Here is a 113,085-nt window from a genome sequence, read left to right as displayed (position 1 = left end):
GGGGGCCATGATCTCGGCCATTGCCGATCCGCTGCTGATCGTGGTGATGGGGCTTGGGCTGAAGGGAGCTGCGATCAGCACCATCCTGTCGCGTCTGGCCGTGGCGGTGGCCGGTTTCCGCTGCGCCCGTCGGCATGGACTGCTGGCACTGCCGGTGCGCACCCATGTCATCACGGATACCAGAATGGTGGCACAGGTGGCGATGCCTGCCATCCTGACCAATCTGGCGACCCCGGTTGGCGGCGTATTCGTCACCCATGCCATGGCCAGCTTCGGTCTGGCAGCCGTGGCGGGACAGGCGACCATTGACCGGATCGTACCGGTGGCGTTCGCCTTTGTTTTTGCCCTGACGGGATCGGTTGGGCCAATCATGTCGCAGAATCTGGGGGCGGGAAAGCTGGACCGGGTGCGCGCCACCCTGGTTGCGTCCCTGTGGCTGGTGGCGTTGTGCGTGGCGATTACATGGGCAGTCCTGTTCCTGACACAGGACATGGTGGTGCGGGTGTTTTCGGCACAGGGCACGGCGGCGATGCTGATTCACCTGTTCTGTAACTGGACCATTGCCGGTTACGTTTTCATCGGCATGCTGTTCGTGGCCAATTCCGCCTTCAACAATCTGGGTTTCCCGCTTTATTCCACCCTGTTCAACTGGGGCCGGGCGACATTGGGCACCATTCCGTTCGTGTGGTTCGGCATGCAGTTCGGTCCCGCCGGCGTGCAGGTGGGGCAGGTGCTGGGGTGTGTCCTGTTCGGGTCCTGCGCGGTCATGACCGCCTTTGGCGTGGTCCGCAGGCTGCATCCGGGTGACAGGGCAACAGAACAGGCCATGCCCGTTATCCCCCCCGCCCAGACGGGGGAGGCTGGAATGATCGAACTCGACGAACTCGATCATTCCACCTGACAGGCCAACGGCCCCGGAACGGTGAAAAAAGAAGTTTTTTTCAAACAATGTTTTATAATCAGGCGTAAGCAAACCAGTCGATCACGCTGAAAAAAGGTGCGGCCGACAGGTCCTGCCGGGACAGGACAGCCTGCGTGTCCGCCACGGGCCACCCGATCCCCAGGGCTTCATCATTCCAGCGCACGGCCCGTTCATACTCTCGCTGCGGAGGGGTGGTGCAGTAGTAACGGACCGCCGTCCGGTCACCCAGCGTGCATGACCCGTGCAGGAAACCCGGCGGGATCCATAACCATCGACCATTTTCGGCACTCAGGGTCTCCGCAACCCATTGCCCGAAGGTCGGGGATCCAGTGCGCACATCCACCACCACACACCATACCACACCGTGTTCACACTGCATGAGCCTGCCCTGTGGCGCAGGTTCTATCTGACAATGCAGGCCCCTTACATGACCCTGATGATGCGACACAAGGCTGATACCATGTGTGAAATGCCCTTCCATACCGATCCGGTGCAAAAGCGCGGTATCAGGACTGGCATGGCGATCCGATAGACGCGTCAGCACATAAACCCCACTGAGCGGCAGTGCCTCCAGTTCGATGTCCTGCGCCCCATATCTGGCAGACGCGACAGGCAATACGGTATGCCTGTCCATTATCCGCCCCGTGCCCGACATACAGGCGGGTGGCCATGTCCCAATACGGGCATGGATGGGCAATCACTTAAAATCTGCATCCGGATCTGCTTTTCATTTGGTCGGGAACACGCTGAACCGATTACGCGTTTCATTCGTATGAAATGCAGTTTTAACGCAGCACGTATTACGAACCGATTAAGGCAATCCGGAAACAGATTTCATACGCTGGCCCAAAGGCTGTTTAGCACTACAGTTGCATTTTGTGTCGTGAGTGAGCGCGGATAGCACTGGCCTGATGCGTTCGTCGAAAGACGGACCATCTGAGGATGTGAGAGACGGGTAGTCTGCGTTGTGCAAGTTTTACGACGAGGCGCCTGATCTCCTGAATGGACCAGCGGACAAGGACTGTCGTGTTCTGAGTTGTGTTTTTTTCGGTTTCAGTGAGTTTGCCTGGTAACGGACACTGGCCATGACGGCATAGGCCAGCATGACCAGAGAGACATGCCGATGCCAACCATGCCAGGAGCGGGTCTCGTTATGATCAAGACCAAATTCGTTTTTGGCCGTCTCGAACCCTTCTTCGATCCTCCAGCGCGTCCCTTCAACGTTCACCAGTTCCTGCGTGGTTGTCCCTTTCGGGCTCCAGGTCGTAAAATAGGCAAGGTCCCCGTCAGCGATGTTTCGGCGGATCAACAGGCCACGTGTCCATGGTCCGGCTATAGGGCAGTCAAATTCTTCAGCATCCAGATCAGCAAGCGGAAGATACGCCCAGTCATAAAGTCGCTCACCTTTTGTGCCGTGCCCCGCTGACAGACGACGCCAGGCCTGGTCTGGCAGTCCTGCTGCAATATCTTTCGCCTCTCCGGCAATCAGCGGTTCCGTTGCCCATGATCCGAACCAGTGATTGCCCTTGACCCCAAGCACATATCCAATTCCTGCCCGGCGAAGCGTGCGTTCTACGTCGCCCACGCCATACACGCTGTCTGCTGCAACCCAGCGGAACGGCACACCGGCCTCAATACTTCGCTCAATCATCATCGAGGCTAACGCCGGTTTGGTTGCAAACACCACGTCATCGGGAACGTGGGCCCGCTTCAGACGCTCAGGCTTTGATGTCCAGTCTTTCGGGAGATACAGGGCGCGGTCAATAAAGGCATGCCCCCGTTCCGAAACATAAGCGCCAAACACACCAATCTGGCAGTTCGTGATCTTGCCGGCAGATCCCGTATACTGCCGCCCCACACCGCAGGACGCCTGACCCTTCTTCAGAAAACCGGTCTCATCAATGACCAGCACGCCCTCTTCAGTGCCCAGATGCTCAATCACATAATCCCTGACGACGTCACGAAGGGCATCGGCATCCCAGTGCCCGCGTCCCAGAAGCGCCTGCTGCCGCCATGGACCAGGATCTCCTGCGGCTTCCGCTCGCATCCATCCCGTCTTGCGTGGTTCATTGCCAATCAAAACATCAAGAAAAGCACAGGCCGAATCTACGACACGTTTTTGCGTGAACAGCGGCGCCATCCGATCCTTGGCGGACCGAAGCGAGCGCGCCCATAATTCCAGCGTCTCTTCAACAGACGTACCGCCACTCATCATATCCTGAATCATGGTTACCCATAGATTCAGAACTCAACACAAAATGCAACTGTAGTGTTAGGGGCTGTTGGGAATTGAGTTTTCTAAAGGGCCATGATGTGTTTCAAAGACCATATGGATCGCTTCATACTGACGGATGCCCAATGGGCGAAAATGGAACCGCTGTGCCTTGGCAAGAAGACGGATCAGGGACGCAGCGGGAAGGATAACCGCCTCTTCATCGAGGCGGTCCTGTGGATCGCCCGGACCGGTAGTCCGTGGCGGGACCTGCCGACGTATTTCGGACATTGGAACTCGGTTTATTCGCGCTACAGTGACTGGATGAAAGCCGGTGTTTTCAAACGGCTTTTTGACGCTGTCTCTGACGATGCCGATATGGAATACGCGATGATTGACGGTACGGTGGTCCGGGTTCACCGCCACGGCCAAGGCGCAAAAGGGGGACCCGAAGCCAGGCGATAGGGCGGAGTGTAACGGGGTGGTCAACGAAGATCATCGCCATGACCGACGCCTTGGGTAATCTGGTCCGCTTCACGCTTATCCCCGGCCAGCATTACGATACGGTCGGCGTTGCGCCTCTTCTCGAACCAGCTGATTTTAAAGGAATTCTTGCTGACAAGGCTTTCGATGTCCACTGGATCGTGGACGCCATACGCGCGCAAGGGGCCTGCGTGGCCATCCCCCAGCGCAAAAACCGCCTCGACAGACGCCCGTTCGATGGGGCCCTGTTCAAAGCACGCCATCTCATTGAGAACTTCTTCTGCAAGCTCAAGGAGTTCAAGCGCATCGCCATGCGCAGCGAAAAAACAGACAGATCATTCGAAGCCATGATCTATCTCGTTGGCGCAATCATTAATTCAAGATAATTCCCAACAGGCCCTATAAAAAATCATGAAAATTTTTGGATGCCGTCTTTTTTAGAAAGCTTTACCAAAAAACTTTTTCAGGACACTTCAGTTCGTAGACTTTTTTTACCAGTCTATCAGGTGAACTGTCAGATTTAGTATCTTAAGGGGGTACCAGATAAGGAATCTGGTGGAGCCAAGGGGAGTCGAACCCCTGACCTCCTGAATGCCATTCAGGCGCTCTCCCAACTGAGCTATGGCCCCACTGTCCTGACTGACTGGCCGTTTCATATGGCCTGCCGTGGTCCGGTTCGCGGGGTATAACCGTAAGACCCTGGCAATGCAACCCCCACAAACCAAATTATCGCAGGATGATACGCTGTGCCCGTAACGCCTGCAGGAGTGGGAGCAGAGGCAGGCCCATAATGGCGGCATGTTCCCCTGTTATATGGGAAAACAGGTGAATGCCTGCCCCTTCCAGACGGTAACACCCGACACAGGACAGAATTGCATCACCCTCCAGCGCCAGATAACGCTCCAGAAAGGAATCGCTGAAGCCGCGCATATGCAGCACGGGGCAGGCGACATGGCGCCATGTCTCGCTCCCGTCACGCAGCATCACTACTGCCGTATGCAGCACATGTGCCCTGCCACGCAGCATGCGCAACTGCTGGCGGGCGGCATCCATGCTTTCAGGCTTGTCAAACCACGCCCCATCGCATGACAGCATCTGGTCCGCTCCAATCACGACCGCACCAGTATCCACGCTTATGGCGCGCACCTTGGCACGGGCCAGTTCAAGGGCTGTCTGGCCTGTTTCCATCCCGCAGGCACGGGCCTGGTCGCGAATGGCATGTTCATCCACATCCGCTGCCCGGTAATCCGCCCTTATGCCCGCCGATTCCAGCAGACTCCGCCGCGCGGCAGAGCGGCTGGCAAGTACTATCGGCGGCGACTCCGCCTGTAATGGCGGTGGCTTTAGTACTAAATTCGAGTCGTCTGGCATCACCCTCTCCGTACTGCCGAAGTGAAACAGGAAATTCGGCATGTTCGAGTACTGGGGTACATGGGGACAGTACTCCAAACAATTCTGTGCCGTACCGAGTACCGTGGACAACGGTTACACCTCCATTCACGGTGGGTTGTACACAGGCTTATGTCGGTACATTCTGGATAACTCCCCGCAGGCACGGGAATCCTTGGAGTCGGAAACTGTACACTCTGTGGGAAAAGTGGGGTACATTTTCGGAAACGTGGGTACCCCGTCATCCACAGCACTTAAAGCACATCAAAAAATTTCTTTCTCTTTTCTTTTATTGTTTTGAAAGAGGCGCGCACGTTCCACCTGCCCGCTATCCGTCACGGCGAAAGTACGAGATAGTCCGGCCACAACGAAACAGAACGACGGATCGATGACTGAAACACGCAAACCCCTGCTCGGCACCCTGTTGGGAGAGGCAACATGGCCACCTCCGGTATGGCTGATGCGGCAGGCGGGCCGGTTCCTGCCAGAATTCCGGGCGTTGCGTGAAAAGGCGGATTTCATAACCCGCTGCATGACCCCGGACATGGCGGTGGATATCACGCTTCAGCCCATCCGGCGTTTTGGCATGGATGGCGCGATCCTGTTTTCCGACATCCTCATCCTGCCATGGGCGATGGGACAGTCACTGGAATTCGTGCCGGGTCGGGGTCCCGTCCTTGGGGCCGTGCGTTCGATAGCCGACCTTGAACGCCTGGATCCCACGCGGGTAAAACAGGCAACGCAGCCGGTGATGGAAACGCTGGGGCGGCTGCGCAGGGCCGTTGACGGACCAGAACCGATCGGACCTGCGAAACCGGGACAGGTCACGCTGATCGGCTTTGCCGGGGCGCCGTTCACGGTGGCGTGCTACATGGTTGAAGGCCATGGATCGCGTGAGTTCGAGGAAACGCGCAGGCTGGCCTATACCGATCCCGAATTCTTCGACCGCCTGATCGACCTGCTGACCACCGCCACGGCGGACATGCTGTGCGACCAGATCACGGCCGGGGCGGAAGCGGTCATGCTGTTCGACAGTTGGTCTGGACTTCTGCCGCCGTCACAGTTCCGCAGGCACGTCATTGAACCTACGCGCCGGATTACCGAAATCATCAATGCCCGCCATCCCGGCGTGCCGGTTATCGGCTTCCCGCGGCTGGGCGGGCTTATGGCGATTGAATACGGGCACAAGACGGGTGTGAACGCGATGGCGCTTGATACCGGGGCCGACATGAAGGCCGTGGCGGAAAAGGTGCCGGACACGCTGGTGCTGCAGGGTAATCTTGACCCGATCCGCGTGCTGGCGGGCGGTGAGGGCATGCGCACCGAAGCCCGCGCCATCCGTGATGCGATGAAGGGCCGCCCCCATGTATTCAACCTTGGCCATGGGGTCATTCCGACCACGCCTCCCGAACATGTGGGCGACCTGATCAAGACCATACGGGATGTATGAATGATGCTGCCTGCCGCCCTGCGTCCCGATGGCGCGCTCAAGCTGGTCATTTTTGACTGTGATGGTGTCCTGATCGACAGCGAAGGGCCGTCATGCCGCATGATTGCCCGCAACCTGCGCGAATATGGCCTTGGCATCAGCGATGAAGACGCGGTCCACCGTTTTGCGGGCCATGCCCTGACGGCGCTGAAGCATGAGATCGAGCAGGCGGAGGGCATCACCCTGCCTGATGACTGGCCCGCGCAGATGCAGCGCAACCTTGTCACCCTCATGCGCAGCGAGGCGGAAACCATAGACGGTGCCCCCGCCATGCTGCGCGGGGTGGCGGCCCTTGGACTGCCCTACCGTATCGGGTCCAATTCTTCGGTCATGGAGATGGAGGCGAAATTCGGCCGTACCGGGCTTGATGCCCTGATCGCGCCCGCACATATCCATTCCGCCCGGGACATGGGCCAGCCCAAGCCGGACCCGGCTGTCTATCTGGCGGCGGCGAAGGCGCAGGGCGTGCCACCTGAAAACTGCATCGTGCTGGAAGATACCGACACCGGCGCGCGTGCGGCGCAGGCGGCAGGCATGGGATGCGTGCTGTTAAGACCCGCGGACCTGTCCGCACCATCATGGTCGGGGCTGCTTCGGATTACGCACCTTGATGAATTCGTGCCGCTGCTGCGGCGGATACTGGACAGTCAGAAACACCAGGGTGCCGCGCATGATTGATGCACTTGCGTCCGTCATGCTGTGGCTGAAGGCGTTCCACATCATGTCATTCATCGCATGGATGGCGGGACTGTTCTATCTGCCGCGACTGTTTGTCTATCATTGTCAGGTAGCGGCGGGCACGGCTGAATCCGAACGCTTCAAGGTGATGGAATACAAGCTGCTGCGGTTCATCATGATGCCGGCCATGATCAGCACGTTCCTGTTCGGTGGCCTGCTGTCGGCCATTCCGGGTCTGGTCGACTGGCATTCCGGCTGGTGGATCACCAAGCTTGCCTGTGTGCTGGCAATGGCTGGTTTCAATGGTGCGTGCGGGCGATGGCGGCGTGATTTCGCCAATGACCGCAATATGCGGTCCGAACGGTTCTACCGCATGGCGAACGAAGTGCCGACCGTACTTATGATGATTATTGTCATCATGGTGGTTGTCCGCCCGTTCTGAGGCGGGCGGACACACATTTACCGGATCAGAGCAGGGACTTGCCCTGCTTCAGCACGGCATTACACACCTTGGTCGAAACCTTCTGCTTCAGGTTGCCGGTCAGCGACGACAGCGAGAACGTGTTGCCGTTGCCGGTATCAAGGATACCGTTCTGCCCGTTGGAATACTGGGTGCTGGAGGTATCAAGGCCCGCCTTCTGCTTCAGCGACGACAGCAGCGTGGTGGGGCTGTTGCCCTGCAGGTAGTTGTTCTGCACGCAGTAGCTCAGCAGGCCCGTGACGTTGGAAGGAGCCAGCGACGAGACGGACGGCATGTTCACGCCGCTGCCCGAAAGCAGGCCAGCCGCCTTGCCCAGTCCGCCCGAGGAAGATCCACCGGTCAGGTCACCGAACCCCTGCGCATGTGCGGGGGCACCGGACAGGGCGGCGGCAAGTGGCAGGGCCGCGGCAAGAGCCAGGAAACGGTTCATTTTTTTCATGTGATGATAAACTCCTGAAATCCGGGCCGAAGGAAAGCCAAGGCCTGTATGTCCTGTTATATCCGCCTCCGGCGCGGGGGGGATAGCCCGCAGCCACGGATTTTATGCAATCCCGACCATAAGCATACCGTAGATCTTGCCCATGACCGGCATCACCACGTACTGCAGCAGCAGCAGCAGAACGAGCGGGCTGAGGTCAATGTTGCCTATGTTGGGCAGAATGTTCCGGATGGGACGCAGGACCGGTTCGGTCATGCGGAACAGGAAGTTCGAGATGTTCCACACGATCTGGTTGCGTGGGTCCAGAATGCCGAAACCAAGGAGAAAGCTGAACAGACAGGCCAGCATCACCACATAGTAATAAAGCTGTATGAGTTCAGCCAGCAGGTTAAAGATAATGGTGATCAACGGGCCAACCTTCATGGATGATGGGAAACAGAATTTAGTGTCCGTCATGCCCGCATACAACTGCTATGAACAGGATGGTCAGGGGAGAAAAGCGATTGCAGCCTTAAAAATGGGTCTTGACTTGCGGCCTCCGCAGGGTATGTATCGCGCGAGGATTGTGGGGCTGTAGCTCAGATGGGAGAGCGCCTCGTTCGCAATGAGGAGGTCAGGGGTTCGATTCCCCTCAGCTCCACCACTTTCCTTTCCCCTGAATGACCGTATCCGACAGATTGACCATGGGGTCGGGAACTTGGGACTGTTGCAGACAGTCTGTCCATAAAGATGTTCTGAAAATCACAGAAGTTTTTGGTGAAGCTTTTTGAAAAAAGCTTTGGAAAATGCTGTCTTTCCTGAAAACAGGCAGCTTCCGGAAACCTTTATTGTCAAACAGCGTCCGGAAACGGTGCGTCATCAGTCTGTGCAGGCAGGGCCACCAGTTCGATTTCCGCCAGTTGGCCGTCCCGGTCGAACTGCTTGACCAGCCGCAGTGTCGTAGCAGGGCAGGTACGGCCGAACAGGTCATTCAGAAGGGGAAAGCAGGCGCTGAAGCCATCGGTTTCACGCAGGGTGAAGGTGATGCGGGTCACGTTTTCCGCAGTCATGCCCTGCTGTCCCAGCCGGGTCATGCCCGTGGCCAGTGCCTGCCTGATCTGGGGAAACAGCTCGGTCGGGAACTGCCCGGTCGTGGCATCGACGCCGGTCAGGCACCGGATATGTACTTCCGGCGAAGGGCGGAACGGCATGTTTTCTTCCATTGAAGCCAGAATCACAAAATGGTCATGTTTTGTCCATAAAAAATTTTCCATCCCCGAAATGATGACTTTGGGATAAGTCCCTTTTCCATGAATGATCCGGTTCAGATCCATGCGTCCTGTGCCGCGCGGGGGGAGCAGGGTATCGTGCTTTCCGGTCCGTCGGGGTCCGGCAAGTCCGATCTGCTGCTGCGCCTGATTGACGCGGGCTATGACCTGGTGGCCGATGACCGGGTCTGCCTGCATGCAGGCTGGGCCAGTGCGCCAGCAGCCCTTGCCGGACTGCTGGAAGTACGTGGTATCGGGATCGTGCGCATGCGCTATCGTGCGCGCGTGCGTGTTGTAGCTGTTGCAAGGCTGGTTTCCCCGTCCGACCATCCACCACGACTCCCTCCGCCGCCCCGGTGTGATAAGGTCGTGGGACAGCCGGTGTTCTTTCTTGATCCGGCGCAGCCTTCCGCCGTTGCCCGTATCGGGCTGGTGCTGGACTGCATCGCCGGTCACAGGCATCTGCTGGATGAAAGGCAGTTGTGATATCGTTGCCACTTTCCATTGTCGCCCATTCAGGGAACAATGGGTTCAAGAAAAGGTTTCGATCCCGCCATGATACAGCGATCTGTCACTGGGCATGTGGCTGACAGAAGTCAGGGTTTTGCGTGACTGACACCATGCATGAAGACACACCTCTTCCCCGTCGTATCCTGCTTGTCACCGGGTTGTCCGGGGCGGGCAAGTCCTCGATTCTGCGCATTCTGGAGGATCTGGGGCACGAGGTGATCGACAATCCGCCGCTGGGCATGCTGGATGAAATCGTGGCCCGTGCTGAACGTCCCGTGGCGGTTGGCGTGGATTCCCGTACGCGTGGGTTTGATGCGTCCGCCGTGCTGGCGGCGCTGGCGCGGCTGCGGATCAATCCGGGCCTGAATGCGGAACTGATATACGCAACAGCCGAGGAAAGCGTCCTGCTGCGTCGCTATACCGCTACCCGCAGGCGCCATCCGCAGGCCGTCCATGGCACCGTCAAGGAAGGGATCGAGGCCGAGATCCGCCTGACATCCCCCCTGCGCGAAGCGGCGGATGTGGTGATTGACACCTCCGACCTGCCACCGCCGGAACTGCGGCAGCTGGTCGAGGCCCGTTTCGGGGAATGGACGGCGGGGGGACTCGATGGCCTGACGGTCGCCCTCATGTCATTCGCCTTTCCGGCAGGACTCCCGCGTGAAGCGGACATGGTGTTCGATGCCCGTTTCCTGACCAATCCCTATTATGATCCGGCCCTGTCGGCCATGACCGGGCTGGATGCGGACGTAGCGGACTATGTCGCCTGTGACCCGGATTATAAGGAATTCCTTGACCGTATCGTGGGATTGCTGGAACTGGTGCTGCCACGTTTCGTGCGGGAAGGAAAAAAGTACGCCACCATCGCCATAGGCTGTTCGGGCGGTCGGCACCGTTCCGTCACACTGGTGGAGGCGCTTGCGCTCAGGCTTGCACAACGTGCGGGCAATACCCATCCACATGATGCATGGCCGGTGGTGATCATGCATCGTGAACTGGCCCGTCAGGGCCGCAGCAGCTGGCGGTGGGCCAATCGGCCACGCGGGCTGCCGGAAACAACGGAGCAGACAGACCCGAAATGATCGGTCTCGTGTTCGTGATGCATGGTGTCCTTGGCGAGACCCTGAAAGGGGAACTCGAACACGTGGTCGGCCCGCAGGCGCAGACAGCGGTATTCAACGTCACTGCCACCTCCCTGCCCGGCACATGCCGCGATGCCCTGCAGCGGGCCATCGACTCGGTCAATAGCGGACAGGGCGTCATCCTGCTGACCGACATGTTCGGCAGCACGCCATCGAATGTCGCGGTTTCCGTTCTGGAAACCGATCGGGTGGAAGTGCTGGCGGGGGTGAACATGCCCATGCTGGTCAAGCTGGCGCAGATGCGCGCCCATGCGGATATGCGCGAATGCCTCAATGGCGCGGAAGCAGCGGGCAGGCGTTACATATCCGTGGCCTCCCACCTGCCTGCGGCCTGCCTGTCGGGTGTGGGGGAATGCGTGGGTGAGGCGGACAGCGTGGCAGGCCACGGTGGCTGAAACGGCGACACAGTCCGTGCCGCACCGGATGGATGTGGGGATCGTGAACCAGCGCGGGCTGCATGCGCGGGCTGCCGCGAAATTCGTGACGGCTGCCGAAAAATTCGATGCGGGCGTTGATGTCACCCATGCGGGCATGACGGTTTCGGGCCATTCCATCATGGGCCTGATGATGCTGGGCGCGGGCAGGGGCGAGACGATCACCATCACCACCACCGGCCCCCAGGGGCCACAGGCGCTTGCGGCCCTGGCGCGGCTGGTCGGGGCCGGGTTTGATGAAGGCGACTGAACGCCGCCCGAAGCAGCGTCCCCGCGCGGGTGAAGTCCGGCTGGAAGGCCAGCCCGTCTCCCCCGGTGTCGCGATCGGTTACGCCGCTGTCGCGCATGAACCGGCCCCGCCGCCGGTAGACATGGCGCGCCGGGACTGTAATCCGGGGCATGAACGCACCCGGCTGCATGATGCCATAGGCCGTTCCGTAGCCCAGCTTGGCCGCCTGCACGACCGTCTGGCCCTGCTGCCGGAAGACGGGCAGGTGGAAATCGGTTCACTGCTGGAAGTCTATCGCCGTATGCTGGGCCCTTCGCGCCTGCGGCGCGGGATCGAGGCACGGCTGGAACATGGCATGCTGGCCGAAGCCGCTGTCATGCAGGAAACAGAGGCACTGGCCACCCATATGCTGGCTCCCCCCGGCCGTCCCGCGCCGCAGGGCGAGGACGCGGTGGCGGCCCGCAGGCGGGCGGGTGAATTCCGTGAAATCGGGCGCAGGCTGGTCCGTAACCTCAGCGGCACGCCCTACCGTTCCTTTTCCGCCCTGCCGGACGGGGCCATTCTGGTCGCCGAGCAGTTGCGTCCCGCTGATGCCGCCCTGATCGATCCCTCCCGCATTGCCGCCGTCGTGACGGAAGAAGGCGGCAGTACGGGTCATACCGCCATCCTGCTGCGTGCGCTGGGCATTCCTGCCGTGCTGGCCGCCCACGGACTGCTGGCGCAGGTGCGGCGGCGCACGCGTCTGGTGGTGGATGGGGTGACGGGACATGTCATTATCCGTCCGTCCAGCCGCACGGCGGCGGCGGCGCGGGTGGATGTTGCAGCCTATGCGCGCGAACGCCAGATGCTGGGCCGCCTGCGTCGGCTGCCCGCCCGTCTGTCCAGTGGGGAGGTGCTGACGCTTCAGGCCAATCTGGAAATCCCGGCCGAACTGCCCATGGTGGCGCAGTCGGGGGCGGCGGGCATCGGCCTGCTGCGCAGTGAATTCCTGTTCATGAATACCGATACCCTGCCTGATGAAGACCGGCAGGAAGCCATCTATCTGCCCCTGATTGAAGCCATGGCGGGTGATCCGGTTACGATCCGCGTGGTGGACTGGGGCAGTGAAAAGAACAGCGACGCCCTGTCGCGCGTGGGAATTGGCAACGGGGGCGATGTCAATCCGGCGCTGGGCGTACGCGGCATCCGGCTGCTGTTGCAGCATCGCACCCTGCTGGAAACGCAGTTCGCCGCCATCCTGCGCGCGGCTAATGCGGGGCCGGTACGGGTGTTGCTGCCCATGGTGTCCGGGGTGGGCGAAGTGCGGGCGGCGCGTGATATTTATGCCCGGATCGGGCGCAGGCTGCGGCGCAAGGGGGTGGAAATTCCCGACCCGTTACCGCCGCTTGGCATCATGATTGAAACGCCTGCCGCCGCCCTAATGGCCGATGTGCTGGCGCAGGAAGCCGAATTCCTGGCCATCGGCACCAATGACCTGACCATGTATGCCCTTGCCGCCGACCGGGCGGCAGCGGATGTGACAGCCCTGTATGATCCGCTGCACCCGGCGGTGTTGCGGCTTGTCCGCATGACGGCGGATGCGGGGTTACGTCAGCGCAGGCCGGTTTCCCTCTGTGGGGAACTGGCGTCCGACCCGCTGGCGGTGCCCCTGCTGGTGGGGTTGGGGGTGCGGTCCTTTTCCATGCATGCTTCCGCCGTGCCACGGGTCAAGCGCACGATCCGGGCAGCCGCCATGGATGACTGCCGCCGTATGGCCTGCCGTGCGCTGGAGGCGACGGATGGGGAAGAAGTCCGCGCCATGCTGACAGCCTATGCCCATGACCTGCGGCACCCCGGGGATGGATAGGGACGGCATCAGCCTGTCCCTGCCATGGCGGGATGTGGATGCCATCCTTGCAGCGTGGGGACATCTGCCGTGGCTTGCCTGTCTGGATAGCGGGGGCGAGGTCGGCGATCGGGCGCGTTGGGCGATCATCTGTCGGGACCCGCAACATGTGGTGACCCAGCATGCAGGCCAGTGCAGGCTGGATGGTGTTCCGGTGACACGCGACCTTCTGACGGTGCTGCGGGACTGTCTGCCCACGGGCGGCTGTCCCGCCGATGTGCCTTTTGCCGGGGGAGTGGTCGGGTTTGTCGGTTATGGCGCTGGGCTGCGCATGGCGGGCATCGTGACCGGGCACGGGGATGACCCGGCGCAGCCGGAGGCCGCGTTCGGCATTTATGACCATGCCTTTGTCCTTGACCGCCTGCATGGCCGGGCATGGCTGGCCGGTCATGATGCCATGGCCCTGCGCGCGGATCGTATCGCCCGTCTGGTCGCCCAGTGGGAGGCGGTTGGCCCGGCAGGGAAAATCCCTGCATTGCCCGCCCTGTCTTTTGTGCCGGATCACGATGGTGCGGCCTATCGTGCCGGTGTGGCGCAGGCGGTGGAGCGGATCGGGGCGGGCGAGGTGTTTCAGGTTAACATAACCGGCCGCATGTATGCAGCCCGACCCGTCGGGCTTGGGCCGGTGGATGTCTACCGTGCATTGCGGGCCGGATCGCCCGCACCATTCGGGGCGTTCCTGTCGTGTGATGGGACATTCGCCCTGCTCAGCGCCTCGCCCGAGCGGTTTATCGCCCTTTCTCCTGATGGCACGGTGCGCACCCGCCCCATAAAGGGCACGGCGCCCCGTGGCCGGACGATGGCCGAAGATGCGCGACTGGCCCATCACCTGCGGCGTGATGCGAAGGAGCGGGCTGAAAACCTGATGATCGTGGACCTCATGCGCAATGATATCGGGCGTGTGGCGAAGATCGGCAGCGTCAGCGTGCCCGAACTGTTCGGGGTGGAACGGTTCACTCATGTCCATCATCTGGTGTCCGAGGTTACGGGACGGCTGCGCACGGAATGTGATGCATTCGACCTGCTGGCCGCGACCCTGCCGCCGGGTTCGGTTACGGGCGCGCCCAAACACCGCGCCATGCAGATCATTGATGAACTGGAGGTCTCCGGTCGGGGAGCCTATTGCGGCACGGTTGCATGGATCGGGTGCGATGGGGCAATGGACAGTTCTGTCATCATCCGCGCGCTGTCCATGACACCGGACCGCATCATCGCGGCGGCGGGTGGGGGTATTACCTTCGATTCAGATCCGATGCGGGAATACCGTGAAATGCAGCTGAAAATCGCGGCCCTTCTGGATATTTTCCATTGATGATAAAAGTTTTTTTGGTGCTGCCTTTCTTTAAAAAGGCGGGGCATTTCCAGAAACTTTTTGAAGAAAGCTTCATCAAAAGACCGCTTTTTGATTTTAGGGTTCTGACAAGGCCGGAAGGAAATCCTGCATGACTGCGCCCGTTTCCCTGCCCATATGGCTCAATGGCCGGATACTGCCTGCAGGCGGCGCATATGTGAACACGGCGGACCGGGGGTTCCTGCTGGGGGATGGCGTGTTCGAGACCATGCGCGTGGCGGGTGGGCAGGTCTGGCATTTCGACCGTCACATGAACCGGCTGGCGCAGGGAGCGGCGGCCATCATGCTGCCTCCGCCGGACCGGATAGTCATTACGGCGGCCATTGCCGCCCTGCTGGATGCCTGCGGGCTGGAAACCGGGTCATTGCGCCTGACCTGCACCCGTGGGGTGGGACCACGCGGCCTGCTGCCACCCGGGCAGGTGACGCCGACATTGCTGCTGACGGCGGCATCCGGCCTGCCGCCCGCGACCCCGGTGCGTCTGGTCACCGCGTCCCACAGGCGTGACGCGGACAGTATCCTGTCACGGATCAAAAGCCTGAATTACCTGCCCTCCATCCTTGCGCGGATGGAGGCGGCAGCACGGGGCGCGGATGATGCCGTGCTGCTCAATCATGCTGGTTTCGTGGCCGAAACCAGCGCCAGCACGCTGGTCGCCTGTCTTGACGGGCAGCTCGTAACTCCCCCGCTCAGCGATGGCGCATTGCCCGGAACGGCGCGTGGGGTGCTGGTGGATGCAGGGATTGTGCGGGAGGGACGTATTTCGCCCGCCCTGCTGGGCACGGCGGAAGCGGCGTTCACCCTCAACAGCCTGTCCGTGCGCGAAGCCGTAGCGTGGGATGGGGTTGCCTTTCCCCGTCGTTCCGACCTGCTGGCGACCCTTCGGGCGGGCTGTCAGGGCTGATTTCCGCCCCAGACGGGGCAGTTATGGCATTTCGCTTATTGCCCCGCATCACGCGGTTGGACTAATCCACCCGGATTGGCCCATTTCCAGCTTGCGTGAAAGGTCACCTGCTGATGACCCCCCCGAAGACCGTGCCGGTTCGGCGTGCCCTGATTTCCGTTTCCGACAAGAAGGGCCTGCTTGACCTTGCCCGTGCCCTTGTCGCCCATGGCGCAGAGATCCTCTCGACGGGTGGTTCCGCCCGCACCCTGCGTGAAGCCGGCATCCCGGTGCGTGACGTGTCAGAACATACCGGTTTTCCGGAAATCCTTGATGGCCGCGTCAAGACACTGGTGCCGCAGGTGCATGGTGGCATCCTGGGTCGGCGCGACCTGCCTGCGCATGTCAGCCAGATGGAAGAACACAGGATCGCCCCGATCGACCTTGTGGCCGTCAACCTGTACCCGTTCGAGGCCACGGTGGCGTCCGGCGCGGGACCGGAGGACTGCATCGAGAATATCGACATCGGCGGCCCGGCCCTGATCCGTGCGGCGGCCAAGAACCATGCCCATGTCGCAATCGTGACCGATCCGGCGCAGTACGGCGAAATCATCACCGCGCTGGAAAATGGAGGCACCACACTGGTGCAGCGCAAGATACTGGCCGGTGCGGCCTATGCCCGCACCGCCGCCTATGACGCCGCGATTGCCGCATGGTTCGCAAAACAGGAAGGCGAGGTACTGCCGCCCCGCATGATCGTGGCGGGTGAGAAGCGCGAAAGCCTGCGCTATGGCGAAAACCCGCACCAGAAGGCGGCTTTCTATACCGACGGCTCCACCCGTCCCGGCGTGGCCACGGCAACGCAGGTGCAGGGCAAATCCCTGTCCTACAACAACATCAACGACACCGATGCGGCGTTTGAGGCTGTGGCCGAATTTGATGCCCCGGCTGTCGTGATCGTCAAGCACGCCAATCCCTGTGGCGTGGCCGTGGCGGCGACGCAGGCGGAAGCATGGGACAGGGCGCTGCGGTGCGATCCGGTTTCGGCCTTTGGCGGGATCGTGGCACTCAACCGTACGTTGGAAGCCGAGGCAGCATCGCGCATCGCCGCGATCTTTACGGAGGTGATCGTTGCCCCCGACGCGACCGCCGAAGCGCGTGAAATCCTTGCTCGCAAGAAAAACCTGCGCCTGCTGCTGACCGGTGCGCTGCCCGATCCTGCGGCTGGTGGCGTGGTGGTGCGTTCGGTAGCCGGTGGCTTCCTGGCGCAGACACGCGATAACGGCCGCATCACGCCCGACGCGCTGCAGGTGGTGACGAAACGTGCGCCGACTCCGGCGGAAATGGCGGACCTGATCTTTGCCTTCCGCGTGGCCAAGCACGTAAAGTCGAACGCCATCGTTTACGTCAAGGACCAGAGTACGGTGGGGATTGGCGCAGGACAGATGAGCCGCGTTGATTCCGCGCGCATCGCCGCAACCAAAAGCGCTGATGCCGCGAAGGAAGCGGGTCTCGACCATCCGCTGACACAGGGCAGCGTCGTGGCGTCGGACGCGTTCTTCCCCTTTGCCGATGGTCTGGAAGCCGCCATTGCCGCAGGGGCGACCGCCGTGATCCAGCCCGGTGGCTCCATCCGTGATGACGAGGTGATTGCCGCCGCCGACAGGGCAGGCATCGCGATGGTCTTCACAGGTATGCGCCATTTCCGGCACTGATCCCACAGCAAGGCCCCTTGCCTGTGCGCCGGGTATGGCATGAGATGACATGCCCGGTGGACAGCCGGGGTTTAAGACAGACGAAAGACGGGTACCCGCATGGACATTCATCGACGTTCCTCCTGCCGCCTGCTTGCGGGCGTGCTTGTGGCTGGCAGTCTGACGGCGGGCTGTGCCCATGCCGCCAGCAGGGGGGGCGCACAGCCCGTGCCAGCCGCCCCGGCTGCGGTGCAGCTGGCACCGGTGTTCGACATGGCCCCGCTGCCCGTCACGACGGGGCAGCTTGCGCAATACATCCTGACCCCGGCGGGGCAGATGTCCGGCATGCTGCTGGCTGATGGCACGCAGGTTTTCTTTTCCCATGACCTGGGAGAGGAACTGCCCGCCATCGCCCGCCCGGGTGAGCAGGTCAGCGTCAATGGTCTGAAGGGCATCAGCCAGCCGATCGTGCGTGCCTATGCCGTAAATGGCCCACGCGGGCGCCGTATTGCCGACGTGCATCCCCCCGTATCCGCCACGGCGCCTGTTGATTCCCCCAGTATCGGTCCGGACGTGCCGGTGGATGGCACCATTCTCGCCCCGCTATATGACATGCAGGGCAAGGTGCAGGGGGTCATCATGCGCGACCACAGCGTCGTGTATGTGGGGGAAAAGAACGCCGCCCGTCTTGGCGCATGGCTCAGGCCGGGGGCGACACTGCATGCGATCGGTACCGGGGTTACGGGTGATCATGGCACCGCCATCAACGCGCGTGAGATCGGGCCTGACGTCAATCAGGCCATCCATATCGAACCTACAGACGCCCCCCCGCCCGGCGCGTTTCCCGGCAGTGCCGGTTATGACGTCATTCCCGGCGGTTCATCGGGCGAATAAGGGCGTACGGGATTCCGTACGCAGAAAAAAGATGCAGGGGTGGCACGTTTGTTTGCCACCCGTTGCTTGACAGGTTATTGCAGCATCGTTAGCTAGCGCCTGCACCCTTGGGAGGTGCGAGAAGTGGATAAGGATAACGACCCGTCCGACGAGTCCTTTGACCGGCGACTGGAAGCAGCCCGCGAGCGCATGAACCCGCCCGCACCTGCTGCCCGTGACACTGGTGGGACACTGTCCGATCTGGGCCTGGTGATCAGGTCGGGAACGGAACTTGTATCGGCACTTGTGGTCGGGGTTGCGATTGGCTGGGGGCTTGACCACTGGCTGCATACGAAGCCGTGGTTCCTTATCGTCTTTTCGCTTCTGGGCGGTGTGGCAGGTGTGCTTAATGTCTGGCGTCTTGTCAGGCCCGATGCCATAAACACTGAGGCAAAGGGGCCGGATAACGGCTCTGGACGGATATAGGGAAGAACGAAGTTGGCGGCCGGATCATCCATCGACGCGCTCGGTCAGTTCGAGCTCCATCCAGTTTTGGGTGCACTTGGCGAATCCCTGCGGTTCAGCCAGTCCCCCATGATGATGATTGTTGCCGCCGTTGTGGTTCTGGCATTCCTGTACGTGGGCATGCGTCCCGCGGCGGTGGTGCCGGGCCGGCTGCAGTCCGCAGCCGAAATGTGCTACGACTTCATCCACAACATGGCGGTTGATACGATTGGCCCGGAAGGCCGGGCCTTCTTCCCGTTCGTGTTCACGCTGTTCTTCTTCATCCTGGCCGGTAACTACCTTGGCCTGCTGCCTTTTTCCTTCGCCTTCACCAGCCATATCGCCGTGACGCTGGCGCTGGCGCTGATGGTGTTCTGCCTCTCGATCATCGTGTCGCTCAAGGTGCAGGGGGCGAAGTTCTTCGCCCACTTCATGCCCGCCGGCGCCCCCAAGGCACTGGCCCCGCTGCTGATCCCGATCGAGATCCTTTCCTTTCTTTCGCGTCCCGTGAGCCTGTCGATCCGTCTGTTTGCCAACATGGTCGCCGGTCACGTGATGTTCGACATGTTTGCCGCCTTCACGATCATGCTGGCCGGTCTGGGCTTCTTCGGTGACATCATCGCCGTTGGTCCCGTGGTCATCAATATCGCGCTGATGGCACTCGAATTGCTGGTTGGCGCCTTGCAGGCCTATGTGTTTGCGATCCTGACCTGCATCTATCTGAGGGAGGCGGTGGCCCACTAACGGGCTCCAACACCCGCTTCCATCTATTTCAATCCAGAACGTCTGAAACAAGGAAAACAAGACATGGATATCGCAGCAGCCCGTGAAATTGGTGCCGGTATCGCCGTTATCGCCCTCGCTGGCGTTGGCATTGGCCTGGGTAACATTTTCTCCACGCTGGTCAGCAGCATCGCGCGCAACCCGTCCGCGCGTCCGCACGTGTTCGGTCTCGGCATGCTGGGCTTCGCCCTGACGGAAGCCGTTGCCCTGTATGCGCTTCTGATCGCGTTCCTGATCCTGTTCGTCTGATACGCTGGAGGCGAACATGGCGCGCGCCGTGATGTATGACAACATCCGAAGGGCGGGGACTTTTCTGGCCTCGTCCGCGCTGGCTCTGCCGCTGATGGCCATGGTTGCCCCTGGCGCGCGCGCCGAGGGCATGCCCCAGCTTGATTTCGGTAATCCCTACGTCATCGGACAGGTGGTGTGGGGCGCTGGCATTTTCCTGGTACTCTACCTTCTGCTGAGCCGTTCGGCCCTGCCGAAAGTGGAAAAGGTCCTGTCGCTGCGTCGTCAGACGATCGAGACGGATCTCGGGATTGCGCACAAGGCCAAGACTCGTGCTGATGAAGCAGTGGCCGACCTGCATGAAGCCCGCCGCAAGGCGCTGGCTGATGCACAGGCCAATGTGGACAAGGTTGTCGAGGAGGCGCGTCTTGCCGCCGCCCGGCAGACCGAGGAAATGAATGCACGTCTGGCGACGGAAATCCAGGATGCCGAAACCCGCATTGCCCAGGCACGCGGACAGGCGCTGGCATCCGTGCGTGAGATTTCGACAACGACGGCGGAAACGCTGATCCATCAGTTATCCGGCATTGCCGCCCCGGCCGATTTTGTGACGGCAAAGGTCGGTTCTGCTGCGGCAGCACGTGGTCTCTGACCAGTTGCCCAAGACAGACAGGTCATAATCATGTTTCATGATCCCCGTTTCTGGTCGGCTGTTGCCTTTGTCCTGTTTTTTGTCCTGTTCGGACGTTCACTGTGGAAACCCCTGGTGAGCGCGCTGGACGGACGGGCAGAGCGCATCCGTGCAGAGCTTGATGAAGCTGCGCGCCTGCGCCGTGAAGCCGAGCAGATGCTTGAGGACGCGACGCGTGACCGCGAAGCGGCACTGGCCGAAGCCAAGGAACTGGTCGAACATTCCCTGCGTGAAGCGGCCAATATCGCGCTGAAGGCTCGCAAGGACGCCGAGGACATCGCCGCACGGCGTGAACAGATGGCGAAGGACCGTATTGCTTCGGCAGAACGTTCCGCCCTGCGTGAAGTCCGTGAGACGGCTGTTGACATCGCCATTCAGGCCACGCGTGAAACGCTGGCTGCAAGCCTGCCCGCGGATGCGGACGGCAAGATTATTGACAAGTCCATCGGTGACCTGCCGACGGCCCTGTCCCAGCGCGCTGCCTGATCACCATTGGTGACAACCGGCATGTCAGGTAATGGGGTGGACGAACGCCCCGTTGTCTCCATTATCGCGGCAGTACTGAACGAGGGACCGAACATTCGTCCCCTGTGTCAGGAAATATCTGCTGTCCTTGGTCAGTTGCCCAGGGCTGAAGTCATCTTCGTTGATGATGGCAGCACGGATGATACCGTGGCGGCGCTTGAAGCCGTAAGGCGCGACGGTATCCTGCCTGGCCTGCGTATCATCAGTCATGATACGGTTTACGGAAAATCCGCTGGCCTGCGTACCGGCGTTGAAGCCGCACGGGGTGAGTGGGTGATCCTGCTGGACGGTGACGGGCAGGATAATCCCGCTGATTTCATTCCCATGCTGGAAATGGGCCGCACGGCAAAAGGGCGCGCCCCGCTGGTCGTAGGCGTGCGGACCAAGCGGCGTGATACCATGTCACGCAGGCTGGCTTCGCGTTTTGCAAATGCCCTGCGCCGTCGCCTGCTTGATGATGGCTGCCCCGATACGGGGGCGTCGCTGAAGGCGTTCCGGCGCGAGGATTTCCTTGGTCTGCCCCAGTTTGAGGGACTGCATCGCTTCCTGCCCGCCCTTATGGGCAGGCGGGGTGTGCCGCTGGCCTGTTTTTCGGTCCATCACCGCAACCGGCTGCATGGGTCTTCCAAATATACCAATCTTAACCGGGCCATTGTCGGCATTCGGGACATATTGGGTGTAATGTGGCTTAACAACCGCGCCAGGATACCGAAACGCGTTATCGAACGCTGAAGGGACCGTGCCCATGACGCGTCTGACGTTGCGTCACTATATCTTTGTGGCGCTGTCCGTATTTGTCCTGTTCCTGCCAGGACGTGCGTCGCTTCCTCCGCTGGATCGTGATGAACCGCGTTATATGGAAGCCACGGCACAGATGCTGCACAGCGGCAATTATGTCGATGTCCGGTTTCTGGATCAGCCACGTTATCTTCAGCCTGCGGGCATATACTGGCTTGAAGCTGCGGCTGTCCGCCTGACGGGCATGCAGGGCACGCACGCGGTCTGGCCCTATCGTATTCCTTCCCTTCTGGCGGTGACCGGTTCTGCCGTGCTGACGGCGTGGATTGGCGCGGCCCTGTTCGGTCCCATGTGCGGCCTGCTGGCGGCAGGGCTGCTGGCGGTATCGGTGCTGATGACGGCCGAAGGCCGGATGGCCACCATTGATACGACCCTGCTGCTGTTTGTGTTGCTGGCGCAATGTGGGCTGCTGCGTGCGTATCTGGACCGCGAACGTGATCTTGCTACCCCGCTTGCCGCCGCCCTGCTGTACTGGATCGCGCTGGGGTGCGGGCTGATGCTCAAGGGGCCGGTCATCCTGATCCCGGGGTTTGGCACACCACTTGCGCTGGCGCTGGTGGAACGGCGCGTTGACTGGTGGAAACGGTTGCGACCTGCATGGGGCTGGCTGGTTATGCTGGCCATCGTGCTGCCGTGGTGCATCGCCATCGGGGTCATAAGCCATGGTGATTTCTTTTCACGGGCGGTCGGGCGCAATTTTCTGGGTAAAGTCGCCAGCGGGCAGGAAACGCATGGCCTGCCGCCGGGCTATCATCTGGTAGTATTTGCCATTGCCTTCTGGCCGGGGTCGGTTTTTGCAGCCATGAGCCTGCCTTTCATATGGGAGCGCCGGTTCCAGCCGCATGTCCGTTACCTGCTGTGCTGGATCGTGCCGCACTGGCTGGTGTTTGAAGCCATTGCAACCAAGCTGCCGCATTACGTGCTGCCGACCTATCCAGCTATTGCCATCCTGACGGCGGCGGCGATCGTTTCCTTTCCCACAAACTGGGAATGGCCACGGGCGATATGGGCGCGCAGCCTGCTTGCGGCCTATGGGCTGGTCTGGTTCACGGTCGGGTCGGTCCTTGCGTTTGCGGGACCGGTGCTGCTGTGGCGCATGGAAGGCATGGTGTCCCCTGCTGCCATGCTGGTGCCTGCAGGTGTGCTGCCGCTTCTGGGCCTGTCGGGTTACCTGATTTTGCACCGGGACGCACTACGCGCGGCCATGGCGGCGGTGGCTGCGGCCATCATCATCCATGTCGGGCTGTTTACGACCGTCATTCCACGGTTACAGACCATCTGGCTCAGTCCCCGCCTTGCGGCACTGGTGGATGCGCACCGTCCCTGCGCGCGGACCATTGTGGCTTCGACATCAGATTCGGAACCCAGTCTCGTGTTCCTGCTGGGTCAGGATACGCGCCTGATTAACGCCACGGCTGCGGCAGATTTTCTGCAGCAGAACCCCAAATGTGGCATGGCCCTGGTGGGAACGCAGGATCTGGCGGCTTTTGGTGCCCGCATCATGGAAAACGGTCTGGATGTGCATGAACTGGGGCAGCAGACGGGGCTGAATTATTCAACGGGTAAACATCTGGAAATCGGACTGTATGCTGTCGTCCCACCGGCTGCGCCGTAAAAGAAAAAAGGAATAAAGGTTTTTTTGGTGTCATCTTTTTTCAGAAAGGCGGCGTTTTTCGAAGCTTTTTGCAAAAAGCTTCACTAGAAACGTCATTCTGGTTTATCGCATCAGTGCTGCCATGCCTGATGCCAGTCCTGTTTTTCCTGTTCCGTCAGGGGGAGGGGAAGCGCCATCTGGCGCTGGCTGGACAGGATGCAGGTTTCCATAACTGCCATCAATGCCACGGCCTGTATGGGGGGGACGGGATTATGCCCCCGGCCCATGATAGCGTCGCGCAGCATGGCATAATAGATCCGCTGGTCGCCTGGCGGGGCAGGTAGCGTGCGCGGCGTATCGGTTCCGTCAAATACCAGCATGCCATCAGGGTCATCGCCCCAGCCCGGATCACCGGGGCGCATTCCGGCACGAAGCTGGTTTTCCTGCTGGTCGGCATGATGTTTCAGGATCGTGCCGCGTGTCCCATGCACGACAAAGCGCGGACCGGCCCATGCCGCGAGCAGACTGCAATGCAGGCTGACCCGTCTTTTCCCATATATCAGCAGGACCTGTGCCCAGTCATCGCCACAGGCATTGTCACGCAGGCATGCCAGACTGGCCTGCACATGATCCGGCAGACCAAACAGTTGCAGGGCCTGATCGGCCATGTGCGGCCCAAGGTCGAACCACAGGCCACTGCCCGCTGCATCCGTTTCACGCCAGCGGTCACGTACCTGCGGACGGAATCGGTCCATGCGCGATTCCAGTTCGGTTACCCGTCCGACCTGCCCGGTCGCGATCAGGTTGCGGATACCAAGGAAATCGCTGTCCCATCGCCGGTTCTGGAAAACGGACAGGAACCGTTCCCGTGAATGGGCCATCTGTGCCACCGCGCGCGCCTGTTCCAGCGTGATGGTGAACGGCTTGTCCACCACCACATGCAACCCGGCACGTAACGCTGCAATGGCAAGATCGGCATGGGTCGTGTTCGGGGTGGCGATCACCACCATGTCCAGATCAGGCAGGGCAAACAGGGCATCGGGCGTCGCCGTGACCGCCACCTGTGGGCAGTCACGTAAAACCGCATCGCGCTGTCCTGAACAGACGGCGACAAGTTCAAGCCCCGGTGTTGCATTGATCAGGGGGGCGTGAAAGGTGCGCCCGGCAAAGCCATAGCCGACAAGGCCGACCCGTAATGGCCAGCGTGGTGGTGTGGACATATGTCTCCCTTCCCTATGGTTTCCCATGATGACGGAAACCGGCACATGGAGGGAAGCGTATCAGAAGCTGTTTCAAAACCGCCTGCCGATAAAAGTTTTTGGGTGCCGCCCTTTTTCAAAAAGACGACGTTCCCTGAAGCGTGTTGAAGACAGCTTCACCAAAACTTTCCTGGAATCAGCCAGATGTTTTTATGGGCAGTTTTGGCCCCGTGCAGCCCGCAGCATCAGAACAGAAGGATCATACCGCCTGATGCACTGTTGTCGCTTTCCTTGTACGGGCCATGGGCGGCCGAACTGGTATGGGCGTATTCAGCCACAAGGTTCAGCCAGTCCGTCATTTTATAGTAGGCCGCGCCCACTTCGGATTCATTGCGGCGGACAAGGTCGGGATTGCTCTCACCCGGTGCAAGGTAAAGGTTACTGACACCATAGCTTCCGACCAGTTTGAACTTCTTGGTGAAGTTATACATCATCTGGACATAGTAGCCTTCCGATGCACGCTTGCGTCCGTTGCTGGCCACACCGTCAAAGAACAGGCCGGTCGTGCCCAGGCCGCTGCCACGGTAGTAGTAGCCCACGAACTGCGCCGGACCATAGGTCAGCTTCGTGCCGATTTCGCCCGCTTCCGCCGTGACACCATGCTTCTGGCCCGGAATGACGGCAACATCCGCAGTACTGCTGGTGGTCATGTTATAAATGCCACCGTTTTCCTCAAGCAGTTGGGTGGAAACCGTTGTCGTCTTGCTGACGGTCAGGTTCTGCTGGTGCTGCGTCAGGAAGCTGGCCCAGATGCGGGCGCTCAGTCCACCGATCTTGAAGTCATAGGTCACCTTGCCCTGGATCATGGGCGAACTGTGCTGGGTGGAGCCTGCCGAATAGGCATTGCCGTTGGCGTCATCGCCAGAGAAATCAAACTCATCCAGCGGCTGCAGGATGCCGATCGTGCCCTGGAACCCCTTGATGGTGGGCGACTGATACGAAATCTGCGGGATCCAGTCGGCATACACGTAACCGACACCGATGCGGCCCAGCGAGGTATTGCCCGGCGCCGAGTTGCTGCCGGTGGAACCGACACTCAGCAGGGTTGCGTCATCAAGGATGGCATCCCCGCCGAAGATGCCAAGGTCACGACCGATCTTGAACGTGCCCCATTTCTTGTTGCCCGCCGTCACGTAAACCTGACGAAAATCGATGCCGGCGGTGCCCAGACCCACCGGGCTGCCGCCGGTATTGGCATTCATGGCGCCGTTCTTGGCATTGTCGATGCCGGGATACATGCCCATGACGGCGGCAAGGTCGATGCCGTTCTGCGTGGTCGAGAGTTTGAGGATCAGGCCCGCAGGCAGCAGGCCGTTACGCAGCGCCGAGGAATCGAACCCGCTTGCCCCCGTCGAGACGCCACCGGCAACCGGCATGCCACCCGCCGGGCTGTTATAGGTATAGAACCCGTTGATGAAGCCCGACAGGTTGATGTCGACTGGTCCCGCCTTGAAGGTCAGGCCCTTGCCGGGCACATATTTTTCCATGCGCACGAACGACAGTCCGCCGCCAAGACCCATGGAATGCTGGGCGGCCAGCCAGGTGGATTCTGCTGACGCCGCGCTGGCCTGGGCGCTGGCCGCTGCCTGCTGGGCCTGCGCCAGCACATAGTCGGGGTCCATGCCACCACCGCCAATGCCGATCTGGCCGGGGGGCTGGATCGGGTGGCCCATGGCGGTGCGCACCTGCTCGTGGGTGGATGTGGGAACGGCCATATGGCGCTGTGCGGGCACATACTGTGTTGCACGGCTGGAGGTGGATGCCGCTTCGCGCACATGCTGCATGTGATGGGCCAGAAGCCCCTTGTACTCGCCCTGTGTCAGGCTGCCCTTTGCCTTCAGGATGTCGAGAAGTTCACTATAATCGTCAGCCCGCGCCTCTTCGGGGCAGGCAAGGGACGCGCCCCCGCTTGCCATGACAACTACCGCGCCAATACGCGCCAATTTTCCTGCCGACATAGTATTAAACTCCCTGCCAGCATTCCTGTTGTATAAAACCCCGCGGGTCAATGGCCCCCATCAGGCGCAACGGACACCATCCAGCCACATGACGTGTATGTAATAACGCAGGGATTCTTCCCCCCGTTCTGGCTGCAGGCAGGACATGCATGTCCATATCCAGATGGATTCGTTAGCAAATCTTCCTTCTTTTTCATACAATGTTCAAAATATGGTCAGCAGGGGACACATGTGCGTTTCCCGACCGGATGCGTACGATATCGCAGCACGGCAGGAACAGCGGGACGGGGAAAGAACCGGAATCGGAACGTTCTGAAGGATGCATCAAACAATCGTGTGCGCATGTTTTTCTGTCCGATGGTCAGTAAAAAACAACACAGGTACGTTATGTGCATTCAGGAATACAGAATATATCATCACGAAGCCGTGTTTGTATTCTATTGGTTAATTAGTGACCGTGCCCCGTATGGCCTGTCCCGCATTCAGGATCGCGCGGGCCTGCCGCCATGCGGTTTCCAGCGCATCCACCATCGTGTCGTGGGGCGCGGTCCATTCCTGGGCATCCTGTCCGGGTATGCACAGGCGCGCACGCCACTGTCCCGTGCCGGTGGATGTGGGCTGCCGGTCAAGGTTGAGCGTCCAGTCCGCCGGAATGCGCGCCAGCACGCGCGCCAGCCGTTTTTCCGGTGTCAGCGGTGTTGCGTAATTATGTGACATGGAATCTCCTTACGTCTGCGCAATATCGACTCTGTCCTTGACGCGGGCGGGGATAAGCCCAAGAAACACAGGCTTTGCCCGTAGCCAAGGATATGCCTTTCGTGTCTGCCTTCCCCGGTCTTGTTCCCGATGCATCCGTTGATGGTGTCGCCCACCTGATCCAGACCGCACTGACGCCGGTTTTCATGCTGTCGGGGATCGGCACGTTGCTTAACATGTTCAATACACGACTGGCCCGTGTCAGTGACCATATCGAGACGGTACGCGACAAGCTGGAAAATGCCGATGACAAGAGCAGCGCGGATGCTGCGCTACTGTTACGCCGGCTGACGCATTTGCATTACCGCACCCTGCTGCTGGATGCGTCCATCCTGTTCGCGGGTGTGGGTGGGGCATCGGCCTGTGGTTCGGCCTTTGCGCTGTTCATGGGCAGCGTGCGCGATGCGTCCATTGCGTGGTGGCTGGTACTCATGTTCGGTAACGCACTGGTCTGCACCGTCGTCGCGCTGGCCATGTTCCTTGGTGACAGCCTTGTTGCGTGGCATGGCCTGCGGGTCACGACCTTTCTGCCGCACAAGCAGGACATGCTGAACAATATTATTGACTGAGGTACGGGTCAGGGTGTCGTCGTAACCTGACTGAACGGATCGATCGCGTACTGCCCCAGCGGGATGGCATGTGTCATCATGCCATGGGCATGCAGGAACGTGGCAAAGGCTGTATAGCGGGGCACGTTCAGCAGCGCCGGCTGCTTGCATATGCGCGGTAGGGTAGCCTGCCACGCCGCCCGGTTCAGCGGCGTATCGAATTCCGGGTGGTCATGGATTGTCTGCGCCAGCATGGCGTCAGGGTGGTTGATCAGGGTATTCGCCCCTTCCGCCAGCGCATCCATGAACTGGCGTATCCATGCATCATGCGCATGATCGCGACCGGCCAGGAAGATCAGTTCATCTGATATCGGCACGCCATGTTCCTCAGGGAAAAACGCCGAGACCTTCATACCCTTCTGCTGCAGGTCGATCAGTTCATATGTCCGCACTGCCCCGATCACGCCATCCACGGCATGACTTATGATGGCCTGTTCCAGCTGAAAATTGACATTGACCTGATGCACGTCACCCATGGCCAGCCCGGCTGAATGCAGCATGGTGTCCAGTGCCGCGTCATCCACCCCCGGCATGGATACGCCAATGGTTTTGCCCTTCAGGTCGGCGATGGAGTGAACCCCTTCCCCCGTAATCAGGACATTCAGCGGGGTATCGATCAGCGTGCCCACCCGTACCAGCGGGATATTCTGGTCCGCCAGCATGCCAAGCTGAGTCTGGTAAGATACGGCAAGGTCCGCCTGTCCCGCCGCGACCAGGCGCGCGGGCGATCCGGGATCCGCGGGGGCGATCAGCTTCACATCCAGCCCGTGGCGGATGAATGCGCCGCTGTACTGGGCGGCCAGAAGGGCGGCGTGATCGGCGTTGAGGAACCAGTCCAGCACGACCGTGACCTGCTGGCTGGCGGCATGGGCGGGCAGGGCCAGCATCGTGCAGGCCAGAAATCCTGCTGCCCCAAGGGCACGTGTGAGGGTTTGCATGGATGTGATAGGCTCCCTTTCCCTGACATCCGTAATCTACGGCAGGCAGGGAACGGGTGCATATGTCCCGGGCGGGACAGTCTCCCTTCGCTGGCATGACCCAGATCAGGTTCAACGGGTATGATCTCAGCCCACGGATCATGGGCACCCCGGTCAGGCAGGAAGAGTGTGGGTATGGCCCCGCATCCGTCAAGTCACGGATGAAGGACCATGCCCGATCACATGTCAGGCGTCGGACTGCTGCCGTTCACGCCGCGCGCAGAGCGGAAGCAGCACAAGGAAATAACCGAAATAATATAGTGCCGCGACCCGGCCCGCGATCATCCAGCCGCCTTCGGCATGGTGGCGGCCCACCAGTCCCATCAGTACGAACGATATGACCAGTCCCACCATGCCGATCCGGCAGGCCGGGCGGAAACGTGCCGAACGGATGGGCGAACGGTCCAGCCACGGCACCGCGAACAGGATCAGGATCGACCCCGCCGCCGCCAGCAGGCCGCCAAACTTGGACGGTACGGACTGCAGCAGGCCATAAAAGGGCAGGAAATACCATTCCGGCTCGATATCGGCAGGCGTGTGCATGGGATTTGCGGGACGGTAGTTTTCCGGTTCGGACAGAAGATCGGGCCACAGGAATGCAAGCGCCACGAACACCAGCGCGAACAGCACAAGACCCGTCAGGTCCTTGGTGGTATAATAGGGGTGGAAGGGCACGGTCTGGCGTTCTGGTACCGGCCTGCCATCGGGATTGTTCGGTCCGCTGACATGCAGTGCTGCCACATGGAAGGCGACGACAGCCACGATGGCGAACGCCATGAGGAAATGCAGCACGAAAAAACGGTGGATGAAAATATCCCCCAACTGGTCGCTGCCTTCCATGATGTGTTCAAGTGTTCCGCCAATGACCGGCACGGCGCCCACCGCCTTGCCCGCGACATCGGCCCCCCAGTAAGACATCTGACCCCATGGCAGCACATAACCCGCGAACGCCGTGACCATGACCATCAGCAGCAGCCCCAGCCCGGTCAGCCACAGGATTTCGCGCGGCTGCTTGTATGAACCGTAATACAGTCCCCGGAACAGGTGGATGTACAGGGCGGCCATGAACAGGCTGGCCCCGGTCATGTGCATCGCGCGCAGCATCCAGCCACCCGGTAGCTGGCGTTCGATCATCTCCACCGACATGAAGGCCCCGGCGGAGGTGGGGGTGTAGTTCATGGCCAGGAAAATGCCCGTGGCCAGCATCAGCACCAGCACCGCCGTCAGGATCGCCCCGAAATTCCACAGGGCGTTCAGGTTCCGGGGCATGCGGAAGTCGATATATTCCTGCCGGAAACCGCTTACGATCGGAAGCCTGCGGTCAATCCAGGACAGGATGCCGCCAGAGCGTCCGGAATGCGCATGTGGGGGAATGTTTTCGGGGAGACTGGGCCCGCTCATTCTTGTTTCCTGAATTCAGACGAAAGAAAAATCAGGTAACGGTGTAGCAGCCAGATGGGCGGCAGGCACCTCATCTTTTTGAATCAGGAACGATTTCATACCATGGTGTAGCGGTACGGTGGCACGTACAGCATCCGCATGCGGCAGTACACGCCTGCAGGCACAGACCAAAGGGACCGTGCCACAGCAGTAATCCTGATTTTCAAGGAAGTGGCGCACCCGAAAGGACTCGAACCTCTAACCCCCAGATTCGTAGTCTGGTGCTCTATCCAGTTGAGCTACGGGTGCGCTGTGAGGCGGCTTTTAACTGACCCAGCCGGACCCCGCAACCCCTTTTTTCAATTATCGAATATTTTTTTATCCCTTCGTGCGCGCCAGCAGCCTGCCCGTGGTCCGCCGGGTCCACAGGCGGATATGTTCCATGTAAAGATAGATGACCGGCGTGGTATAAAGCGTGAGCAACTGGCTCATCATAAGGCCACCCACCACCGTAATGCCCAGCGGGCGGCGCATTTCCACACCGTAACCGCTATTGGTGATCAGTGGCACGGCCCCAAGGGCTGCTGCCAGCGTGGTCATGAGGATGGGACGAAATCGCTGGATGCACGCATCGCGAATGGCATGGCGGGCGTCCAGCCCCCGATCGCGTTCGGCATGCAATGCGAAATCCACGATCAGGATGGCGTTTTTCTTCACGATTCCCACCAGCAGGATCATCCCGATCATGGTGATGAGCGAAAACTCCTGCCCCAGCGCCCACAGTGCCAGCACGGCCCCGACCCCGGCCGAAGGCAGGGTGGACATGATGGTCAGCGGGTGAATGTAGCTTTCATACAGGATGCCCAGCGTCACATAGATCGTGACAAGGGCTGCGATGAAGATCAGCACCTCGTTGATGATGGCGGACTGGAACTGTGCCGCCTGTCCGGTAAAGCCGCCATGGATGGACTGCGGCATATGCAGCCGCACCATGGTGTCGGCAATGGTGGCGGCGGCGTCACTCAGCGCCATGCCGGGGGCAAGGTTGAAGGAAATGGCGGCAGATACGAACCCGCCCTTATGCGACACGGTAATGGCGGTGGGATGGGGTTCAAGCCGTGCCACGTTGGAGAGGGGCAGCATGGTTTCGGTGCTGGATGACACGGCGGACCCGTTTGACGCGCCCGTCCCCCCCGCCAGCCTGTTGGCGATCTGGTTGCGGAAGGACTGCTGGCTCAGCTGCGTGCTGGTGCTGGACTGCGTGGTGGTCGCCATGCGGGCGCGGACCGTATTGGACACCGTGCCGCCGCCGGGACTGCCCCCGGCGGTGGAAATGCGGAATGACTGCAGGATGTCGGGGGACGTGCGGTACTGGTCCGCGACTTCCATCACCACATGGTAGGTCGCAAGCGATGTGGAGATGTTTGATGCGATGCGCTGGCCAAATGCATCATACAGCGTGTTGCTGACCAACTGCGGCGTAATCAGGTACCGTGCCGCAAGATCGCGGATGATGTCGGCATGGATGGCAGCCCCGTTGTTCATCACGTCCGTCGTGACATCACGCAGGGCGGGCGCCGTGCGCAGCGCCGATGTCAGCATGGGCACCCAGGTATAGAGGGCATCCGCATCATCACTGGTCAGCAGGTAGCGGTATGCCCCTTCCTTCTGCCGGCCACCGCCGCCGCTTATGTCACCTGCCGAGAACAGGGACACGTCAAGCCCCGGAATATCGGCCAGCCGCCTGTGGATGCGTTCGATCATCTCATCGGGGCCATCATTGCGCCGGGTGCGGTCGATCATCTGGGCGAAGGCCTGTCCCTCGATATTGGTATCACCGGAAAAGGCGATGACTTCCTGCGCATCCTTGTCGGCGGACAGGGCGTTGCTTATGGCGCGGATCTTTTCCGTCATGGCGGGAAACGACGTGGTCTGGTCCGCGCGGAAGAAGCTCATGACCATGGCCACGTCTTCCTTGGGCAGGATTCCCTTGGGCATGAGCACGATCACCCCGATCATGATCGCAAGGCTCAGCGGCAGGGTCACGGCAGTCAGCACATGATGGCGCAGCGCCACATCCAGCGTGCGTTCGTAAAACCGCAGCAGGCGCAGGTACCCCGCTTCCATCCAGTCGCCCGCAGCGTGCGGCCAGCGCCGCCACCACGGCGCACCGGGGGAAGGGGGGGCATTATGGCTGACGTCCAGCAGCAGGCTGCACATCATCGGCGTCAGGCTCAGGGCAAGCACCAGCGAGACGGTGACGGTAATGGCCAGCGTCATGGAAAATTCGAAAAAGACCTTCCCCGGCGTTCCCCCCAGCAGCAGCAGCGGCAGGAATACCGCCACCAGCGAGATGGTGATCGACATGACGGTGAACCCGATTTCACGCGATCCCTGTAGCGACGCCTCCATCCGCCCCATGCCCGCTTCCATATGGCGGGCGATGTTTTCCAGCACCACGATGGCGTCATCCACCACGAAGCCGGTCGCAATGGTCAGCGCCATGAGGGACAGGATATCGAGCGAGAAATGGAACAGCGACATGATCGCCAGCGTTCCCGCCAGCGAAATGGGTACCGTAATGGCCGGGATCAGCGTGGAACGCGGCGTGCGCAGGAACACCAGCACAACCCCCACCACCAGCAGTACCGATGCCAGCAGCGTCCACTGCGTATCGGCCAGTGACGCGCGGATGGTGATGGAACGGTCCATGGCGGGGGTCAGCGTCACCCCCGCAGGCAGGGCGGCGCGCAGGGCGGGGAGACGGGCCTTGATGTCATCGGTTACGCGAATGACGTTGGCGCCCGCGCGCGGCAGGATGATGGCCATGGCGGCCCTGCGCCCGTTCAGGAAGCCGACCTTGCGTTCGTTTTCCACCCCGTTATGGACATAGGCCACGTCCTGCAGCCGCACGGGCCGGCTGTCACGGTAACCGATGACAAGGTCACGGTACTGGGCTGCACTGCGTGCCTGGTCATTGGTGGCGAGGGTGTAGCGTGTGGTGTCGTTCTCGATCACGCCCTTTGGGGTATTGGCGTTGGCCGATGCCAGGGCGGATCGGATATCCTCGAACCCCAGCCCGTATTTGAACAGCGGCCACGGATTGATTTCCACCCTTACCGCCGGTGCGGAACTGCCCATGAGTTCGACCCACCCTACGCCCTGCACCTGTGACAGCAGGGGCTGCAGGCGTGTCTTGGCGATATCATACAGTTCCGACATCGGCTGCGTGTCCGATGTCAGGGCAAGGATCATGATCGGATTTTCGGAGGGGTTGGCCTTCCAGTATTCCGGCTGTGATTCCAGCGTTGCGGGCATGTCGGCACGGGCTGCGCGCAGGGCCGCCTCCACGTCATTGGCGGCGGAATCTATATTGGTCGACTCATTGAAGGTCAGCAGGATGAAGGCGCTGTCCTGACTGGAATCGGATTCAATCTCGCTTATGCCCGCAATCTGTCCCAGCCTGCGTTCCAGCGGGGTGGTGACGGAACTGGCCATCTGCTGGGGTGATGCTCCCGGCTGGCTGGCTACGACGTAAATGACGGGTACTGCGATATCCGGCAGGTCGCCCACCGGCAGGACCCGGTAGGCAAAAAGACCCGAAAGGACGATGGCTGCCGCCAGCAGGGTGGTCGCGACCGGGCGCAGGATGAAAAGACGGCACAGGTTCACTGCCTGTTTCCAGGTAATGGATACATGTTATTCCTGATTTCTACTGGCGGCGGGGCTGCCTGTTTCCAGCCCTGTTTCCGCCATGGTGCCCGCCTGTCCCGCAGGCTGGCGATAATAATAATATTCCGCGACCCGCAGCGGCAGCAGGTCCATGAACCGTGACCCCGCCACCAGCCACCGTGGGAACGAAATGCGTCGCCTGCCGGCAGCAACCCCCGACAGGATGGTGCGCACGGCATCGCCCGTCTGGGTCAGGCCGGGCATGGGAAAATTGTTCTGCGTGGTCATGGGGGTGGCGACAAAGCCGCAGCACACGCTGGACATGACAATGCCCGCACGCTTCATGTTCGCCCCTGTCGCTACCATGAAACGGTCCACCGCCGCCTTTGAAGCGCAATAAGACGGTGTGCCGGGGAAGGAGACAAGCCCCGCCACCGATGACATGGCGCAGATGCGTCCCCGGACCCCGTCATTCGCCCGGGGCTGGGCGCGCATCACACGGATGGCGGGCAGCACCGTATTCAGTACGCCATCCATGTTGGTCGCGAACATGCGGCGGACCTGAGCATCCGGCTCGGTCGGGGCTTCGTCCCCGCCCTTGGTGGATGCGGTAATCCCCGCGCAGGCAAAGACCAGGTCCAGCGGCCCCGCGGTCGTGATCCATTCTTCCATGCCCGCCTGTTCCCGTACGTCCTGCACCCGTATGCGGGCATCCGCGCCACGTGCGATGCAGGCCGTCGCCACGGCGCGCAGGTTGTCAGCATTGCGTCCACCCAGATGCAGCGTACGTCCCGGCCGGGCAAGGGCAAGGGCAAGGCCACGTCCGATCCCTGACGAGGCACCTGTAATCAATATCGAATCCTGTTTCATATTCGCAGAATACATACACCCTGTTAGAACTGCGCTACCCCGTTTACGCACCCGGCGCGCATTTATACCGCCACCGTCAAGGAGAGCTGCATGACCCAGACATCCACCCCCACCCGCACGTCCCCAGTCGCCCCGGTCCGGCGGCGTGGGGTATGTCTGGTCATTTCAGCGCCATCCGGGGCAGGTAAGTCAACCATTGCCAATGCATTGCGCGCGTCGGAACCACAGCTGCTGCATTCCGTGTCCGTCACTACCCGCCAGCCCCGTCCGGGCGAAAGTGACGGGATTCATTATCATTTCCGCAGCATGGAAGAATTTACCCGCATGGCGGAAGCGGGGGAAATGCTGGAATGGGCCACCGTGTTCGGTCGTGGGTATGGCACCCCCCGCGCGCCGGTGGAGCAGGCCCTGGCGGAAGGCCGCGACATGGTGTTCGATATCGACTGGCAGGGGCACCGCCAGATCCGCGCCGCCCTGCCGGGGGACGTCATCAGCCTGTTCGTCCTGCCGCCTTCGATCGCGGAACTGGAACGCAGGCTGCATGGCCGCGCATCCGATGAGGCGGATGAGATCGCACGCCGCATGCAGGCCGCGCGTGACGAGATCTCGCACTGGAATGAATTCGATCACGTCATCATCAATTCCGACCTTGACCTCGCGATAGCGGAAGCCCGGGCCGTGCTGGTGGCGGCACGGCTGGAACGCCACCGTCAGGTGGGGCTGGCGGACCTGGTGGCCAGCTTCGGAGTCTGATTGCAAAAACATGTACCGGATACCCTACCGGGACGCGCATGTGTTTCATGCGGCATGGTCGATGGACAAGCTGGCCGGAATTCGTGGATATGCGGGTGTCGCGGCATCCGCCGCCCTGTTCTCCTGACCGTCCGGATTCCCATGCCCACGCGTAGTGTTCCCGCCCCCGTCATGCCGTTCTGGATGATTGCCCTGCTGGGGTTGCTTACGGCCATCGGCCCGCTGGCGACCGACATGTACCTGCCTGCCTTTCCCATCATGGATGCGGAACTGGCGGGGGGGCATGCGGGGGCCAGCCAGGTCACGCTGGCGGCATGGTTTGCTGGGCTGGCGGTAGGGCAGTTCAGTCTTGGTCCCATTTCCGACCGTCTGGGCCGCAGGCTGCCCCTGCTGGGGGGGCTGGTGCTGTTTACGGCGGGATCTGCCGGATGCGCCATGGCCACGGGCTTCGACCTGTTCTGCCTGTGTCGTTTTGTCTCGGCGCTGGGCGGGGCGGCATGCGCGGTCCTGCCGCGCGCCATCGTGCGTGACATGGCGACGGGGGCTGCGGGCGCGCGCATCATGTCGCAGCTTATGCTGGTGTTCGGTGTCATGCCCATTCTTGCACCGTCACTGGGCAGTCTGGTGCTGATGATGGGGCACTGGCGGTGGATTTTCATGATCGCGGTCATCTATGGCGTGCTGGGGCTGCTGACGGTGCTGGCGACCTTGCCCGACACCATGGCGGTGGAAAAGCGCATTGCCTTTTCCCTGACCGGCACGATCGCCCGCTATGCCGGTCTGGTGCGTGAACCGGTGTTCATGTCCAGCGCGCTGATAAACAGTTTTTCCTCGTTCGTCATGTTCGCCTACATCACCTCCGCCCCCATGGTGTTTGAACACCTGCTTGGGTTCACGCCCACTCAGTTCGGGGTGTTTTTCGGCATGAATGCGGGGATCTTCATTGCCTGCGCGCAGTTGAACGGCTGCCTGGTCCACCGGATCGCGCTGTCGCGGCTGCTGGATGGCGGGATTGCGTGCAGCATAATGGCCGCGGTGGCATGTCTGGTGCTGTCGCTTGCGGGTGTTGCTGGCCCTGCGCACCCTGTTCTGGTGTGCGTGCTGATCAGCTGCATTACCGGCTGTCTGGGTTTTGTGGGTCCAAACGCCACGGTGCTGGCCTTTACCCACCATGGCCATCAGGCGGGCAGTGCATCGGCGCTGATGGGCACCATCCAGTTTTCTCTTGCGGCTGGCAGCGGCTTCATCCTTGGGCACGTGCCCTTCCATTCCCCCGTGCCGCTGGCGGTGGTGGTCATGGCGGGCGTGGGCTGCATGGTGGCGTGCAACATGTGGCGTCATGCCTGCGACCGGCGGATGGACGCGTCCCACGCGCCCTGATCGCGCAGCGGGCGGTGGGGTGAATGCGCTTTCGCTTTGACGTGGGGGACCTGCCGCGCTACGGCAGGAACATGTCTGCTGAACCTGTTGTCCGGTCTGGCGATCACCCACATGCGCGGGAGGCGTTGTGAACGGCATTCTCGATTTCATTGCCGGGCTGGGCAGGGCCGTTCTGGATATTGTCCGCATGGCGGGACGCGTGGCGCTGTTTGCGGCCGTCGCCCTGTCGCATGTGGTCCGGCCCCCCTTCTACTGGCGTACGCTGTGGGGCACGTTGGTGGAAATCGGCTATTTCTCCCTGCCGGTCGTGGCGCTGACGGCGCTGTTTTCCGGTGGCGTGATCGCGCTCCAGTCCTATACCGGTTTTGCCCAGTACCATGCCCAGAACGCCATTGCCGGAATTGTCATCCTTGCGGTCACGCGTGAACTGGGGCCGGTGCTGGCGGGACTGATGGTGGCGGGGCGGGTCGGGGCCGCCATGTCGGCCGAAATCGGGACCATGCGGGTGACCGACCAGATCGATGCGCTCAGCACCCTGTCCACCAATCCCATCAAGTACCTGGTCACGCCACGGCTGGTGGCGGGTACGCTGGCGCTGCCGTTCCTTGTGCTGGTGGCCGACATACTGGGTGTGCTGGGCGGGTTTACCGTGTGCGTGATGAAGCTGGATTTCTCGGCTTCCGCCTATATCACGGCCACGATCGCCTCGCTCAAGGTCATGGACGTGACGGTGGGGCTGGTGAAGGCGGCCATATTCGGGTTCCTGATCGCGCTTATGGGCTGCTATCATGGCTATCACAGCCGGGGCGGGGCCGAAGGCGTAGGGGCGGCGACGACGGCGGCCGTGGTTGCGGCCTCGATCCTGCTGCTGACGTTCGACTACCTCCTGACAGACGTGTTCTTTTCCCAATGACAGACACAATACCCAAGATCCGCATTCGCGGCCTGAAAAAGGCGTTTGGCCCCAAGGTGGTGCTGGACGGGGTGGATCTGGATGTCATGGGCGGTACGTCGTTCGTGGTCATCGGTGGCTCGGGCACCGGCAAGTCGGTGCTGCTGCGCTGCATTCTGGGTCTGATCACGCCCGATGCGGGATCCATCGAGATTGATGGTGTCGATGTCACGACGCTTTCGCCCCGTCAGCGTGAACCCTACATGGCCCGCATCGGCATGCTGTTTCAGAACGGCGCGCTGTTTGACAGTCTGAGCGTGTGGGAAAACGTGACATTCGGCCTGATTGCGGCAGCGCGCGCGGGACACGGGCCGCGCATTACCCGGGCGCAGGCCCGCGAACGTGCGGGGGCGCTGCTGGAACAGGTGGGCATGGACCCCGCCGTGGGCGCGCTGTCGCCATCCGAACTGTCGGGCGGCATGCAGAAACGCGTGGGACTGGCGCGCGCGATCGCGGCCCGTCCTGAAATCCTGTTCTTTGATGAACCGACAACCGGCCTTGATCCCATCATGGGTGCGGTGATTGACGGGTTGATTGTTGATTGCGTGCGCAGGCTGGGATCGACTGCCATCGCCATTACGCACGACATGGCGTCCGCCCAGCGGATCGGGGATCAGGTTGGCATGCTGTATGAAGGCAGGATGATCTGGCAGGGATCGCCCTCCACCCTGTTCGACAGTGGCAACCCGGTGGTGGATCAGTTTACCCATGGCCGCTGTGAAGGGCCGATCAAGGTAGACGTACGTAGCTAACTGATAAATAAAGATAAAAAGTTTTTGAGTGCCGCCTTTTTTCAAAAAGGCGGCGTTCTTTTGAAGCTTTTTGAAAAAGCTTCACCAAAAACTTTTTCCCGTTTGGCCAGGGGGCTTTTCATCCCCTCTGACTTTCGCGGCCGATCGTTCCATATATGATATACACGATCTGTTCTTGCCCAAGGAGCCATCATGGCGCGTCGGCCCGCTAACCGTTTTGTCTGCCAGTCCTGTGGGGCGGTCTTTTCCAAGTGGTCGGGCCGGTGCGACGCCTGTGGCGCATGGAACAGCATTGTCGAGGAAACGGTTGAACCGACCGCAACCGGCGGCACCAACGCCCGCAGGCGCGCCGGTAGCCGCATCAACCTTGTCGGCCTTGCGGGCGATACCCCGCCGCCACCGCGCATCGAAACCCGCATCGGTGAACTGGACCGCGTGCTGGGTGGCGGGCTGGTCCCGGCCTCCGTCGTGCTGGTGGGCGGTGATCCGGGTATCGGCAAATCAACCTTGCTGCTGCAGGGGGCATGCGCGCTGGCACGCGCCGGACGCAAGGTCATGTACATATCGGGCGAAGAAGCAGTGGACCAGATCCGGCTGCGCGCGCGCAGGCTGGGGCTGGAAGCGCCGACGCTGGAACTGGCCGCCGCCATCAACGTGGCCGATATCGCCGCAACGCTGGATGCGGAAAAGGATCTGGCGCTGGTCGTGATCGACTCGATCCAGACCATGTGGATGGAAACGGTGGAAAGCGCGCCCGGCACCGTAAGTCAGGTCCGCGCCTGCGCGTTTGAACTCATCCGCCTGGCCAAGCAACGTGGCTTCAGCCTGATCCTTGTGGGGCACGTAACCAAGGAAGGCGCGCTGGCAGGCCCCCGCGTGCTGGAACATATGGTCGATGCGGTCATGTATTTTGAAGGCGATCGCGGGCATCAGTTCCGTATCCTGCGCGCGGCCAAGAACCGCTTCGGCGCAACCGACGAAATCGGCGTGTTCGCCATGACCGATCAGGGGCTGGAGGAAGTGCCCAATCCCTCCGCCCTGTTCCTGGCGGAACGGCGGGGACATATTGCGGGCTCCGCCGTGTTCGCGGGCATGGAGGGCACGCGCCCCGTGCTGCTGGAGGTACAGGCCCTGCTGTCGCCCAAGGCAGGTGACGGCGGTGCGCGGCGCGCGGTCGTCGGGTGGGATACGGGGCGGCTGAACATGCTGCTGGCGGTGCTGGAGGCACGGTGCGGCATCAAGCTCAACGCCATGGATGTCCATCTAAACATCGCTGGTGGCCTGCGCGTTGGGGAACCGGCAGCCGACATGGCGGTGGCCGCAGCCCTCGTATCCGCCGCGACCGGCCAGCCCACCAGCGCTGGTTCGGTCTATTTTGGCGAAGTCGGGCTGTCGGGCGAGATCCGTCAGGTCTCGCAACCCGATACACGGCTGAAGGAAGCCCACAAGCTGGGATTCGAGCAGGCATTCCTGCCGCGCCGTATCGCACGCGGCAACCGCAAGCCCACGGCCCCCGATGGCCTGGGCATACAGGAAATCGGCCATCTAGGTGATCTGGTCAGCCTGTTTACGGGAGCCATGGAGGAGGCGGAGGCGTGAGTGCGCCCGAACGCTTCATGCTGCGCGAACCCGCGATGCTGGAGCGGGAGGTGAAGAAAAGCATTTTCCTTGCACAGGCAGCCCCCGTCTCAACCCCTGCGGACGCCATGGAATTCATTGCATCTGTCAGCGATCCCGACGCCACCCATAACTGCTGGGCCTACCTGATCGGCCAGACCTATCGCAGTGATGATGCGGGCGAACCCGGCGGCACGGCGGGCCGTCCCATCCTGCAGGTGATCGAGGGACAGGGTTTCGACCGCACCGTGGTCGTGGTCACGCGGTGGTTTGGGGGCACCAAGCTTGGCGCGGGCGGTCTGGTGCGGGCCTATGGCGGGACAGCCGCGGAATGCCTGCGTACGGCAGAACGCATACCGATCGTAGATATGGTGTCCCTGACGTTTGGCTGCGGTTTTTCCGAACATGCCCTGCTGCGCGCCCGGCTGGAAAGCATGGACTGCCAGATCGTGACAGAGGAATTCGGCGCGGACGGCGTGGGCATGCAGATCACCCTGCCCGCGATACGCGAAGCACAGGTCCGCACCCGCATTACCGACATCACCCGTGGGCAGGCGCTGATCCGTGCGGTGGAGGAAGACGCCACGCCGGGTGTTGGAGACTAGCGGTATTGCCGCTATGTCAGACAGCGTTTCACGTTCATCATACGGAAAAAAGACCAGATATGACCGATACCCCGCCGGACCGTCTGTCCGTCAATCCCGCCAGCCCCTTTTACAACGAGTCCCTGCTTGATCGCGGCATTGGCGTGCGTTTCAAGGGCATCGAGAAAACCAATGTCGAGGAATACTGCATAAGCGAAGGCTGGGTGCGTCTGGCCGTGGGCCGCGGCACCGACCGTTTCGGCAACCCGATGGCCATGAAGGTCAAGGGGCCGGTCGAGGTCTGGTTCAAGTCCTGAACCCTGTTTGATAAGGAACAGAAGCTTTTGGGTGAAGCTTTTTGAAAAAAGGCGGTGCCCGGAAAACTTTTATTATTATCTAATAACAGCCCCGATCCGGGCCAGCATTAAAAAAGGCCGCATCCTTTCGGGTGCGGCCTTTTCTGTTTCCCCGCAGGGTCATTCCTCGTCGATCGGGCGCTTGGGCAGCAGGGCCGGCACGAAGATCAGCGTCGCCACCAGCGTGCATGCCAGCGACAGCAGCAGCAGGCGCCCCATGCTGGCCGTGCCGGGATGATGGGATGCCGCCAGCGAGCCGAAGGCCGTGCCCGTCGTCAGAGCGGAAAACAGCACCGCGCGTGCCGTCGGGCTGGACAGGGGCAGCTTGATCCCCGCCCGCCAGTTCATGACGAAATAGATGTTGAACGACACGCCAACCCCCAGCAGCAGGGGAAGCGCGATGATGTTGGCGAAGTTCAGCTGTTCGGGCACCACGATAATCAGGATGACCGTCATCAGCGCCGACAGCAGCAGCGGCGCCAGCACCAGCGCCGTATCCAGCAGCTTGCGCAGGGCGACGGCGAGGATGATGGCGATCATCACGATGGCGGCGCCAGCAGCCGTGACAAAGGCATGCACCATGGTCGCCGCACTCTGCACGATGTCGATGGCGGAACCAGCCGCCATCGGGGCGACCTTCTGGATTTCACCCACATAGGTATGTAGCGCCCGGTTGCCCTTCATCTCCCTGGTCGGATGGACCTCGACCAGTGCCCGGCCGTCAGGCAGCAGGTAGTCATGCGCCAGCTGCGCGGGCACATCGGCAATCGCAACCGGCTTCACCTGCAGCATGTCGCGCAGCATGTTCAGCTGCATGGGCAGGAAGCGCACCAGTGCTTCGTTGGTGGCCAGCACGCGCTGGTCATCTGCCTGCGACAGGTGTGCCAGCGCCGACTGGATGCGGCGCAGCGGGTCATCGGCGGGCAGCCTGTCCATCACGCCGCCCAGTGCGGCCGCCGTCTTGGCCGCCGCCGTGCGCAGCGCGCCTGCATCCGGCGCCGGTTTCGGGTTGGGCACCAGCAGGGTCGGCAGCATGATGTTCGCGGCATCCTGAATCAGGGGCAGCTTGGTCTTCTGGTCCGTGGGCACGAGTGACCCAAGCCATAGCGCGTCATGCACCATCGGCAGGTCCGACAGCCTGTCGGACATGGCGGCGGCCTGATTCAGGTCGGGCATCAGCACATCCACCGTATAGGGCGAATACTGCGGTTCCGACATCAGCATGCCCAGCGTGACCATGCCTTCCGATCTGGGGTTCTTGGTATGCAGCGGGTCAGCGTCGAATGTCAGACGGGGGACAAGGGCCACGCCCACCAGCGCGATCACCACGAAGGCCCCCAGGATCGGCTTGCGATGATGGCGGATCGCAACGTCAATCGGGCGGGCGAAGACAAACCCGATCTTGCCATGGCCGGAAGTCGGGTGGAACAGCCGCAGCAGGGCCGGCAGCAGCGTCAGCGTGCAGATGAAGGCGAACAGCATGCCGAAACCGGCAATCAGCCCAAGCTGGGCCACGCCAACAAAGGCAGTGGGGGTAAAGGCAAGGAACCCGGCCGATGTCGCCATGGCGGCGACAAGGATCTGGTGCCCGGTTTCATTGCCGGTCTGCTCAAGCGCGTCCAGCAGCCCCGGTGAGGAGCCATCGGGCAGCGCCTGTGCGCGGAACCGGACCGAGAACTGGATGGCGAAATCCACCGCAATGCCTACGAACAGGATGGCGAACGCGACCGAAATCAGGTTCAGCTTGCCCACCACGATTGCCGCGAACCCGGTGGTCAGCAGCAGCCCGGACACCAGTGTTATGATGATCGGCACGATGATGCGCCACGTATGCACCGCCAGGATCAGCCACAGCGTGACCAGCACAAGCGATCCCAGCAGGCCTGCCACCATGCCTTCGGCCACGGTTGCGAATTCCTCGTCCGCGATCTGGGTGTCGCCGGTAATGTGGACATGCGCCCGGCCGCTCTGGACAAACGGCAGGCTGCTGGCAGCGGCACGGATGGCGTCCGACGCGGCGCCGCCGGGCTGGAAGGAATCATAATCCAGCTTGGGCTGGGTTACGACAAACTGGTACTTGCCGCCAAGGTCGGCCAGATCGCCCGCCAGCAGTCGTTCCCATGACAGCGGTTCCGGCGTCCCTGATACCGAACGCTGCAATGTCGTGGCGAAACCGTCCAGCGCCGCATGGAAAGGGCCGAGGTCGGCCTGCCCCTGGCTTATGCCCATTGCGATCAGGTTCAGCGCGTTGAACAGCCCGCGCCCCGACGGGTCGGCGGCCAGTTCGCTCAGGAATGGCTGTGCGGTGATGGTGGTGTTGAGCACCCGTTCCAGCGCCCTGGGGTCAAGGAACATGAGGCCGTTGCGCACCAGATAGGGATCGGTCTGCGGCGTGGTGACGTAATTGAAATGGGCATGGTCGTCGCGCAGCCTTGCCGCCAGCGCCAGCGCGGTCTGCTGTGCCTCTTCCGGCAGGGCTGCATCAATCACGGCGACAAGCTGGTCCTGTTTCTGTGGAAACAGCCGTCCCATCTCATCCGAGCGCTTTTTCCAGTCCAGCGAGGACGAGAACATTGTTCCCGTATCCGTGGTCACGCCCAGCAGCGCATAGCTGGCATAGGTCGCCCCCGCGATCAGGCAGGCGAATGCCAGTACCACCGCAATGGCACGACGGGAACAGAAAGCGACAAGGCGCCCAAGCGGTACCGATAGCATGACGAGTATTCAGCCCTTCAGAAACCTACGTCGTGCCGCATGAAGCGCGGCAGTCGGTGAAGAGGCCCGGTTTGGCCCATGATGCGGTCCCGATGCAAGGTGGTTCTTTGTCACACGATGTACCGCGCCGCACCCGGACATCATGACTGGCCGGGCTGGTGCATTTCCCGGCCAGTAGTCGGGGCGTCGCGGATCCAGCGTATTTCCATCACCTGCCATGCCACGAGCGAGGGCAGGCCCCACGCGATTTCCCGCAGACGCTTGATGAGCGACAGCGCAATGCCCACCTGCGGCGACAGCCCGAACAGGCCGCCGATGATGATATATCCCCCTTCCGACACGCCCAGCGCGCCGGGTACGGCAAAGCCCGCCGACTTCGCCGCCTGTCCTACGCTTTCGATCACAAAACTGTCAGCAAGCGAAAGCGGATGCCCCATGGCGGTCAGGACCAGGAAAACTTCGAACGTGCCAAGCGACCAGCCAAGCAGTTGCAGCCCCCCCGCGCGGAACGCGTTTTCATGCGTGCGGTACAGGGCGATGATTTCGCCGTGCAGGCCACGGATGTCATCCACCCCGTCCCATCCCAGATGGGCGGCGATGCGCACCAGCAGCTTTTCCACAAGAGAGATGGCACCCAGGTACTGGCTGCCAAAGAACACCGCCCCCAGCGCGACGGCAGCCCCCGCACTTTCCATCAGTTCGTCCGTCACATGCGAACGGTTGACCAGGCAGAACAGCACCCCAAGCCCGACCAGCGTAAAGGTGACCTGGCTGAGCAGTTCAATGGTCAGGTCACAGATCGTGGCGGCAGCGGCGCGCTTGATGCCGAGCTTTTCACGCCGGGCCATGAGGCGGGTGGTAATGACTTCTCCCCCAACCTGGGCCACTGGCAGCAGGTTGTTGATCCCTTCACGCGCGCAGCGCAGGGCGAAAAAGTCGGTAAAGGACAGGCGGGGACGTCCACACTGGGCCAGCAGGCGCCATGCCTGCGCCGAAACACAGACCTGGCTTGCATGGAAAACGATGATGGCAGGAATGCTCCACCCCCCGGCCGCGATCAGCCGGAGGATGTCATGCAGGCCAAAACGCCCCAGCATCCATATCGTCAGACCGATACCGAATGCCCCGGCAATGAAGGTAAGCTGCCGCATTCGCCATCCCTGTCCATATTCCCCGAAACAGGACCATTAAAAGGCTGTTTTCAGCCATTTAGTGGACTGTCAGCGTATCTTAGCAGCCTCTGATTTTCTGAAGCAATGCGATACTTTCGACACAGGCGGCCACGGCCTCGCGGCCCTTGTTGTGCACATCGTCACGCGAACGGACCACCGCCTGTTCGTCGGTGTAGGTGGTCAGTACGCCAAACGCGATCGGCACTTCGGTGTTTAGCGCTGCCTGCTGCAGGCCCACTGCGGTGCCCAGGCTTATGAATTCGAAATGCGCGGTATCGCCCTTGATCACGCAGCCAAGGCATACCACACCGTCGTACCGCCCGGTGCGCGCCAGCGCCTGTGCCAGCAGCGGCAGTTCATACGCACCCGGCGCATACATGACATCATCCGCGCGCATTGAGATGTCGTGTTCCCCCAGCCATGCCAGTGCGCCATCACGCAGGCCATGGGTCACGTTTTCATTGAAGCGGCTGACCACGATGGCGATGCGCGGTGCGTGGGTGAATTCAAGCTGTACTGCAGTGGAGGGGATGTTGGTGCTCATATCCAGCGTTTTCCGTTTTTAGGCGCAGAGGGGGTTTGAAAATAAAGTACTGATAAAAAACGATAAAAGTTTCCATCTGCCGCCTTTTTGAAAAAAGGCGGCAGCCTTTGAGGTTTTTTTGGGGAAAAGCTTCACCAAAAACTTTTTTCAGTGGGCGTCCGCTGTCGCGGGTTCACACAGGGCGTGCCCCATCCGGGTGCGCTTGGCTTCCAGATAGGCCCGGTTGAAGGGATTGGGTTCCACTGCAAGGGAGATGCGTTCACGCACGTCAAAGCCATGCTTTTGCAGCGCGCGCACCTTGTCGGGATTGTTGGTCAGCAGGTCGAGCCGACTGACCCCGAGCGCGCGCAGGATGTCGGATGCTGCCTGCCAGTCACGCGCATCGGTCTGGAAACCCAGCCGGTGGTTGGCGTCCACCGTATCCAGTCCATCATCCTGCAGCGCATAGGCGCGGATCTTGTTGGCCAGGCCGATGCCACGCCCTTCATGCCCGCGTACATAGACCAGTACACCGGATTCCGCGCGTCCGATCTGTTCCAGTGCGCCCTGCAACTGCGCGCCGCAATCGCACCGCAGCGATCCCAGCGCGTCGCCCGTCACGCATTCCGAATGCAGGCGCACCAGTGGCACGGCGCCAGCACGGTCTGGCTGGCCCTTGACCATGGCGACATGTTCGGTGCCATCGGGCGCGCGAAAGGCGTGGATCATCATGTCCGGCCCGCCAAAGCGGCTGGGCAGGTGGGCGCGGGCGACCTGTTCGATCGCGGGTTTGGCCTCTGCCGTGGTGTCAATCGGGTTGGCTTCCAGCCATTTCGCCAGTTCGGCGATGGACAGGATCTGCAACCCGTGGCGTTTGGCATACGGGCGCAGATCGTCCATGCGGGCCATGGTGCCGTCATCGTTCATGATTTCGCAGATCACGGCGGCCGGGATCAGCCCGGCCATGCGGGCCAGGTCGACCGAGGCCTCGGTATGGCCGGGGCGTGCGACCGTGCCGCCGGGCACAGCGCGTAGCGGGAAGATATGACCGGGGGAGACCAGGTCCTCGGGCTTCGCATCGGGTGCTGCCGCCACAAGTACGGTTTCGGCGCGGTCGGCGGCCGAAATGCCGGTGGTGACACCTTCACGCGCCTCGATGGACACAGTGAAGGCCGTTCCGCGCGGACAGGTGTTGACCTGTGTCATCATGGGCAGGTTGAGCTGCGCGATGCGGTCGGGCGACATCGGCATGCATACCAGCCCGCGCGCATGGGTGACCATGAAGTTCATGGCCTGCGGCGTGACCAGTTCGGCGGCCATCACCAGATCGCCTTCGTTCTCGCGGTCCTCGTCATCCACAAGGATGATCATCCCGCCCCGGCGGATTGTGGCAACGGCCTGTGCCAGTGCCGGGGGCATCAACGATACTGACATACGCTCTCCACATATTTTGCGATGACATCGACTTCGATATTCACGGGATCCCCGGCGTTCAGGGTGCCAAGGGTCGTATGGTCCCATGTGTGGGGAATGATCATCAGCGCGATGCGGAACTCATCCGCGCGACAGCCATCTTCTCCCGGCGCGCCGACTTCGTTCAGCGTCAGGCTGATGCCGTCTATCGTGATCGATCCCTTTTCCACCAGATAGCGGCGCAGGCGCGCAGGCATGGTGAAGGTGATGTGGCGGGCTTCCCCCGTCTGTTTCACCGCGGCAAGCCGTCCCGTCCCATCCACATGGCCCTGCACGATATGGCCCGACAGGCGGGTGGTTGGTGTGACCGCGCGTTCAAGGTTGACGGTGTGTCCCGCCGCGATCCGGCCCAGCGCCGTGCGGTCCAGCGTTTCGGAGCTGATGAAGAACGTGGCCGTTCCCGCCGCGTCAAACGACGTGACCGTCAGGCACACGCCATTAACGGCAATGCTTTCACCCAATGTCAGGTCCGCAATGCCCGTGGCCACGGTTATGTCCAGATCCCGGTCCAGCCGACACGCGGCGGTGATGCGGCCCTGATGTTCGATAATGCCGGAAAACATGCTTACTCCTTCACGGCGGCCAGTTCGGGAAACAGGCGCAGCGGTGTCACGTCGCCTTCCCGTATGCGTATGCTGTATTGGTCCGTGCCATCGGTGCAGGCGGTAATGGCCAGCCAGTCATGCCACAGGTCACGGGCCTCGATTTCCGCCAGCAGCCGGGGGCCTGCTTCCACCATCGCCCATGTCACGCCCGCCATGCCCAGCATGTCGGGCAGTGCGGCAATGTCGGTGCACACCTGCACCGCAAAACCACGTACGCGCGCGGCCTGAAGGTAAGCCTCGTCCACTTCCCCCGTCCGGGTGCAGATGGCAAGGACACGCGGTGCGCGGTCGGGGTGATCGGCCACCCGGCGTACGTTCAGGCCGGGGTTGTCGGCGCGGATGGTGCCCCCGGTGGTAATCACCGCATCCGTTGCGCGGCGCAGGCGGTGCGCAAGGTCAAGGGACGCGGCGGAAGTAAAGGTGGTGCGGCCTGCGGGTGGCAGCATGGACCCCGTGGCGTCCAGCGCCTGCTTGACCGTGATCCACGGCTGGCCCGTGCGCATGAAATGGGCGAACGGGGCCAGAAGGCTGCGACATATGGCCTGTATTTCAGCCTGTGGCCCGGTGGAGCGGAGGACATGCACCCGGCGGTCATGCTGGCGCAGGTAGTCCGCCCCACCGCCTTCAACATGGGGATTGGGGTCGCGCACACCGATCCAGACATCACGCACCGGCGTCGCCAGCAGTGCCTGTGAACACGGGCCGGTGCGACCGGTATGGTTGCATGGTTCCAGTGTCACGACCGCCGTACGGGCACGATCCAGCAGCCCGCGTTCGCGGCACAGGTTTATGGCCTGTATTTCAGCATGGGGGGTGCCGGCGCGGTGGTGGCCGCCAACGGCAAGGATCGTGCCCGCATCATCCAGCAGGGCGCAGCCCACCGGCGGGTTGGGGGCGGTTGCACCCACGTGACGCGCGGCTTCATCTACCGCTGCGCGGAAGGCATGCGCGACGGCGGCTGGCATGTCTGGGCCTGAGTGGGGTGTGAAACCCTGTGGCAACGCGTCCAAAACACAGTACTCCATCCATCCGGACGGACCCAGGGCGCGTAAAACCATCTGCCTGCCTTCACGGAAGGAAGGCAGGACCATAGTTTCCGTTCTCTCTCATCCGGACTGTAACCGTCGGTTCCGGAATTGCACCGGATCTGCTTGACCCCGTCCGCATGTCCTGCGGCCGGGCGCTCGCGGACTTATGCCCCCCGTTTAGGGAACAAACACCGCCGGTGGGGAATTTCGCCCCGCCCTGAGAACGCCTGCGAACCGGGCTGACTGCCCGATTCGTCATTCAGTGGAATGATCTTGGGAATGATTTTAACGAATTGCAAGTGCCACGTTGTATAACCACTATAATTTACCGTGATTTCAGGACTTCTCCCCGGCATGGCGCCCCGGGTGCAGCAGGGAGGGAATGCGGCCATGATGGCCGAAATTGACCAGCCGTGCCTCCTCCACCTCGATCCGGCCCAGCAGGCGGGAGCGGATCAGCCATATCGCCAGCGCAGCCCCCATGAACGGCCCCAGCGCATAGATCCAGAACGACTCCCACTGTCCGGCGACCATGGCCGGGCCAAAGCTGCGGGCCAGGTTGGAACTGTTGCCCGACAGCCATGCGGAAACCGGGTTGCAGACAAGGAAGAACAGGCCACCCGCCCATGGCGTCACCCATTTCAGGACGGGATGACCCGCAAGGTAGCACAGCATCAGCACCAGCAGCGTCGTCAGCATCACTTCGGTCACCAGCGGCCACACGATGGCGACGCCTGAAAAGGGTACGGTGGCGGCATAGGCGGAAGCCTGCACCATCTGCCCCCATATGGGCAGCATATGCCCAAGGGCGGCAAGGAGCAGGGTCGCGATCCACGCCCCCGTCATCTGGGCTGCCACATATCCGCACAGGTCCACGATCCCCAATCGTCCTGCAAGGCTGAACGCCAGGGAAACGGAGGGACTGACATGCGCCCCGCTGACCCGTCCGAACGGGGTGAACGCCGCAACCGTGCCCGACAGCCCGAAAAACAGGCCACACAGCGCCGTCTGTATGATCGGATGGGGGGCAAGCATCCGGCCAATGGCGGTATAGGGTGTGGTCAGGACCGTGACGGATACGATCCCGCAGATCATCAGCGCCACTGTCGCCACCAGTTCGCAACCGTACAGTTTCCAGTGGAAGGGATGATCGGGGTGCGGCGCCCCGGCGAGTGGCCGGTCCTCAATGGGGCGCGAACCGGGCAGCCGGGTGGCGGTCATGACCATTACTCCTTCATTCAGGCATGTAGAGGTCTTGAGTTAAAGGAAGGAATGGTGTGAAATAAACGAAATCATGCGAATATATGCCGTGCATGAGAATAGTTAATGCATAGCAGTTGAACGTTTTTTCTATATAGGGTGTCGATCCATTCTCTATTCCATCCGGCAGGCGGCGGATAAGGAAGGGATCGGTTTTTATCTGTCGTGTCCGTTTGTTACTGTATTCATCATCAGTACATGCAGCGGGTGCGTGCAGGAGTTTTTTATTAACCGCATGTTCAGGGGCAGACGCGCCAGGCTGATGGATTACTGTTGGAAAGTAGATCGTTTTTCCTGTCATCCTGACGGAATGCGGCGGCCGGGCCTGCTGCTGGGCGGGCTGGCGGTCATGCTGGGTGGCATGATCGTATCCAGCGGCGCGCATGCGGATGACATGGCGGAAATCCGTGCCCTTCATGCCGAAATGCGGCGGCTGGAAGCCAAGGTCGAACAACTGGAATCCCGTCATGGCATGACGCATGACAGCCCGCATGTCCTGGCCGGGCGCACGCTGCGTTCGGGCGGCCGTCCGTCGGGTGGAGGGACGTCCGGCAGCAGCACGATGGGGCAGATTACGGCCATGCCCGACCTGTCGCGCCTGACCATTGGTGGCCCGACCCTGTCGGATGACGCGCAGGCCGCGGCAGCGGCTGAAAACACCATGACGGAATCCATCGTCCCCACGCAGCCCAGGCTTGATCTTGATTCTTCCAGCCCGCTGGCCATTACCCAGACGGGCGTGGACAGCCTGCCGCCCATCTTCCGCATTGGCGGGGTGTCGGTGCGGCTGGGTGGTTTCATTGATTTTTCGAACATCTACCGCAGCAAGAACCTGACCAGCGGCCCGGCCACAAGCTGGGGCAGCTTTCCCTACGCCAACAGCCCCAATGCGCATACGGGGGAATACCGCCCCTCCGCGCAGCTGACACGCCTGAGCGTGCTTCTGCAGGGTTCCCCTACCAAGGACGAGACCCTGTCGGGTTATATCGAAACCGATTTCGGCGGTGCCGCCGGCACGGCCAACAGCTACCAGACCAACAGCTACACGCCACGCATCCGTCAGGCGTACATGACCTACAGCAACACGAAATGGGGTTTCCATGTGCTGGCGGGACAGGCATGGAGCCTGACGACCGGCTATACGCAGGGCCTGCTGTCACGTCATGAACAGCTGCCGCCGGTGGTCGATAACAACCAGATACCGGGTATCGTATTCACCCGTGTGCCGCAGATCCGCTTCATCAAGGATTTCGGGCGAAAATGGTGGCTGGGGCTGTCGCTGGAGGCGCCGCAGGTGGCCTATGCCGCCAATGGTGGCAGCCACGCCATGCTGACGGGGTCAAGCGATGATACGATCGCGTCATCCGGCACGACCCTGCTGTACAGCAACGCAGGCTCCGGCATGCTCAACCCCAATGCCAAATACAGTATGGATGTCGCCCCCGACATCGTTCTGAAAGGTGCGCTGGACACCAAGCCCGCCCATTACGAAATCTACGGCCTTGCGCGGTGGTTCAAGGCCATGGCGCAGGCTCCTAATGGTCCCATCCGCGAACGGGTGTCCTTTGCCGGTGGCGTTGGTGGCGATGTGACGGTGCATGTCATTCCCCGCTACCTGCAGTTTACAGGCAACGTGCTGGCGGGTGAGGGGATCGGTCGCTATGGACCCGGCATGCTGCCCGATGCCACGTTCAAGGCCAATGGCACGCCCGCGCCAATTCCTGAAATCATCGGCAGCATGGGGCTGATCGGCCATCCGACCCCCAACCTGCTGGTCTATCTGTATGGTGGTGTGGAAAGCGCCGGACGGCGCACCTATACCGCGAATGGTTACCAGTATGGCTATGGGGTAAATGACCTCGCGCTGAGCAGCTGCAATGTGGAACAGATCAGTGGCGGCAGCTGTGATGCGCAGACCCACACCCTGGCCGACCTGACGGTGGGTGGCTGGTGGCATGTGCTGCAGGGTGGCTATGGCGCGGTGATGAGTGGCGTGCAGTACACCTACCTGCGCAAGCTGGCCTACAAGGGTGGGGATGGGGCTTCGCCCACCACCGGGGGCAATACCATTTACGTCACGTTCCGCTATTTGCCCTTCCAGTAGCCGCCGTACTGGCTGATAGCGCCGCAAGGCAGTCATTGACCTGATGGGTGAGGTGAATGTCATGTTCGGCGCTGATGGCGCGCATGCTGTCATGTGCCCAGCGTGCGGGCATGCCATGGGACGTGCACAGCGCTCCTGCCCCCAGCAGTGGCCCGTTTCCGGGGTCCAGCACCGACAGGACGGCATGCGGATTACGTGGCAGCGCCTGCCGCAGGGCGGTGCGCAGCTGGCGGGCTGTCGCGTCATCCGTATGGGCGATCAGGTCGGGCACCAGTTCGATCCATCCATCCCATCCGGCCGCCACGGCCCGGCGCAGGCGGGGCCATGCCCGGTGCGTGTCCAGTGTCCTGACCGTGGCTTCCGCGCCATCTTCATGGATCTGGCGTGACAGGGTGCGCGCGTTCAGGTCCATGCCGGTCTCGGTTGCGGCGGGGCCGGACTGCGGCAGGCTGGCTGCAAGCGCTGTCAGCCCGATGGGGGGAGCAAGCAGGGCCACAAGCAGCATCAGCCGGGGAAAAGATCGTAGGCACATGGTCTTTGTTCTCCCTTCTTACTGGTGTTGCGCTATGGTCAGGGAACAGGGGAATCGTGGCGGTGACGCGGCGATGACGGGGAAAATCATGGGCATGCGGTTGCAGGGGCGAACACATGTGCCTATAGCCTGCGGCGATGCCCGCACATGTTACGGGGCAGCCGCGCGATCCTGACCGGACCTGCCACGCGCGTTGACCACCGGACCATAACCGGTCCTGATCCTATTTCTGGCGGGTCCTGCCATTTTGGAGAACATACGTTTCATGGCTGCCATGTCCTCTTCCGAAATTTCGCGTCTTCAGGTCTGCCTGCGTCGTCTGCTGGGTTCACCGGGCCTGACGGTCAATGCACCGCCGCGTGCCGGTCTGTCTGTTGAACTGGCGGTAAATGGTGAAGTGGTGGGTACGGTCCACCGTGACGAGGACGAAGGCGAGGTGTCCTATGCCGTCCACATGACCGTGCTGGAAGAAGACCTGCCCGCCCCGAAGTAATTCCCCTTGCCCCCCACATGGCGGGCGGGAACGCCCGTCATGTGGGGGGTGCGTCAGGGCTGGGTGACGGGCTGGGGTACCGGCCCGGCCGAGGCCTCGACCAGTGGCGCGTGCCGGGGTGCCGGCAGGTCTATGTGATGGATCTTCCACTGGAAGGCATGAATGCGCATCTGCAGGCGCAGTGGCGTTTCATTTTCATGACCGGGCATGAGGACGCTTGCCTCGAACACGCCCGGATGGGTGAAATGCATATGCACATGCCGCATCAGACCAAACAGCGTCTGCGGCGCATTGGGCTGTTCCTGTGGCATCAGGTGGTCCACCAGCATGCCCAGCCTGTCGGGGCGCACTTCCTCATCAATGGCGTTCGATACGGCGGAGGACGCGAAGGATGCGCCGAATTCCGGCAATTCGTCATCCGCATGCGGGGGACCAAGCAGGGAATCGACCGCCTGCGTCTTCAGCCCGGCGCGCACCGATTCCCATTTCATGCAGGTGTTCAGGCTGCCCATGTCATGCGTGCGGATGGCCGAGGTAATGGACCACAGTGTGAAAAATGGGGATGCGGCGTATAGCGAGGTCGCGGCCGCCAGCGTGCCCGCGCATACCCACCGCGCCTGCTGGCGGCGCAGGCTGGACATGCTGCCGGGAATTTCCATGCGGGAAAGATAAGACATTGATTTATACTCTCCCCAGATGGTTTCACGGCTCTTCTAGACTATACTGGAAACATATCCGGCATGCATTGGTTTCATGATTGGCTGAAGAAATTATCACGTAATCGTGATCGTGTGTCTTTCGCTTCCGGCTGCATCACGCAACAGGCGCGGTGTATCCGCCATGGATGTGTGACAGGTCGGGGCAGGAGGCAGGGATGAATTTTTCCGAGGACGAGATCCGGCGCTATGCACGCCACATCCTGCTGCCCGAAGTTGGTGGAACGGGACAGGACGCCTTGAAAAAGGCCAGCGTCCTGATCATTGGCGCGGGTGGGCTGGGCTCGCCAGTCGCCCTCTACCTTGCTGCGGCGGGGGTAGGACGGATCGGTCTGGTTGATGATGATGTGGTCGAACTGTCCAACCTGCAGCGTCAGATCGCCCATGTGACTGACCGGATCGGTCAGCCGAAAGTCGAGTCGGCTGCACGGGCCATGCATGCGATCAATCCGGGCACACGGGTCGATTGTCATAACGTCCGCCTGACCGCCGACAACGCGCATGCCCTGGTGCGTGACTATGATCTTGTATGTGATGGCTGCGACAATTTCGCCACCCGCTATCTGGTGGCCGATGCCTGTGCGCTGGAGGGACGGACCCTGATTTCCGCCGCCGTGCTGCGATTCGAGGGGCAGTTGTCCACCTTCCGCCCCGGTGGCCCGTGCTATCGCTGCCTCTATCCCGAAGCTCCGCCTGCGGGCACGGTGCCATCCTGCGCGGAAGCAGGCGTGTTCGGCGCGGTGACGGGTGTGATGGGCACCTTGCAGGCGACCGAGGCGCTGAAGGAAATCCTGTGCATAGGCGAAAGCCTTGCCGGGCGGCTGCTGGTATGGGACGCGCTGGCCATGCGCTTCCATACCATTACCCTGCCCGCTGATCCCGACTGCGCGCTATGTGGCGCGCATCCCACCATCCATGACCTGTCCGCGCACCGGGACGCGGCCCCCGTGGCCTGCGGGGTATCCGAAGGGGTCGCATCATGATGGGGGACGACGGCGCGCTGGCCATCCTGTTATATGATGGCGCGTATGCCCGTGCGCATTATGCCTTCGTGCTGGCGGCAGGCGCACTGGCCATTGGCCGTCCCGTCATCATGTTTGCGGCGGGACGTGGGGTGCATGCGCTGGCGCGTGACTGGAACGGGCTGCATGATGCGGGTGACGATGCATTGGTGCGCGCGAAAGGGGTCGCGGGCATGGATACGTTGCGCGATGCGGCGGTTGAACTGGATGCGAAACTTATGGCCTGTGAAGCGGCGCTGAAACTGTGCGATCTTCCGGTGGACCGTCTGCTGCCTGGCGTACAGGTGGCGGGTGTGCCCACTTTTCTTGAAGCCGCCCGGGGGCGGCAGATCATAACCCTGTAAGGACAGAGAACACGATGGCGCAGTGCGTGCGGCATGAATTCCTTGCGCGACCGGCCCGTGTGCCGTTCCGTGCCCCAGTGCGGTGGGGGGCTCTGGCAGCCTGTGCGGCAGTGCTGTTCATGGGTGGGGGGCATATTGATGGTGCCGCCGCACAGGCTACGGCGCATCATCACGCCCATCATGCCAAGGCGGCGGCAGGTGCGGCGGTCCAGGCCAAATCCGCCCATGCGGGCAAGGAAAAGAAAGCCCACGCGGCAGGGACGCATCATCACCACCATGCCGCAGCGGCTGCCGGTGCCGCCGTGACGACCGGGGCCGTGGGGGCTGCCGCCGTTGCCGGTAGCGCCCCGCCGCCCGCCGCGCATGCGGCCGCCCCGGTGCCGGATGCGCCTGCCGCGCTGGCCCCGGTGGACAATACGAAGGGCAGTGTGACCGGCCTGCCGCTGCCACGTTTTGCGGCCTTCCGCGCGGATGAAGTCAATCTGCGTACCGGGCCGGGGCAGCGCTATCCCATCGACTGGGTGTACCATCGCCGCGGCCTGCCGGTTAAGATCGAGCGCGAATTCGATGTCTGGCGTCTGGTAGAAGATTCGGATGGCCAGAAGGGCTGGGTCCATCAGGCAACCCTGGTGGGAACCCGCACGTTTGTCATTCCGGGACTGCCGCCACAGGGTGATGCCCAGCAGGCGGGACAGCCAACCGCAAAGGAAACTGACGTGATTGGCCGGGCGGATACCCGTATTGTCGGCCATGTGGCGGATGTGGCTGATGCAGCGGATATCAGGGGGGCTGTCATGCTGCGTTCGGACGCCAGCACGACATCACCCGTCGTGGCCGTACTGCGCCCCGGCGTGGTGGGTACGCTGCGGCAGTGCCAGGCGGGCACGTCGTGGTGCAAGGTATCGGTCAAGCAGTACAGCGGATGGCTGGAACGCAGCGCGATGTGGGGGCTGTTACCGCAGGAGGTCATATCCCCCTCCTGATGACTGACGGAAACAGGCTGGAGAAGAAAATGCCGGATACACCATACCGTGCCATGCGCCGGACCAAGATTGTCTCGACACTGGGTCCGGCTACGACAGACCACGCGACCATTCGGGCGCTGGCCGTGGCGGGGGTGGATGTGTTCCGGCTTAATTTTTCCCATGGCACCCATGCCGATCATGCCGCCCGTCATGCCGTGATCCGCAATGTGGAAGCCGAGCTGGGGCGTCCCATTGGCATACTGGCCGATGTGCAGGGGCCAAAGCTGCGCGTGGGCAATTTTGCCAATGGCAGGGTGCAGCTTAGCACCGGTGCGCGCTTCCGGCTGGATCTTGACCCCACACCGGGGAACGAAACACGGGTCAGCCTGCCGCACCCTGAAATCATTGCCGCCGCCGCCGTGGACAGCACCCTATTGCTGGATGACGGCAGGCTGGCCCTGCGGGTATGCGAACGCGGCGATGACTTCCTTGTCACCGAGGTGGTGCTTGGCGGCCCGCTATCGGATCACAAGGGGGTCAATGTGCCTGATGTAGTCCTGCCAATTCCTGCGCTGACGGACAAGGACCGGGCAGACATGGCCTTCGCGCTGGGCCTTGGCATCGAATATGTCGGGCTGTCCTTCGTGCAGCGCCCCGAGGACGTGCGCGAGGCCCGGAAACTGGCTGCCGGCCAGGCCTGGATCATGACCAAGCTGGAAAAGCCGCAGGCGATGGACAACCTGCACGAAATCGTCGCCCTGTCGGACGCGGTCATGGTAGCCCGTGGTGACCTGGGTGTGGAACTGCCGCCTGAACGCGTGCCGCTGGCGCAGAAACGCATCATCCGCATTGCCCGGCAGCTTGGCCGCCCGGTTGTGGTGGCGACCCAGATGCTGGAAAGCATGGTCCATGCCCCTACGCCGACCCGGGCCGAGGCATCGGACGTGGCGACGGCGGTGTTTGACGGGGCGGATGCCGTCATGCTGTCGGCCGAAACGGCGGTGGGGTCATACCCGCGTGAAACCGTCGCAATCATGGACCGGATCGTGCGGCGGGTGGAAGAAGACGAGGTCTGGCGCCGCCAGATGGAAACATCCAGCCCGGAACCCGAACATGACGTACCTGGCGCCATCGCCGCCGCCGCGCGCCAGATTTCAGCCACCCTTGATGCCGCAGCCGTCGTGGCCTTCACGCTGTCGGGGCGCACCGCGCTGCGTATCGCGCGCGAACGGCCCAACTGCACCATCCTTGGCCTGACCCCGACCGATGACATTGCCCGCAGGCTGGCGGTGGCATGGGGGGTACAGGCGGTATCCGTGGGGCAGGAAACGCCGGTCCATAATATCGAAAGCGTGGTGGATCAGGCGCTGACGGTTACCAGGGGGGATGGTTATGGCGCGGTGGGGGACGCTGTGGTGATCGTCGCCGGCCTGCCGTTCGGGGTGGCGGGCAGCACCAATACGCTGCGGATCGCCACGATTACCTGATCAGATATTATCGGAAGTTTTTTGGGCGCCGCCTTTTTTCAAAAAAAGCGGCGTTTCCCGAAGTTTGTATTCTTATAGGTAACATACTTAAAATAAATGATTTATTCAGGCCTGACGGTTTTCGATCAGGCTGCGTCGGATAGCGCGGCCACGCTGGATGCGGCTTACGATCACGTCCTCATTCCCTGTGCGGATGGCATCCCCCATCTCCTGCGCATCCGCGATGAAGCGGTCGAGCATATCCAGCAGCGCCTCGCGGTTGTTCAGGAAAATGTCGCGCCACATGGTCGGGTCGGACGCCGCGATACGCGTGAAGTCGCGAAAGCCGGACGCCGCGAAATCCAGCACTTCCGACCGGGTTTCATCTGCCAGGTCATCCGCCGTACCACATATGGTGAAGGCCAGCAGGTGCGGCAGGTGGCTGACAATGGCGCAGACACGGTCATGATGGTCAACGCTCATGCAGCGGACGCGGGCCCCCATCATTTTCCATAACGCCGTGATGCGGGTGATGGCCGGTTCCGGTGTGTGTTCGGGCGGGGTCAGCAGGCACCACCGGTCCTCGAACAGGGTGGCGAAACCGGCGTCCGGACCTGAAAACTCGGTGCCCGCCATGGGGTGCGCGGGCACGAAGGCAATATCGGGATACCGGGCCAGAAGCGGCTGCATGGCCTCCATGACCGTGACCTTGACCGACCCCACCTCGCTCAGGATCGCGCCCTTCTTCATGACCGGCATGACCTGGGCTGCAACCATGGCGATCGCGCCCACCGGCACGCATATGATCACGCAGTCCGCATCCCGCGCGGCCGTGGCCGGGTCGGTCTCTACAACATCGGCAATACCCAGTTCAGCCACGCGGGCACGGACTTCGGGGCTTATGTCACAGGCTACCAGCCTGCGCGCGATGCGTCGGTCATCCATCCCCCGGCGCAGGATGGATGACCCGATCAGGCCGGGGCCGATAATGACCAGCGTATCGAACAGGGGTACGGTTTGGTCGGTCATGCGGGGTCTGTCTGGCTGAAGGTTGACAGGCACGCGGGATCAATCCCGCGTGATGTCCGTGGGCGGGGCGGAATCGTGGATGGATACGGGGGCGGTCGCCGGTGCCGCGCCCCCCTGTGCGGAGCGGCGGCGCAGGGCGCGCATTTCCATCGCCTGCCACAGCAGCAGCATGGGAATGCCGATCACCAGTTCACGCCCGCGCCGTAGCAGCGACAGCCCCAGCGAGACGGAAGGGGCAATGCCAAAGGCCGAGCCGAGGGCCATGTAGGCAGCTTCCTGCACCCCAAGCCCGGCAGGCACCAGGAACGAGACGGACATGATGCCGCAGGCTACGCCCTCGATCGCGATGGCGCCGCTGAAGCCAAGATGAGCGCCAAGGAAGTAATAAGCCACCCAGATCGTGGCTGCACTGCCCAGCCAGCCCACGTAATGAAGCAGCGCGCCCTGCACGATGCGGCTGGGGTGGGACCAGATGGCGTCAAAACGTTCCTGTATGCTGTCAGCGCTGCTCAGCATTGCGTCCTGCCACTGGGCAGCCATGTTGTGGCCCAGCATCCTGCCCGCGCGCTTGAGCAGGTCACCACCCCGGCGCTGGGTATAGATGAAGCCCGCGATGCCCATGCTCAGTAGTACAAGGCCGATCATGACCGGGCGGGCGAAGGGACTGGACTGCTGGTGGGCCACCAGGCACACCACGGCAGTCAGGATGAACAGGATCTGGCCCATGACCTCGGTGGTGATGTCCACCAGATTGGCACAGGCGGCCTCGCTCCCATCCACATGGCGGCCCTTCGCCCCGGCGAACAGGTCGCTCGAACACGTGGCCCGGATACCCAGCACCATCCCGCCCAGCTGCGAAAACGGCAGGCAGGATGCGGCGGCGTCACGGATCATGCGCGAAACCAGCAGCTGCACGAACGGAATGTCCCGGCAAGCTGCGTGCCACGCAAGACCCAGTATTGCATCAACTGCAAGCTGGGCCATGACGGTCGCCATGAAGCCGATGAACCCGATGGAGACGATGGCCTTCATGACCGAACCCGCGCCAAGCCACGCGGTGCAGCCTGTAAGCAGGGCCAGGCCAAGGATGGCCAGCAGGATGGTGAGCTTTCTCAAAAAAGATCCGTCTTGGTCTGTTGGCGTGGGAACACCGGGTAAAATTCGTGCCGCACGGGCCGGTTGTGCCTGACTTACACTACAGCAGGGTCTGGCGCCACCGGGAGGTGTCGGGATAAATGGAACGCCCGCTGGTTGCGAGTCCGTAATCGCAATCGTGAATTCTGTCCCCTGACGGAGCGATCGTTCAGACCATGACTGCCCCAACCCTTGTAACCGGTGCGACCGGTTTTGTCGGCTCCGCCGTTGCCCGTAATCTGGTGGAGCGTGGCCATACACTCCGGCTCATGGTGCGCAAGGGAAGCGACCTGACCAACCTGCGTGACCTTCCCGCCGAACTGGTGGAAGGGGACCTGTCCACCCCCGACAGCTTCGACGCGGCGGTAAAGGGCTGCCGCTACGTGTTCCATGTGGCGGCGGATTACCGGCTGTGGGTTCCCGACCCGGTGCCAATGATGATCGCCAACGTGGAGGGCACGCGCGCGCTCATGCTGGCGGCGCAGAAGGCCGGGGTGGAGCGGATCGTGTACTGCTCGTCCGTCGCGGCCCTTGGCCTGATCGGGGACGGCACGATTTCCGATGAGGAAACGCCGGTTCATGAACATGGCGTGATCGGTATCTACAAGCGTTCCAAATACCGTGCCGAGCAGGAAGTCCTGCGTCTGGTGCATGAACGCGCGCTGCCTGCCGTGATCGTGAACCCGTCCACCCCCGTCGGCCCCCGTGACATCAAGCCCACGCCCACGGGGCAGATGATCCTGGACTGCGCGGCAGGCCGCATGCCGGCCTATGTCGATACCGGCGTGAACATCGTGCATGTGGATGACGTGGCCGAAGGACACGCGCTGGCGCTGGAACGTGGGCGGGTCGGGGAAAAATACATCCTTGGCGGCCAGAACTACCTGCTGCGCGACCTGTTTGCCATGACGGCGGAAATCGCGGGCGTGGCCCCGCCCCGGATAAGCCTGCCGCAGGCCGTGATCTGGCCGGTGGCCGTAGCCAGCGAATGGCTGTCGCGCGCCTTTGGCATCGCGCCACGGGTCACGACCGAGATGCTGGCCATGTCGCACAAGAAGATGTTCTTCTCTTCTGACAAGGCGATCCGCGAACTGGGCTATGCTCCCCGCCCCGCGCGTGAGGCGGTAAAGGATGCCATCGACTGGTTCCGACAGCATGGGATGCTGGATTGAGGACCCTGTCATGCTGCTGCTTCCCCTATCCATTCTGGTGTTCGTTATCTGGGTCGGGCTGATTTTCTGTCACGGCTGGTTCTGGCAGGCCGGGCCGATTCTTTCCCCCGTGCGGGGCGCGCAGCTTGAACGCGCGGACTGTCCCGAAGTCTGCATCGTGGTGCCCGCGCGGGATGAGGCCCCGTCGGTCAGGCAGTGCATAGGGTCGCTGCTGGCGCAGGATTACCCTGGCCTGCTGCATGTCATTTTAGTGGATGACAACAGCACCGATGGTACGGGCCGGCTGGCGCGATCCGTGCCGGACCCCCGGCGCCGGCTGACGGTGGTCACCGGAAAGGTCCGACCAGCAGGCTGGAGCGGCAAGCTGTGGGCTGTGGCGCAGGGGGTTGCCCGGGCACGCGAGATGGTGCCCGATTCCAGTGGTTTCGTGCTGCTGACCGATGCGGACATTACCCATGACCCGCGCCATGTCTCGACACTGGTGGCCAAGGCGCAGGCAGGGAAGCTGGATCAGGTCTCGGAAATGGTGGAACTGAACTGCGCAAGCCCCGCCGAGCGCATGCTGGTTCCCGCCTTCGTATTCTTTTTCGCGCTGCTCTATCCCTTCGCCAGCGTGAACAACCCGCGCAGCAGGGTGGCAGGTGCCGCGGGCGGCACGGTGCTGGTGCGCTGGAGTGCCCTTGCGCGCATTGGCGGGATCGAAAGCCTGCGCGGCGCGCTGATCGATGATTGCACGCTGGCCGCCCACGTCAAGCACAGTGGCGGCCGGATCTATCTGGGGCATAGCTGTCTTGCGCGTTCCATCCGGCCCTATCCCCATCCGTCGGATATCTGGCGCATGGTGGCGCGCACGGCTTATGTGCAGCTTGGGTATTCGCCGCTCATGCTGGTGGGGACCGTGATCGGCATGGTGCTGGTATGGATCGTGCCGCTGCAGCTTGCGCTGTTCAGCCATGGCCTGCCATGCCTGCTGGGGGCGGGGGCATGGGTCATGTCCATGGCGTCGTACACCCCGACCCTGAGGCGTTTCAACCTGTCACCGTCATGGGCGCTGTTGCTGCCGGTCATTGCCGGGTTCTATACGCTGGCGACGGTCGGTTCGGCGCTGGACCACCATCGGGGCCGGGGCACGGTATGGAAAAACCGCGCCTATACCGAACCCGATGGCGCGATTTCGACACATATGCGCGGTGAGGGCACCGCAGCCGTAATGAACCGCAGCATGGGGGATGATGTAGGGTGAACACTGATGAGCGGAACGTGTGGGGCAGCGAGGATGTCTCGTCGGGCAAGGACGCCGGGGACGAGAACTTTCCCGTAGGCTCCCTGCTGATCAGCCGTAGGCTGCGTCCGCATGTCCATGCGTATTATGATTTTGCCCGCGTGATCGACGACATTGTCGATACCGACCGGCTGGATGCGGATGCCAAGATCACCCGCCTCAACGCCATGGAGGACGTGGTGCTGGGCAAACGCACCGCACCGCAGCGGCCGGATGCGCAGACGGCGGTGCGCGTGGGCCGCACGCTGGCGCAGACCGGGGTGCCCACCGATACCGCCACCGACCTGATCGTGGCCTTCCGGCAGGATGCGGTGAAGAACCGTTACGACACGTGGGAGGAGCTGGAGGAATACTGCCGTTATTCCGCCAATCCCGTCGGGCGTTTCCTGCTGGAACTGCATGGGGAAAGTGCTGGCACCTTTGCCGCGTCCGATGCGCTGTGCACCGCGTTGCAGGTCATCAACCACCTGCAGGACTGTGCCGGTGACCTGCGCGACCTTGACCGCTGCTACCTGCCGCAGCCGTGGCTGGCGCGCGAAGGGGTCACGGTGGATGACCTGCGCCATGGTTATACGCTTCCTGGCATGCGCCGGGTGTTCAATGCGCTGCTGGACCGGGTGGATGAACTCAACCGGCATGCATCGCTTCTGCCCGGTCTGATCCGTGACCGGCGCATGCGTATGGAGGCGGCGGTGATCGTGAACCTGTCGAAGCGTCTGGCGCAGCGGCTGCGGACGGAAGACCCCATCGCGGGCCGGGTCAAGCTGTCGCGCATGGATGTGGCGCGCGCGGTGGCGGGGGCAGTGCGCACGCTGGTCTGAGGGCGCGGGATTTTGTCCTTGGTCGTGATTGCCGCTAAGAACAGGCGGAACTGAAATTCGTAAAGTGAACGGAACACGCGGGAATGGGTTTTTTGCGCGCGCGGCATGAAGAGGCCCCGGTACTGGGCTGCGATCCCGCCGATCTGGCCGAGGTGGAGCAGATCGTGGTGCGGTCGGGCACGTCATTTGGCAAGGGAATGCGTATCCTGCCGCCCGACCGGCGGTATGGCATGTATGCGGTCTATGCCTTCTGCCGCCTTGTCGATGACGTGGCTGATGATGAAGGCGAGCAGGACGACAAGTGCCGCAGGCTGGAAGAATGGCGCGCGCGCATTGCACGGCTGTATGCGGGCGAGGCGCGTGACGGTATCGATCGCGTGCTGCTGGCGACCATCCGCCATTTCGACCTGCGCCAGCAGGATTTCAATGATGTGATCGACGGGATGGAAATGGACGCCCGAGGTCCCATCGTGGCGCCGGATGAGGCGACATTCGACCTGTACTGCGATCGCGTGGCCTCTGCCGTGGGGCGGCTGTCGGTGCGGGTGTTCGGTGATTCTTCGGCCCATGCGGACCAGGTGGCCTATCATCTGGGGCGCGCGCTGCAGATCACCAACATCCTGCGTGACGTGGCGGAGGATGCACGGCTGGGCCGGCTGTACCTGCCGCGCGAACTGCTGGAACGCTTTGGCATCCCGCCCGAACCCGATGCCGTGGTGCGCGCCCCCCGGCTGGAACAGGTGGGGCGTATCCTCGCCGGTCGGGCGCATGACCATTTCCGGGCGGCTTCCCGCGCCATGCAGCAGTGTGATCGCACGGCCATGCGGCCCGCACGCGTCATGGGCGTGACCTATGCCGCCATTCTTGCCGCACAGGAACGGCAGGGATGGGGCACGCCGGAAAAGCGTGTCTCCCTGTCCCGCCCGCGCAAGGTGCTGGTCGCGCTGCGCGCACTGGTGGCCTGATCCATGTCGGGACATGTCCATATTGTTGGTGGCGGGCTGGCCGGGCTGTCGGCGGCGGTAGAACTGGCGGGCGGCAGCGAGCGGGTCAGCGTGTACGAGGCCGGTCCCGCCTGTGGCGGTCGGGCACGGTCTTACCTTGACCGGCATCTGGGCTGCCGGATCGATAATGGCAACCATCTGCTGCTGTCGGGTAATCCGGCGGTCTACCGCTATCTTGGCCTGATCGGCGCACAGGATACGCTGGTGGGGCCGGGGCGGCCGGTTTTCCCGTTCGTGGACCTTGCCGACCGGCTGCGCTGGACGCTGGATCTGTCACGGGGGCGGGTGCCGCTGTGGGTGCTGTCGAAGCGCAGGCGCGTGCCGGGCATGCGGCTGGCGGAACTGCGCGGCCTGCTGGCGCTGATGGAGGCGACGCCGGACATGGTGGTGTCGGACTGCCTGCAGCCCGGCAGCCTTGCACGCAGGCTGCTTGAACCCTTTGCCATATCTGTCCTCAATACCATGCCCGATACCGGCAGCGCCGCCCTGTTGGGTGCCGTGGTGAAGGAAAGCCTTGCGCGTGGGGGACGCAACTGCCTGCCCCGTTTCCCGGCAGTCGGCCTGTCTGAAAGTTTCGTGGATCCCGCACTTGACCATCTTTCGGTGCTGAAGGCTGAAGTGCGGACCGGCAGCCGTGTCAGTGCGGTTGAAATGACTGATGGGAGTGTTACGGCCCTGCGTCTGGGCGAGGAACGTATTGTCATGGGGCCGAATGACACGGTCATCATGGCGGTGCCTGCACCCGTGGCGGCCAGCCTGCTGGCGGCCGACCTGCCGGGATTCAGCGCGCCGGACGAATTCGAAGCCATCCTGAACGTGCATTTCCTGCTGTCTCAGGTCCCGGTGCTGACCGGCGGGCTGGCGCAGGCCCGCTTTATCGGGGTTGTGGGTGGTATCAGCGAATGGGTGTTTGCCAAGGACCAAATCCTGTCGGTCACGGTCAGTGCCGCCAATCGCTATGCCACGCGTGATCTTGATGAACTGGCGGCCATCATCTGGAACGAAGTCCGTGCCGCGATTGATCCGGCCGCGACGGCGCCCCTGCCGGTCGCCATGCCGCCGCTGCGTATCGTGCGTGAAAAGCGCGCGACCTTTGCCGCGACCGTGCAGCAGGACCGCCTGCGGCCCGGCACGCGGACCATGGCGCCCAACCTGCTGCTGGCTGGTGACTGGACGGCAACGGGATTGCCCGCCACAATCGAGGGCGCGATCAGGTCAGGCCATGCTGCGGCACAGGCTGTCCATGCCCGCCGGGGTACGTCCGGCCGACCGAAATGATGATGTACGGATCTGCAACAGGTCCCCGTGACCGCACGGGAAACATGGAATAATGGCAAAGAGAACCGAGACCGAGACCGTTACCCGTCCTCGCAGGACGACCACAGCCACCCGCAGGGCAGCCACGCCCAAGGTGGCGCTGGATGCTCCGCTGGACCCCGCCGAACTGGATCAGGCCGTGACCCGTGGGCATACCGCACTGGGCAGGCGGCAGGCGGATGACGGGCATTGGGTCTTTGACCTTGAGGCCGATGCCACCATTCCGGCGGAATACGTGCTGCTGGAACATTATCTGGACCGGATCGACCTGGACCTGGAACAGCGGATCGGGGTGTACCTGAGGCGTATCCAGGGCACGCATGGCGGGTGGCCGCTGTATCAGGATGGCACGTTCGACCTGTCGGCTTCGGTCAAGGCGTATTTTGCCCTCAAGGCGATTGGCGACAGCGTGCATGCGCCACACATGGTGCGCGCGCGTCAGGCCATCCTTGACCATGGCGGGGCGGAACGGACCAATGTGTTCACCCGCATCCAGCTTGCCCTGTTTGGCGACGTGCCGTGGGACGCGGCCCCCGCCATGCCGGTCGAGATCATGCTGCTGCCGCGCCGGGCGCTGTTCTCGGTGTGGAACATGTCATACTGGTCTCGTACCGTGATCGCACCACTGCTGGTGCTGGCGGCCCTGCGCCCCACCGCGATCAATCCGCGCCGGGTGCATGTGCCCGAACTGTTCGTGACATCGCCCGGAAAGGTACGCGACTGGATTCGCGGGCCATACCGCTCTGTCTGGGGGCATGTGTTCCGGTATGCGGATGCGGTGCTGCGTCCCGCTGAACGGCTGATCCCCGAAAAGACGCGTCGCAGGGCCATAAAGGCGGCGGTCGATTTCATCGAACCCCGCCTGAACGGGTTGGACGGGCTTGGGGCCATCTATCCCGCCATGGCCAACACGGTCATGATGTTCCGCGCGCTGGGCATATCCGATGAAGACCCGCGCGCGAAGACCGCGTGGGAAGCGGTCAGGCGCCTGCTGGTCAGTCAGGGCAGGGAAACCTACTGCCAGCCCTGCGTCTCCCCCATATGGGATACCGGCCTTGCCGGTCATGCCATGATCGAAGCCGCATCCGGCCCCAGCGGCATCGCACCGGAGGAGACGAAGCAGAAGCTGGCCATGGCCGCCAAATGGCTGCGTGAACGCCAGATCCTGAACGTCAGGGGCGACTGGGCCATCAACCGTCCCGATGTCCGGCCCGGCGGGTGGGCATTCCAGTATGCCAATGACTATTACCCCGATGTGGATGATACCGCCGTTGTCGGCATGCTGCTGCATCGCGATGGCGATCCCGCCAATGCGGAGGCGATTGCGCGCGCGCGGGAATGGATCATCGGCATGCAGAGCGGCAATGGCGGATGGGGGGCGTTCGATGTTGATAATAACCTCGACGTGCTCAATCATATTCCCTTTGCCGACCATGGCGCACTGCTTGATCCGCCTACGGCGGATGTGACGGCGCGCTGCATTTCCTTCCTCGCGCAGCTGCGTCAGGTCGAAGATCACGCCGCGATCGAACGCGGTATCGCCTATCTGCGCAGGGAGCAGGAAAAGGACGGGTCATGGTTCGGGCGCTGGGGCACCAACTACATCTATGGCACGTGGTCCGTGCTGTGCGCGCTCAATGCCGCCGGGATGCCGCATGATGACCCCATGATCATCCGCGCGACCGACTGGCTGCGCCGCCACCAGCGCGCCGATGGCGGCTGGGGCGAAGGCTGCGACAGTTACGAAGGCGGGATGCATGGCGACTATAAACAGAGCCTGCCGTCACAGACTGCATGGGCCGTTCTGGGCCTGCTGGCGGCGGGTCAGCGTGATGATCCGGCCGTAGCGCGCGGCATTGCCTGGCTGGGCCGCATGCAGGGCAAAAAGGGTGAATGGAAGGAAGAACCGTATAACGCCGTAGGCTTCCCCAGGGTGTTCTACCTGCGGTACCATGGTTACCGTCAGTTCTTCCCGCTTCTGGCCCTGTCGCGTTACCGCAACATGCAGATTAGCAATTCCGGCCGTGTTGGCTACGGTTTCTGATAACGGGGGAACGTCCACAATGTCCAATCGTGTATCTGCGTTCCCATTTTCCCGGCTGGGTATCGTGGTGGGGATGGAGGCGGAAGCGTCCCTGATCCGTCCCTTCCTGCCGACGGCCCGTTTCGGGTTGAGCGGGGCGACCCTGTCCGGTGCGCGGCAGGCCGTGCTTGACCTGCTGGCAGGCGGGGTGGATGCGCTGCTGTCCTTCGGGCTGGCGGCGGGGCTGGACCCGGCGCTGCAGCCCGGGGCGGTAGTCATGCCGCGTCATGTCGTGGTCAATGGGGAACGTCTGGCCGCAGCCCCCGCCCTGCTGGACTGGCTGGGTGCGGACCGGGCGGATGTCATTGATGGCGACCTGCTGCATAGCGATGTGATCGTCACCGCAGCGGCCCGCAAGATGGCGCTGTTCAGACAGACGGGCTGCGTTGCGCTGGATATGGAAAGTGGCGTGGTGGCTGAAATGGCTGCTGCCCGGCAGGTACCCTTTGCGGGCATGCGCGTCGTGTGCGATCCGGCGGACCGGACCCTGCCGCCTGCTGCGGTCGTGGCGCTGCGGCCCGATGGCAGTCTTGCGGTGGGGGCGCTTGCGCGCAGCATTGTCTGCAACCCGTTCCAGATTCCGGCGCTGATCCGGGTGGGGCGTGATGCGGGGCAGGCGCGTGCGGCGGCAAAGGCTGCGCTGGAACGACGTTTTTTCTGATGGATGTCATCGCCATGCGGCGGTGACGCCCATCAGGGTCCGGGCGTTCGACACGCGGATGTGATATGCGTTGACGTGACGAAAGGCCGTGCCAGTTTGATGCAGGGTGTGGAGTATTCATAATAACACACTGATTTAAAATAAACTTTTTTGGCAGCGCGGCGATAGGGTCCTGTCTGGCATGGACATGGCATGCAGGTCATTGCCTGTTATTGCGCGTCCTTGATGCTATCTGTGATGCAACCAATTGATTCGCATCAATGTCAGGTACGGCAGATCAGCGTGACATACTGCCGGTTGTAAAAAACAGGGGGAGACAGGCATGACACGCGCTGTGCTGGCACTGAACGCAGGATCATCCAGCCTGAAGTTCGCCCTGTTTGCCATTGAACCGGGGGAAACCGCTGCGTCCCCCAGCCATCGCATCGCATCGGGGGAGCTGGAGGGAATCGGCATCCATCCCCATTTCGTCGCCCATGATGCATCGGGGCGCGTGCTGGTTGATGAAAAATGGACCCCCGTGGCGGATGGCGCGGGTGATACGGCGCATCACGGTCCCATGGCGACCCTTATGGAATGGGTTGGCAAGCAGTTGGGCAGCGTGGATCTTATGGCGGTTGGTCACCGTGTGGTGCATGGCGGGCCGGAATTCATTGCCCCCGTGCGGGTGACGCCCGATGTGCTGGCCCGGCTCGCGGCCCTGACCCCCTTTGCCCCCCTGCACCAGCCCGGCAGCCTTGCCCCCATCCGCGCATTGCTGGCCCAGCATCCCGACCTGCCGCAGGTCGCGTGTTTCGATACCGGTTTCCACCATACCTTGCCACCGGTTGCGCAGGCGCAGGCCCTGCCACGGGAATATGCCGCCCGTGGCGTGCGCCGCTACGGGTTCCATGGGCTGTCGTATGAATACATCGCCTCCGTCCTGCATGATCGCGTGCCACATCTGGCGCAGGGGCGTACCATTGTCGCCCATATCGGCAGCGGGGGCAGCCTGTGTGCCCTGAAAGACGGACGCAGCATTGACACTACAATGGGATTTTCGGTGCTTGATGGTCTGGTGATGGGGACACGGTGCGGGCATCTGGACCCTGGCGTAATCCTGTACATGCTCAAGGAAGAAGGGCTGGGAGCGGCCGAGATCGAGAATATCCTCTATCACCGCTCCGGCCTGCTGGGGGTGTCGGGGGTTTCGGCCGACATGCGCGACCTGCATGCACGTGCGGGGATCAGCCCGGAAGTGACGCAGGCGCTTGACCTGTTCATCTATCGTCTTGCCCAGCAGGCGGGGGCCATGATGGCGGCCCTGCAGGGGCTGGACGGGCTGGTGTTTACTGCCGGTATCGGGGAACATGACGCCCTGATCCGCGCAGCCATCTGCAGGCAGCTGGAATGGGCGGGTGTCCGTCTGGATGCGCAGGCGAATGCCGCGCATCGCGAAATCATAAGCATGCCGGATAGTACCGTGGAGGTGCGTGTCATCCCCACCGATGAGGAAACGACAATCCGTCGGCATGTGCTGATGTGTCTGTCCTGAATGCAGGCCGGATAGGGATAGAATGTCTCGGAAGGAACGGAAATGAGTGAAACTGCATCCGCAACACCGCTGTCTGCAGCGGATGTCGCGCTGTTCAACAGGTGGTGGCATGCAGCAAACTATCTGTCGATTGCCCAGATCTACCTGCTGGCGAACCCGCTGCTGCGTGAACCGCTGAAGCTGGAACACACCAAGCCGCGGCTGCTGGGCCACTGGGGTACCACGCCTGGCCTGAACTTCCTGTACCTGCACCTCAACCGCATCATCCGTGAACAGGACCGCAGCATCCTGTTCGTGGCGGGGCCGGGGCATGGGGCGCCGGGGGTGGTTGCCAGTACCTATCTGGAAGGCACATACAGCGAATATTTCCCGGAAGTGTCGCAGGATGCGGACGGGCTGGCCAAACTGGTCAAGCAGTTCTCCTTTCCCGGCGGCATTCCCAGCCATGCGGCGCCGACCACGCCGGGTTCCATCAACGAAGGTGGTGAACTGGGTTATTCGCTTTCGCATTCCTATGGTGCGGTGTTCGACAACCCTGACCTGGTCGTGGCCTGCGTCGTGGGGGATGGCGAGGCCGAGACCGGTCCGCTGGCGACATCGTGGCACAGCAACAAATTCCTGGATCCGAAAACCGATGGCGCGGTCCTGCCGATCCTGCACCTGAACGGCTACAAGATCGCGAACCCGACCGTGCTTGCCCGTATTTCGCCCGAGGAACTGCTGAGCCTGTTCCGCGGCTACGGCTACGACCCGATCGTGGTGGAAGGGGACGACCCGGACACCATGCACCAGAAAATGGCCGTGGCGATGGATACGGCCTTTGCCGCGATCTCGAAAATCCAGAAGGCTGCGCGCGAGGACAATGACACCACGCGCCCCACGTGGCCGATGATCATCATGCGCACGCCCAAGGGCTGGACCTGTCCCAAGACGGTCGATGGCCTGCGCACGGAAGGCTACTGGCGCGCCCATCAGGTGCCGATTACAGACCTGACCAAGCCCGAACATCTCAAGCTGCTGGATACGTGGCTGCACAGCTACAAACCCGAGGAACTGTTTGACGAAAACGGCACCCTGATGCCGGAAATTGCGGCACTCGCGCCGAAGGGCGACCGCCGGATGAGCGCCAATCCGCACGCCAATGGTGGCCTGCTGCGCCGTGACCTGCGCCTGCCGGACGTGACGGAATATGCCGTGCCCGTCTCATCCCCGGGCCATGAACTGGGTGAAGCCACGCGCGTGCTGGGGTCGTGGCTGCGTGATGTGATGAAGGCCAACCTTGCCGCGCGCAATTTCCGTGTGCTGGCCCCGGACGAGAATAATTCCAACCGTCTGAACGCGGTGCTGGATGTGACCAACCGGGCATGGAATGCCGAGACGTTCGATTACGATGACCATCTGGCAGTCGATGGCCATGTGATGGAAATCCTGAGCGAGCACACCTGTCAGGGCTGGCTGGAAGGTTACCTGCTGACCGGTCGGCATGGCTTCATGTCGTGCTATGAAGCGTTCATCCACATTGTGGATTCGATGGTCAACCAGCATGCTAAATGGATCAAGCAGGCGGATGAGGTCTCATGGCGCGCGCCGATTGCATCGCTGAACTACCTGCTGACATCGCATGTGTGGCGTCAGGACCATAACGGGTTCAGCCATCAGGATCCCGGCTTCATTGACCATGTGCTGAACAAGAAGGCCAAGACGGTGCGGGTGTACCTGCCGGCTGATGCCAACACCCTGCTGTGCACGGCGAAGACCTGCCTTGAAAGCCGTGACCGTGTGAACGTGATCGTGGCGGGCAAGCAGCCCGAACCGCAGTGGCTGGACATGGAGTCCGCCATCGCACATTGCGCCAAGGGCATCGGCATCTGGGAATGGGCCAGCAATGACAAGGGTGGCGAGCCTGACGTGGTCATGGCCTGCGCCGGTGACGTGCCGACCATGGAAACGCTGGCGGCGGTGCAGTTGCTGAACAGACACCTGCCGGATCTGAAGATCCGCGTCATCAACGTGGTGGACCTGCTGACCCTGGAATCAAGGTCCCAGCATCCGGACGGGCTGGAGGATTATGTATTCGACAGCCTGTTCACCATCGACAAGCCGGTGATCTTCGCATTCCATGGCTATCCCGCGCTGATCCACAAGCTGGTCTACAAGCGGACCAACTGCCGCAACTTCCATGTGCATGGCTATCGGGAGGAAGGGTCCACCACCACGCCGTTCGACATGACGGTGCGCAACCATCTTGACCGCTTCCATCTGGTGCAGAACGTCATCCGTCACGTGCCGGGACTGGCGAGCAAGGCGGCCTACGCCAATCAGGCCATTGCCGACAAACTGGTCGAACATACGCATTACGTGGCCAGGTATGGCAGGGACCTGCCGGAAATCGAGAACTGGCGCTGGTCATAAGACGTCGGAACCCACGGGGGTCATGAAAGGGGGGGAGCGGTCATGCTTCCCCCTTTTCTTTATGTCGGAATGGAAGCTGGGTCGTCCGAGACGGCATATGAATGGGGTTCAGAGCGCAATATAATAAATACAAAGTATTAATTAATAAAATATTGTAGGACTGAAATTTTTCATTTGTACAAATGAAATCAGTTGGGCCAGTCGTCAGGAGCAGGAGCAGGAGCAGGAGCAGGAGCAGGAGCAGGAGCAGGAGCAGGAGCAGGAGCAGGAGCAGGAGCAGGAGCAGGAGCAGGAGCAGGAGCAGCCGGTGGTGTTGCGGCGGTGGCAATTGTGGCTGATGCGGATGGACCGGATGCCTGCGCAGGGCCAGCGGGCTGCGGAGTGGTTGCGGCAAGGAATTGCGCGAAGCTGTCCTGCATTTTCTGTGCCATCGTCGGATCGGACAGTTGGGCTCCGGGGTTGGATGAATCCACCACGATGACCCGGTCGCCTTCCAGCGGGGTGGGCATGTGGCTGGCCCCCAGCAGTGCGCGTATGGCGCGTGCCTTCTGTGGGTCATTCTGCTGGACGATCAGGTCAAGCTGCCGGTCCAGCAGGCCATGGCGGTCAATGAAACTGTTGACGCGCGCGGGAATGCGGATGCAGCCTTCGGAATCCGCCCGTCCCAGCCGGGATTCAAGAAACGTGGGATCGGTTGCGTGCATTTCCAGCCGGACCACCGCCACGGCGCCACGGCGGCGCCAGTCCTCGGTTGTCTGCCAGCCAAAATCCCATACCCGCATGCCCTTTTCACCGTTGCCACGGATGCCATGCTCGTTTTTCGTGCCCAGGGCGCGATAACCGTAAATCTGCCCGTCATTGAGGAATATACCTGCAGGCGTGCGGAAATGTTCCTTGCGTCCCGGCAGGCCCGTGCTGACAGCCACCATGCCCAGTGGCGTCAGCCGCTGTGCGGCAGGTGTGGCCAGTACGATCCACATCATCTGGACCATGGGGGCACGGTCCACGATCAGCATGACCTCCTCATCCTGTGGCCATGCGCTGGCGTGATCCAGCATGTCATGCGCCAGTGCCATGGCGCGCTGGGTCTGTTTCGGGCGGGTCAGGGCGGACTGCGCGCCCAGTTCCTGCTGCATGTCGTGCTGCAGCAGGATCGCGGCATCGGACAGGGGGGTGGCATGGGCCTGTATGGCGGCATCTGTCATGAACACGGTGACCAGGGGCAGGGCGCGTAACCAGATCAGGCGTATGGGAAGCATCATGCAGGCGGCGTACCTCTGTCGGAAAAATACAGGCGTACCCTATATACCGTATTTGGATATGCCTGCGCAGGGTAGCGGCAGTTCGCTCATGGCATATCGCCCCTGCAAATCATACCGGCAACCTGACGGGGCATTAAAGGGAGGGAACGGGCTGGGAGCGTTGGCTGGATATTAACATTTTTCCTGTCTGTTACTCTTTTTGGTGTGACGGATTATCATGCGCATTCTGGTAACCGGCGGGTGTGGATTTATCGGGTCGGCGGTCATACGTCACCTGATCGCACAGACCAGCCACGAGATCCTGAATCTTGACTGCCTGACCTATGCGGCCAGTCCTCATGCGGTGGGTGTTGCGGCAGCCAGTGACCGCTATACGTTCAGGCAGGTCAATATCTGCGAGACTGCGGCCGTGGGGGCTGAGTTGGCGGCCTTCCGTCCCGATGCGGTGATGCATCTGGCGGCCGAAAGCCATGTCGACCGTTCCATCGACCATGCCGGTGCCTTCGTGCAGGCCAACGTGACCGGCACGTTTTCCATGCTGGAGGCGGCGCGCATATACTGGCAGGCGCTGCCTGCGACCCGGCGCGCGGCCTTCCGCTTCCACCATGTCTCGACCGATGAAGTATTCGGGACACTTGGGCCGCATGATCCCCCCTTTACCGAAGCCACGCCCTACGATCCCCGCAGCCCCTATTCCGCCAGCAAGGCCGCATCCGACCATCTGGTGCGGGCATGGTGGCATACCTATGGCCTGCCAACCTTCGTTACGAATACGACCAACAATTACGGGATCTGGCATTTTCCTGAAAAGCTGGTGCCGCTCATGATCATCAATGCGATCGAGGGACGTGAGTTGCCGGTCTATGGCACGGGTGAGAATATCCGCGACTGGCTGTTTGTCAGTGACCATGCCGAAGCCCTGGTCCGTGCAGTGGAACACGGCCAGCCGGGCGAGACATACGCCATTGGCGCCCGGCAGCCGCGTACCAATCTGGAAGTGGTCCATGCCATCTGTGACGTGCTGGACCGGCTGCACCCCGATCCCGCCGGGCCACATGCGCGGTTGATCCGGCACGTGGCCGACAGGCCGGGCCATGATTTCCGTTATGAAATCGATCCCTCCCGTGCCGAACAGGCACTGGGGTGGAAAGCACGACATGATTTTGAAAGTGGCATAGACATGACCGTTCGCTGGTACCTTGAGCATGCACGGTGGTGGCAGGCCATACGGGCACGGCGCTATGCCGGACAACGGCTGGGGCAGATGGCATGACCGGCGCGTCGGGACTGAAGGGGATCGTGCTGGCGGGCGGGTCTGGCACACGGCTGTACCCCATGACACTGGCGGCCAGCAAACAGCTGTTGCCGGTCTATGACAAACCGATGATCTATTACCCGATCTCGACGCTGATGATGGCGGGTATCCGTGACATCATGATCATTGCAACGCCGCAGGACATGCCCCAGTTCCAGCGCCTGCTGGGGGACGGGTCACCGCTGGGTGTGACCTTTACCTACCGTATCCAGCCCGCCCCCGAAGGGATTGCGCAGGCGTTCCAGATCGCGGGTGACTGGCTGGCGGGTGCACCATGTGCGCTAATACTGGGTGATAACCTGATCTTTGCCGACCATCTGCCCGCCATGCTGCGTGCGGCGGCGGGGCGGCCCCATGGCGCCACGATCTTTGCCTATCAGGTACGTGACCCTGAACGTTATGGCGTGGTGACGTTCGATGCAGAGGGGAAGGCGCTGGATATTCTGGAAAAGCCTGAGCATGCGCCGTCAAACTGGGCGGTGACGGGATTGTATTTCTATGACGGGCGTGTTGGCGAACTGGCGGCCGGATTGCAACCATCCCCACGGGGTGAACTGGAGATAACCGATCTCAACCGGATATATCTTGAGGAAGGCAGTCTGAATGTCGAACGTCTTGGGCGTGGCTGCGCATGGCTGGATGCCGGCCTGCCCGACAGCCTGATGCTGGCGTCATCATTTGTGCAGACGGTGCAGTCACGACAGGGGATGCTGGTTGGTTCCCCCGAAGAAGCAGCTTTCCGCATGGGTTATATTGACGTAACCCAGCTACGTGCTCTGGCCCGACGCATGATAAAGACCGAACTGGGGCGTACCCTTATGGCCATTGCCGGGCGGGCATTAGCATAAGCCGTAAAATCATAAAGAAGTTTTTGATAAAGCTTTTTTCAAAAAGCTTCAGGGAACGTCGTCTTTTTTGAAAAAGGCGACACCCAGGAATTTTTCATGAAGACCTATTATAGATCAATGCTTTGGAAAACAGATCAAGGATAACGGCTTAGAGAATGTTATGCATATTTATGAAGTATAGTTTCGAGTGAAGGCATGAATCATGCGAAACAGACGACATGAATACTTTTTAGTATTAAGGCATGGCGCGCGTAACTCTTGACGAACCTGCGACAGCGTGTGGCCATGCGAAAGGTTGTCCGGTGTGGTGCGCCACGGACTTCCATAGTGGGTCACATAACGCAACCCATTGAACAATCCGCGCAATGCGTGATGTCGTTGTTCTGCATCCTCATGCATCAGGATCAGATACGGGACAACCAGAGATCATTCTTTATCTGATACGTCAGGGGGATACGGTTTGCGTGCAGGCGTCATCCTGCACTTCCCCCATCACGAATTCAAATATGATCGATTTACAGGCATGACAATCGATCCTGCCTTGTACCAGACGGTTACAGACAGTCATGCTGAAGCCGAACAGGCCGGAAATAGGGGAAGTCCTGTATCCAGAATACAAGACAATTCAGGATATGTGGATACTTCCCCGATAATCGTTAGATGCTTCAGAAGTTGTAATGCAGTTCACAGCCAACCCAGCGCGGCGTCTGGATGTACTGCGCACGGTTGTTGTCGCTTCCGGTAAAGGAATAGGTCGTGCCCTTGTTGTTCTGCAGGTTGTCAACATATACGGCGGCAGTCCATTTGCCTGTCTTGGGGCCAACCTCCATGCGTAACCCCAGGGAGCTGATCTTGCTGGTCTTGGCATTAGGGTCACCCAGTGCCGCCCACATATTGTCTTTCCATGTATAGCTGGCCTGCAGGGTAACGCGATAACTATCGATATCGATATTGTAGCGTGCGACGCCGCTCCACGAAAAACGGGGAGAAAAGGGCAACGGGGAATTGTGTGCCACCGCCGGGTCAAGGGAAAGCCCGTTAATATAATTGACCGGGCTTTTGACCTGCGCATCAAGATAGGCAAAGGAACCACGGATATCGAGGTTGGGCACCAGGTTATGCAGTGTGGTTGAAAGTTCACCACCACGGGTGCGTGCACGCGGGATCGTGCCAAGCGTAAGCGAGTTTTCGGTTGTCGTTATCGGTGCGAAGAACAGGGTCTGACGGTTGTGATATTCATAGTCGAACAGGGAGCCTTCTACCTCAAGCCTGTTGTGCAGAAGGGAAGACTTGATGCCGACTTCATATGCAATCAGGTTTTCCGGCTTGACGTAATCAAGCGCCCCGGCCGCCAGCACGGGTGCGGCAAAATAGGAACCGGCCTTGTAACCATTTGAAATCGTGCCGTATGCATAAGTGCCCGGCACAATCTGGTAGCGCAGGCCCACGCGCCCGGTAAAGCGATGATAGTCATGACGTTCATTAACGCCAGTCAGTGCATCACCTACCCGCGCATTATATGGTGCCAAAAGTCTTGGGCTATTGGCGCCAATTTCCGAATATCTTGATCCTCCGTCAAAACCGCGTTCGTCATAGGAGAAGCGGCCAGACGCAATGAAGTCCAGTTTCTTGGTAATGTTGGTAACCGTGTTTACATAAACGCCGGTGGACAGGTTCTGCTGGGAAAAGTGGTTGTCCAGGGCGAGCGCGCTGCTGGACTGCATGCGGTCACTGGTATAGTCGCCGTCGATCTTGTCGTATGATTCAAAAACACCAACGGTCAGATGGAAGAATTTCGTAGGATTCATGCGCAGGTGCATGTCATGCGACTGCGCTATGGCCGTATCATTCCATCGGTAGTCAGCAATATGAACGGCTGAACCGTCATAGTTGTCAGTATCGTCACGACGATAGAAATCGATGGCTGTCGTGGACGAGAAGTCACCAAAGTCAAACGCCTTGGTATAATTGACGGACAGACCCCCGCCATTCTCGTTTCGCTGGGGAACGGCGTTGCCCACGCTGACCGCATTGGCTGAAGGGTTCATGCCAGTATCACCGCTGGAAACCGGCCCGATATCCTGTGGTGAGGTGGAAGTGCCCTTGTCGCGTGTGTAATGGAGGTTCAGCAGCAACGAAGACGTATCATCAATCGTAAATTTGGTCAGGTTACGAATGGCCAGAAGGTCCTGCGAACCATAGCGTGCGCCTGTTGATATGTCTTTCTGCCAGCCATCGCCCTTGACATAATTGAAAGCCAGACGGTTGGATATCCTGCTGGTGATCGGGGTATTGATGGCAAAGCGGCCACGGTTGGTATTATAGCTGCTGTAACCCCATTCCGCATAGCCACCGAATTTGTCGGATGGTTTTACAGACTGGATATTGATGCTGCCACCAGTGGTGCTGCGGCCCATGTCAAAGCCCTGTGGGCCTTTTTCCGTGGCAACGCTTTCAATATCAAGCATCTGACCGGTGTAGAATACGGGGAAGGGGGCGAATACGCCATCCAGATAAATACCAATCCCGCCCATGTTGGTGCCGACATAGTCATCCAGACCAACACCACGGATGGAGAAAATGGGCGCCGAGCCGGATACGGCATTCGTTGCCGTCACACCTGGCGTGAACGCTGCAATATCCTTCGGGCTTTCAAGGTGAAGCGAGCGCAGTTCTTTCCCGCTGATCGTATTCACCGTACCGGGCGTGGCCAGATAACGCTGCGCATGTGACCGGGTCACTGTTATCTGTTCGGGCGATGCCTTGGGAACCGCCGCACCCTGACGGCGTGGCATGGCAGTGGAATGGTGTGCGGCGATATGTTTCGTATCAACCGATTGGGCGCTGGCAGGTGTCGTTGCGGCAACGGCCAGCGGTGATGTCGATGCCAGCAGCAGGCAGGGCAGGGCGGGCAGACGGGCATATGTCGGGACCGCAGCCAGAAGACGGAAGGAATGACGTAAAAAATATAGTTTCATGCCGATATTCCTGTTTCATTCCCGTTAAACCGATCCCTGGGGCGCAAAAAAACCCCATTTATCTTGCTTTGATTCTTACAATAAGGCGTCTCGTGTATTGGTTTATAAGAAGCCAAATCACACTTTTTATTATCTGTATGTAATGGATCGAAAGCCCAATAATGTGGCGGATGCAAGCGCGTAAAAGTCATATAACATATTGATAATTATGAAAGTTTAATTCTGAGTTATGCGCGGGATGCTGCTGTGTGAAAGGGCAGGAAACAGCTTGGTTTTTTTTTGATGTTGCCTGACTACAACATCCTGTGAAACACGAAGACACATCTGGTGTTTAGATCCAGTCATGGCCTGATCCGGTCTGCTGCTGCGATGTGGATGACGATGAGGAACGATATGGCTGTTTTCTGGGATGCAGTGGCGACAGCACGCCACTCCATTGTGCATCGCAGGTTCATGTGGCGCTGTCTTGCCCCGAGGGGAACCGCCTCAATCAGGGGGCAGATCGCCCGTGTTTCATCAGAAAGCGCCTGTTCCGCTTCTTTCTCTCTACAGGACGGATTTCAGGTCATGACAGGCCCTGCTTTGTAATATGCAAGGCATGCTCTTCAGTAGGAAATCATCTGGTCGAGGAAATCCCGCGCGCGTTGTGTCTTGGGGTTTGTAAAGAATTCGGCCGGTGGCGTGATTTCCAGAATCCGCCCCTTGTCCATGAAAATGATCCGGTCGGCGATATGGCGCGCAAACCCCATTTCATGGGTGACACACAGGGTGGTTATGCCCTGCTGCGCCAGGTCATTCATGATCGCGACCACACCCGAAATCGCTTCGGGGTCCAGGGCCGCGGTCGGTTCGTCAAACAGCATGACCTCGGGCTGCATGCACAGCGCGCGCGCAATCGCCACGCGCTGCTGCTGCCCGCCCGACAGCTGGATGGGATATTTATTGGCCTGTTCGGCAATATTGACCTGCTTCAGAAACCGCATGGCCATTTCTTCCGCACTGGCGCGCAGGGTTTTCTTGACCAGGCGCGGGGCCAGCGTGCAGTTGTCCAGCACGCTCAGATGCGGGAACAGGTTGTAGTTCTGGAACACCAGTCCGACGGTCGCGCGCAGTTGCGTAAGGTCGGTCTGCGCATTGATGATCTGGCCATCAATGCTCAGGATACCGCTGTCATGCGGTTCGATGCGGTTGAAGCAGCGGATCAGCGTTGACTTGCCTGAACCTGACGGGCCCAGCACGACAATCTTTTCCCCGCGCTGCACATCAAAGCTGATCCGGTCTAGTGCGATGAAATCCTTGTACAGCTTGCTCAGGTTGCGGACTGAAATCATGGCCGACGGGTCGGGCATGGTCTTGGGATCAGGATTCATTTGCGGTCGCCTTGTGACGGTCAGCCCATGCAAAGCGGCGTTCAACACGTTTTTGCAGGAACAGGAAAAAGAAAACCATACCCAGATAGTAAACCAGCGCCGCGGCGTAATACTCCGTGAATTCGAACGTGCGCGCCACCTGGATCTGGGTCACCGCCAGCAGCTCCTGAAGCGAGATGACCGATGCCAGCGACGTAGTCTTCAGCAGGCTTATGAATTCGTTGATGGTGGGGGGCAGTGCAATGCGCAGGGCCTGCGGGAAGATGACATGGCGGTATACCTGTCGCCGCGACATGGCCAGCGCGTCCCCTGCCAGTTCCTGTCCCTTGTCCACCGCGCCAAGGGCGGCGCGGTTGATTTCGACCTGATAGGCGGATTCATTGATCGACAGTGACAGCCACGTGGCCAGAAAGGGGGTAAACCATGCCTCGCGGAAGATCGGCAGGAACTGCGGCAGCGCATTCCATATGAACAGCAGCTGCAGCAGTGTCGGTGCGCCACGGAATACTGACACATATCCCTTCAGTACCATCTTGAGCAGCGAATCCCGCCCGTTCAGTGCCAGCGCCATCGGAATCGAGATCATGATGGCGGTAAAATGCGACAGGACGGCTACCGCCAGCGTGATGAACGCGCCGCGCATGAAAGCAGTTGATGTCAGCGCGGAGAAAAACGTGTCCCACCGGAACATGGGAGCAGGCGGCGTGCGGGTCAGCGCCTTTGCCGCATCGGGGGAGATGGCCCATTTCTTCTGGATCGCGGCCATCTGCCCGTTCTGGCCCATGGTGGCGATGGCCTGTTCCAGCAGTTCGCGGTCATGCGCGTTCTTGCGGATATACAGTGCGAAATGCCGGTATTCGGGATAGGGGGGCACAAGGATGACGTTGACCTTCCCGTGCAGCTGTTCCTGCCGGTAGTACAGTTCCACATCCTGGCTGGCGAAGGCGAAGACACGCCCGATCAGCACCTGCTGCACCACCTGGTCCTCGGTCGGGTACTGCTGGATGATGATGGGTGCGCGACCGGCCTGGACCAGTGCTTCATTTTCTTTTGCCAGCCGCGCGCTGTAGCTGGTGCCCGACTGCACGGCCACTGTCTTGCCCGACAGGTCGGCCATGCTGGACAGAGGTGGGGTCCCGGCACGCGCCACGACCACCAGCGCCGTGTCCTGATAGGAGACGGCATCGAAATTCTTCTCGCGGTCCGGCAGCTTTATGATGCCACTGGCCACCATCGAACACCGCTGCGCCGCAAGACTGGGGAACAGGCCGGTAAAGTCCATGGTCGTGACGACCATGGGCACATGCCAGTATTCCGCCAGCCGGTGGGCGATATCCATATCGATCCCGTCCACGGCGTTGACGTCGGTGCCGTTCACGAATGTCATCGGTGGTAGGGTGGGGTTGGTGCAGACTGTCAGCGTACCATCATGGATGAAGCCGGGCAGGTCGGGATCGGCGGCCTGCGCACTTCCCGCAATGGCCAGTACCCCCGCAAGGGCGGCTGCCAGTGCGCGGGGCCGGAAGCGGAAAGAACAGCGGCGCATGAACTGCGCCATGGAATGGGTCATACGGTGTGCTCCACGGGGGTATGGGGCAGGAATCGAGGGTGGAAAACCATCTGTGTGGCGCCCGCGCTAGCAGGCTTCTTCCAGAATGCGGCGGAATATATCGATCATCAGCCCGGTTTCGGGCGATGGTCGGGCAATGAAGTAGAAACCCGTAACCAGTTCCAGCCCCCCCAGCGTGATGCGGCGCAGCAGGCCGGATCGCAGCAGGGGCTGGGCAAAGGGTTCAGGCAGAAAACCGACATAACTGCCCGACAGGATCAGCAGAGCGCGCGAATCAACGTTTTCGGCAGCTGCGGCAAAGGTCAGGTGGGGACGTATCCCCTCCCACATGGGTGACGATGCGGCGCCCGATACCTCGATCATGCGATGCTGGGATAGTACTTCGGGGGTGATCTCGTCTTCGGGCATGCTGAACAGCGGATGGCGCATGCCGCAGAACAGGTGCAGCTCCTCCCGGAACAGGGGGGTCGCGTGCATGTTGGGCAGGTGGCGCGGGTTCAGCATGATCCCGGCGGAAGCCTGCCCGTTCAGTACCGCGAATTCCACCTCCCGCGAGGATGCGGAACGGATGTCGAGGAACACCCCCGGATGGCGGGTGGTGAAGATTTCGATCGCACGGACCAGCGCCGTTTCACCATGGATCTGGATATTGTCAGGCACGTACAGGCAGAACCGCCCCGACAGGGTGCCGCTGGCTTCGTTGATGCGCTGCTGGAAACGCGCGATGTCGGAAAACAGGGTGTTGGTGGCTTCCATGACCATCCGCCCTTCCGCCGTCAGCGCAAATCCGCTGCGTCCGCGCATGCACAGCCGCAGGCCAAGGCGGTTTTCCAGCGCCGAGATGTCGATGCTGATGGAAGACTTGCTTTTGCCCAGCGCCACTTCGGCGGCGGCAAACCCACCATGTTCGGCCACCGTGCGGAACACGCGCAGCAGGCGCAGGTCCACTTCGGCGATCTGGCCGTGAAAACCGGCGGCCTTGCGGTGTGGCGCCTTGCGGCGCGCGCCGTTGCCCGGACTTGATGTATGTTCTCGCGTCATGCAGGATCGATTCACCAGGTATCAGACATGGAACATGCCGTGCCGCCATGCTGGCAACCGGAATTATTCCTGTATAAGAACATAGGCAGGCGTTTGTCCCTTCTCATTGTCGGAAATGGCCAATTCGTTGTCAGCTTTATCCATAAACCGCAACGATGGACAGGTGGAATGATTATGTGTGGGTGTCAGGCGAAAAGCGTAAAATACTGATCTGGAAATAAAAAATGTCTGGCATGCGCGGCTGCCGCATCCCTGCGCGGATGATGGTAATGGTAACAGGATGTGCCGTTTGCCAAGATTAATGAAAATACAAAGTAAACTATGGACCATTGATATTTGAACGTCTGTGCCCCCCGCTATCTTTCGGGAAATACCCTAGTGTATTCAGTTATGTGACAAGGATTAAAGGCAATGGTCGCGAACCGCTGGTTTATTGACAGTGAAACCGGGGATCTGGCGGATGTGCTGCTATGTCCCCCTGATTATTATTCCTGGATTCCCAGTAATGATATCGCCATCCAGAGCATGGCCAACGGTGCGCAGATTGACCGCGCCGCGCTGAATGCGCAGTTCAGGGAACTTGTCGCCACGCTGGAAGGCGAACAGGTCAGCTGCCATTTCCTGACCCCGCACAAGGACATGCCGTACGAGGTGTACACCCGCGACAGTTCCCAGACCACGCCGTTCGGCACTGTCGTCACCAACCTCGCCCGTCCCGAGCGTACGGCGGAAATCACGCCGATCCATGAATTCTACGGCAAGGACGAAATCTGGAAGACCTGCACGAAGGGCCATATCGAAGGCGGTGACATCCACATCATCCGTCCCGGCCTGCTGGCGGTTGGCGTCAGTGGTGGCCGTACGGATGAAGCCGGCGCCGCCGAGTTCATAAGCTGGTTCGAGGAAGCCGGCTGGACCTGCCGCATGATCCGCTTCCCCGAACATTTCCTGCACCTGGACGTGATCTTCACCATGGTGGCGGAAGATCTGGCCATCGCTGCGGTGGACGTGATCGCCGACGAGGATCTGGACTGGTTCCGCGCGCAGGGCATCCGCCTGCTGCCGGTCAGTTACAAGGAAGCCATGCGGGACATGGGCTGCAATGTCCTGTCGCTGGGTCGTGAACGCGTGGTCAGCCCCCATCATTGCACGCGCATCAACCAGATGCTGCGCGCCGAAGGCCTGACGGTGCTGGACCCGGAACTCAATCAGTTCTCGCAGGGTGGTGGCAGCATCCACTGCATGACCATGCCGCTGCGCCGCAAATCCCTGAAGAAGGACTGACCCACCGTATGGGGGCAGGCATGGTCGTGCCTGCTCCTGACATGTGCGGCATGGTCCCGTCGCGCGGTCAGGCACGGCACGTCCTGCCGACCTGATGCATCCCTGGCCAATTGCGCATCGTCCGGCGTCATTCAACGGAGAGACAGACCCGTGGGTATGGAAAACAGCATCTCGATCGATGGCTCGCAGCTATGGTCCGACCTGATGGAAACGGCACGTTTTGGCGCGACCGCGCGTGGCGGGCTGCATCGTCTGGCGCTTGGGGCGGATGACCTGAAGGTACGCGAATGGTTCGCCAGCACATGCCGGGCGCTGGGGTGTGAGGTCATCCATGATTCCATGGGCAACCAGTTCGCACGCCGTCCCGGCACGCAGCCTGACCTGAAGCCGATCATGATTGGCAGCCATCTGGACACGCAGCCGACCGGCGGGCGTTTTGATGGGATTCTGGGTGTGCTGGGCGGGATTGCGGTGCTGCGCGCGCTGGAAAATGGTAAGGTCCAGACCCGCCACCCGATTGAAGTCGTCAACTGGACGAATGAGGAAGGCGCACGCTTTACGCCCCCCATGCTGGCATCCGGTGTGTTTGCCGGGGTCTTTACCGAAGACTATGCCCGCAGCCGTCCCGACCGTGACGACATCACCCTTGGTGAGGCCCTGACACAGGGCAGGCAGGCGGGCGCGCAGCCCTGTGGCCAGCATCCCGCCGCCGCGTATTTCGAACTGCATATCGAACAGGGGCCGGTGCTGGAGGCCGAAGAAAAGACGATCGGCGTGGTGCAGGGCATCCAGGGCATGCGCTGGTACGAAGTACGCGTCATGGGCCGGGATTCCCACGCGGGCACAACACCCATGACCATGCGTGCCGACGCCATGTGGGCTGCCGCCCGCATGATCGATGCAGTGCATGGTGTCGCGATGTCCCATAAGGACGGTCTGGGCACGGTCGGCATTGTCGACTGCCAGCCCGCCAGCAGCAATGTCATTCCCGGCAACGTCATGTTCACCGTTGACCTGCGCAACCCTTCCGACACTGTCCTGGAAGCGATGGAGCAGGATTTCCGTGCCCGGATCGCGGCATTGGCCGAGGATTGCGGGGTTGAGGCGATCGTGTCGCCGGTATGGAATTCAGCCGCCGTGCATTTCGACCCCACCTGCGTCGCCTGCGTGCGTGAGGCAGCGGAGGAGGAACGTTATTCCATGCGCGACATCGTATCCGGCGCCGGGCATGACGCCGCCTATATGGCGCAGGTGGTGCCAACCGCCATGGTGTTTGTCCCCTGCCTGAACGGCATCAGCCATAACGAGGCCGAAAGTGCCGAACCGGTGGATGCGACAGCAGGTGCGAATGTCCTGCTGCATGCCGTGCTGCTGGCCGATACCCGGATTGACGCGGCATAAGAACAGGTGCGGCGGGGTTATTTCTTCAGCCGCACCATGACCACTTTCGGGTGGTGACCGACCCATTCGACATCGACAATACCGGAATCGGTTATCAGATCGCTCAGGCGCGTATAGCCAAAGTTGCGGGCGTTGAAGTCCGACGCCTGCTTGGCCAGATGCGCACCGATCGATGCGAGGTTGGCCCACCCGTCTTCATTCGATGATGCATTGATGGCGTTGCGCAGCTTGTCCAGATCCTGTTCATCCAGGGTCTGCACTGGCTGTCCCGAGGACAGGCCACGGGACATTGTCCGGTCTATCCGGTGCCTGTGCGTTTCCACGTCATGCGTGGCGTGGTGGTTGAGGACATCGAAATAGACGAATTTGTCACATGCCGTAATGAAGGGACGTGGCGTCTTGCGTTCCCCAAACCCGTAGACCGTTACCCCCTGTTCACGGATGCGGGCGGCAAGGCGGGCGAAATCGCTGTCACTCGATACAATGCAGAATCCCGCAAAACGCCCGGTATACAGCAGGTCCATCGCATCAATGATCATCGCGCCATCGGTGGCGTTCTTTCCGGTTGTATAGGCAAATTGCTGCACGGGCTGGATTGCGTGTTCCAGCAGGCATCCCTTCCAGCCGTTCAGGTTGGGCTTTGTCCAGTCGCCATAGATGCGTTTGACACTGGCCACCCCATAACTGGCGATTTCTTCCAGCAGGCCAACGATGATCCTGGGGGATGCGTTATCCCCATCAATCAGTAAAGCGAGTGCCTTTTCAGAATTGTTCTGCATCATGCCCTTCGGAAAATCGTGCTCCAGCCGCTGGTCAGATACAGGCTGCCGACCTGTCGGGCAAATGACGTGATCCCGCTTTTCACCCATCATGCCTTTGGTGGCGTACATGCCTAAGTGTACTTTGGAAAATTCCTATTTACACATGTGACCACGGCGGTTGATCGTCGTTGCGTAAACATATCATTTCGCGTCTATTGAGGGGGTAGCTGCATTACATGATCCGTGCCTCGATCCCGTCCGGCTTTCCCATCTGGTCCACACTGGGGGGCACCAACTGATGCAACTGGACATATTCAAGACGCTGTGGGGCGATATGCGCCCATGGGACCAGCCTGTTACCGATATGCGGGCGGCCGGTTTTGACGGGATCGAGGCACGGATCCCGTCCACCGTGGCGCAGGCAACTGAATGCGCACGGATACTGCGGGGCGAAGGTGTACCCTATATCGGTATCGCCATGACCGGTGGCGGCGTGCTGCCGCGGCAGGCCGCCAGCGTGGATGATCATGTCACCGACCTGCGTGCCATACTGGAACGCGCAGTACCCATGTCACCGCGTTTCATAAACGTGCTGGGCGGCAATGATCGGTGGAATGCGGCCCAGCAGGTTGAATTCATTGCACGGGCACAGGAGGTGGCGCGTGACACCGGCCTGTTGTGCAGTTTTGAAACCCACCGCGCGCGCATCCTGTCCAGCCCGTGGATGACGCTGGATGTCATCCGCCAGCATCCCGATGTGCTGTTTACGACGGATATCAGCCACTGGGTCGTGACCTGTGAGCGCCTGCTGGATGACCCGCTGGATGATTTCAGCGCCTTTGTCAGCCGGGTGCACCATGTGCAGGCGCGTGTGGGGTATGACCAGGGGCCGCAGGTGCCCCATCCGGCAGCCCCCGAATACCAGCCTGCCCTGCGCTTTCACCAGCAGTTCTGGGAGAAGGTCTGGCTGTCCCAGATGGCGCGGGGCTACACCACGACGACCCTGACCCCCGAATGCGGACCGGATGGTTATCTGCACACGCTTCCCTTCACCAACGCCCCCGTGACCGATCTGTGGGGGCTGAATGTGTGGATGGGGCAGACGGAACGTCAGCATTTTCTGGATTTCATCTCGACCAAGCAGCAGGATCACGCGTCATGACATCTACCAAACAGGATACGGTAATGCCCGGTCACGTTGAGACCTTTACGTCCATTCCCGTTGTCAATATCGCGGGGTTGTACAGCCCCGATCTTGCCAGGCGTCAGGCCGTGGCGGAAGAACTCGGGGCGGCCGCGCGCAATGTGGGCTTTCTCTATATTTCCGGCCATGACGTGCCGGATGCCGCAATCGCGGGCGTGCGCAGGGCCGCGCGGGATTTCTTCGCGCTGCCTTACGAAGAAAAGATGAAATACTACATCGGTGCGTCCGCCACGCATAAGGGCTACGTGCCGGAAGGCGAAGAAGTTTACAGCAAGGGCCGCCCAGACCATAAGGAAGCCTTTGACATAGGTTTCGAGGTCCCGGCTGACAACCCGCTGGTCAAGGCTGGCACGCCACTGCTGGGGCCGAACAACTGGCCTACGGTGCCGGGTTTCCGGTCCGAGGCCGAAGCCTATTACAAATCCGTTTTCGCGCTGGGCCGCACGCTGTTCCGTGGCTTTGCCCTAGCCCTTGGGCTGCCGGAAACGTATTTCGATGACCTCGCCAATTTTCCGCCTTCCAAACTGCGGATGATCCATTACCCATATGACGCGGATGTAAAGGATGCGCCCGGTATTGGTGCGCATACCGATTATGAATGCTTCACCATCCTGCTGGCGGACCAGCCGGGGCTGGAAGTCATGAACGGCAATGGCGAGTGGATCGATGCGCCGCCGGTACCCGGTGCCTTTGTGGTCAATATCGGCGACATGCTGGAAGTCATGACGGCAGGTACGTTTGTCGCCACCGCGCATCGCGTGCGTAGTGTCCCGGCGGAACGATATTCCTTTCCCCTGTTCTATGCCTGCGACTATCATACCAAGATCCAGCCGCTGCCAGCCTTCGCCAATGGTACGCAGGATTACGAGACCATTACCATCGGGGAACACATGTGGGCGCAGGCGTTGCAGACCTACCAGTACCTTGTCCGTCGCGTGGCGGACGGGACGCTGTCGCTGCCCACGGGCGCGCGCAAGGTGGCCACGTTCGGGCATTTCAAGCGCACAAAAAATGATAAGGCCTGACCCCGTCACGGCGGTCAGACGTTTGCTACAGGATGGGATTTTCCGACATCATGTCTACTTCACCGGTTACATCATCTGCCATGACCGAGCAGGCCCTGCGTGAGGACCTGGCTGCAGCCTATCGCCTGATGGCGCATTTCGACATGACCGACCTTGTCTATACGCACCTGTCCGTGCGTCTGCCGGGGGACCGTCATGCCTATCTGGTCAATCCCTATGGTCTTCTGTTCGAGGAAATTACCGCAAGTTCCCTGGTTGTTGTGGATGCGGACGGCCTGCCCAGACAGGAAACGTCCTGGCCGATCAACCCGGCGGGTTTTGTCATCCATTCCGCCATCCATCGCAGCAGGCCGGATGCCGCCTGTGTCATGCATACCCATACCATTCCCGGCATGGTGGTGGCGGCACAGGACCGGAACATCCTGCCGCTGAACCAGATCAATATGGAATTCTACGGCAGCGTCGGCTTCCATCCCTACGAGGGGATCGCGGCGGATGATAACCTGAGCGAGCGCGAACGCCTTGTGCGTGACCTTGGTGACCGTAATGCGCTGATCCTGCAAAACCATGGACTGCTGACCGTCGGCACGACCGTCGCGCATACGTTCTACCGCATGTATTACCTGAACCAGTCATGCAAGATCCAGATCGCGGCGCAGGCGACGGGCGTGCCGTTGCACGTTCCATCCGAGACACAGATCCTGCGCGCAAAGAAGCAGTTTGATGATGATCCCGATCAGGGCCGCCTGATCTGGCAGGCCCTGCGTCGTAAGCTGGATCGTGAACAGCCGGATTACAAGAACTGATGCAGGTTTTTAGAGGATGTTGAGAAACAACTATTGAAAAACAGTTGTAAAAAAGTTTTCGGGTGCCGCCTTTTTGAAAAAAATTCCTGACCCAAAACGTCCTTATGATTTGCGGGCTGTTTCAAACAGTCTTGTGGCTGCAGGTTATTGCGGCAGATAAACAGGTCACGGTTTGACAGGCCCGCAGGTCTTTATGGCCTGCGGGCCTGTTTGCATGATGCCATGTATGGTCTGTCAGGCGGCTCAGGAAGAAATGGATAAGGCGACCAATCGCATCATTTGGCAACCCGTCCCAATAGCTAATGATTGCCGGGGAAAGAGACAGTGCACAAAGGCCAGGAAAGGCCGTTCCAGAAAGTATTTCGGAAGGTATTCATGAAATCATGAAGCAGTTTTTGGTGAATATTTTTCCCAAAAGCTTCAGGAAACGCTGCGTGTTTGGAACAAGGCAGCGCCCAAAAAATTTTAATACTTTTGTCAAACGCCAATTACGGAAGAATATTTAAACCAGTCTACGGAACAGGATTTCCAGCGCATGGTCATGATGTCCGTCGGGTCTGCGAGCTGCGGGACTCGAACCCGCACGCTCTATCAAACACCAGACAGACAACTCGTTGAAAATGAACGAAAATTTCAGCCGTTACCGTCCTTCAAAGTTGCTGATCCCGCACAACCTGCGGGCCACCCGGTGGAGCAGTCAAGTAAAAAATTGAGATAGATTGCTCTCAGTTGCCCATGATTTCAAAGTGTGTTTTTAATGGAGCTGTATTCTTATTTTTATAACGGAATGAATTATGCCTGATAAGCCTTGGATAGATGCTATCGTTCAAGTTCTGCAAGAAAGTAATCAATCATTATCTTATACAGATATAGCTGATAGGGTTGTCCAGCAAGGATTAAGAGAAAATGTAGGAGCAACTCCAGCAAATACGGTTAATTCTTATATAATAAAAAGCATAAATGAAGGATCAAAATTATTTGTTAGAACGGGGAGGGGTATTTATTGGCTGTCTGAAAAAATCAATGCAGAGGAAAATAATAATTCTCCTTTGAGTGATTTGGAAGACGCAACAAATGATGGTGAAGATGCACAAAACTCTACCGGGTTGATTAATGCGTTCGGAATGTTTTGGGAAAGAAATTGGATCACTTGGTCAACCACCCCTAAGCTGTTGGGCCAGCAGCAGATTGGAGCTTTATCTGTTGATTTCTTCAAGCAAATAGGGGTCTATTTGCTTTATGATGGATCTAAGGTTGTTTATGTTGGTAGAGTCATCGATCAGCCGTTAGGGCGAAGGCTTTTTCAGCATACTCGTGATCGTTTGCAGGGGCGCTGGAATCGATTTTCATGGTTTGGCCTTTATCCTTTAAAAGAAGATGCAGAAAATACAAATGTCGAAATAAATGATAATTACCAAGCGAACTTTGACACGTCTGTTTTAATTGAGACCTTGGAGGCCCTTCTAATTGAGGGGCTGGAACCCCCTCAAAATCGTCGCCGTGGAGATAATTTTAAGGCTACAGAGTTTCTTCAAGTTCGCGACCCGGAAATTAATCGTCTACAGGTAATGAGATATTTATCTGCAATGAGTGATATGATTCCGCAATAATAAGGTCTTTTTCAACCCAGTAGCGGAAGCATTAATTATCGATAACGTCAAAAGAATATATTTCTATGCTTTAGGGGGTCAACGGGGGAGGTTCCTCCCCCTTGCCAGATGTCGAATGGGTAGCCATTTGACACTGCTGGCTCCCTTTTAAAACGTTCCCTTTTTGAAGGCTGTTTCGGGGTAGCTTATTGCCTCTATGGTTTGCAGCAAATTGGCTGTTGAGATGCCGGTCAGATAGATCGTGGTGCCCTGACTTTTATGGGTTGCTTCATGACCGAGTAGGCGGTCAATCCATACCTCCCGAATATTGGTATTCGCGTTTCTGAGTTGTGTGGAAACGGTATGTCGGAACGAGTGGAAGGTGATTTCTGCGGGCAGGCCGATACGGGTCTTGAGCAATGAAAAAGCCCTGCCAAGGGCTGCGCCCCTGACACTCTGTTTCGAGGTTTCCAGACCCGGAATGAGATAAGGGCCGTCAGTGGTATCCTTCAGAGCCAGCGCTCCCGCTTCAATCAGCTTTGAATGGATGGGTACAGTGCGGGTGCCTGCTTCTGTCTTTGGTGACCAGCCATCGTCAGAATGTGGTCTGACCATAAAGCAGGGGACACCATCAACGGTTTGGAGGTCTTCTTTGCGCAAGGCGCAAATCTCGCCTAATCGCATTCCGCTGTAAGCTGCAACCAATGTGACCAGCCGGAAGGTCTGTTCTGGCACAGAAGTGCTATGCCATGATGCAGAGGTCAGCAAAGCCAGTTCTCTGGCTGTCCAGCTTCTGCGTATGGTCTTTTGCCCATTCTCGAAATTCCAACCCGTCCATGGGTTCCGTGTGACCAACTCCCTTTGTAACTGGTTCCACAGGGCCGAGAGACGCATCATATGGTTTTTTACGCTCTTGCCACTCAAGGTTGGCAGACTTTCCTCTCTGGCCCGCTGTGCCTCTTCTGCAAGTGTCAGACTGCTCTTACGTTTGCCCAGCGATGCGGGAAGGGAAAATAGCAGGTCACGGAAGGCTCCAGCCTTCTCGCCCCCTATGATGGACACAGGGGCATCGCCAAACGCTTGCAGGAAGAGGTCTACGGCGCGCTGGGTGGCTTTCTTGGTGTCGGCGCTGGCATGAGGATTATCCAGCACGAAGCGTTTCAGGGCATCGGAGAGCATAAGGGGAGTAGCCTTGGCGGGTTTGGTTGCTTTCTTTATCGTTCGGGGTTTTGGCATCGGTGCTGACACCGGTATGGCCCCCGTTCCCTGAGCAGATGAAGGCTGAATCACGCTCTGCAAATCCCGCAGTGAAACCCGCAGTCCTTCAAGCCTGCTTAAAGCATCTGGTTCAGCCAGCACAGAATGAGCTTGCATGAACAGTTCAGTGGTTTTGGCGTCCAGGAATGATGCTCGTTTGCGGGCTTCGTTCTGGTAGCCGGTTTTCAGGGAAACCCAGATTTCCCGCCGGTTTAAGGCTGCTCGCAGGGCAGGGGGAATAATACGGCGGAAGTGGTAGGTGGTGCCTCGGACACGGAGCATAAAATCTTCCCTCGGTGGGGAAGGATGATGGAGCAAAGACAGCCTTTGCCCCTCATTCAGCCGAAAAATCGTGCTATTTCAGGTGTCTGTGGTGCGAACTGCGGGACTCGAACCCGCACGCCCTGTTGCGGGCGCAAGATTTTAAGTCTCGTGCGTCTACCATTCCGCCAAGCTCGCATATGCGTTCATGTTTAGCATATGCGGCGCACAGGACAATCATCGGTCATGATTTTATTGAATTAAGTTATGGGAACCCTGTTCAAGAATCGCGGGATATCCCAAGCGGCGTTTCCTGCATGGACAGGGTATCCTGCCTGCTGGCCCCTCATTGCGGCGGTCAGCAGGCAGTAGCCGTATTACTGCTGGAATGCGCGGGCCAGGATATTCTGTTTTTCCAGTGATACCGGCAGGGTGGTATTGGTCAGGGCAATACCCTGCCAGCCTGCGCCGAGTGCCGTGTAAAGGTTGATTGCATCCTGCAGGCGCTCCAGCCGTGCCATGGCCTCGGCATTCTGCGCATTCAGGGTCGTGCGTTCGGTTGTCAGCACTTCCAGGAACCCGACCAGACCGGCAGCATACAGCTTGCGTGCGCGCTCACTGGCCAATGCGCTGTCTTCCGCCGCCTTGGCCAGCAGTTCGGTGTGTTCTTCATCATCATGCCATGCGGCCATCGCGTCCTCGACTTCCTTGAAGCCGTTGAGAACGGCCTGACGATAGGCAAGCCGGCTGGCTTCGGCTGCAGCCTGCGCCATGCGGATCTGGGAGGTGTATTTCCCGCCATGCATTAGCGGCAGGGACGCCATCATCAGGAACTGCCAGCTCATGCCGCCCATCTGGAACACCTGATACAGGGCAGACGCATTGGGATTGAAGTTCAGCGGAATGGTGAAATTCGGATACAACTGGGCTACGGCAACACCAATGCGCGCCGTGGCTTCGGCATAAACACGTTCGGCCTTGCGAATGTCAGGACGGTTGGCAATGACCATAGAGGGCAGGGTAGACGGGAATTCCGGCACTGGCGGCAGGGGCCTGGCCACCTTCAGTTCCAGTTCCGATGTACCAGGCATCTGCCCCATCAGTACATCAAGCGCATGCGTGATCTGGGAAATATGGGTTTTCAGCGGTTCACGTGCCGCCGTCTGTGAATCCAGTTCCGCCTTGGCCTGCGCGATCTGCATGGTGTTACCTACGCCTTCCAGGTACAGGCGGTTGGTCAGGTCATAGGCGTCCTGCGCCACATGGATGTTGTTATTGGCGATTTCCAGCCGTAGCTGCTGGTCACGCAGCATCATGTAGTCACCTGCCAGTTCGGACAGCATCATGACCATGACGGCGCGACGGTCCTCGATCGATTCCTCAACCGCGCGGTTCTGGGCTTCCACGCTGCGGCGGATGCGCCCGAATACGTCAATCTGCCAGCTGGCGCTGAAACCATAGCCCAGGTACGACGCCTGCGGGTGGTTGTCCGGATTGCCGGGTCGTAGCGGCCAGTTGTCGATATTGATCGAATACCGCACGTCACCCGCGGCTGCCTGTGTATCCACCTGTGGATACCACTGCGATGCCTGCACGTCACGGATCGCGCGCTCGGCCATGATGCGCTGGCCCGCAACCTGCAGGTTGTAGTTCCCCGCAATCGCCTTATCGACCAGCCTGTCGAGTTCAGGATCCTTGAACAGGTGCCACCACTGCTTCAGTTCCTTATTGGTTTCCTCGATTTCCTCAGGCGTTGCGGCGTGGTCATCCTCGGTAAACTTGGCCGGGGGTTTCATCCGGTCGGGCTGGTAGCGGGGGCCTACCGTACAACCGGCCAGAAAAATGGCCGATGTCAGGAACAGGCCGGTCCGGCGGGTAACTGCGTTGATGTTCATGATCGTGCCCGGCGCCTTACAGATGGTCTTGCAGCCATGTCGTCAGACGGCCGCGTTGGGTACGGGACTGGGGACCGACGCTGATCGTGGCGGTCATGCCGGCCGCCAGTGTCACGCTGTCAGGCACATGGTCCAGGTGGATACGGACCGGGATACGCTGCGCCAGCCGCACCCATGTAAAGATCGGGCTGACATCCTGCAGCCCAAGACCGTCGGGCTTGCCGTTCTGGTCATTGATACCGCGGGCGATACTGACTACATGACCGGGAAGGATGTCCTTGTAACCCATCAGCTTGACGCGTGCGTCGTCACCCACATGCACGCCCCACATCTTCGTTTCCTCGAAGTAGCCGTTGACCCAGTAGGAATCAGCGTCGATCACCGCCAGCCGCGCATGGCCCGCCGTGACATAATCACCCACCCGCAGGTTGAGGTTGGTGATGTTGCCGTTGACCGGGGAATACAGGATGGAGCGCTGCAGGTTCAGCTTGGCCAGGTCAAGGGCTGCGCGCGCCGCGTCAACCGATGCGATCTGCGTTGCCACGTTCGAGTTGAAGACTTCCTGTTCTTCCGCCGACACGATGCCACCCAGTCCCATACGGCGGCGTGCGTCATTCTGCTTGAGTTTCAGGTCTTCCAGCGCACCATCCAGGCGGGCCTGTGCCTCGCGGATGGCAAGGCGGAAACGTACGGGGTCAAGCACGAACAGGGGGTCGCCCCGGTGCACGAACTGGTTGTCGACCACGGGCAGTTGCACCACGGTGCCCGACACTTCCGGCGCTACGTCCACGACATAGACGCGAACACGCCCGTCACGTGTCCAGGGGGCAATCATGTAGGTGTCCCATAAGGTGACGCCCATGACGATGGCCATCGTCACGACCGCCAGGGTCAGGACCACACGGATCAGGGTGCGAAGGAGGGGCATGGGGATTTCTCGAACCTTCTTGGGACAGTCAGATGTACAGGATCATCAGGCAGAGGACGCAAGTGTATAGCGCAACCTCGAACAGGGCGAGATGCCAGAACCATTTCATTATGCCGCACCACCATAACAGTGATCGCAGCAGCATGGTGACAGGCAGGGCAGCCACGGCATAGACGACAATCGGTGCCATGAAGACACCGAATAGGTTGAATTCGCTCAGCATCAGGCGGTTCTCATTCCGAACGGTCCCGTTGAAGGAGAAGCAGGCACGGACAGATCATGGCGGATTGTGACCGTGCCCGCCGCTATCTGTAGCCGACCAGACGCATGGAAGAAACCGGCAATGGAGACAAACCGCACTGATGATGCATCCCGTCGTGGCATCGGGTGCCCCCATGCAGGCAGTGCCGCGGCAGGGGAACATGATGGAGCGGGCAGGAAAAAGGGGGTCATGCCTGTCCCCCGCCCGGGGTGCCGGTCCGGGCGCACAGATTGGCCTCGATCCGTTCAAATACGGAATAGCAGGCCTGCAGTTCGGGGGTGGAAATACCATGCAGCAGGCGGTTGGATACGGCTTCCACCGCATGGCGGACCTGACGTGCGGTGCGTTCGCCCTTTTCCGTCAGGCTGACCAGCTTGGATCGTTTGTCGTCACGGTCGGGGGAACGGAACACCAGGTCACGTCGTTCCAGTACATCAAGCAGGCGGGCAACGGACGGGGCTTCGATTTCAAGGGCGCGCACCAGATCGGTCTGGCGCACCGGCGGCGGCAGCAGGCCAAGGTACAGCACCGGCCGCCACGTCGCTTCCGTCAGGCCGTATTCATGCAGGTCGCGGTCAACCTGCCTGCGCCACGCGGCGCCAAGCCGGGCGAGACGGCGACCAAACGACAGTTCCTTCTCGTTGCGCTCCAGATCGGGCATTCTGTTCCGCCAGCAGGGATACACAATTATTAAGCATGCAAACCATTTGCGTGCTTAGTATATCCAGAAGCTGCACGTTTCCAGAAAACGACAAAGTGAGCCAATGCAATTTCAGCATGGATACTATCTGGCAATGACGTGGATCATTGCCAGACAGTCAGGACCGCTGGCCCGGAATGTTATTTTCCGCGGCCTGTCATGACTTTGAACAGGTTCCAGATCGCCCGCCCGGTATGACGGGTCAGCGGACCCGCGACCGTGGTGGCCACGGCGGACAGGGCAACGGTCTGACGCAGTTCGTTCAGGGCGTGTTCACGTGCGAATCGCACACGGATTTCTTCCGGCGTCATGTAGGAGCGCCGGCCCATGACCAGCCCCATGATGACCACCACAAGATCCGCACCGAATACGGCGGCAGCCGAACCAAGGGCGCTGAAGCCTAATGTCTGGTAACAGAAGGCCCACAGCAGCCCATGGCCCGAAATGACTGCAAAAAAGGCAAAGATGGCTGCCACAACCAGAAATGCGGCCTGACGACCAAGACGGATCGCCATCAGTTTGCGTAGGGTCAGTTCCCCTTCAATGATGGTTTTGCCGATTTCGCCTATTCTCATGATGCTCGCGTATCCTCTGGTTGCAGCAGGCTAGAAAGCCTTATTTCGTTGCGCGGCCAAGAAAGTAGCCGATCACCGAGAAAATGGCGATAGCAACAAGCGAACGAGCGCGTGAACCACTCTTTTTGGGTGCGTGTTCCGCCAGGTTTTCGCGTGCCTGGCCCGCCAGTTGTTCCGCCTTGCTGGCAACATCATGCAGGGCCTGCCTGCCATGCGTGTGCAGCAGATTTTCGATATGGCCCTTCAGCGCCTGCAGGTCTTCGTGGGTGACGTGCTTGATAGTTTCGGTCTTGCTCATGATCGTTTCCTTTGTGACGAATGAAGCCAACAATCCTCTGGTAAGGAGGTAACCATTGCTTATAACGCGTTATCTCCCCAGTCAGGTTTCTGTTATCGCATGTCTCCTTTCTCCATACGGCTGGTTGTCAACGCGCTCCGGGCCTTTTCCGGTGCGCCGGGCCTGTCTTTTTCTGCTGCGGCGGGCACGTGTCTGACGGTCGTCAATGACAGGACTGACTGTCTGTGCGTGCTGGCGGACATGCTGGCGGGCCATGCTCCCACCAGTGGTGGACAGATCGTGGTGGACGGGACAGAGGTAACCGGCCTGCCACCCCGCCTGCGGTCCTGTGCGCTGGTAGGCTGGCGCGACCCGCTGTTCGCCCACATGACGGTTCAGGCCAACCTTGCCTTTGCGCTGCGCGCACGCGGGGAAGAGTCGCACGCGGTGGCGGCACGGGTGCGCGCCGTGCTGGCGCTGCTGGGGCTGGATGGGCTGGAGCAGGCCCGTCCCGCCGCCCTGTCACCCGAACAGGCGCTGCGTGTGATGATTGGCCGCGCCCTGGTATTCGAACCCCCGGTTCTGGTGCTGGAGGACCCGTTCACTCCCCTGCCGCCTGCAGGCCGTATGGCCATGCGGCGTCTGGTCAGCCGGCTGGTGCGCGCGCGCGGCCTGTGCGTGGTGCTGCTGACGCGTGCGCGGGAGGATGCGCTGCTGCTGGGTGATACGATCGCCTGCATGGATGGCATGGAGATCGTACAGCTTGGCACGGCGCTGGACCTGTTTGACCGTCCCGCCTGTGACCGGGTGGCGACCGGGTTTGGCCATGCCAACAGCCTGACGGTCCGTGTGGCCAGTGTCAGCGACGATGTGGCCCTTGCGCACCTGCCTGGCGGTCTGCCGGTGGAGGCCATGGCGGCGCCGGGCGTGGAGGCGGACCAGCTGGCCACGCTGTGCATCCGGCCGGACCGGATTGCAGTCATGTTCCCCTCGCGCCCCGGCATGGCGGCGGGGGCCGACCCCGACGGGCCGCCAGTGCTGGTGGCAACCCTGACGGACCTGCGGCAGATGGGCGATCATGTGCTGCTGCGTTTCAGGCTGGCGAATGGGGAGGAACTGCTGGCGCGCCGTCCCCCCACCCCAGCCCTGCAGCGCGTGACGGCGGGGCAGGTGGCCATACTGGCGTGGCAGCCGGGGCAGGCAATTGCCTTTCCGTTCCGGGGTGAAATGGGGTAGCGTCCGGCATCCTTCGCCCCTGCCTGAAAGACTGTTTCCTGTCCGTGTTCCAGTTTGCGTCCCGTTCCCGCGCCCGTACCGGCCTGTTCTGCCTGCTGGCGGCCTTGTCCGCCCCATCCGTGTGGCCAGCCCCGGCTATGGCTGCGACCCCCGTAAGGCACAAGGCCGCCCTTGTGGTCGCGAGTACGGAGTCGCAGATGGCACAGGCACAGAATGCGGCCTTCCTCCAGCCTTTTGCGCGGGCTTCCCATCAGCCTGTGGTGCGGCAGGCATGGAACGGCACCCTGACGGAACTGGACGGGCATGGCCTGCATGCGGGGCGCACGGGTACATGGTCACTGGTTTTTGCCGAAGACAGCACCATCCGCGCCGCCTGCGTGCGTGGACTTGTCATTCACCTGGCCGGTAGTACTACCAACCCCGACGGGTGTGGCGTACCGGGCATGACGACGCAGGTGGTGGTGGCATGGGACCAGACACGGCGCAGACTGGCGCCACGCTGGGCCGATTTCTGGGACATCGTGCGCTTTCCCGGCAAGCGTGGCCTGCGGCGCGACCCGCGTACCACGCTGGAAATCGCGCTCATGGCCGATGGCGTGGCGCCGGGCGATGTCTATAGCCAGCTCGCCACCCCGCAGGGTGTCGATCGCGCCTTTCGCAAGTTGAGCCAGCTTCGCCCTTATATAACGTGGTGGTCCACCCCGGCGGATGCCACCAGCATCCTTGAACACGGGCAGGTGCTGATGAGCAGCGCACCCGGTGATGCGGTGCGCAGCATTGCCGCACGCCGCAGGGATACGATCGGCATCAATACGGACATGGCGCTGTCCTATGGCCTGTCATGGGGCGTGGTGGCTGGGCAGTCGGCTTTCCGGTTGGGGCAGGCGCGCAACCTGCTGCATTTTATTATCCAGCCTGACCAGCAGGCCGCGTTCCTTGCACGCTATCCCGCCGCAACACTGGCTACGTCCCCGCATGCGCCTGTGGCGCTGCCGATGGATGTACAGTTCTGGCAGACGCATTACCCGGATCTGTCCCAGCGTTTTGAGACATGGTTGCGGGATGCGGGCTGATGCTGCCTGATCTCGCCATCCGTCCGGCCGGGCTGCTGGGTCTGAATGGGGTCTGTATCGCGTTGGGCCTGCTGGTGGCGTGCGGGCTGGTGCTGGCGGTGCATGTGGTGCTGTACCGGGCATGGCCGGCATGGTGCGTGCTACTGCGCGGGCTGCTGCTTTGCCTTTTGCTGCCGGGGCTGGTGCTGGCGGTATGGTGGCCACACCTTGCGCATGGGGCCGGAATGGCCAGATGTATCGTGCAGGGGCTGTGTCTTGCCCCTGCCGCGATGTGGCCGCTGCTGCGGGTGCTGGACCGGATTCCGCCGGGTCTGTCGCGTACGGCCAGCGGGCTGGGTGCGGATGCGAAAATGCGTTTCCGGCTGCTCTGGCTGCCGTTGCTGGGGGCGCCGGTGATGGGAGTGATGGTGTTTTCCCTCGGCATGATCGTGCTATGCGCCATGGCGGCAGTGGCCGGGCATTGAAGATTTTATGGATTTGACACGGCAGGACTACGACCATGACAGATGACACCCCGCCATTCTGGGAAACGACGCCGCTTGAGCAGATGTCTTCCGCGCAGTGGGAATCGCTGTGCGATGGATGCGGCCGGTGCTGCCTGCACAAGCTGCGCGAGGACGAAACGGACGAAGTCCTGTTTACCGATGTCGCCTGTCGCCTGCTGGATACCACGTCATGCCTGTGTACCGATTATGAACACCGCCAACGTCGGGTGCAGGACTGTATCAGCCTGACGCCTGAAATGCTGGCGGATATCGACTGGCTGCCACCGACCTGCGGATATGTGCTGGTGCGCGACGGGGAACCGCTGCCGTGGTGGCACCCGCTGGTCTCGGGCACCCGTGATACGGTGCATGAGGCAGGCGTGTCCGTAAGTGGCCGGGTGGTAAGCGAACGCAAGGCGGGCATGCTGGAGGACCACGTGGTAGACTGGCCGGGCGAAGCCCCGCGGGACGCATTCAGCCGCACGCGACCGTCCCGGCGCTGATAAAGAATAATAAAAGTTTTTGGGTGCCGCCTTTTTTTAATGGCGGTGACTTTTCGAAGCTTTTTGAAAAAAGCTTCGCCAGAAACTTCTTCATGGATTGAGCAGGACGTTTCATGGGCGGGCTTCTGAAACAGTCTTTAATGGCAGGGATACGGTGACAATCGGGACGGAGGTTGTGCCCATTGCGTCCGGACAGGTCACGGTATGCTGGCGGACATCGCGTCAGGCGCGGCGTATTTCCATGCGGATCGATCCCCGTAGCGGACATGTCGTCATTACCCTGCCGCGCGGGGCGCGCAAGGCGGACGGGCTGGCGCTGCTGCGCGCGCATTCCGCATGGGTGGCGGCCGGACTGTCACGGCTGCCGCCGCCTGTTGATCTGCGCCATGGCGGGCATGTCGTGCTGGATGGGCAGCGTCATGAAATCCGTCACTGTCCTGATGCGCGGCGTGGCGTCTGGCTTGAAGATGGGCTGCTGCATGTCAGCGGGGCGGAGGAATTCGTCTCCCGTCGTGTTGGCGTCTATCTGCGCGAACAGGCGCAGTCCCGCCTGCCCGTCCGCCTGCGTGCGCAGGCCGAAGCCTGTGGCCTGAAACCAACGCAGGTCAGGCTGCGCGATACGAAAAGCCGGTGGGGCAGCTGTTCATCCGATGGGTCGATCATGCTGTGCTGGCGGCTGGTCATGGCCCCGCAGGAGGTGCAGCATTACATCATTGCCCATGAACTCGCGCATCTGCGGCACATGAATCACGGACCGGATTTCTGGTTGCTGGTGGACCGGCTGACCCCGCACAGGCGTCAGGCCGAAAAATGGCTGCACGACCATGGCGCCAGTCTGCACCGGATCGCTCCGGCCTGAGCATGTCTGATAAAAGAATAATAAAAGTTTTTGGGAGCCGCCTTTTGAAAAAGCTTCACCAAAAACTCTCATTACTTTCGCATAGATATCTTATGCGGTGAACTGTTCGGTTATGATCCGTTCCGACAGGCTCTGCCCCGGATCGAACAGCACGGTAGTCTGCAATTCCCGTGCTTCGCTGATTTCAACGGAAATGACATCGCGCACTTCGGTAAAATCTGCTACGGCGGCCACCGGGCGCTTGTCGGTTTCCAGGATGTCGAAACGCACCTGTGCGGTGGAGGGCAGCAGCGCACCGCGCCACCGGCGCGGGCGAAACGCACTGATGGGCGTAAGCGGCAGCAGGTTGGCCGATAGCGGCACGATCGGCCCGTGTGCGGACAGGTTATAGGCGGTCGATCCCGCTGGTGTTGAAATCAGCACTCCGTCACATATCAGTTCAGGCAGGCGCACGCGTCCATCCACCCCGATACGGATTTTCGCCGCCTGTCGGGTCTGGCGGAACAGGAATACATCATTCAGCGCAAGGGCATGGATGCATTTGCCCTCGACCGTCGTGGCCTTCATGCGCAGCGGGTGCAGGATGGCGGCCTGCGCCGTGGCAAGGCGGGCGGGCAGGTCATCGGGCACGGCGGGATTCATAAGGAATCCCACCGTCCCGCAGTTGATGCCATAGACCGGCAGGTTTCGCCCCAGCGTCGTATGCAGCATTTCCAGCATGAAGCCGTCACCGCCAAGACAGACCAGCGCGTCCGCCTCATCGGGGGCGCATTGCCCGTAATCCTGCGTCAGCCGTTCCAGCCATTGCTGCGCGCTTTCGTTAGGTGCGGCGGCAAAGCTCAGCTTGGTGGGAAGGTACCCATTGGTCCAGCCGGGGTACGACATGTCATTCATGGGGTGTGGATGGACAGGCGGTGATGCGCCATGACCGGCATGCGTTCACGGATGCTGTCGGTCACCGTGCGCTCAAGGCGCGCCGTGCTCCAGCCCGGTCCGTCCGAGACCTGGGCCACGATGGTTCCCCACGGATCGATAATCATGGAATGGCCGTATGTGCGACGCTTCTGGCCGTTTTCATCCGTATGGGTGCCAGTGGTGCCGCAGGCGACCATCCAGCACTGTGTCTCGATCGCGCGGGCACGCAGCAGCGTTTCCCAATGCGCCAGTCCCGTTTCCACCGTAAAGGCGGCAGGCACCAGCAGCACGTTTGCCCCCCGCGCCCGCAGCGCATGGAACAGCGCGGGGAAGCGGATGTCGTAGCAGATGGCCAGTCCGGCCGTGAGGTCAGCGGAAAGCGGCGCGGTCACGATGTCCGACCCGGGTTCGTACGTATCACTTTCGCGGTAGCCTTCACCACCGGGGGTTGTGACGTCAAACAGGTGGATTTTGCGATAGCGCGCGCGTTCACGTCCCTTTGCATCAAACAGCAGCGCGGTATTGAACAGTCTGTCGCCATGCCGTTCCCCGATGGACCCGCCATGGATGATCACGCCATGTTCGCGCGCAATGCCGGACAGGAACCGGTACAGCGGCCCTGCCTCCTCCGTGCCATCAGGGGGGGGCAGGGTCTCGGCTGCCGCGAATTTCATGTCCCGTGTTCCGCCAAGGCAGCTCCACATTTCAGGCAGCATGACCAGGTCAGGTTTGTCCGCGCTGATGGCGGCGGTAATCAGTGCGCGGGCATGTTCGATATTTTCAGGCGCGGATGCGCCGGGCGCCATCTGGATGACAGTGGTGCGCATCAGGATACGTACTCCGTGGGCATTGGCCCCAGACCATAGGACAGGCAGGCCCGCACCCGCAACCGGTATGGCCTGATCGTGCGCCCTGTTAAAAGCCATGGCGGCGCGATAGGATGCAGCCGTACTTCATATTGAAAAATCAATGGCGCATTCCTCATCTTCCCGAACAGTCATCTTCGCCGCCCTTGGCGGTAACCTGCTGGTGGCGGCGACCAAATTCGCAGCCGCTTTCATGACCGGCAGCGCCTCCATGCTGAGCGAGGCCATCCATTCCCTGATCGATACCGGCAACCAGGGACTGCTGCTGGTTGGCATGCGGCGCGCGACGCGGCCCGCCACGGCCATGCATCCGTTCGGTTTCGGACTGGAACTGTATTTCTGGACCTTCGTGGTGGCGCTGCTGATTTTCGGGCTGGGGGCCGGTGTGTCCCTGTATGAAGGGATCATCCACATCATCCATCCACAGCCCGTGGCGCATGTGCTGGTCAATTATGTCGTGCTGCTGGCCAGTATCGTGTTCGAAGGGTCGGTCTGGCTTATGGCGCTGCGGGCCTTCCGCAAGGAAGGCAAGGGCCGCCGTGGCTGGGTCGAGGCCGTGCAGATGAGCAAGGATCCCACCGTGTTTACCGTCCTGTTCGAGGATACGGCAGCACTCAGCGGCCTTGGCGTGGCCCTTCTGGGCAATGTTCTTGCCGAATGGCTGGACATGCCGGTACTTGACGGGGTGGCCTCCATCATCATCGCCTGCATCCTTGCGGTGACGGCGACCTTCCTTGCGCGGGAATCCCAGTCCCTGCTGACTGGCGAAGGTGTGGCGCCCGAGGTGCTGGCGGCATTACGCCGCATGGCGCTGGCGGCCAGCGGGGTGGAACGGCTGAACGAAATCCGTTCCCTGCATTTCGGTCCGCGGGACGTGCTGGTGGTCATAAGCCTCGATTTCCGCAACGACATGACGGCGGGGCAGGTGGAAATCGTGGTCAGCGCGCTGGAGCACCAGATCAAGCAGGCCTACCCTGAAGTAACCCGTGTCTTTATCGAGGCGCAGGACAGCCGCACCCAGCCCCCGGGCACGGCCGCCAGTGGGAATGTCCCTACGCCGTGACGAATTCCTCTGCCCGGTAACCCTGTGCAAACAGCAGGGTGCGCAGGGTGGTGTGATTGACCTGGCTGCTGATTTCCCGCCGCACGGCAGGCTTGGCATGAAAGGCGATGCCGGCGCCGGCCACACGCAGCATGGCAAGGTCGTTCGCCCCATCGCCTGTTGCCATGGCATCATTCATATCCAGTCCACCTGCCGCCACCAGACGGCGCAGGTGCGCAAGCTTTGCATCCGGCCCGAGGATGGGTTGCCCTACCGTGCCCGTCAGGTGGCCGTCTGCATCCAGCAGGGTATTGGCGTGGTTTTCGTCAAAGCCGCACAGGGCCGCCACCCGGCTGGTAAAGAACGTGAACCCGCCCGACACCAGTGCCGTGCGCGCGCCGTTTGCCCGCATGGTGCGCACCAGTTCCACCGCGCCGGTATTGAGCTTCACGTCCTGCCATGCCCGTTCCAGCAGGCTGACAGGCAGGCCGCGCAGCAGGGCGACGCGTTCGCGCAGCGCGGATTCGAATTCGATTTCCCCATTCATGGACCGCCTGGTGATGTCAGCGATCTTTTCCCCGATCCCGGCATGGGCCGCGATGTCATCCAGCGTTTCGCAACTGACAATGGTGCTGTCCATGTCGGCCACCAGCAGGTGCTTGCGGCGGTTGACGTGTGGCGTTACCAGCACGTCCATCGCGCGCCCGGCAAATACCTCCCGCACGGCCCCGATATCCGGCTGTTCCCATGTCGCGGGGGCGTTGCACGCGATTTCGACCGCTTCCCCTGCCGACAGGGTGACGGGAACATCGCCGCGCACCAGATCACGCGCGGTCTGGATGTCGACGGACGTGAGGGATGTGGCGCCACGGTTGGCCACCAGTACAAGGATATGGGAAAAAGAAGAGGAATCAGCCATGGGGTCCGGGTATATGACAGGTGAGAGACAATGACACGCCCCCCTGCCGGGCAGGCGCGCGTGGCGGTGATCGTGGCGGGTCCGACCTGTTCGGGCAAGTCTGCACTTGCGCTGACGCTTGCACGACAGGTGAACGGTACCATCATCAATACCGATTCTATGCAGGTATACCGTGACCTGCGTATTCTGACAGCCCGCCCTGATGCCGCCGATGAAGCCTGCGTGCCCCATGCGCTGTATGGCGTGCTGTCCGCAGCGGAAACGGGCAGTGTGGCATGGTGGCGCACGCAGGCCATCGCTGCCGCCCAGAATGCATGGGATGCGGGCCGTGTGCCGGTTTTCTGTGGCGGCACGGGTATGTATTTCCGCGCGTTGACCGATGGGCTGGCGGATATCCCCCAGCCGCCGGACGCGATCCGTAAGCAGGCACGCGACATGGTCGATCGCCTTGGGCCAGCGGCGGTGCATGACATGTTACGTCAGCGAGACCCCGAAACCGCCGCGACCCTGCGCCCGACCGATGGCCAGCGCATCGCGCGGGCATGGGAAGTGCGTGAGGCCACCGGCCATGGGCTGGCATGGTGGCAGCGTGAAGCCGTGCTGCCCCCGCTGCCCGCGCGTTTTGTCGCCATACGCCTGCACCCCCCACGCGATATGCTGCGTGCAGCCATCGCCGACAGGTTCCATGCAATGCTCGATCTAGGCGCGATGGATGAGGTCGCCCGCCTGCTGGCGCAGGACCTGCCGTCCGGCCTGCCTGCCATGCGCGCCCATGGTGTGCCGGAACTGGCCGCCGTGCTGCGGGGTGAAATGGATGTGGACACCGCCGTGCAGCAGGCCATCCGCCTGACCGGGCAATACACAAAACGACAGGCGACATGGTTTGCCCATCATGCACTGGCGGCGGAGGTGGACACATTTTTATATGAAAAACGGTTTGAAAAATGCGAAGCCGCGCAACAAATGGAAAGATGGGGCAATAAAATCATTTCTTTTGTTATTAACCGCATTGACGCGGGGCAAGGGTTTCCGTAAACCCGGCCCCGGGATTTCGCCTCCGACGGCTGGCCGGATTGTTCCGGCGGCTTTGGGCGAAGGAGCAGGAACATGAACGCAGCATCGCACCAGACAGACCGGAAGCCTCAGACCGCTGGCACGGATACGGCCGTGCTTAGCGGTGCGGAAGTACTTCTGCGCGTATTGGTCGAGCAGGGGGGCGAAGTCATTTTCGGCTATCCTGGCGGCGCGGTCCTGCCGATCTATGATGCCATTTTCCGCCAGAACGCGATTCGCCATGTGCTGGTTCGCCATGAACAGGCGGCCGTGCACGCAGCCGAGGCCTATGCCCGCTCCACCGGCAAGGTGGGTGTGGTGCTGGTCACCAGCGGTCCCGGGGCGACCAACACCGTGACCGGCCTGCTGGACGCCATGCTGGATTCGATCCCGGTGGTGTGTTTTTCCGGTCAGGTGGGCGTGCCGCTGATCGGCACCGATGCATTCCAGGAAGCGGACACCACCGGCATTACCCGTCCGGCCACCAAGTACAACTACCTTGTCCGCCGTCCCGAGGACGTGGCCCCGTGCGTGCACGAAGCCTTCCATATCGCGCGCAGCGGCCGTCCCGGTCCGGTGCTGGTTGACCTGCCCAAGAACATCATGGTCGGTCCCGCGCCCTACAGTGACGCGCCGCGTGTGCCCCATCCGTCCTATCACCCGCAGACCGAGCCGGGGCGCGACGTGATCGCGCGTGCCGTGGCCGCCATGAAGGGCGCGCGCCGCCCGCTGTTCTATACCGGTGGCGGCGTCATCAATGCCGGGCCGGAGGCCTCCACGGCGCTGCGCAGGCTGGTGGAAAAGACGGGGTTCCCCTGCACGTCCACGCTCATGGGGCTGGGGGCGATGTCTGCGGGTGACCGCCGCTTTCTTGGCATGCTGGGCATGCACGGCACGTACGAAGCCAACATGGCCACCCATGACTGTGACGTGCTGATCGCGCTCGGCTCGCGCTTTGATGACCGGGTGACCGGGCGGCTGGACGCGTTCTCCCCCGGTTCGTTCAAGATCCATGCGGATATCGACCCCAGCCAGATCAACAAGATCGTGCAGGTGGATGTCGGCATAGTGGGGGATGCGCGGCGCGTGATCGAGATGATGCTGGAGGAGTGGGACTGCACCCCCGCCAACACCCGCCAGCCGATCGATGTTGCGCAGTGGTGGCACCAGATCAATGAATGGCGCAAGATCGACAGCCTCGGTTTTTCACAGGATATGGCGCCCGGTGCGATCATCCGCCCGCAATACGCCATCCGTCGTCTGCACGAACTGGCGACCGCCACGGCGCGCGATACCTATGTCTCGACCGAGGTGGGGCAGCACCAGATGTGGGCGGCCCAGCATTTCGGTTTTGACAAACCCAACCGCTGGCTGACCTCGGGCGGGCTGGGCACCATGGGTTATGGGCTGCCGGCTGCCGTTGGCGCACAGATTGCGCATCCCGACGCGCTGGTGATCGACATTGCGGGCGAGGCGTCGACGCTCATGAACATTCAGGAACTGTCCACCATCGCGCAGTACCGCCTGCCGGTTAAGGTGTTCATCCTGAACAACCAGTACATGGGCATGGTGCGGCAGTGGCAGGAACTGCTGCATGAATCGCGCTATTCCGAAAGCTACAGCGCGGCCCTGCCGGACTTCGTGAAGCTTGCGGAAAGCTTCCACGGACGCGGCCTGCGGGCGACGTGCGTAGGTGAACTGGATGGCGTGATTGCCGAAATGCTGGCCCATCCGGGTCCGGTGGTGGCCGATATCTGTGTTGCGCAGGATGAAAACTGCTATCCCATGATCCCGTCGGGGGCTGCGCATAACCAGATGCTGCTCGGTCCTGATCAGGATGACGAGATTAGCGCCGAAGGCCGTATGCTGGTCTGATCGCCCGCCCGGCTTCCCGCCGGGCGCCCCTGTCCTTTCCTGCCGGCATGCAGCCTGCATGCCGGCGTCTTCAGCAGTCAGGAAACACCATCATGACCACGCAGCAGGAGAGCCCGGTCTCCGCGGTCATTTCCATTCAGGTCGAAAACGAAAGTGGCGCGCTGGCGCGTGTCATCGGCCTGTTTTCCGGTCGTGGATACAATATCGAAAGCCTGACCGTGGCCCCGGTTGATGAAACCGGCCGCCAGTCGCGCATCAATATCGTCACCACCGCGACCCCGCGCGTGCTGGAACAGATCCGCGCACAGGTGGACCGTCTGGTGCCGGTGTACCGGGTGTCGGTCATGACGGCGACGGACCCCCACGTCGCGCGTGAAATGGCGCTGGTCAAGGTGATTGCCAGTGGCGAACGCCGTGCTGACGCCCTGCGCATCGCGCAGGCCTTCCGCGCCCATCCTGTTGATGCCTCGGCCACCTCGTTCATCTTCGAACTGACGGGTGCGACCGACAAGCTCGATGCCTTTATCGACCTCATGCGTCCCCTTGGCCTGGCCGAGGTGTCGCGCACGGGTGTCGCCGCCATCGCCCGCGGCGCGGCAATCCTGTAAGGGTCACGTTTTTACCTGATCGATTCGTTTTGAATCCCCAAGGAGTAAGACCATGCGCGTCTATTATGATCGCGATGCCGATGTGAACCTGATCAAGAGCAAGAAGGTCGCCATCATCGGTTACGGCAGCCAGGGCCATGCCCATGCCAACAACCTCAAGGACTCTGGCGTGACCGACATCGTTGTCGGCCTGCGTCCCGAATCCACTGCCGTCGCCAAGGCCGAAGCCGCTGGCTTCAAGGTGATGACCCCCGCCGACGCCGCCAAGTGGGCCGACGTGGTGATGGTGCTGACCCCCGATGAAGGTCAGGGCGCGCTGTACAAGGAATCGCTGGAAAAGAACCTGAAGCAGGGTGCCGCCCTTGCTTTCGCCCATGGTCTGGCGATCCATTTCCGCATCATCGAAGCCCGTCCCGACCTGGACGTGTTCCTGATTGCGCCCAAGGGGCCGGGTCACACCGTGCGTTCCGAATACCAGAAGGGTGGCGGCGTGCCGTCGCTGGTGGCCGTGGCGCAGAACGCTTCGGGCAATGCGCTGGAAATCGCGCTGTCCTACGCATCCGCCAATGGCGGTGGCCGCGCGGGCATCATCGAGACGACCTTCAAGGAAGAAGTCGAAACCGATCTGTTTGGTGAGCAGGCCGTACTGTGCGGTGGTCTGGTCGAACTGATCCGTGCCGGTTTCGAGACGCTGGTCGAAGCGGGCTACGCGCCGGAAATGGCGTATTTCGAATGCCTCCACGAAATGAAGCTGATCGTGGACCTGATCTACGAAGGCGGCATTGCGAACATGAACTACTCCATCTCCAACACGGCGGAGTATGGTGAATACGTGTCCGGCCCGCGTGTGATCACGCCGGAAACCAAGGTCGAGATGAAGAAGATCCTGACCGACATTCAGGATGGCACCTTCGTGCGCAACTTCATCCTGGAAAACCAGTCCGGCAACATCGGCTTCAAGGCCACCCGTGCCCGCAACAATGAACACCAGATCGAGAAGGTGGGCGAGAAGCTGCGCGCCATGATGTCCTGGATCGGCAAGAACAAGCTGGTCGACAAGGCCCGCAACTGATTATTGCACGACCGGGATCGGGGGTGGCGTGCCACCCCTTTTTCCATGCGCCAGCCGGGACAGCCCGGCTGGCGTTTTTTTTATGTCGGCTTTCCGTCCGTTGTCCGCATTTGCCGTGACACGGACCGGGGCGTGGTGCCACCATGCGCGCCGGATATGAATAGCAGGAGCACCGTACCGTGACGGATTACGTGATTCCCCCTTACACCCTTCCCATTGTGCCAGTGGAGGGGCGTACGGGTGTCTTTCCTGTCCGGCGGATATGGTGCGTGGGGCAGAATTATGCAGCCCATGCACGCGAAATGGGTAGCAATCCCGAACGTTCCGAACCTTTCTTCTTTTCCAAGCCGGGTGATGCGGTGGTACCGGGTGGCGGCCTGCTGCCGTATCCCGTCAGCACGTCCGACCTGCATCATGAAGTGGAACTGGTGGCCGCGATCGGACGTGAGGGAGAGAACATTCCTGTGGAAAAGGCGCTGTCATATATCTACGGCTACGCCGTGGGGCTGGACATGACCCGGCGCGACCTGCAGGCAGCCGCCAAGAAGGCGGGGCGGCCATGGTCACTGGCCAAGGGGTTTGATCAGTCCTGTCCCATTTCATCCATCATTCCCGTATCGGTCTGTGGCCACCCCGAAGGGGGCGCCATTACGCTGAGCGTGAATGGCGAAGCCCGGCAGAAGGGCGATCTGGTGGAAATGATCTGGTCCGTGGCCGAAATTATCTCCAGCCTCAGCCGCTTTGTCGCCCTGGCCCCCGGCGACCTGATCATGACCGGTACGCCATCGGGCGTGGGGCCGGTCCGGCGCGGCGATGTGCTGCATGCCACCTGTGCCGGTGTGGGTGAACTGAACGTCACCTATACCGCCTGATATCTGCCCCTGTGCCGTAATCCCGTTGTTGGGAGACTGTTTGCAAATAGAGGGTTTCGAGGCGCCGCCTTTTTTCAGGAAGACGGCGTTCTCTGAAGCTTTTTGAAAAAAGCTCCACCAAAAACTTTTTACAGTTTTCACGATGTTTCACGGACAGTCTCCGGATCTCTTCACGCAGAAGGATTGAAAAGACATGCAATACCGTCAGCTTGGCCGTTCCGGCCTGCGGATTTCCGCCTTTACGCTGGGCACCATGACATTTGGCGGCAAGGGTGACTTTGCCAAGACGGGTGATACCGACCTTGCCGGTGCGCGTCGTCAGATCGACCTGTGCGTTGATGCCGGGGTCAACATGTTCGACACGGCCGACATCTATTCTACTGGCGTGTCGGAGGAAATTCTTGGCGCAGCGCTCAAGGGCCGCAGTGACGACATCATGGTGACCACAAAGGCCCGTTTTCGCATGGGTCAGGGGGCGAATGACGCAGGCCTGTCACGCTACCATCTGGTCAGCGCGTGCGAGGCCAGCCTGAAGCGGCTGGGACGTGACCATATCGATCTGTATTACCTGCATGAATGGGATGGCCAGACCCCGCTGGATGAAACGCTGGAGGCACTGGACACCCTGACCCGTGCGGGCAAGATCCGGTATGCGGGCGTTTCCAACTTCTCGGCGTGGCACATCATGAAGGCGCTGGCCACGGCGGAACGTAATCGCCTGATCGCGCCAGTGTCACAGCAGATCTATTATTCCTTGCAGGCACGGGACGCGGAATACGAACTTCTGCCCGTGGCGGTGGATCAGGGGATCGGCGTGCAGGTCTGGAGCCCCATGGCAGGCGGCCTGCTGTCGGGAAAATACCGGCGTGGCAAGCCCCAGCCACAGGGCACGCGCCAGATCGAGAACTGGGGCGAACCCCCCGTTTACGATATCGAGAAGCTGTATGATGTGGTGGAGGTGCTGGTCAGCATTGCCGAATCACGCGGCATCTCGGCGGCACAGGTGGCATTGGCATGGGTTGCGCAGCGTCCGGCAGTAACTTCCATCGTGATTGGCGCACGGACCGAGGCGCAGCTGATCGATAACCTCAAGGCCGCTGAACTGAGCCTGACGGCAGAGGAAGTCAGTCGCCTTGACGACGCCAGCGCGCCGCCGCTGCTCTATCCCTTCTGGCATCAGGCCAGCACCGCGTCAGACCGGCTTTCAGCTGCCGACCTGCTGTTGCTTGGCCCGACCGTCGCCAAAAAAGGCAAGTAAAACAGATGTCTTCTTTCCTGTTCTGACCGGGTAAGAAAACCTGTCGGTTACAGACCGCGTTGCCGCCGGGTGAATGGCCGTTACGTTGATAAGGCACGGCAATCTTGACATGGATCAAGGTTGCAGACCCGGTGGCAATGGTCAGCTATCCCCATGGAAATCCGGTCTGCCCGGTGCGCCATGACAGGAAACAGGGGAAGGAAATCCACACCCGATATCTTGTAATAACATCCAGTTGATCCCATCTGGAATCCAGCGCCTTGCCGTTGCCTGTTGAGGGACGGCGCAAAGGCACAATTTGTTATGTCGCCTGATTCAAAGGGACGAGGGAATAGATGAATATCGAGAAGTTTACAGAACGGTCGCGCGGCTTCCTGCAGGCAGCACAGACCATTGCCATGCGGGATTACAATCAGCAGTTGACGCCGGAGCACCTGCTCAAGGCCCTGCTGGATGATGATCAGGGGGCGGCGGCCGCCCTGATCCGCGCAGCCGGCGGGCAGGTTCCTGCTATTACGGCGGCGAATGAAGCGGCCCTTGCCAAGCTGCCGAAAGTACAGGGTAGCGGTGCGGGCCAGCCCAATGCGACGAGTGAACTGGTGCGCGTGCTGGATGCAGCCGAACAGGCAGCCCAGAAGGCGGGCGATGAATATGTGGCGCAGGACCGCCTGCTGGCTGCCATCGCCGCATCCGAGACACCGGCCGGTCAGGCCCTGCGTGCAGGGGGTGCCACGCCACAGGCGCTGGAAAAAGCCATTGCCACCATCCGCAAGGGACGCACCGTGGATAGCGAAAACGCAGAAGCCAACTTTGACGCGCTGAAGAAATACGCCCGCGACGTGACCGAGGTCGCACTGCAGGGGAAGCTGGACCCGGTGATCGGTCGTGATGAGGAAATCCGTCGCGCCATTCAGGTTCTTGCCCGCCGCAGCAAGAACAATCCCGTCCTGATTGGTGAGCCGGGTGTGGGCAAGACTGCCATTGTCGAAGGGCTGGCGCAGCGTATCGTCAACGGTGACGTGCCCGAGGCGCTGAAGAACAAGAAGCTGCTCTCGCTCGACATGGGTGCGCTGGTTGCTGGTGCGAAGTTCCGTGGTGAGTTCGAGGAACGCCTGAAGGCGGTCCTGAAGGAAATCGAGTCGGCTGAAGGCCAGATCATCCTGTTCATCGACGAAATGCATACCCTTGTGGGTGCCGGTCGCAGCGATGGCGCGATGGATGCCTCCAACCTCATCAAGCCCGAACTGGCCCGCGGCGTACTGCACTGCATTGGTGCGACGACGCTGGATGAATACCGCAAGTATATCGAAAAGGACGCGGCCCTCGCCCGGCGTTTCCAGCCGGTCTATGTGGGTGAGCCGACGGTGGCCGATACGATCTCCATCCTGCGCGGGATCAAGGAAAAATACGAACTCCATCACGGTATCCGTATTTCCGATGGCGCGCTGGTGGCGGCGGCGACCCTGTCCAACCGTTACATCACCGACCGCTTCCTGCCCGACAAGGCCATCGACCTTGTGGATGAGGCTGCCAGCCGCCTGCGCATGCAGATCGACAGCAAGCCAGAGGAACTTGATGAACTGGACCGCCGCCTGATCCAGCTCAAGATTGAACGCGAAGCCATCCGCAAGGAAG

Annotated in this window: 107 protein-coding genes, 4 tRNA genes and 2 riboswitches (2 of these 113 only partly in view); of the genes, 66 read left to right on the top strand and 45 right to left on the bottom strand. The window is 61.0% G+C overall.

The window, feature by feature from the left end; translation table 11 throughout:
* Positions 1-901 carry the 3' portion of an MATE family efflux transporter gene (locus ACE2AA_RS11720; protein WP_141301674.1) on the top strand. 533 nt of this gene lie to the left of the window's left edge, so only the last 901 of its 1,434 coding nucleotides appear in the window; the start codon falls outside the window, past its left edge; its stop codon occupies positions 899-901.
* A 58-nt stretch (positions 902-959) separates the two neighbouring features.
* Here the strand turns inward: ACE2AA_RS11720 and ACE2AA_RS11715 are convergent, their stop codons facing one another.
* Together ACE2AA_RS11715 and ACE2AA_RS11710 are read right to left on the bottom strand one after the other, a co-directional pair.
* Positions 960-1,556 (bottom strand): dTDP-4-dehydrorhamnose 3,5-epimerase family protein, encoded by a 597-nt coding sequence (locus ACE2AA_RS11715; protein ID WP_395369892.1) that lies wholly within the window; start codon positions 1,554-1,556, stop codon positions 960-962.
* Positions 1,557-1,898: 342 nt separating this feature from the next.
* Complete coding sequence (locus ACE2AA_RS11710) at positions 1,899-3,149, bottom strand: IS701-like element IS1452 family transposase (protein ID WP_012812328.1); 1,251 nt, start codon at positions 3,147-3,149, stop codon at positions 1,899-1,901.
* A gap of 102 nt (positions 3,150-3,251) precedes the next feature.
* Here ACE2AA_RS11710 and ACE2AA_RS11705 point away from each other — a divergent pair.
* Positions 3,252-4,003, top strand: a protein-coding gene (locus ACE2AA_RS11705; protein ID WP_395372138.1) for an IS5 family transposase whose coding sequence is annotated in 2 segments (ribosomal slippage) — positions 3,252-3,582 and positions 3,582-4,003 — 753 coding nt in all. Because the reading frame shifts where the segments join, the coding sequence is not laid out codon by codon here.
* Between the two features lie 167 nt (positions 4,004-4,170).
* On the opposite strand, the gene ACE2AA_RS11700 is transcribed toward ACE2AA_RS11705, so the two are convergent.
* Both ACE2AA_RS11700 and ACE2AA_RS11695 read right to left on the bottom strand, forming a co-directional pair.
* Positions 4,171-4,246 (bottom strand) — tRNA-Ala (locus ACE2AA_RS11700).
* A gap of 97 nt (positions 4,247-4,343) precedes the next feature.
* Entirely contained in the window at positions 4,344-4,988 is a 645-nt protein-coding gene (locus ACE2AA_RS11695) for a Maf family protein (protein ID WP_395369890.1), read from the bottom strand.
* Between the two features lie 406 nt (positions 4,989-5,394).
* Here ACE2AA_RS11695 and hemE point away from each other — a divergent pair, with 406 nt between their 5' ends.
* From hemE to hemJ, 3 genes are read left to right on the top strand one after another with little or no spacing between them, the layout of a single operon-like run.
* Complete coding sequence (gene hemE / locus ACE2AA_RS11690) at positions 5,395-6,456, top strand: uroporphyrinogen decarboxylase (protein ID WP_395369888.1); 1,062 nt, start codon at positions 5,395-5,397, stop codon at positions 6,454-6,456.
* A gap of 3 nt (positions 6,457-6,459) precedes the next feature.
* The gene (locus ACE2AA_RS11685) at positions 6,460-7,173 is read left to right on the top strand and encodes an HAD family phosphatase (protein ID WP_141261578.1); all 714 of its coding nucleotides are present in this window, start codon (positions 6,460-6,462) and stop codon (positions 7,171-7,173) included.
* The gene (gene hemJ, locus ACE2AA_RS11680; protein WP_395369886.1) at positions 7,166-7,615 is read left to right on the top strand and encodes a protoporphyrinogen oxidase HemJ; all 450 of its coding nucleotides are present in this window, start codon (positions 7,166-7,168) and stop codon (positions 7,613-7,615) included. Before ACE2AA_RS11685 ends, hemJ begins: the two co-directional genes overlap by 8 nt.
* 25 nt (positions 7,616-7,640) lie before the next feature.
* Here hemJ and ACE2AA_RS11675 read toward each other — a convergent pair whose 3' ends face one another.
* Together ACE2AA_RS11675 and ACE2AA_RS11670 are read right to left on the bottom strand one after the other, a co-directional pair.
* Positions 7,641-8,093 carry a YjjA family protein gene (locus ACE2AA_RS11675; protein WP_141261510.1) on the bottom strand — a complete coding sequence of 151 codons (453 nt, stop codon included), beginning with the start codon at positions 8,091-8,093 and terminating at the stop codon, positions 7,641-7,643.
* A gap of 102 nt (positions 8,094-8,195) precedes the next feature.
* On the bottom strand, positions 8,196-8,516 hold the full coding sequence (locus ACE2AA_RS11670) for a YggT family protein (RefSeq protein ID WP_029329345.1): 321 nt from the start codon (positions 8,514-8,516) through the stop codon (positions 8,196-8,198).
* 144 nt (positions 8,517-8,660) lie between these two features.
* Between ACE2AA_RS11670 and ACE2AA_RS11665 the strand changes: the two genes are divergently transcribed.
* Positions 8,661-8,736 (top strand) — tRNA-Ala (locus ACE2AA_RS11665).
* 187 nt (positions 8,737-8,923) lie between these two features.
* Here ACE2AA_RS11665 and ACE2AA_RS11660 read toward each other — a convergent pair.
* Positions 8,924-9,283 carry an endoribonuclease L-PSP gene (locus ACE2AA_RS11660; RefSeq protein ID WP_227001054.1) on the bottom strand — a complete coding sequence of 120 codons (360 nt, stop codon included), beginning with the start codon at positions 9,281-9,283 and terminating at the stop codon, positions 8,924-8,926.
* A 99-nt stretch (positions 9,284-9,382) separates the two neighbouring features.
* On the opposite strand from ACE2AA_RS11660, the gene ACE2AA_RS11655 reads away from it, so the two are divergent.
* The 16 genes from ACE2AA_RS11655 (at position 9,383) to ACE2AA_RS11580 (ending at position 23,485) form a co-directional block, all read left to right on the top strand.
* The gene (locus ACE2AA_RS11655) at positions 9,383-9,826 is read left to right on the top strand and encodes an HPr kinase/phosphorylase (protein ID WP_395369884.1); all 444 of its coding nucleotides are present in this window, start codon (positions 9,383-9,385) and stop codon (positions 9,824-9,826) included.
* A 134-nt stretch (positions 9,827-9,960) separates the two neighbouring features.
* The gene (rapZ, locus tag ACE2AA_RS11650) at positions 9,961-10,932 is read left to right on the top strand and encodes an RNase adapter RapZ (protein ID WP_141261577.1); all 972 of its coding nucleotides are present in this window, start codon (positions 9,961-9,963) and stop codon (positions 10,930-10,932) included.
* A complete protein-coding gene (locus ACE2AA_RS11645) occupies positions 10,929-11,387 on the top strand; it encodes a PTS sugar transporter subunit IIA (RefSeq protein ID WP_141261507.1) in 459 nt (152 codons plus the stop codon). Before rapZ ends, ACE2AA_RS11645 begins: the two co-directional genes overlap by 4 nt.
* Positions 11,388-11,415: 28 nt before the next feature.
* The gene (locus tag ACE2AA_RS11640; RefSeq protein ID WP_395372201.1) at positions 11,416-11,676 is read left to right on the top strand and encodes an HPr family phosphocarrier protein; all 261 of its coding nucleotides are present in this window, start codon (positions 11,416-11,418) and stop codon (positions 11,674-11,676) included.
* Positions 11,663-13,501: a phosphoenolpyruvate--protein phosphotransferase gene (gene ptsP, locus ACE2AA_RS11635; RefSeq protein ID WP_395369883.1), complete on the top strand. Its 1,839-nt coding sequence runs from the start codon at positions 11,663-11,665 to the stop codon at positions 13,499-13,501. The genes ACE2AA_RS11640 and ptsP overlap by 14 nt, the downstream gene beginning before the upstream one ends.
* The gene (locus ACE2AA_RS11630) at positions 13,494-14,852 is read left to right on the top strand and encodes an anthranilate synthase component I family protein (protein ID WP_395369882.1); all 1,359 of its coding nucleotides are present in this window, start codon (positions 13,494-13,496) and stop codon (positions 14,850-14,852) included. The genes ptsP and ACE2AA_RS11630 overlap by 8 nt, the downstream gene beginning before the upstream one ends.
* A 130-nt stretch (positions 14,853-14,982) precedes the next feature.
* Positions 14,983-15,795, top strand: a complete 813-nt coding sequence (locus ACE2AA_RS11625; protein ID WP_141301662.1) for an aminotransferase class IV — start codon at positions 14,983-14,985, stop codon at positions 15,793-15,795.
* 113 nt (positions 15,796-15,908) lie between these two features.
* Positions 15,909-17,489, top strand: a complete 1,581-nt coding sequence (gene purH, locus ACE2AA_RS11620) for a bifunctional phosphoribosylaminoimidazolecarboxamide formyltransferase/IMP cyclohydrolase (protein WP_395369880.1) — start codon at positions 15,909-15,911, stop codon at positions 17,487-17,489.
* 99 nt (positions 17,490-17,588) lie between these two features.
* Positions 17,589-18,362 carry a hypothetical protein gene (locus tag ACE2AA_RS11615; RefSeq protein ID WP_395369878.1) on the top strand — a complete coding sequence of 258 codons (774 nt, stop codon included), beginning with the start codon at positions 17,589-17,591 and terminating at the stop codon, positions 18,360-18,362.
* A 123-nt stretch (positions 18,363-18,485) separates the two neighbouring features.
* On the top strand, positions 18,486-18,827 hold the full coding sequence (locus tag ACE2AA_RS11610; protein WP_141261501.1) for an AtpZ/AtpI family protein: 342 nt from the start codon (positions 18,486-18,488) through the stop codon (positions 18,825-18,827).
* A 12-nt stretch (positions 18,828-18,839) separates the two neighbouring features.
* Positions 18,840-19,589 (top strand): F0F1 ATP synthase subunit A, encoded by a 750-nt coding sequence (locus tag ACE2AA_RS11605; protein ID WP_395369876.1) that lies wholly within the window; start codon positions 18,840-18,842, stop codon positions 19,587-19,589.
* 63 nt (positions 19,590-19,652) lie between these two features.
* Entirely contained in the window at positions 19,653-19,877 is a 225-nt protein-coding gene (locus ACE2AA_RS11600; RefSeq protein ID WP_003616715.1) for an ATP synthase subunit C family protein, read from the top strand.
* A 16-nt stretch (positions 19,878-19,893) separates the two neighbouring features.
* On the top strand, positions 19,894-20,508 hold the full coding sequence (locus ACE2AA_RS11595; protein WP_110556120.1) for a hypothetical protein: 615 nt from the start codon (positions 19,894-19,896) through the stop codon (positions 20,506-20,508).
* 30 nt (positions 20,509-20,538) lie between these two features.
* Positions 20,539-21,033: a F0F1 ATP synthase subunit B gene (locus ACE2AA_RS11590; RefSeq protein ID WP_141261499.1), complete on the top strand. Its 495-nt coding sequence runs from the start codon at positions 20,539-20,541 to the stop codon at positions 21,031-21,033.
* A 21-nt stretch (positions 21,034-21,054) separates the two neighbouring features.
* Positions 21,055-21,804 carry a glycosyltransferase family 2 protein gene (locus ACE2AA_RS11585; RefSeq protein WP_141301875.1) on the top strand — a complete coding sequence of 250 codons (750 nt, stop codon included), beginning with the start codon at positions 21,055-21,057 and terminating at the stop codon, positions 21,802-21,804.
* Positions 21,805-21,817: 13 nt separating this feature from the next.
* Positions 21,818-23,485 carry a glycosyltransferase family 39 protein gene (locus ACE2AA_RS11580; protein ID WP_141301655.1) on the top strand — a complete coding sequence of 556 codons (1,668 nt, stop codon included), beginning with the start codon at positions 21,818-21,820 and terminating at the stop codon, positions 23,483-23,485.
* A 110-nt stretch (positions 23,486-23,595) separates the two neighbouring features.
* Here ACE2AA_RS11580 and ACE2AA_RS11575 read toward each other — a convergent pair whose 3' ends face one another.
* The 3 genes from ACE2AA_RS11575 to ACE2AA_RS11565 all read right to left on the bottom strand — a co-directional run bounded on the left by ACE2AA_RS11575 (position 23,596) and on the right by ACE2AA_RS11565 (position 27,398).
* A complete protein-coding gene (locus tag ACE2AA_RS11575) occupies positions 23,596-24,684 on the bottom strand; it encodes an oxidoreductase (protein ID WP_395369872.1) in 1,089 nt (362 codons plus the stop codon).
* Between the two features lie 224 nt (positions 24,685-24,908).
* Positions 24,909-26,681 (bottom strand): porin, encoded by a 1,773-nt coding sequence (locus ACE2AA_RS11570; RefSeq protein WP_395369870.1) that lies wholly within the window; start codon positions 26,679-26,681, stop codon positions 24,909-24,911.
* Between the two features lie 444 nt (positions 26,682-27,125).
* Positions 27,126-27,398, bottom strand: a complete 273-nt coding sequence (locus tag ACE2AA_RS11565; protein ID WP_141261492.1) for a hypothetical protein — start codon at positions 27,396-27,398, stop codon at positions 27,126-27,128.
* Between the two features lie 92 nt (positions 27,399-27,490).
* Between ACE2AA_RS11565 and ACE2AA_RS11560 the strand changes: the two genes are divergently transcribed.
* A complete protein-coding gene (locus tag ACE2AA_RS11560) occupies positions 27,491-28,006 on the top strand; it encodes a DUF2721 domain-containing protein (protein WP_141261491.1) in 516 nt (171 codons plus the stop codon).
* An 8-nt stretch (positions 28,007-28,014) separates the two neighbouring features.
* Here ACE2AA_RS11560 and ACE2AA_RS11555 read toward each other — a convergent pair whose 3' ends face one another.
* The 5 genes from ACE2AA_RS11555 to ACE2AA_RS11535 all read right to left on the bottom strand — a co-directional run bounded on the left by ACE2AA_RS11555 (position 28,015) and on the right by ACE2AA_RS11535 (position 34,944).
* Complete coding sequence (locus ACE2AA_RS11555; RefSeq protein ID WP_395369868.1) at positions 28,015-28,983, bottom strand: ABC transporter substrate-binding protein; 969 nt, start codon at positions 28,981-28,983, stop codon at positions 28,015-28,017.
* A 65-nt stretch (positions 28,984-29,048) separates the two neighbouring features.
* Positions 29,049-29,145, bottom strand: a riboswitch (TPP riboswitch).
* 63 nt (positions 29,146-29,208) lie between these two features.
* Positions 29,209-30,423, bottom strand: a complete 1,215-nt coding sequence (locus tag ACE2AA_RS11550) for a cytochrome b N-terminal domain-containing protein (RefSeq protein ID WP_141261489.1) — start codon at positions 30,421-30,423, stop codon at positions 29,209-29,211.
* 211 nt (positions 30,424-30,634) lie between these two features.
* A tRNA-Arg gene (locus tag ACE2AA_RS11545) sits at positions 30,635-30,711 on the bottom strand.
* Positions 30,712-30,780: 69 nt separating this feature from the next.
* A complete protein-coding gene (locus ACE2AA_RS11540; RefSeq protein ID WP_141261488.1) occupies positions 30,781-34,074 on the bottom strand; it encodes an efflux RND transporter permease subunit in 3,294 nt (1,097 codons plus the stop codon).
* A gap of 27 nt (positions 34,075-34,101) precedes the next feature.
* A complete protein-coding gene (locus tag ACE2AA_RS11535; RefSeq protein WP_395369866.1) occupies positions 34,102-34,944 on the bottom strand; it encodes an SDR family NAD(P)-dependent oxidoreductase in 843 nt (280 codons plus the stop codon).
* A 90-nt stretch (positions 34,945-35,034) separates the two neighbouring features.
* Between ACE2AA_RS11535 and gmk the strand changes: the two genes are divergently transcribed.
* From gmk to ACE2AA_RS11500, 7 genes are all read left to right on the top strand, one after another.
* Entirely contained in the window at positions 35,035-35,697 is a 663-nt protein-coding gene (gene gmk / locus ACE2AA_RS11530; protein WP_141301647.1) for a guanylate kinase, read from the top strand.
* A 141-nt stretch (positions 35,698-35,838) separates the two neighbouring features.
* Positions 35,839-37,077 (top strand): multidrug effflux MFS transporter, encoded by a 1,239-nt coding sequence (locus ACE2AA_RS11525; protein ID WP_141261485.1) that lies wholly within the window; start codon positions 35,839-35,841, stop codon positions 37,075-37,077.
* A 127-nt stretch (positions 37,078-37,204) separates the two neighbouring features.
* A complete protein-coding gene (locus ACE2AA_RS11520) occupies positions 37,205-37,990 on the top strand; it encodes an ABC transporter permease (protein ID WP_141261484.1) in 786 nt (261 codons plus the stop codon).
* Positions 37,987-38,781, top strand: a complete 795-nt coding sequence (locus ACE2AA_RS11515; RefSeq protein WP_395369865.1) for an ABC transporter ATP-binding protein — start codon at positions 37,987-37,989, stop codon at positions 38,779-38,781. Before ACE2AA_RS11520 ends, ACE2AA_RS11515 begins: the two co-directional genes overlap by 4 nt.
* Before the next feature lie 192 nt (positions 38,782-38,973).
* Positions 38,974-40,380, top strand: coding sequence for a DNA repair protein RadA (radA, locus tag ACE2AA_RS11510; RefSeq protein ID WP_141261482.1), 1,407 nt, complete (start codon positions 38,974-38,976; stop codon positions 40,378-40,380).
* Positions 40,377-41,003 carry a YigZ family protein gene (locus tag ACE2AA_RS11505; RefSeq protein ID WP_141261481.1) on the top strand — a complete coding sequence of 209 codons (627 nt, stop codon included), beginning with the start codon at positions 40,377-40,379 and terminating at the stop codon, positions 41,001-41,003. Before radA ends, ACE2AA_RS11505 begins: the two co-directional genes overlap by 4 nt.
* Before the next feature lie 59 nt (positions 41,004-41,062).
* A complete protein-coding gene (locus ACE2AA_RS11500; protein WP_141261480.1) occupies positions 41,063-41,299 on the top strand; it encodes a DUF3297 family protein in 237 nt (78 codons plus the stop codon).
* 159 nt (positions 41,300-41,458) lie between these two features.
* On the opposite strand, the gene ACE2AA_RS11495 is transcribed toward ACE2AA_RS11500, so the two are convergent.
* The 8 genes from ACE2AA_RS11495 to ACE2AA_RS11460 all read right to left on the bottom strand — a co-directional run bounded on the left by ACE2AA_RS11495 (position 41,459) and on the right by ACE2AA_RS11460 (position 50,415).
* Positions 41,459-44,053: an MMPL family transporter gene (locus ACE2AA_RS11495; RefSeq protein WP_141261479.1), complete on the bottom strand. Its 2,595-nt coding sequence runs from the start codon at positions 44,051-44,053 to the stop codon at positions 41,459-41,461.
* Positions 44,054-44,193: 140 nt separating this feature from the next.
* Positions 44,194-45,204, bottom strand: a complete 1,011-nt coding sequence (locus ACE2AA_RS11490) for a lysylphosphatidylglycerol synthase domain-containing protein (protein ID WP_141261478.1) — start codon at positions 45,202-45,204, stop codon at positions 44,194-44,196.
* Between the two features lie 79 nt (positions 45,205-45,283).
* Complete coding sequence (ribH, locus tag ACE2AA_RS11485; RefSeq protein WP_141261477.1) at positions 45,284-45,769, bottom strand: 6,7-dimethyl-8-ribityllumazine synthase; 486 nt, start codon at positions 45,767-45,769, stop codon at positions 45,284-45,286.
* Positions 45,770-45,916: 147 nt separating this feature from the next.
* Complete coding sequence (gene ribB / locus ACE2AA_RS11480; protein ID WP_395372200.1) at positions 45,917-47,167, bottom strand: 3,4-dihydroxy-2-butanone-4-phosphate synthase; 1,251 nt, start codon at positions 47,165-47,167, stop codon at positions 45,917-45,919.
* Positions 47,167-47,784 carry a riboflavin synthase gene (locus ACE2AA_RS11475; protein ID WP_395369862.1) on the bottom strand — a complete coding sequence of 206 codons (618 nt, stop codon included), beginning with the start codon at positions 47,782-47,784 and terminating at the stop codon, positions 47,167-47,169. The genes ribB and ACE2AA_RS11475 overlap by 1 nt, the downstream gene beginning before the upstream one ends.
* A 2-nt stretch (positions 47,785-47,786) precedes the next feature.
* Positions 47,787-48,791 (bottom strand): bifunctional diaminohydroxyphosphoribosylaminopyrimidine deaminase/5-amino-6-(5-phosphoribosylamino)uracil reductase RibD, encoded by a 1,005-nt coding sequence (ribD, locus tag ACE2AA_RS11470; protein ID WP_395369860.1) that lies wholly within the window; start codon positions 48,789-48,791, stop codon positions 47,787-47,789.
* Positions 48,792-48,920: 129 nt separating this feature from the next.
* Positions 48,921-49,083: riboswitch (FMN riboswitch) on the bottom strand.
* A 107-nt stretch (positions 49,084-49,190) separates the two neighbouring features.
* A complete protein-coding gene (locus ACE2AA_RS11465; RefSeq protein WP_395369859.1) occupies positions 49,191-50,081 on the bottom strand; it encodes an MIP/aquaporin family protein in 891 nt (296 codons plus the stop codon).
* A 7-nt stretch (positions 50,082-50,088) separates the two neighbouring features.
* Positions 50,089-50,415 (bottom strand): hypothetical protein, encoded by a 327-nt coding sequence (locus tag ACE2AA_RS11460; protein ID WP_141261473.1) that lies wholly within the window; start codon positions 50,413-50,415, stop codon positions 50,089-50,091.
* Between the two features lie 9 nt (positions 50,416-50,424).
* Here ACE2AA_RS11460 and ACE2AA_RS11455 point away from each other — a divergent pair, with 9 nt between their 5' ends.
* On the top strand, positions 50,425-52,218 hold the full coding sequence (locus ACE2AA_RS11455; protein WP_141301634.1) for a hypothetical protein: 1,794 nt from the start codon (positions 50,425-50,427) through the stop codon (positions 52,216-52,218).
* Here ACE2AA_RS11455 and ACE2AA_RS11450 read toward each other — a convergent pair.
* The gene (locus ACE2AA_RS11450; RefSeq protein WP_141261494.1) at positions 52,190-52,723 is read right to left on the bottom strand and encodes a hypothetical protein; all 534 of its coding nucleotides are present in this window, start codon (positions 52,721-52,723) and stop codon (positions 52,190-52,192) included. The genes ACE2AA_RS11455 and ACE2AA_RS11450 overlap by 29 nt on opposite strands.
* 292 nt (positions 52,724-53,015) lie before the next feature.
* On the opposite strand from ACE2AA_RS11450, the gene ACE2AA_RS11445 reads away from it, so the two are divergent.
* Positions 53,016-53,243 carry a DUF3126 family protein gene (locus ACE2AA_RS11445; RefSeq protein WP_010513711.1) on the top strand — a complete coding sequence of 76 codons (228 nt, stop codon included), beginning with the start codon at positions 53,016-53,018 and terminating at the stop codon, positions 53,241-53,243.
* A 53-nt stretch (positions 53,244-53,296) separates the two neighbouring features.
* On the opposite strand, the gene ACE2AA_RS11440 is transcribed toward ACE2AA_RS11445, so the two are convergent.
* Positions 53,297-53,920, bottom strand: a complete 624-nt coding sequence (locus ACE2AA_RS11440; RefSeq protein ID WP_141261471.1) for a DUF2939 domain-containing protein — start codon at positions 53,918-53,920, stop codon at positions 53,297-53,299.
* A gap of 197 nt (positions 53,921-54,117) precedes the next feature.
* Between ACE2AA_RS11440 and ACE2AA_RS11435 the strand changes: the two genes are divergently transcribed.
* From ACE2AA_RS11435 to pyk, 4 genes are read left to right on the top strand one after another with little or no spacing between them, the layout of a single operon-like run.
* Positions 54,118-54,942, top strand: a complete 825-nt coding sequence (locus ACE2AA_RS11435; protein ID WP_395369857.1) for a HesA/MoeB/ThiF family protein — start codon at positions 54,118-54,120, stop codon at positions 54,940-54,942.
* Complete coding sequence (locus tag ACE2AA_RS11430) at positions 54,939-55,325, top strand: DsrE/DsrF/DrsH-like family protein (protein ID WP_141261469.1); 387 nt, start codon at positions 54,939-54,941, stop codon at positions 55,323-55,325. Before ACE2AA_RS11435 ends, ACE2AA_RS11430 begins: the two co-directional genes overlap by 4 nt.
* 14 nt (positions 55,326-55,339) lie before the next feature.
* A complete protein-coding gene (locus ACE2AA_RS11425) occupies positions 55,340-56,308 on the top strand; it encodes an SH3 domain-containing protein (protein WP_141261468.1) in 969 nt (322 codons plus the stop codon).
* Positions 56,309-56,337: 29 nt separating this feature from the next.
* A complete protein-coding gene (pyk, locus tag ACE2AA_RS11420; protein ID WP_162851946.1) occupies positions 56,338-57,777 on the top strand; it encodes a pyruvate kinase in 1,440 nt (479 codons plus the stop codon).
* Positions 57,778-57,882: 105 nt separating this feature from the next.
* Here pyk and ACE2AA_RS11415 read toward each other — a convergent pair whose 3' ends face one another.
* Together ACE2AA_RS11415 and ACE2AA_RS11410 are read right to left on the bottom strand one after the other, a co-directional pair.
* Entirely contained in the window at positions 57,883-58,785 is a 903-nt protein-coding gene (locus tag ACE2AA_RS11415) for a prephenate dehydrogenase/arogenate dehydrogenase family protein (RefSeq protein ID WP_395369855.1), read from the bottom strand.
* A 39-nt stretch (positions 58,786-58,824) separates the two neighbouring features.
* A complete protein-coding gene (locus ACE2AA_RS11410) occupies positions 58,825-59,901 on the bottom strand; it encodes a lysylphosphatidylglycerol synthase domain-containing protein (protein ID WP_141261465.1) in 1,077 nt (358 codons plus the stop codon).
* Positions 59,902-60,095: 194 nt separating this feature from the next.
* Between ACE2AA_RS11410 and hpnA the strand changes: the two genes are divergently transcribed.
* The 9 genes from hpnA (at position 60,096) to ACE2AA_RS11365 (ending at position 72,205) form a co-directional block, all read left to right on the top strand.
* Positions 60,096-61,091, top strand: coding sequence for a hopanoid-associated sugar epimerase (gene hpnA / locus ACE2AA_RS11405; RefSeq protein ID WP_395369853.1), 996 nt, complete (start codon positions 60,096-60,098; stop codon positions 61,089-61,091).
* 10 nt (positions 61,092-61,101) lie between these two features.
* On the top strand, positions 61,102-62,334 hold the full coding sequence (locus ACE2AA_RS11400) for a glycosyltransferase (RefSeq protein WP_141261464.1): 1,233 nt from the start codon (positions 61,102-61,104) through the stop codon (positions 62,332-62,334).
* Positions 62,331-63,194 (top strand): squalene synthase HpnC, encoded by an 864-nt coding sequence (gene hpnC / locus ACE2AA_RS11395; RefSeq protein ID WP_395369851.1) that lies wholly within the window; start codon positions 62,331-62,333, stop codon positions 63,192-63,194. The genes ACE2AA_RS11400 and hpnC overlap by 4 nt, the downstream gene beginning before the upstream one ends.
* 83 nt (positions 63,195-63,277) lie before the next feature.
* Positions 63,278-64,159 (top strand): presqualene diphosphate synthase HpnD, encoded by an 882-nt coding sequence (gene hpnD, locus ACE2AA_RS11390; protein WP_395369849.1) that lies wholly within the window; start codon positions 63,278-63,280, stop codon positions 64,157-64,159.
* 3 nt (positions 64,160-64,162) lie between these two features.
* On the top strand, positions 64,163-65,476 hold the full coding sequence (gene hpnE, locus ACE2AA_RS11385; RefSeq protein WP_141261461.1) for a hydroxysqualene dehydroxylase HpnE: 1,314 nt from the start codon (positions 64,163-64,165) through the stop codon (positions 65,474-65,476).
* Positions 65,477-65,528: 52 nt separating this feature from the next.
* Entirely contained in the window at positions 65,529-67,559 is a 2,031-nt protein-coding gene (gene shc, locus ACE2AA_RS11380; RefSeq protein WP_395369847.1) for a squalene--hopene cyclase, read from the top strand.
* A gap of 19 nt (positions 67,560-67,578) precedes the next feature.
* Positions 67,579-68,259 (top strand): hypothetical protein, encoded by a 681-nt coding sequence (locus tag ACE2AA_RS11375; protein ID WP_141261459.1) that lies wholly within the window; start codon positions 67,579-67,581, stop codon positions 68,257-68,259.
* Positions 68,260-68,581: 322 nt separating this feature from the next.
* Complete coding sequence (locus ACE2AA_RS11370) at positions 68,582-69,793, top strand: acetate/propionate family kinase (protein ID WP_141261458.1); 1,212 nt, start codon at positions 68,582-68,584, stop codon at positions 69,791-69,793.
* 42 nt (positions 69,794-69,835) lie between these two features.
* A complete protein-coding gene (locus ACE2AA_RS11365) occupies positions 69,836-72,205 on the top strand; it encodes a phosphoketolase (protein ID WP_141301614.1) in 2,370 nt (789 codons plus the stop codon).
* A gap of 188 nt (positions 72,206-72,393) precedes the next feature.
* Here the strand turns inward: ACE2AA_RS11365 and ACE2AA_RS11360 are convergent, their stop codons facing one another.
* Positions 72,394-73,467, bottom strand: coding sequence for a L,D-transpeptidase (locus tag ACE2AA_RS11360; RefSeq protein WP_395369844.1), 1,074 nt, complete (start codon positions 73,465-73,467; stop codon positions 72,394-72,396).
* Positions 73,468-73,684: 217 nt separating this feature from the next.
* Here ACE2AA_RS11360 and rfbB point away from each other — a divergent pair, with 217 nt between their 5' ends.
* Positions 73,685-74,740, top strand: a complete 1,056-nt coding sequence (rfbB, locus tag ACE2AA_RS11355) for a dTDP-glucose 4,6-dehydratase (RefSeq protein WP_395369842.1) — start codon at positions 73,685-73,687, stop codon at positions 74,738-74,740.
* On the top strand, positions 74,737-75,630 hold the full coding sequence (gene rfbA, locus ACE2AA_RS11350; RefSeq protein WP_141261454.1) for a glucose-1-phosphate thymidylyltransferase RfbA: 894 nt from the start codon (positions 74,737-74,739) through the stop codon (positions 75,628-75,630). The genes rfbB and rfbA overlap by 4 nt, the downstream gene beginning before the upstream one ends.
* A 665-nt stretch (positions 75,631-76,295) precedes the next feature.
* On the opposite strand, the gene ACE2AA_RS11345 is transcribed toward rfbA, so the two are convergent.
* The 4 genes from ACE2AA_RS11345 to ACE2AA_RS11330 all read right to left on the bottom strand — a co-directional run bounded on the left by ACE2AA_RS11345 (position 76,296) and on the right by ACE2AA_RS11330 (position 82,589).
* A complete protein-coding gene (locus ACE2AA_RS11345) occupies positions 76,296-78,608 on the bottom strand; it encodes a TonB-dependent receptor (RefSeq protein WP_395369840.1) in 2,313 nt (770 codons plus the stop codon).
* Positions 78,609-79,213: 605 nt separating this feature from the next.
* Positions 79,214-79,978, bottom strand: coding sequence for an amino acid ABC transporter ATP-binding protein (locus ACE2AA_RS11340; protein ID WP_395369838.1), 765 nt, complete (start codon positions 79,976-79,978; stop codon positions 79,214-79,216).
* Positions 79,968-81,548: an ABC transporter substrate-binding protein/permease gene (locus ACE2AA_RS11335; RefSeq protein WP_141261450.1), complete on the bottom strand. Its 1,581-nt coding sequence runs from the start codon at positions 81,546-81,548 to the stop codon at positions 79,968-79,970. The genes ACE2AA_RS11340 and ACE2AA_RS11335 overlap by 11 nt, the downstream gene beginning before the upstream one ends.
* A 66-nt stretch (positions 81,549-81,614) precedes the next feature.
* Positions 81,615-82,589, bottom strand: coding sequence for a LysR family transcriptional regulator (locus ACE2AA_RS11330; RefSeq protein WP_141261449.1), 975 nt, complete (start codon positions 82,587-82,589; stop codon positions 81,615-81,617).
* 411 nt (positions 82,590-83,000) lie between these two features.
* Here ACE2AA_RS11330 and ACE2AA_RS11325 point away from each other — a divergent pair, with 411 nt between their 5' ends.
* Positions 83,001-83,873 carry a dimethylarginine dimethylaminohydrolase family protein gene (locus tag ACE2AA_RS11325; protein ID WP_141261448.1) on the top strand — a complete coding sequence of 291 codons (873 nt, stop codon included), beginning with the start codon at positions 83,001-83,003 and terminating at the stop codon, positions 83,871-83,873.
* A 150-nt stretch (positions 83,874-84,023) separates the two neighbouring features.
* Positions 84,024-85,274 carry a M20 family metallo-hydrolase gene (locus ACE2AA_RS11320; protein ID WP_141261447.1) on the top strand — a complete coding sequence of 417 codons (1,251 nt, stop codon included), beginning with the start codon at positions 84,024-84,026 and terminating at the stop codon, positions 85,272-85,274.
* 17 nt (positions 85,275-85,291) lie between these two features.
* On the opposite strand, the gene ACE2AA_RS11315 is transcribed toward ACE2AA_RS11320, so the two are convergent.
* Entirely contained in the window at positions 85,292-86,164 is an 873-nt protein-coding gene (locus ACE2AA_RS11315) for an NYN domain-containing protein (protein WP_395369835.1), read from the bottom strand.
* 169 nt (positions 86,165-86,333) lie between these two features.
* Here ACE2AA_RS11315 and ACE2AA_RS11310 point away from each other — a divergent pair, with 169 nt between their 5' ends.
* The 4 genes from ACE2AA_RS11310 to ACE2AA_RS11295 all read left to right on the top strand — a co-directional run bounded on the left by ACE2AA_RS11310 (position 86,334) and on the right by ACE2AA_RS11295 (position 90,680).
* On the top strand, positions 86,334-87,197 hold the full coding sequence (locus tag ACE2AA_RS11310; protein WP_141261445.1) for a sugar phosphate isomerase/epimerase: 864 nt from the start codon (positions 86,334-86,336) through the stop codon (positions 87,195-87,197).
* Positions 87,194-88,264 carry an isopenicillin N synthase family oxygenase gene (locus tag ACE2AA_RS11305; protein WP_141261444.1) on the top strand — a complete coding sequence of 357 codons (1,071 nt, stop codon included), beginning with the start codon at positions 87,194-87,196 and terminating at the stop codon, positions 88,262-88,264. Before ACE2AA_RS11310 ends, ACE2AA_RS11305 begins: the two co-directional genes overlap by 4 nt.
* Before the next feature lie 50 nt (positions 88,265-88,314).
* On the top strand, positions 88,315-89,070 hold the full coding sequence (locus ACE2AA_RS11300) for a class II aldolase/adducin family protein (protein WP_227001049.1): 756 nt from the start codon (positions 88,315-88,317) through the stop codon (positions 89,068-89,070).
* A gap of 794 nt (positions 89,071-89,864) precedes the next feature.
* Entirely contained in the window at positions 89,865-90,680 is an 816-nt protein-coding gene (locus tag ACE2AA_RS11295) for an HTH domain-containing protein (RefSeq protein WP_395369832.1), read from the top strand.
* A 147-nt stretch (positions 90,681-90,827) separates the two neighbouring features.
* Here ACE2AA_RS11295 and ACE2AA_RS11290 read toward each other — a convergent pair whose 3' ends face one another.
* The 8 genes from ACE2AA_RS11290 to ACE2AA_RS11255 all read right to left on the bottom strand — a co-directional run bounded on the left by ACE2AA_RS11290 (position 90,828) and on the right by ACE2AA_RS11255 (position 96,835).
* Positions 90,828-92,198 (bottom strand): DUF6538 domain-containing protein, encoded by a 1,371-nt coding sequence (locus ACE2AA_RS11290; protein ID WP_395369831.1) that lies wholly within the window; start codon positions 92,196-92,198, stop codon positions 90,828-90,830.
* Between the two features lie 89 nt (positions 92,199-92,287).
* A tRNA-Leu gene (locus ACE2AA_RS11285) sits at positions 92,288-92,375 on the bottom strand.
* Positions 92,376-92,554: 179 nt separating this feature from the next.
* Positions 92,555-94,072, bottom strand: coding sequence for an efflux transporter outer membrane subunit (locus ACE2AA_RS11280; RefSeq protein ID WP_141261429.1), 1,518 nt, complete (start codon positions 94,070-94,072; stop codon positions 92,555-92,557).
* 16 nt (positions 94,073-94,088) lie between these two features.
* Positions 94,089-95,000 carry an HlyD family secretion protein gene (locus ACE2AA_RS11275; RefSeq protein ID WP_141261428.1) on the bottom strand — a complete coding sequence of 304 codons (912 nt, stop codon included), beginning with the start codon at positions 94,998-95,000 and terminating at the stop codon, positions 94,089-94,091.
* Between the two features lie 28 nt (positions 95,001-95,028).
* Entirely contained in the window at positions 95,029-95,223 is a 195-nt protein-coding gene (locus ACE2AA_RS11270; RefSeq protein WP_010510087.1) for a DUF1656 domain-containing protein, read from the bottom strand.
* A 226-nt stretch (positions 95,224-95,449) separates the two neighbouring features.
* Positions 95,450-95,923, bottom strand: a complete 474-nt coding sequence (locus tag ACE2AA_RS11265; RefSeq protein ID WP_025437126.1) for a MarR family winged helix-turn-helix transcriptional regulator — start codon at positions 95,921-95,923, stop codon at positions 95,450-95,452.
* 179 nt (positions 95,924-96,102) lie between these two features.
* On the bottom strand, positions 96,103-96,537 hold the full coding sequence (locus tag ACE2AA_RS11260; RefSeq protein ID WP_141261427.1) for a hypothetical protein: 435 nt from the start codon (positions 96,535-96,537) through the stop codon (positions 96,103-96,105).
* Positions 96,538-96,577: 40 nt separating this feature from the next.
* Entirely contained in the window at positions 96,578-96,835 is a 258-nt protein-coding gene (locus ACE2AA_RS11255) for a hypothetical protein (RefSeq protein WP_141261426.1), read from the bottom strand.
* Positions 96,836-96,934: 99 nt separating this feature from the next.
* Between ACE2AA_RS11255 and ACE2AA_RS11250 the strand changes: the two genes are divergently transcribed.
* The 4 genes from ACE2AA_RS11250 to ACE2AA_RS11235 are packed head-to-tail and all read left to right on the top strand — an operon-like array spanning position 96,935 to position 100,111.
* Entirely contained in the window at positions 96,935-98,050 is a 1,116-nt protein-coding gene (locus ACE2AA_RS11250; protein ID WP_395369826.1) for an ABC transporter ATP-binding protein, read from the top strand.
* Between the two features lie 44 nt (positions 98,051-98,094).
* Positions 98,095-99,123 carry an extracellular solute-binding protein gene (locus ACE2AA_RS11245; protein ID WP_395369824.1) on the top strand — a complete coding sequence of 343 codons (1,029 nt, stop codon included), beginning with the start codon at positions 98,095-98,097 and terminating at the stop codon, positions 99,121-99,123.
* Positions 99,123-99,587: a hypothetical protein gene (locus ACE2AA_RS11240; RefSeq protein ID WP_193557685.1), complete on the top strand. Its 465-nt coding sequence runs from the start codon at positions 99,123-99,125 to the stop codon at positions 99,585-99,587. Before ACE2AA_RS11245 ends, ACE2AA_RS11240 begins: the two co-directional genes overlap by 1 nt.
* Before the next feature lie 35 nt (positions 99,588-99,622).
* Positions 99,623-100,111, top strand: a complete 489-nt coding sequence (locus tag ACE2AA_RS11235) for a YcgN family cysteine cluster protein (RefSeq protein WP_141301537.1) — start codon at positions 99,623-99,625, stop codon at positions 100,109-100,111.
* Here the strand turns inward: ACE2AA_RS11235 and ACE2AA_RS11230 are convergent.
* Positions 100,083-100,226, bottom strand: coding sequence for a hypothetical protein (locus ACE2AA_RS11230; protein ID WP_395369823.1), 144 nt, complete (start codon positions 100,224-100,226; stop codon positions 100,083-100,085). The genes ACE2AA_RS11235 and ACE2AA_RS11230 overlap by 29 nt on opposite strands.
* A 39-nt stretch (positions 100,227-100,265) precedes the next feature.
* Between ACE2AA_RS11230 and ACE2AA_RS11225 the strand changes: the two genes are divergently transcribed.
* Positions 100,266-100,970, top strand: coding sequence for a M48 family metallopeptidase (locus ACE2AA_RS11225; protein ID WP_395369821.1), 705 nt, complete (start codon positions 100,266-100,268; stop codon positions 100,968-100,970).
* A 90-nt stretch (positions 100,971-101,060) separates the two neighbouring features.
* Here ACE2AA_RS11225 and ACE2AA_RS11220 read toward each other — a convergent pair whose 3' ends face one another.
* Together ACE2AA_RS11220 and ACE2AA_RS11215 are read right to left on the bottom strand one after the other, a co-directional pair.
* Complete coding sequence (locus ACE2AA_RS11220) at positions 101,061-101,864, bottom strand: NAD kinase (RefSeq protein WP_141261420.1); 804 nt, start codon at positions 101,862-101,864, stop codon at positions 101,061-101,063.
* Positions 101,861-102,712 (bottom strand): carbon-nitrogen hydrolase family protein, encoded by an 852-nt coding sequence (locus ACE2AA_RS11215; protein WP_395369818.1) that lies wholly within the window; start codon positions 102,710-102,712, stop codon positions 101,861-101,863. Before ACE2AA_RS11215 ends, ACE2AA_RS11220 begins: the two co-directional genes overlap by 4 nt.
* Before the next feature lie 142 nt (positions 102,713-102,854).
* Here ACE2AA_RS11215 and ACE2AA_RS11210 point away from each other — a divergent pair, with 142 nt between their 5' ends.
* Complete coding sequence (locus ACE2AA_RS11210; RefSeq protein WP_141261418.1) at positions 102,855-103,814, top strand: cation diffusion facilitator family transporter; 960 nt, start codon at positions 102,855-102,857, stop codon at positions 103,812-103,814.
* Here ACE2AA_RS11210 and serB read toward each other — a convergent pair.
* Entirely contained in the window at positions 103,804-104,712 is a 909-nt protein-coding gene (gene serB, locus ACE2AA_RS11205; protein ID WP_395369816.1) for a phosphoserine phosphatase SerB, read from the bottom strand. The genes ACE2AA_RS11210 and serB overlap by 11 nt on opposite strands.
* 30 nt (positions 104,713-104,742) lie before the next feature.
* On the opposite strand from serB, the gene miaA reads away from it, so the two are divergent.
* The 7 genes from miaA to clpB form a co-directional block, all read left to right on the top strand.
* A complete protein-coding gene (gene miaA, locus ACE2AA_RS11200) occupies positions 104,743-105,747 on the top strand; it encodes a tRNA (adenosine(37)-N6)-dimethylallyltransferase MiaA (RefSeq protein WP_395369814.1) in 1,005 nt (334 codons plus the stop codon).
* Positions 105,748-105,819: 72 nt separating this feature from the next.
* Positions 105,820-107,640, top strand: coding sequence for a biosynthetic-type acetolactate synthase large subunit (gene ilvB / locus ACE2AA_RS11195; protein ID WP_395369812.1), 1,821 nt, complete (start codon positions 105,820-105,822; stop codon positions 107,638-107,640).
* A 92-nt stretch (positions 107,641-107,732) separates the two neighbouring features.
* On the top strand, positions 107,733-108,248 hold the full coding sequence (gene ilvN, locus ACE2AA_RS11190; RefSeq protein WP_141261414.1) for an acetolactate synthase small subunit: 516 nt from the start codon (positions 107,733-107,735) through the stop codon (positions 108,246-108,248).
* A gap of 52 nt (positions 108,249-108,300) precedes the next feature.
* Positions 108,301-109,320: a ketol-acid reductoisomerase gene (gene ilvC, locus ACE2AA_RS11185; protein ID WP_141261413.1), complete on the top strand. Its 1,020-nt coding sequence runs from the start codon at positions 108,301-108,303 to the stop codon at positions 109,318-109,320.
* Positions 109,321-109,499: 179 nt separating this feature from the next.
* Positions 109,500-110,192: a fumarylacetoacetate hydrolase family protein gene (locus tag ACE2AA_RS11180; protein WP_141261412.1), complete on the top strand. Its 693-nt coding sequence runs from the start codon at positions 109,500-109,502 to the stop codon at positions 110,190-110,192.
* A 193-nt stretch (positions 110,193-110,385) separates the two neighbouring features.
* Positions 110,386-111,450 carry an aldo/keto reductase gene (locus ACE2AA_RS11175; protein ID WP_141261411.1) on the top strand — a complete coding sequence of 355 codons (1,065 nt, stop codon included), beginning with the start codon at positions 110,386-110,388 and terminating at the stop codon, positions 111,448-111,450.
* A 335-nt stretch (positions 111,451-111,785) separates the two neighbouring features.
* On the top strand, positions 111,786-113,085 hold the beginning of the coding sequence (gene clpB, locus ACE2AA_RS11170) for an ATP-dependent chaperone ClpB (RefSeq protein WP_141261410.1). 1,304 nt of this gene lie beyond the right edge of the window; 1,300 of the gene's 2,604 nt are visible here — the first part of the coding sequence; its start codon is at positions 111,786-111,788; the stop codon falls past the right edge of the window.

Source organism: Komagataeibacter diospyri, assembly GCF_043995075.1.
In the GTDB taxonomy this organism is placed as follows: Bacteria; Pseudomonadota; Alphaproteobacteria; order Acetobacterales; family Acetobacteraceae; genus Komagataeibacter; species Komagataeibacter diospyri.
The sequence above is the reverse complement of the archived record's forward strand: the minus strand, read 5'-3'. Positions and strand labels throughout refer to the sequence as shown.

Bases quoted from the DNA above. Each gene is read 5' to 3' on its own strand.
- ACE2AA_RS11715 (WP_395369892.1), bottom strand. From the start codon at position 1,556: ATGGACAGGCATACCGTATTGCCTGTCGCGTCTGCCAGATATGGGGCG.
- ACE2AA_RS11710 (WP_012812328.1), bottom strand. From the start codon at position 3,149: ATGATTCAGGATATGATGAGTGGCGGTACGTCTGTTGAAGAGACGCTG.
- ACE2AA_RS11695 (WP_395369890.1), bottom strand. From the start codon at position 4,988: ATGCCAGACGACTCGAATTTAGTACTAAAGCCACCGCCATTACAGGCG.
- hemE (WP_395369888.1), top strand. From the start codon at position 5,395: ATGACTGAAACACGCAAACCCCTGCTCGGCACCCTGTTGGGAGAGGCA.
- ACE2AA_RS11685 (WP_141261578.1), top strand. From the start codon at position 6,460: ATGCTGCCTGCCGCCCTGCGTCCCGATGGCGCGCTCAAGCTGGTCATT.
- hemJ (WP_395369886.1), top strand. From the start codon at position 7,166: ATGATTGATGCACTTGCGTCCGTCATGCTGTGGCTGAAGGCGTTCCAC.
- ACE2AA_RS11675 (WP_141261510.1), bottom strand. From the start codon at position 8,093: ATGAAAAAAATGAACCGTTTCCTGGCTCTTGCCGCGGCCCTGCCACTT.
- ACE2AA_RS11670 (WP_029329345.1), bottom strand. From the start codon at position 8,516: ATGAAGGTTGGCCCGTTGATCACCATTATCTTTAACCTGCTGGCTGAA.
- ACE2AA_RS11660 (WP_227001054.1), bottom strand. From the start codon at position 9,283: ATGCCGTTCCGCCCTTCGCCGGAAGTACATATCCGGTGCCTGACCGGC.
- ACE2AA_RS11655 (WP_395369884.1), top strand. From the start codon at position 9,383: ATGAATGATCCGGTTCAGATCCATGCGTCCTGTGCCGCGCGGGGGGAG.
- rapZ (WP_141261577.1), top strand. From the start codon at position 9,961: ATGCATGAAGACACACCTCTTCCCCGTCGTATCCTGCTTGTCACCGGG.
- ACE2AA_RS11645 (WP_141261507.1), top strand. From the start codon at position 10,929: ATGATCGGTCTCGTGTTCGTGATGCATGGTGTCCTTGGCGAGACCCTG.
- ACE2AA_RS11640 (WP_395372201.1), top strand. From the start codon at position 11,416: ATGGATGTGGGGATCGTGAACCAGCGCGGGCTGCATGCGCGGGCTGCC.
- ptsP (WP_395369883.1), top strand. From the start codon at position 11,663: ATGAAGGCGACTGAACGCCGCCCGAAGCAGCGTCCCCGCGCGGGTGAA.
- ACE2AA_RS11630 (WP_395369882.1), top strand. From the start codon at position 13,494: ATGGATAGGGACGGCATCAGCCTGTCCCTGCCATGGCGGGATGTGGAT.
- ACE2AA_RS11625 (WP_141301662.1), top strand. From the start codon at position 14,983: ATGACTGCGCCCGTTTCCCTGCCCATATGGCTCAATGGCCGGATACTG.
- purH (WP_395369880.1), top strand. From the start codon at position 15,909: ATGACCCCCCCGAAGACCGTGCCGGTTCGGCGTGCCCTGATTTCCGTT.
- ACE2AA_RS11615 (WP_395369878.1), top strand. From the start codon at position 17,589: ATGGACATTCATCGACGTTCCTCCTGCCGCCTGCTTGCGGGCGTGCTT.
- ACE2AA_RS11600 (WP_003616715.1), top strand. From the start codon at position 19,653: ATGGATATCGCAGCAGCCCGTGAAATTGGTGCCGGTATCGCCGTTATC.
- ACE2AA_RS11595 (WP_110556120.1), top strand. From the start codon at position 19,894: ATGGCGCGCGCCGTGATGTATGACAACATCCGAAGGGCGGGGACTTTT.
- ACE2AA_RS11590 (WP_141261499.1), top strand. From the start codon at position 20,539: ATGTTTCATGATCCCCGTTTCTGGTCGGCTGTTGCCTTTGTCCTGTTT.
- ACE2AA_RS11585 (WP_141301875.1), top strand. From the start codon at position 21,055: ATGTCAGGTAATGGGGTGGACGAACGCCCCGTTGTCTCCATTATCGCG.
- ACE2AA_RS11580 (WP_141301655.1), top strand. From the start codon at position 21,818: ATGACGCGTCTGACGTTGCGTCACTATATCTTTGTGGCGCTGTCCGTA.
- ACE2AA_RS11575 (WP_395369872.1), bottom strand. From the start codon at position 24,684: ATGTCCACACCACCACGCTGGCCATTACGGGTCGGCCTTGTCGGCTAT.
- ACE2AA_RS11570 (WP_395369870.1), bottom strand. From the start codon at position 26,681: ATGTCGGCAGGAAAATTGGCGCGTATTGGCGCGGTAGTTGTCATGGCA.
- ACE2AA_RS11565 (WP_141261492.1), bottom strand. From the start codon at position 27,398: ATGTCACATAATTACGCAACACCGCTGACACCGGAAAAACGGCTGGCG.
- ACE2AA_RS11560 (WP_141261491.1), top strand. From the start codon at position 27,491: ATGCCTTTCGTGTCTGCCTTCCCCGGTCTTGTTCCCGATGCATCCGTT.
- ACE2AA_RS11555 (WP_395369868.1), bottom strand. From the start codon at position 28,983: ATGCAAACCCTCACACGTGCCCTTGGGGCAGCAGGATTTCTGGCCTGC.
- ACE2AA_RS11550 (WP_141261489.1), bottom strand. From the start codon at position 30,423: ATGAGCGGGCCCAGTCTCCCCGAAAACATTCCCCCACATGCGCATTCC.
- ACE2AA_RS11535 (WP_395369866.1), bottom strand. From the start codon at position 34,944: ATGAAACAGGATTCGATATTGATTACAGGTGCCTCGTCAGGGATCGGA.
- gmk (WP_141301647.1), top strand. From the start codon at position 35,035: ATGACCCAGACATCCACCCCCACCCGCACGTCCCCAGTCGCCCCGGTC.
- ACE2AA_RS11525 (WP_141261485.1), top strand. From the start codon at position 35,839: ATGCCCACGCGTAGTGTTCCCGCCCCCGTCATGCCGTTCTGGATGATT.
- ACE2AA_RS11515 (WP_395369865.1), top strand. From the start codon at position 37,987: ATGACAGACACAATACCCAAGATCCGCATTCGCGGCCTGAAAAAGGCG.
- radA (WP_141261482.1), top strand. From the start codon at position 38,974: ATGGCGCGTCGGCCCGCTAACCGTTTTGTCTGCCAGTCCTGTGGGGCG.
- ACE2AA_RS11500 (WP_141261480.1), top strand. From the start codon at position 41,063: ATGACCGATACCCCGCCGGACCGTCTGTCCGTCAATCCCGCCAGCCCC.
- ACE2AA_RS11495 (WP_141261479.1), bottom strand. From the start codon at position 44,053: ATGCTATCGGTACCGCTTGGGCGCCTTGTCGCTTTCTGTTCCCGTCGT.
- ACE2AA_RS11490 (WP_141261478.1), bottom strand. From the start codon at position 45,204: ATGCGGCAGCTTACCTTCATTGCCGGGGCATTCGGTATCGGTCTGACG.
- ribH (WP_141261477.1), bottom strand. From the start codon at position 45,769: ATGAGCACCAACATCCCCTCCACTGCAGTACAGCTTGAATTCACCCAC.
- ribB (WP_395372200.1), bottom strand. From the start codon at position 47,167: ATGCCCCCGGCACTGGCACAGGCCGTTGCCACAATCCGCCGGGGCGGG.
- ACE2AA_RS11475 (WP_395369862.1), bottom strand. From the start codon at position 47,784: ATGTTTTCCGGCATTATCGAACATCAGGGCCGCATCACCGCCGCGTGT.
- ribD (WP_395369860.1), bottom strand. From the start codon at position 48,791: ATGCCAGCCGCCGTCGCGCATGCCTTCCGCGCAGCGGTAGATGAAGCC.
- ACE2AA_RS11465 (WP_395369859.1), bottom strand. From the start codon at position 50,081: ATGGTCATGACCGCCACCCGGCTGCCCGGTTCGCGCCCCATTGAGGAC.
- ACE2AA_RS11460 (WP_141261473.1), bottom strand. From the start codon at position 50,415: ATGACAGGAAAAACGATCTACTTTCCAACAGTAATCCATCAGCCTGGC.
- ACE2AA_RS11455 (WP_141301634.1), top strand. From the start codon at position 50,425: ATGCGGCGGCCGGGCCTGCTGCTGGGCGGGCTGGCGGTCATGCTGGGT.
- ACE2AA_RS11450 (WP_141261494.1), bottom strand. From the start codon at position 52,723: ATGCTGCTTGTGGCCCTGCTTGCTCCCCCCATCGGGCTGACAGCGCTT.
- ACE2AA_RS11445 (WP_010513711.1), top strand. From the start codon at position 53,016: ATGGCTGCCATGTCCTCTTCCGAAATTTCGCGTCTTCAGGTCTGCCTG.
- ACE2AA_RS11440 (WP_141261471.1), bottom strand. From the start codon at position 53,920: ATGTCTTATCTTTCCCGCATGGAAATTCCCGGCAGCATGTCCAGCCTG.
- ACE2AA_RS11435 (WP_395369857.1), top strand. From the start codon at position 54,118: ATGAATTTTTCCGAGGACGAGATCCGGCGCTATGCACGCCACATCCTG.
- ACE2AA_RS11430 (WP_141261469.1), top strand. From the start codon at position 54,939: ATGATGGGGGACGACGGCGCGCTGGCCATCCTGTTATATGATGGCGCG.
- ACE2AA_RS11425 (WP_141261468.1), top strand. From the start codon at position 55,340: ATGGCGCAGTGCGTGCGGCATGAATTCCTTGCGCGACCGGCCCGTGTG.
- pyk (WP_162851946.1), top strand. From the start codon at position 56,338: ATGCCGGATACACCATACCGTGCCATGCGCCGGACCAAGATTGTCTCG.
- ACE2AA_RS11415 (WP_395369855.1), bottom strand. From the start codon at position 58,785: ATGACCGACCAAACCGTACCCCTGTTCGATACGCTGGTCATTATCGGC.
- hpnA (WP_395369853.1), top strand. From the start codon at position 60,096: ATGACTGCCCCAACCCTTGTAACCGGTGCGACCGGTTTTGTCGGCTCC.
- ACE2AA_RS11400 (WP_141261464.1), top strand. From the start codon at position 61,102: ATGCTGCTGCTTCCCCTATCCATTCTGGTGTTCGTTATCTGGGTCGGG.
- hpnD (WP_395369849.1), top strand. From the start codon at position 63,278: ATGGGTTTTTTGCGCGCGCGGCATGAAGAGGCCCCGGTACTGGGCTGC.
- hpnE (WP_141261461.1), top strand. From the start codon at position 64,163: ATGTCGGGACATGTCCATATTGTTGGTGGCGGGCTGGCCGGGCTGTCG.
- shc (WP_395369847.1), top strand. From the start codon at position 65,529: ATGGCAAAGAGAACCGAGACCGAGACCGTTACCCGTCCTCGCAGGACG.
- ACE2AA_RS11375 (WP_141261459.1), top strand. From the start codon at position 67,579: ATGTCCAATCGTGTATCTGCGTTCCCATTTTCCCGGCTGGGTATCGTG.
- ACE2AA_RS11370 (WP_141261458.1), top strand. From the start codon at position 68,582: ATGACACGCGCTGTGCTGGCACTGAACGCAGGATCATCCAGCCTGAAG.
- ACE2AA_RS11365 (WP_141301614.1), top strand. From the start codon at position 69,836: ATGAGTGAAACTGCATCCGCAACACCGCTGTCTGCAGCGGATGTCGCG.
- ACE2AA_RS11360 (WP_395369844.1), bottom strand. From the start codon at position 73,467: ATGATGCTTCCCATACGCCTGATCTGGTTACGCGCCCTGCCCCTGGTC.
- rfbB (WP_395369842.1), top strand. From the start codon at position 73,685: ATGCGCATTCTGGTAACCGGCGGGTGTGGATTTATCGGGTCGGCGGTC.
- rfbA (WP_141261454.1), top strand. From the start codon at position 74,737: ATGACCGGCGCGTCGGGACTGAAGGGGATCGTGCTGGCGGGCGGGTCT.
- ACE2AA_RS11345 (WP_395369840.1), bottom strand. From the start codon at position 78,608: ATGAAACTATATTTTTTACGTCATTCCTTCCGTCTTCTGGCTGCGGTC.
- ACE2AA_RS11340 (WP_395369838.1), bottom strand. From the start codon at position 79,978: ATGAATCCTGATCCCAAGACCATGCCCGACCCGTCGGCCATGATTTCA.
- ACE2AA_RS11335 (WP_141261450.1), bottom strand. From the start codon at position 81,548: ATGACCCATTCCATGGCGCAGTTCATGCGCCGCTGTTCTTTCCGCTTC.
- ACE2AA_RS11330 (WP_141261449.1), bottom strand. From the start codon at position 82,589: ATGACGCGAGAACATACATCAAGTCCGGGCAACGGCGCGCGCCGCAAG.
- ACE2AA_RS11325 (WP_141261448.1), top strand. From the start codon at position 83,001: ATGGTCGCGAACCGCTGGTTTATTGACAGTGAAACCGGGGATCTGGCG.
- ACE2AA_RS11315 (WP_395369835.1), bottom strand. From the start codon at position 86,164: ATGTACGCCACCAAAGGCATGATGGGTGAAAAGCGGGATCACGTCATT.
- ACE2AA_RS11310 (WP_141261445.1), top strand. From the start codon at position 86,334: ATGCAACTGGACATATTCAAGACGCTGTGGGGCGATATGCGCCCATGG.
- ACE2AA_RS11305 (WP_141261444.1), top strand. From the start codon at position 87,194: ATGACATCTACCAAACAGGATACGGTAATGCCCGGTCACGTTGAGACC.
- ACE2AA_RS11300 (WP_227001049.1), top strand. From the start codon at position 88,315: ATGTCTACTTCACCGGTTACATCATCTGCCATGACCGAGCAGGCCCTG.
- ACE2AA_RS11295 (WP_395369832.1), top strand. From the start codon at position 89,865: ATGCCTGATAAGCCTTGGATAGATGCTATCGTTCAAGTTCTGCAAGAA.
- ACE2AA_RS11290 (WP_395369831.1), bottom strand. From the start codon at position 92,198: ATGCTCCGTGTCCGAGGCACCACCTACCACTTCCGCCGTATTATTCCC.
- ACE2AA_RS11280 (WP_141261429.1), bottom strand. From the start codon at position 94,072: ATGAACATCAACGCAGTTACCCGCCGGACCGGCCTGTTCCTGACATCG.
- ACE2AA_RS11275 (WP_141261428.1), bottom strand. From the start codon at position 95,000: ATGCCCCTCCTTCGCACCCTGATCCGTGTGGTCCTGACCCTGGCGGTC.
- ACE2AA_RS11270 (WP_010510087.1), bottom strand. From the start codon at position 95,223: ATGCTGAGCGAATTCAACCTATTCGGTGTCTTCATGGCACCGATTGTC.
- ACE2AA_RS11265 (WP_025437126.1), bottom strand. From the start codon at position 95,923: ATGCCCGATCTGGAGCGCAACGAGAAGGAACTGTCGTTTGGTCGCCGT.
- ACE2AA_RS11260 (WP_141261427.1), bottom strand. From the start codon at position 96,537: ATGAGAATAGGCGAAATCGGCAAAACCATCATTGAAGGGGAACTGACC.
- ACE2AA_RS11255 (WP_141261426.1), bottom strand. From the start codon at position 96,835: ATGAGCAAGACCGAAACTATCAAGCACGTCACCCACGAAGACCTGCAG.
- ACE2AA_RS11250 (WP_395369826.1), top strand. From the start codon at position 96,935: ATGTCTCCTTTCTCCATACGGCTGGTTGTCAACGCGCTCCGGGCCTTT.
- ACE2AA_RS11240 (WP_193557685.1), top strand. From the start codon at position 99,123: ATGCTGCCTGATCTCGCCATCCGTCCGGCCGGGCTGCTGGGTCTGAAT.
- ACE2AA_RS11235 (WP_141301537.1), top strand. From the start codon at position 99,623: ATGACAGATGACACCCCGCCATTCTGGGAAACGACGCCGCTTGAGCAG.
- ACE2AA_RS11230 (WP_395369823.1), bottom strand. From the start codon at position 100,226: ATGAAACGTCCTGCTCAATCCATGAAGAAGTTTCTGGCGAAGCTTTTT.
- ACE2AA_RS11220 (WP_141261420.1), bottom strand. From the start codon at position 101,864: ATGAATGACATGTCGTACCCCGGCTGGACCAATGGGTACCTTCCCACC.
- ACE2AA_RS11215 (WP_395369818.1), bottom strand. From the start codon at position 102,712: ATGCGCACCACTGTCATCCAGATGGCGCCCGGCGCATCCGCGCCTGAA.
- ACE2AA_RS11210 (WP_141261418.1), top strand. From the start codon at position 102,855: ATGGCGCATTCCTCATCTTCCCGAACAGTCATCTTCGCCGCCCTTGGC.
- serB (WP_395369816.1), bottom strand. From the start codon at position 104,712: ATGGCTGATTCCTCTTCTTTTTCCCATATCCTTGTACTGGTGGCCAAC.
- miaA (WP_395369814.1), top strand. From the start codon at position 104,743: ATGACACGCCCCCCTGCCGGGCAGGCGCGCGTGGCGGTGATCGTGGCG.
- ilvB (WP_395369812.1), top strand. From the start codon at position 105,820: ATGAACGCAGCATCGCACCAGACAGACCGGAAGCCTCAGACCGCTGGC.
- ilvN (WP_141261414.1), top strand. From the start codon at position 107,733: ATGACCACGCAGCAGGAGAGCCCGGTCTCCGCGGTCATTTCCATTCAG.
- ilvC (WP_141261413.1), top strand. From the start codon at position 108,301: ATGCGCGTCTATTATGATCGCGATGCCGATGTGAACCTGATCAAGAGC.
- ACE2AA_RS11175 (WP_141261411.1), top strand. From the start codon at position 110,386: ATGCAATACCGTCAGCTTGGCCGTTCCGGCCTGCGGATTTCCGCCTTT.